We start from the raw sequence: 115343 nt of genomic DNA on the forward strand, positions 1-115343 counted from the left end.
ACAGTCAGTGCTATTCTCGTTACCTGCGAGTAACATAGACCGCTTCGCCGGGGTGTCGCCATGATCGTTCCGCGCCGCAGCGACGCCCTGAGGAACCGGGCGGCGATCATCCGCGCGGCCGAGGAGTTGGTGGTCGGCGGCACGACCCCGTCGCTGGCACGGGTCGCCCGGCTGACCGGACTCGGCCAGGCCACCGTGTACCGGCACTTCTCCGACCGTCGCACGTTGTTGCTGGCCATGGCGCGGGAGCACTTGGCGCTGCTGGCGGAGGCGGCCGAGCGGAACGCCCACGACCCGGCCGCGTTCCGGGCGCTGCTGGCAGCCGTGATGGCCTACCAGGTGTCGATGCGCCCGCTGGTCGACGAGATGCGCCGGTTCCCCGAGCCGGACCAGCGCGGCCACGTGCGCAGACTGCTGGACGCGCTGCGCGGCCCGTTCGCCCGTTCCCAGGAGGCCGGGCACCTCCGGCACGACGTCGTGCTGAACGACATCGTGGTGGTGCTGACGATGCTCCAGGCGGCCGTCGACTCGACACCGGACCCCGGCCGCGCGATCCCGGTGCTGCTGGACGGGCTGTTCCGCACGGAACCCCGCTGAGCCCGGCGGCGCGCGTTATACCGTGCGCGCCATGGTCTCGGTGCTGCTCGTCGAGGACGATCCGGTGGTGCGGTCGGCGGTGACCCGGGCGTTGACCGGGCTGGGGCACGCCGTCCTGCCGGTCGGCACCGCGTTGGAGGCGCTGCGGGAGATCACCGGCGGCACGTTCGACCTCGTCGTGCTCGACCTCGGCCTGCCTGACATGGACGGCGCGGACGCCCTGCGGATGATGCGCGGGGTGTGCGACGTGCCGGTCATCGTCGCCACCGCCCGCGACGACGAGAAGGAGATCGTCCGCCTGCTCAACGCGGGCGCCGACGACTACCTGGTCAAGCCGTTCTCCAGCGAACACCTCGCCGCGCGGTTGTCGGCCGTGCTGCGCCGGGCCCGCAAGGAGGCCGCGCCCGCACCGCTGCGGGTCGGCCGGCTGACCGTCGACCCGGACCGCCGTGAAGCGACGCTCGAAGGGCGCGAGCTGAACCTGACCCGCAAGGAGTTCGACCTCCTCGCCTACCTCGCCGCCCGCGAGGGCAAGGTCGTGCCGCGCGCCGAACTCCTGGCCAACCTGTGGAACCTGCCCGGCCGGCACGACGACCAGACGCTGGACGTGCACCTGTCCTGGCTGCGCCGCAAGCTCGGCGAACGTGCCGCCCAACCCCGCTACCTGCACACCGTGCGCGGCGTCGGGTTCAAGCTCACGGCGGCCGAGTGAGGAAGTCCCTGGCCCTCGTCTCGCTCGCCGTCACGTCGATGGTGGCGCTGGCGTTCCTGATCCCGCTGGCCCTGGTGGTGCGTCAGCTCGCCGAAGACCGCGCGGAGCTCGACGCGGAACGGCTGGCGGGCGCGCTCACCCCGGTCCTGGTGATCACCACCGACCCGGCGGCCGTCGGCCAGGCCTTGTTGAGCACCGGCGGCCGGGTCGCGGTGCACCTGCCCGGCGGCGAGGTGGTCGGCGTGCCGATGGCCACCGACGCCCAGCTCACCGCAGCACGTGAGGAGGGCCGTGCGTCCACCGAGGTCATCCCGGCGGGCCGGGTGCACCTCCAGCCCGTGCTGCTGGACCAGGGCCGCGTGGCGGTGGTGGAGGCGTTCGTGCCCGTGGCCGAGTTGTCCCGCAACGTCACCGAGGCGTGGCTCGCGCTCAGCGGCGTCGCGGTCATCCTCGTGCTCGGTTCGGTGCTGGTCGCCGACCGCCTCGGTGCACGGGTCGTCAAAGCCTCCACCGCTCTCGCGGAAGGCGCGCGCAAAATGGGCCAGGGCGATCTCACCACCCGGGTCACGCCGAGTGGCCCACCCGAATTGCTCGACGCGGGCGGCGCGTTCAACCGGATGGCCGACCGAATCGGCCAACTGGTCGCCAACGAACGCGAAATCCTGGCCGACCTCTCGCACCGGCTGCGGACACCGCTCACCGCGTTGCGGCTCGATTCGGAAACGCTCGGCCAGGACCCCAACGCCAACCGCGTCCGCCAGGCGGTGCACGCGCTGGAGCGTGAGGTCAACGAACTCATCCGGGCCGCCCGCCGTGAACTGGACGACCCCGACGGCGGTCGCTGCGACGCCGCGCAGGTCGTGCACGACCGGCTGGTGTTCTGGTCCGCCCTCGCCGACGACCAGCAGCGGCTGTGGAACCTGCGCGGCACCGAACGCCGCGCCCTCGTCCCGCTGACCCGAAGCGACCTCGCCGCCGCGATGGATGCTGTGCTGGGCAACGTCTTCCGGCACACGCCCGAGGGCGTCGGGTTCGTGGTCGCCCTGTTCCACCAGGCCGATCGGGTGGTGATCGTGATCGAGGACGCCGGTCCCGGCATCGACGACCTGGAGGCGGCGTTGCGGCGGGGGAGCAGCGGCGCGGGCTCGACCGGGCTCGGGCTGGACATCGCCCGCCGGGCGGCGGAGGCCACCGGTGGCTCGCTGGTGGTCGACCGGGGACCGCTCGGCGGCACCCGGGTCCAACTGCGGTTGGGCCGTGCGGAGGATCAAGTCTGAGTGCGGCCGCCTTTTCGGCGCCTGATGCCAGGTTTAAATGTTCCTTAAATAAATGTGTGTTGACAGTTCCGCGTTACCGGATAAAGTCATTAACGGAATTGAGTCGACCGTCGCGCTCCCACCCTTGCCCGGTCGCCCGGTTCCCCGTTCGGTGCGGCGACCGCGGCACTTACCCTGCAAAGAAGTGCTCACGGTCGCCGCGCCCGGAATACCGCCGAATGCAGATTGAGGTTTTCCGCTTGTCGCGCAAGAGCAGTGTGCTGACCGTCGCCGTCGTCCTCGCCGGGTTGGCCCTGGCCGGGTGCGAGCACCCGGACGGGACGGCCCTGGTCACGGTGAGCGCGACGGCCACGATCCGCACCACGTCCGACGCCGGCGTCCCGCCCGTGACGACCACAGCGGACGCCACGACGTCCGCGCCCAGCGCTGCGACGCCCGAGGCGCCGCCCGTCACCACGACCACCACCGAGCCGCCGCCACCGCCCGCCGTCCAGGCACCGGTGGAGCAGCCCGCGCCGCCCGCGCCGTCCGCGCCCGCCGTGCGGGCCAAGACCGAGGTCGAGATCGCCGAGGCCAAGGTGGTCGAGTTGACCAACGCCGAACGCGCCGCCCACGGCTGCCCGGCCCTGGCCGCCGACGACCGACTCGCCACGGCCGCCCGCGCGCACAGCGCCGACATGGCCGCCCGGAACTACTTCGACCACGTGTCCCAGGACGGCCGCACGTTCGTGGACCGGGTCAAGGCCGCCGGCTACCCCGCGCCCGGCGCGGAGAACATCGCGGCAGGTCAGCGCACCGCCGAGGCCGTGGTGAAGGGCTGGATGGACTCACCCGGCCACCGCGCCAACATCCTGAACTGCAAGCTCAAGGCGTTGGGCGCGGGCATGGCCCTGGGTGGTTCGTACGGTCGGTACTGGACTCAGAACTTCGGCTGGTGACCGTCGCGGTCGTTGCCGCCGGCGGGTAGTTCGTCGAGGATCAGGACGGTGTGGCTGGACGTCACGTCCGGCATCGTCTGCAAGCGGGACAGGACCAGGTCGCGGAGGCTGTGCGCGTCCGGGGCGCGGACCAGCAGGACCAGGTCGTAGTCGCCGGACACCAGGGCGCCGTGCCACACCTCCGGGATCTCCAGCACGCGCTGCCGCACGGCCTTCCACGAGTGCTGGCTGATCTTGAGGTAGACGTACGCCGAGATGCCGAAGCCGTAGCGCTCCGGGTCGACCACCGCCGTGTACCCCGTGATCACGCCGTCGCGGTGCAGCCGTTCGACCCGTGAGTAGGCGCTCGCGCGCGAGATGTGCAGCTTCTCCGCGAGCGTCCGCATGGACATCCGGCCGTCCGCCCGCAGCTCCTCCACGATGCGCCGGTCGAGCGTGTCGAGCGGAGCCGAATGTCCAACCCTCACCGTCATGTGGCCGACGATAACCCGTCTGCGAGGCCATTCGTCCAGGTTCGAGGGCCAGATCTGGAACTTTGGCCGCTGTGACGCGGACCATGCGCAGCATCTCGTCACATGAGACACCGGAGGAGCCCATGGCCCGCACCCGCGCGCCCGAGCGGACGTTGCTGCCCAGCGACGAACCGCTGTCCCTGCTGCGCAAGGACGGCTCACCGGTGGACGATTCGCCGCTGGCCATGCCGGACGACGACGTCCTGGTCGAGCTCTACCGGCGGATGGTCGTCGGCCGCCGCTTCGACACCCAGGCCACCTCGCTGACCAAGCAGGGCCGGCTCGCCGTCTACCCGTCGTCACGCGGGCAGGAGGCGTGCGAGGTCGGCTCCGTGCTCGCGCTGCGCCCCACCGACTGGCTGTTCCCGACCTACCGCGACTCGGTCGCGCTCGTGACCCGGGGCGTCGACCCGGCCGAGACGTTGACCCTGCTCCAGGGCGGCTGGCACCTCGGCTACGACCCGTACGAGCACCGCGTCGGCCCTCAGTGCACGCCTTTGGCCACCAACACGCTGCACGCGGTCGGGTTCGCGCACGCGGCGCGGTTGAAGGGCGAGGACACGGCGGCGCTGGTGTTCGTCGGCGACGGAGCCACGTCCGAGGGTGACACGCACGAGGCGTTGAACTTCGCCGGCGTGTGGAAGGCGCCGGTGGTGTTCCTGGTGCAGAACAACGGCTACGCGATCAGCGTGCCCATGTCGAAGCAGAACGCCGCGCCGTCGTTGGCGCACAAGGGCATCGGGTACGGCGTGCCGTCCGTGCTGGTGGACGGCAACGACGTGGCCGCCGTGTACGCGGTGGTGCGTGAGGCGGTGCTGTCGGGCGGGCCGACGTTGATCGAGGCGTTGACCTACCGGATCGAGGCGCACACGAACGCCGACGACGCGACCCGCTACCGCACGTCCGACGAGGTCGCGGCGTGGCTGGACCGGGATCCGGTGGACCGGCTGGAGACCTACCTGACGTCACGGGGGCTGCTGGACAACGCGCGCCGTGCGGCGATCACGGCCGAGGCGGAGGAGTTCGCGGCGTCCGTGCGGTCGAAGATGAACGTGGACGTCGAGCCGTCGCCGGACGACCTGTTCGAGCACGTGTACGCGTCCATGCCGCGCCACCTGCGCGAACAGGCGACGGCGTTGCGCGAGGAGCTGGCATGAGCGCGGTCTCGATGGCCGGCGCGTTGAACCGGGCGCTGGCCGATTCGCTGGCCGACGACCCGAGCGTGCTGGTGTTCGGCGAGGACGTCGGGGCGCTCGGCGGGGTGTTCCGGGTGACCGACGGCCTGGCCGCGCGGTTCGGCGAGCAGCGGGTGTTCGACACGCCGCTGGCCGAGTCCGGCATCGTCGGCACCGCGATCGGCATGGCGATGAACGGGCTGCGGCCCGTGGTGGAGATGCAGTTCGACGCGTTCGCCTACCCGGCGTTCGAGCAGATCACCAGCCACTTGGCGAAGCTGCGCAACCGGACGCGCGGGCGGGTGTCGTTGCCGGTGGTGATCCGGGTGCCGTACGGCGGCGGGATCGGCGGGGTCGAGCACCACTGCGACTCGTCGGAGGCGTACTACACGCACACGCCAGGGCTGCGGGTCGTCACGCCGGGCACGCCGGATGACGCGTACCGGTTGCTGCGCGACTCGATCGCGTCGCCTGATCCGGTGATCTTCCTGGAGCCGAAGCGGCGGTACTGGGCGAAGGGCTCGCTGTCCACCTCGGGTGACCCGATCGGGTTCGACCGTGCGCTGGTGCGGCGGGCCGGGCGGGACGTCACGTTGATCGCTTATGGGCCGATGGTCGTGACCGCGCTGGAGACGGCCGAAGCGGCGGCGGAGGAAGGGTGGGACGTCGAGGTGGTGGACCTGCGGTCGCTGTCTCCGTTCGACGACGAGACGGTGTGCGCGTCGGTCCGGCGCACCGGCCGGGCGGTGGTCGTGCACGAGGCGTCCGGGTTCGGCGGGTACGGCGCGGAGGTGGTCGCCCGGGTGACCGAGCGGTGCTTCCACCACCTGCACGCGCCCGTGCTGCGGGTGACCGGGTTCGACATCCCCTACCCGCCGCCGAAGCTGGAGGAACACCACTTGCCGAGCGTCGACCGGATCCTGGACGCGATCGCCCGGCTCCAGTGGGACGACGAGGTCGTGGGGAGCTACGGTGCCTGACTTCCGGCTGCCCGACCTGGGCGAGGGGTTGACCGACGGCGAGATCGTCACGTGGCTGGTGTCGGTCGGGGACCACGTGTCCGTCGACCAGCCGGTGGTCGAGGTGGAGACCGCGAAAGCCGTGGTCGAGGTGCCGTGCCCGTTCGAGGGCGTGGTGAGCGCCCGCTTCGGCGAACCAGGCGAGAAGCTGCCCGTCGGCGCGGTCCTCCTGACCGTAGGCGAACCGACCGCAGGCGAACCGGCCGAACCGACGACATCGGGCAGCGGCAACGTCCTGATCGGCTACGGCACCTCAGACGACACCCCACGCCGCCGACGCCGCCCCCGCAACCCCCGTGAGTCCTACGTTCAGAACCCGAGAGTCCTACGTTCAGAACACCCGAATTCAACACTCGGAACACCCGCGATCCCCGCCGCCCGCACCGCGCCCGCTGTGATCTCGCCGTTGGTGCGGCAGATGGCGCGGGAGAACGGCTTGGCGCTCGACCAGGTCGAGGGCACCGGGCCGGGCGGCGTGATTCGGCGGGTCGACGTGGAACGCGAGCTGACCGCGCGGACGGCTCCGGTCGGTTCAGGCCGCCGCATCCCGTTGCGCGGCGTACGTGGCGCGGTGGCGGAGAAGCTGGCCACCTCACGTCGGGAGATCCCCGAAGCGACCGTGTGGGTGGACGTCGACGCCACCGACTTCCTCGCCGCACGTGCCGCGCTGCCGTCGGTGTCACTGCTGGCGTTGCTGGCGCGGTTCACCGTGCTGGGGCTGAGGAAGTTCCCCGAGCTGAACTCACGGGTCGAGGGTGACGAGATCGTGGTCCTCGACCAGGTGCACCTCGGCTTCGCCGCCCAGACCGACCGCGGCCTGATGGTGCCGGTCGTGCGGGACGCGCAGTCCCTGACCACCGCCGAACTGGCGTCCGCCATCGCCGCGCACACCGCGTCGGCACGGGAGGGCAAGCTCGCCCCCGCCGCGATGACCGGAGGCACGTTCACGGTCAACAACTACGGCGTGTTCGGCGTCGACGGCTCGGCCGCGATCATCAACCACCCGGAGGCCGCGATCCTCGGCCTCGGCCGCATCATCGACCGGCCGTGGGCGGTGGACGGGCAGCTCGCGGTGCGGAAGGTCGCGCAGCTGACCCTCGCCTTCGACCACCGGGTGTGCGACGGCGGCACTGCGGGAGGGTTCCTGCGGTTCGTCGCCGACTGCGTCGAGTCCCCGATCATCGCGCTGGCGGATCTGTAGGTGGGACGAGCGGAACTCGGAGGACGGCTGCGCGGGATCCTCGTAGATTGATCGGCGTGACGAAGCCCGAGTACCCCATTCGGACCCGGCGCCTGACCTTGCGCCCGTTCACCTTCGCCGACCACGACGCGTTGCACTCGTGGCAGTCCCGCCCGGACGTGGTGCGTTACCTGTACGGCGAGCCGCGCAGCCCCGAGGAGACCGCCGACAGCCTGGCCGTGAAGGTCGCGGTTACGTGGCCGGAGAAGGAGGGCGACCACCTCGCGCTCGCCGTGGAGAAGGACGGCGAGGTCATCGGCGAGACGGTGCTCAAGTGGCTCAGCGAGAAGCACCGCCAGGGCGAGGTCGGCTACATCTTCCACCCCGACCACCACGGCAACGGCTACGCCACCGAAGCCGCCGTCGTCATGCTCGACCTCGGCTTCAAGCACCTCGGCCTGCACCGCGTCGTGGCGTCGTGCGACGCGTTCAACGAGCCGTCGTGGCGGGTGATGGAGCGGCTGGGCATGCGCCGCGAGGCCCACTTCCGGCACAACGAGGTCTTCAAAGGCGCGTGGGGCGAAGAGCTGATCTACGCCATCCTGGAGGACGAGTGGCACCGGATGGCGGACAGCCGCTGAGGGCCGGGCGGCGGATGATGGCTCGATGCACGAGTACACCGTGGACAGCGGCGCCTACGAGCGGTGGCTGGCGGAACACCAGGACGAGTTCGTGGTCAACGCCGAGCGCAGCCTGAACCCGGACAACCTGGTCCTGCACCGCGCCAGCTGCCACACCATCAACGGCACACCGAGCCGCGGCACGACCTGGGTCGGCAGCTACATCAAGATCGTCGGCACCCGGCACGAGCTGGAAACCGAACACCCGACCGCCCGCCCGTGCCGCACCTGCCTGTGACACCCGGCATCATCGGACCATGTCGAGCCGGTTGGTCTGGTACGTCAGCTACGGGTCGAACATGCACGCCCAGCGGTTCGCGTGCTACCTCGCCGGTGGGACGCCGGTCGGTGCGACGCGGTGCTATCCGGGGTGTCGGGACGGGAGTCCGCCGGTCGACACCAGGGCGTTGGAGCTGCCCGGCGGGATCTACTTCGCCACGCACTCGCCGGTCTGGCTGGGCGGTCGGGCGTTCTACGACCCCGACCTGCCCGGCACGGCCGCCGCGCGCGGGTACCTGGTGACGGCGGCGCAGTTCGCCGACGTCGCCGAACAGGAGATGTACCGGGAACCGGCCGCAGACCTCGACCTGACCGCCGTCCTGGCCGGCGGCAGGCACGTGCTCGGCCCCGGCCGCTACGAGACGCTGCTCCACCTCGGCGAGCACGACGGCCACCCGGCGCTGACGTTCACCGCACCCTGGCGCGCGGACGACGTCGTGCACACCGCACCTTCCGCCGCCTACCTGGAGATGCTCGGATCCGGCATCGCCCAAGCGCACGGCTGGACCGCCGAACGGATCGCCACCCACCTCGCCCGCCGCACGCCGTTCTGGACCGCGGCCGACATCGCGGCGCTGGTCAGTCCTTCTCCACCACGGCGGTGAGGTTGCCGTCGTCACCGGGGACGCACGACGCCTCCCGCTCCGACATGGCCAGGAACTCCGTCATGCACCGCCCGAACTGCTCGTACCCGCGCGCGTTGGGGTGGAACGACTCCTGCAACGCGTGCCGCGCCCGCGCCTCGTCCCGCAGACCGTCGAAGTCGACCGTGAGCCGGGTGAACCACTCGTCCTCGGGCTTCTTCCCCCGCATGCACGCCTCGCGCTCGTCACCGGCCTTGGACAGGTCGAGGAACCGCGCCCCCACCTCGTCCGCCGCCGAACGCAGCCCGTCCGACAGCTGGTCGACCGCCGTGTCCCGAACCCACTCCAGGTCACCGGTCCGCAGCGGGCACCCCGCGAGGTTCTGGAGGTCGAACGGCAACCCCGGCGCGACCGGCGCGGCGTAGGACTGGAGGACGAGCGTGTACGACCGGGGCGTGTAGCCCTCGTCCTGCAACACCCGGCGGACGTCGCGCAGCGCGCGTTCCACCTTGGGCGTCATCCGCTTGACCCGGGCCTTCCACTCTTCGGCCATCGCCTCGGCGCAGTCGGTGCGGCGCTCGATCCACGCCCGCAGGCACGCGCCCAGCACGTCCGCGAACCGCGGGTCGTCGTTCGCGCCCACGGCCACCACGACCACCGACACCCGGTACTCACGCGCGATCGCCGCCAGCTGCCTGGCCTGCGAACCCTCCGTGTTGCGCACCTGGTCGGTGATCCCGACCTGCTCCGAGTTCGCGCCCGAGCAGGCCAGGTTGAACACCCGGTCCACGTCCGCGACCTGCGTCTTGTGCACCGACGCCTTCAACGACCGGTGGCACCAGTTGCCGTTCTCGCCGTCCGTCCCCGGCTCGTACGTCCCCGCGCCCTCACCGGCCATGGTGCTGTCGCCGAGCGCCACCAACGCCCGCGGCGCATCGCGCGACGGACCGGGTGAAGACGGGTACGGCGAGTCGCTGACCACCAGCAACAGGGCGAGCAGCGGGAACACCAGGGCGACGGCCACGAATCGACGCAACATCGACGCCCATCCTACGGAGACACCCGCCTACGGAGACACCCGCCCGGACACCCGCCCGCCGTCGAGCACCACAGTGCGATCCGCCGCGCGGTGCACCTCGTCGTGGTGCGTGGCGATCAGCACGGCCGCGCCCGCGTCCGCCGCCTGGCGCAACACCTGGACCGCCTTCGGCGCGCTGTGCCGGTCGAGGTGCGCCGTGGGCTCGTCGGCCAACAGCACCCTCGGCGACCCGACCACTGCCCGCGCCAACGCGGCACGCTGCTGCTGCCCGAACGACACCTCTGCCGGGTAACGATCGGCCAGGTCGCCGATACCCAGCTCCACCAGCAGTTCCGTCACCCTGGCCAGCGAACCGACCCGGCCGAGCCGGACGGGCAGCGCCACGTTCTCCGCCAACGTCAGCTCACCGGCCAGCCCCAGCGCCTGCGGCAACAACGCGCACCGCTGCCACGACGGTGGCGACGTCAGCACCTCGCCGCCCAGCTCCACCGTGCCCGCGTCCGCCCGGTCGAACCCGGCCAGCACGGCCAGCAGCGCGCTCTTGCCCGACCCGGACGGACCGGACAGCGTCACCAGCTCACCGGCCGCCACCGCCAGGTCCACCCCGCGCAGCACGTGCACCGGCCCGCCGGCGTGCCGGAACGTCCGTTCGATCCCCGTCGCCCGCAACGCCACGGCCCGCGCCACCGTCGTCGCCCCGACCTCCCGCGATGCCGTCATGCCGCCAACGCCCCGTTCCGCAGGTCGAACCTCGTGTCCGCCAACGCGATCAGCCTCGGATCGTGCGACGCCACCACCACCGGCACACCCCGCCGCGCCAAGTGCGCCAACGTCTCCAGCACCAGGTCCGCCGACACCGCGTCCAATTGGGACGTCGGCTCGTCGGCCAGCACGACCGTCGCCTGCCGCGCCAACGCGCACCCGAACGCCAGCCGCTGCTGCTGCCCGCCGGACATCGCGGACACCTTCCACGTGGCCGTGCCGGGCAGCCCCAACTGCTCCAGCAGCTCCTCCACCTGAGCGACCCGTCCCGCTGCCTGAGCCGCCGCACGCAGGTTGTCGCCCACGTCCAGGTGGTCGATGAGGTTGTCCGCCGGGTTCTGGAACACCAACGCGATCTCCCGCCGCCGCAGGTTCCGCCTGGCCCGCGACGACAGCCGCGCCGTGCCCGAGCCACGCAGCTCCACGCCACCGACCGTGGGCCGTTCCACCAGGCTCAGCACCCGCAGCAGCGTCGACTTGCCCGAGCCGGACGGCCCCGCCAACACCGTCATCCCGTGCGCGGGCACGTCCAGCGACACGTCCGACACCGCCGTCACCGCCCCGGCGGACGTCCGGTACTCCACACCCACGCCGCGCAGGCGCAACACGTGCTCAACCACGATTGACGTCCTCCCGTGGGATACATCGAGGGATTTCAACCAGCCCGATCGGCGAGAACCGCTGGGCTGCTGTTGGTTGGCGTTGTGCCTTCCGGCCCCGGTTGTCCGGGTTTGCCCGCCCCAACTCACGCTCACGGGTCTCGTGGCCGAGTTCCGCCCGCCCGGCGGTAAGGATGTTGACGGCCGCGTTGACGTCGGCGTGGCACCTGTATCCACATGCTGTGCACCGGAAGTCTGCTTGACTCTCGCGGGACCTGCGGTCGACATGTCGGCAGGAGGAACAGGTGATGGACGTGTACGCGGGATTGATGGTGACGACCCGGCTACCTGTTCGCCTCGCGGCGCTGCGGCAGGCCGCTTCCAGCCGGTGCCAGCCCTTGTCCAGAATCGCGCGGTTCAAGCCGGACTTCTGCCTAACGCGTCTCCCGGGCTGGTCTGGCGTGCCCGCCGCTGAGGCCGTCATGTTCTTGATGCGCAAGGCCTCGAAAACGACGAGGCTGTTGCCACGGGCCATGGTACGACCGACCTTCGTGGTGAAGTCCTGACGCCGCCGCCGGACACGGCCTAGCGTGCGGTTCAGTCTGGCGACAGCGGCTTTACGGCGGTTCAACCCCTTTTCGGTACCCGCCACTCGCCGCTGCAAGTCTTTGCAGTGCTCGATCTCGCGTGGACTCGCGTATGACTGGTCGTAGAACTCTCCACAACTGGTGACAGCCAACGTCTTGACTCCACGGTCGACTCCGACTGCGCGCTGCGGGTGGGCGTGAATTTCCGGAGTTTCGTCTGGGTCGGCCACCAGGATGGAGATCCACCACCGTCCACTTTCCCGACGGATCGTGGCTGATCGGATGCCACCGAGTGGACGCGACCATCGGATGCGGACCCAGCCGAACTTGGGCAGCTTGACCTGGGCGTTGTTGTGGTTCAAGGGTTGCACGGTGATTTGTGCCGGATCCGGGAAGCGGAAGGACGGAGACCAACTGCGCGCGGATCGCCACCTCACGTTCCACGTTCCATGCGTTGTGCAGGCCTTGTCCAAGTCCATCAATGTCTGCTGAAGGGTATGCGACGGAGGCTGCGCCAACCAGGGGAACGAAGCCTTGGCGTCGGCGAGCTGCCGTGCTTGTTCGCGATAGCTGATCCACGAGCCGCGAGCGCCGTAAAGGCGGCGTTGTTCGAGGGCAGTGTTCCACACCGATCGGCAGGTAGTGCCAATGTTCTCTGCGAACGTGGCTTGATCGGACGTGAAGTCCACGCGGTAACGACGACCGGACAGCACTGTCACCCACCCCCTCGAACATGCGGTCGAATAGTAGCCGGCTGATTGGGCGTTTGCGTATGTTCGTCACACCATCGAGCTACGCACGAATCAACTCCCCGATCTTCGCCGAACGCACCGCGCGCACCGCGATCCACGCCGCCACCAGCACCACCAGCACGCTCCCCGCGACCGTCGTCACCAGCAGCGGCAGGACGTCGGGGACTTCCGGCGTCGGCGTGAGACGAGGTGCGGGATCGAGCTTGGGCACGGTGACGCCGCTGCTCACGGCGCTGGAGGTCATCCCGATGACGACCGCGGCGGCGGCCACCGCGCCCAGTTCGAACAGGTGGCTGCGCAGCATCGCGGCCGGACCGAGGCCCATCCGGCTGCTGAACGCGCCGGACAGCGCGTTCTGCCGCCGCCGCACCTCGACCGCCAGCAGCAGCGCGATCGCCGCCACCACCGCGAGCACCGCGCCGAGGGCCGTCACGAACCCGAACGTCCACTGGATCGTGAGGAACGGCAGACCCTGGACCGCCTTCGACTTCTCGCCGGGGTTGAAGTGCTTCACGCCGGCCGCCGACAGCGCCGAGGTCAGCTCGCCGAGCGGCTTGCGCGACCACACGTACCAGGAGCCGACGTCGTCCCGGTCCTCGATCCGGTCCACCGGCACCACCCAGCCGGACCTGCCGAGCTTCGGGAACGCCGGCACCCACGCCGACGGGTTCACCGGCGGCAACCCCGGCAGCCGGACTTCACGGCGTGGCACGTCGCCGACCCGCAGCGGCTCGGTCAGCAGCGCCGGGTCGATCTCGAACGGGAACGCGCCCTCGCGGAACGTCCTCGGGTCCACCACCAGGGCATAGCGGTCGACCTGCTCGACGAAGCCGACGATGGTGGAGTCACCGCGCAGCGACTCCGGCAGCTCGGTGGTCTTCGACGAGATCCGGGCGACGCTGTTCGAGCCCGTGAACATGCCGGACTTCACGTCCAGCGCGGTCTTCTGCGACCCCGCGATGGCCGTGCCGACCGCGATGGTGCCGACGGCGAGCACACCCACCAGCAGCACACCGGTCACCGGTCCCCGTGCCGCGGCGAGGCGGCGCAGGGCCAACTGCGCGGCCGGTTTGGACCAGAACCTCGCGCGGTGGGACGCGGCCAGGCCCCACTTCGCCAACCGTGCCGTCAGCAGCGCGGCCGTGAGCACGACGAGCAGCGGGAACGCCAGGGCCGCGGCGTCGATGCGCGGCAGTCCGCCGATCTTGGTCGTGGTGGCCAGACCGCTGTGCTCCACCCTGTTCCACGCCCACACGGCCAGCGCTGCGGTCACCAGCTCCCACGGCAGGGCGGCCAGGACGTTGCGCAGCCGGTTGCCCCGCAGGGCTGCCTGGAACATCCGGTGCGTGCGCAGGGCTGCGGTGGCGAACGTGACCACGATGCTCAGCGCCACCACCGCGACCACCGCCGACGCCGCGGTCGACACCGTGCCGGGCGGCAGGATGTCCGACGGCGCGTACAGGGGCAGCAGCAGCCGGGCCGTGCCCAAGCCGGCCGCGCCGCCGACCACCAGCGGCAGGCCCAGTTCCAGCACGCCTCGGCCACCGAGTGCGAACGGGCCGGCGCCGCGGACCCAGAGCAGGCGCAGTTCGTGCTGCCGGCGCTGTGCCCATTGGACGGTCACCGTGGCGATGCCCGCCAAGCCGATGAGCAGGCTGATCAAGGTGAGGGGCAGGACGGCGGACCGCACGTTCGTCACGGTCTGCGCGGCGTTCTCGACCGGGAGCGCCAGGTGCGACACCTTGCGGTTGAACATGTCCTCGATCGGGGCGATGCGCTCTGTGCCCTTGGCGAGCAGGGTCGCGGCCTCGTCGATCGTGCGCGGCACTTCGGACGGGAAGCGCACGGTGACGTCGGTCGTGGTCGTGGCCTCCGGGGGGAGCGCGGCGAACGACTCGGCGCTGGGCATCCACACCACGGCGGTCGCGAGCTCGTCGCGGTCCAGCACGTTCGGCACGACGAAGTGGCGTTCCGAGCACCACCACTCGGGCAGCGGGTCGAACACGTCGGCGTAGACCGCCGTGACCGGGGGCAGCCGCCCGCCCATGCCGCGTTCGCCCAGGCGCAGGTCGGTGGTGACGGCGATGCTCTGCGGCACCCACAGACCGTCCTTCGAGCCGCCTTGGAGCACCTTCAGGTGGTCGGTGGCGCCGGGCCGGTGGCCGAACTTGGCCATGGTCTGCTGCCCGCCGAAGTCCACTCGCTTCTCGCGCGTGTATGTGCCGATCAACGGCGGCGTGTCCGGCGTCGCGGCGGTGACCACCTGCACCAACTCGGCGACGTGCTGGTGGGGGAACCCGCCGATCCCGGTGGCCTCCAGCGACGGGTGCAGCGCCTCCTTGCACAAACGGTTCTGCTGGTAGTCGATCGCGGCACTGCCGGAGGCGGCCGAGTGCATCACGGCGGCGGCCACCACGAAACTGAGCAGCAGTGCGGTGACCACGCTGACCAGCAGCGTCAGCGGGCTCGACAGGGCAGCGCGCGGGGCGGCCCTCCACGGGATCTGCACCCGCGAACGGTAACCGGCGGACCGTCCACGCAGGAGAGTTTTCATGAACATCGGTCGCGTCCCGGACAACCTCCGGACAACGCGAGGGCTGTCCGGAAACGAGGCGCGCGGATCTGACAACGGCCTCGCGGTGTCGAAACGGTCTTGTCAGGGTATTAAGGACACCATGAAGCCGACCGTGATGAAGAAGTCGCTCGCCGTGCTGGCCAGCGGAGCGGCGTTGTTCCTGACTCTCGGCGCCGGGTGCAACGGGGAGGGCGGCAACGAGAACGAAGACCGTCCGGGCGTGGAGCAGGAGAACGAGCAGGACGGCGGGGAAGGCGAGAACGAGGACGAGGGCGACAACTGATCCGGCGGGCGGGCCGGCAGCTCCTGGGTTCGCCGGCCCGCTCCTCTCTGTCGCGTCGGCAGTTCCGGGATTCGCCGGCCCGCTTTCCCTGTCGCGTCGGCCGACGGGTGTGCCGGGGTGATCGGCGGAGCGGGCCGGCTTCATCGGCGGCCCGCTGCTTCGCGTTCCGGTCAGTCGCTGATGCGTCGAAGCCACTCCCCGATGATCGGGCGTGTCGCGGGCGTGGCGTGCACCCAGCCCTGGCCGCGGCTGTCGACGTAGCGGACGACCAGCCAGCGGCCGTCCGGGCAGTCGATCGTGGTGATGAACGACTCCGAACGCCGTCGTCGCCCGTACCGGTCGCGCTTGGCCGCGAAGAGCTTCGCGACGCCGGTGCGCGAACGCTGCATCAGCTCGACCAGCGCCCGTGACGTCCGCGCCTCCTCGGCACGGGCGTTGATCGACGAACCCCGACCGGGCCGCAGCTCCGGCAGGCACCCCGCGAGCATGTCCGACGGGTCACCGCGCAACGCGTCGATCCGCACATGGCCGTTGTCCCGCAACGCGAAGACGCCGTGCCGTCCGGCGGTGGCGACGACGACCGGCAGCGTGACCTCACGGTTGAACGCGATCCAGCCGAAGCACTCGAAGTCCGCGAACGCGAGCAGCCGCAGCGCCTCCAGCGCTTCGTCGACCCGCACGCCCTCGCGGTACAGCCCGTGCTCGACCTCCAGGGTGTTGGCCTCGGTAGGCGGCACGCGCAGCACGGTGTGGTGCTCGCCGAGGTTGTCGTGGTGCCACAGCACGTCGAACTCCGTGTCGGACAACACCACCGCTTCGCGCAGCATCAGTCCTCCCCGATCACGGGCGTCACGCTGCCGGGCAGCGGTCCGACGAGCGCGTCCGCGTCCTCCTCGAGGTACACGCTGCGCTTGTGCTCCCGGTCCTCTTCCTCGCGCGTGTGCGCGGCGTGTGGGGCGAAGCCGCCCATGCCCGCCACTCCGCCCATGCTGGTCGCGCCACGGCCACCGGCCGCGGCAGGGGCGTTGGGCGGTGGCGTCCTGCCGAGGACGGCAGAGCGGTCGCCCGCGTCGAGGGCGCCCCGCTGTGCCCTGGTGCCGGTGGGATCGCCGATGCCGATCCCACCGGGGAGCACCGGAGCGACTCCGGACAGGTGGTCGCCCTTCGGGACGTTCGACGTGTGCGCGGTGTCCCTGGCCGACGGCGGCGGAGGCGACGCGATCGGCACACCGCCCGGCACACCGGTGGACCAGTCGGCGACCGCCGTCCGGTCGCCCGGCTGCTTCGGAGCGGTGGGCCCCTGAACGGCAGGCGCCCGACCGCCGAGACCTCCGTCGCCGCCGCCAGTACCGCCAGTGCCGCCGGCGCTGCTGGCCGAAGTCTTGCCGCCGCCGCTCACCGACGGCGGTGCGGAGGTCTTGTCACCGCCGGCCGATCCCGCCGCCGACGACGGCGAAGTGCTACCCGCGTCCCCGACCTGCGGCGGCGCGGGTGTCGCAGCCTGCACGCCGGCTCCGCTCGCGGACTGCACAGCGGTGTTCGCGCCCTGTGCGCCACCGGACGCCTGGGGCACCTGCGGCAGCATCGCCTGGTTCTGGCCCGTCGCCGTGGCGTACTCCGCGTAGACGCGACGGTTGTTGGCGTCGGCCTCGAACCACTCCTTGCGCGCGATCTCGTTGTCGGTGTCCCACGGCGTGATCTCGTCGAAGAGGGTCAGCTCCGGCGGCTGCGGCGTCGCCATCGGGAGCACCTGCCCCCTCAATCGGCCGTAGCTCTGCGCTTGGGTCCGCAACGAGGCGTCGGCCTTGTCCAGCGTCTCCTGAGCACGCTGGAGGGCCTGCTCGATCGGCTGCACGGCCTGCGCTGCCTGGTCCGATGCCTTGCCCTGCCACGCGGATTGCATCTCGGTGGTGAGCCGACGCAGTTCGTCGCCGAGGGCCTGGATGCGCGTGCGCGCGTCCTTCGACACGTCCGCCGCCTGGTTCAGCCCGTCGGGGCCCGCGCCCTGCGACACCATCAGGTAGATCTCGTAGCCGCTGAGCCCTGCCATCAGTCTTTCACCGCCATGCGTCCGTGGTTGCCCTGTTCGGTCTTCACGTACTGGTCGACCGACGCCTTCAGCTCCTCGATCCGCGTCTGGAGCTCCTGCTCGATCATCGAGACGGAGTCGAGGTGCGCTTGGCCCGCCTGGCAGGCCGCGGTGATGAAGGAGGTGGTCGCCGGGTCCTGCATCGGAGGCTGGATCCGCGCGAGCAACCGGCTCTGCTGGTTGGCCGCGGACAGGTCGTCGCGCACCTTGCCGTGCCTGCCGACCACCCCGTGGAGAGTGTCGATGGTTACTTCGAAATCGCCCATGGGAGCAGGGTGGCGGGAGTGGCCAGGGACCCCTCCCGCCGGAAGGGCGCCGGTGGCCGTCGCAGCGGCGCACCTCCGATCAATACCTCCGGCGAGTGGTCGCACGGTGATTGGGTGCCCACGGGGTGTTCGGATTGCAAGGGGCGTGTATATCGGTTGGTGTGGCGCAAGACTGGCAAGCGGGAGGGCGTGGCGATCTTGGGGTGGCGCCGCTGGTGGGGTGGAGGCTGTTGGCGGTCTTGACGAACGATACATCCGATCTCTAGTCTTCGGCCGTCCTGTCGGACGACGAAACATGGGTGTACGAGCATGCGCGTTCAACGGAGAGCGTCCCGGCGGTTGACCGCCGTGATGGGTGTGGCGACGGCACTGGCACTGCTCGCGGCCGGCACGGCCGCCTCGACCCCGGACGGCGGTGAGGACGTGGACCGTGACCGGTCGGGATCGGATGCGGGGCTGTCGTTGTGGTACGACGAGCCGGCGACCCGCTGGGAGTCCGAGTCGCTGCCCATCGGCAGCGGGGCGTTGGGCGCGACGGTGTTCGGCGGCGTGCAGAACGAACAGTTGCAGTTCAACGAGAAGACGCTGTGGACCGGTGGTCCCGGCTCGCCCGGCTACAACTTCGGCAACTGGCGCACGCCGCGACCGGACGCGATCAAGCAGGTGCAGGACCGGATCGCCGCCGAGGGCGAGGCGGACCCGACCTGGGTGGCGTCGGTGATGGGCCAGGCCAAGACCGGTTTCGGGGCCTACCAGACGTTCGGCGACCTGCGGATCTCCCAACCGCAGGCGCCGCAGGGCGTGACGGGTTACCGGCGTGGCCTGAACATCGCCGACGCGACGGCGGGCGTCACCTACACCTCGGGCGGCACGACGTTCAGCCGTGAGTACTTCGCCTCCGCGGCCGACGACGTGATCGTGGGCCGGTTCGCCGCGGACAAGCGGGGGCAGATCGGCTTCACGGTGTCGATCACCGCGCCGGACAACAGGTCCGGCGTCCGCACTGCGAGTAACGGCCGCATCACCTTCGCCGGCAACCTCAAGGACAACAACCTGCGGTTCGAGTCGCAGGTGCAGGTGCGCAATCAGGGCGGCACCCGCACCGACAACCCGGACGGCTCGGTCACGGTGTCCGGGGCCGACGAGGTCGTGCTGGTCCTCGCCGCCGGGACCGACTACTCCGACCAGTACCCGACGTACCGCACGAACGACCCGCACCAAGCGGTTGCCAAGCGGACCGACTCGGCCGCCCGGAGGAGCTACCGGTCGCTGCGGGACGCGCACGTGTCCGACTACCGGAACCTGTTCGACCGCGTGTCGCTGGACATCGGGCAGGCGATGCCCGACATCCCCACCGACGAGCTGCTGCGCGCCTACCGCTCGGGGACGCTGTCCGCGGCGAACGGCAAGGCGTTGGAGGCGCTGTTCTTCCAGTACGGCCGGTACCTGCTGATCGGCTCGTCGCGCGGCGGCTCGCTGCCGGCGAACCTCCAGGGCGTGTGGAACAACTCGACGTCACCGCCGTGGAACGCCGACTACCACACCAACATCAACCTCCAGATGAACTACTGGCCGGCCGAGACCACCAACCTCTCGGAGACCACCGCGCCGCTGTTCGACTTCGTGGATTCCCTGGTCGAGCCGGGCACGAAGACGGCCAAGGACATGTACGGCAACGACGGGTGGGTGGTCAACAACGAGACCAACCCGTTCGGCTTCACCGGCCTGCACAACTGGGCGACCGCGTTCTGGTTCCCCGAAGCGGGCGCTTGGCTGGCGCAGCACCACTACGAGCACTACCTGTTCACGAAGGACGAGAAGTTCCTGCGTGAGCGCGCGTACCCGGTCATGAAGTCGCTGACCGACTTCTGGGTCGACGAGCTGGTGGTCGACCCGCGCGACGGCAAGCTCGTGGTGAGCCCCAGCTTCTCGCCCGAGCACGGCCCGTTCTCCGCGGGCACGTCGATGTCCCAGCAGATCGTGTGGGACCTGTTCACCAACACCCGCGAGGCCGCGCAGGCCCTCCGCGACGAGGCCACCGTGAAGTCCACGAGTGAGGTCCTGGCCAAGCTCGACCCCGGCCTTCGGGTCGGGAGCTGGGGTCAGTTGCAGGAGTGGAAGAACGACTGGGACGACCCGAAGAACGAGCACCGGCACGTGTCCCACCTGTTCGCCCTGCACCCCGGCAGCCAGATCACGCCGAAGGACGACCCCGAGCTGGTCGAGGCGGCCAAGGTGTCGTTGACGGCCCGTGGTGACGGGGGCACCGGCTGGAGCAAGGCGTGGAAGGTCAACTTCTGGGCTCGTCTCCTGGACGGCAACCACTCCCACAAGATGCTGGAGGAGCTGCTCAAGAACAGCACTCTGAACAACCTGTGGGACACGCACCCGCCGTTCCAGATCGACGGCAACTTCGGCGCCACCGCCGGGGTCGCGGAGATGCTGCTCCAGAGCCACGCCGGCTCGATCGACGTGCTGCCCGCGCTGCCCGACCACTGGTCCGAGGGCTCGGTCAAGGGACTCCGGGCCCGCGGTGACGTCACCGTGGACGCGGAGTGGACCGGGGGAGTGCCGACCCGGATCACGCTGCACCCCGGCCAGTCGAGCGAGCTGAAGGTGTCGAGCGCGCTGTTCACCGGCCGCTTCCGCCTGGTCGACGCCAAGACCGGTCGGGACGTGCCGTTCCAGCGCGACGGGAACGCCATTTCCTTCCAGGCGCACAAGAACCGCGACTACGTGGCCCGGTCCGCGGCGTCGGTGAAGGTGGACGTGCCCGCGAAGGTCGTTGGCGGCACCCCGTTCGAGGCGAAGGTCACCGTCTCGGCCTTCGATTCCACCTTGCCCGCGTCGACCCTGACCCCGGCCCTGCCCGAGGGCTGGACGAGCACCCCGGCGCGGCAGTCGGTGCCCGCGATCCCCGCCGGGCGCTCCGAGCAATACACGTTCACCGTGACGCCACCGCCGGACGCGGCGACGTCGCAGGGGATCAAGGTGACGTTGAGCGGTGATGGCTGGACGACCAGCGGTGTCGCCCTCGCACGCGTCGAGCCGCCGCCCCCGTGCGCCGCGCCCCCGGCGGACAAGCCGCTGGTGGCGTGGGATCCCACGTCGGGCACGGTGGTGCAGGACCGTTCCGAGGCCAACCGTGACGGCACGGTCGTGGGCACGGCGGCGTACGACCCGAACGCGCCGACAGGGTCCGGACTGCTGCTCGACGGCCAGACGTACGTGCGGACGGAACCCACGTCGCTCGGCTTCCTCAAGGAAGCGACGTTCGCTGCGGAGGTGAAGGTCGACGGCTCGGGCTCCTACCGCCGCCTGTTCGACTTCCAGCCGGGCGGCAACCCGGGCACCGATGGCGTCCTGATCGACCTGACACCGTCGAACAACGTGCGGTTCATCGGCGCGGGCCAGAACGTGACCACGAACGCCGTGGTCCCGACCGGTCGTTACGTCGACTTGGTCATCGTGATGGCCGATGACGGCCGGATCGACGTCTACGTCGACGGCGCCCGTGCGGGAGGGGCACAGGTACCGGCGGACGGCATCAACGGCTGCGCCACCCGCGGTCTCCGCTTCGCCGCCGACCAGAACGGCGGCCAACGCCTCACCGGCGCCCTGGACCGGGTCGCCATCCTCCCCGACGCACTGTCCGCCGAAGAAGTAGGCGCCTGGCGCACCCGCGCCTTCGGCTGATCGCGACACCGCCGGCACGACCGACACGACCGGCACGAAACCGATCCCGGCCCGGCTCGCCCTTCGCGAGCCGGGCCGCTCCATTCCCCCCGCGCACCCGGGATCAACCAGGTCGAACCACGCGTTCACGGCCGACAGCTCCGATGTCCCGGTCAGTATGCTCCAGTTCATTTGACGTACCGACGAGGAAGTTGAGCCGATGCCGGTCACCGACGAAGCCATCGAGAAGATCAAGGGGATGATCGTCAGCGGTGAGCTGGGTCCCGGCGACAAGCTGCCGCGCGAGGCGGACCTCGCCGAACGCCTCGGGCTGTCCCGCAACTCGCTGCGCGAGGCGGTGAAGGCTCTGTCGCTGATCCGGGTGCTCGACGTCCGCCAAGGCGACGGCACTTACGTCACCAGCCTCCAGCCCACGCTGCTGCTGGACGCCCTCGGGTTCATCGTGGACTTCCACCAGGACTCCTCGGTGCTGCACTTCCTCGAAGTGCGCCGCATCCTCGAACCCGCGGCGACCGCGACGGCGGCGATCTCGATGCCCGACGAGGAAGTCCAGGCGCTGCGCGCGACGCTGGAGTCGCTGCCGGAGGACGCGGGCATCGAGGAGTTGGTGGCCAACGACCTGGAGTTCCACCGCCGGATCGCGGAGGGCGCGGCCAACCCGGTCCTGTCCTCGCTGCTGGAGGGCATCTCCGTGCCGACGGCCAGGGCCCGGATCTGGCGCGGGCTCACCGAGGAGGACGCGGTGCGGCGCACCCGTGAGCAGCACTTGGCGATCCTGCTGGCGATCGAGGCTCGGCAGCCCGATTTGGCGCGGTCGTGGGCGACGGTGCACATCGCCGGCGTGGAGATGTGGCTGCGCAGCACCGTGGGCTCACCGGCGCTGGGCGGATAGGCCTGCGGCATGAGCTCGCCGGGGGAACGACGGCCCCTCGGGCGCATGGGGCAGGGCGGGAACACGGCTTGAGCGCGTGTCCCCGCCCTGAGTTCGAACGGCCGGCGGATAGTCCGCTAATCCTGTGCTTTTCCGCTGGTGAGCCTGGCCAGGACGAGGGCGACCAGGATGACCAGCCCGTTGACCGCCTGGATCTGGTCCGCCTTGACCTGGGCCAGGGTGAGCACGTTCTGGATGAGCCCCAGCAGCACCACACCGGTGAGGGCGCCGAACAGCGAGCCCTTGCCGCCGTCGAGGCTGATGCCGCCGATGACCGCGGCGGCGAACACCGTGAAGATCATGCCGCTGCCCTGGTTGGCCGCCACCGAGCCGAGCCGGGCGGAGAGCATCAGGCCCGCGAACGCCGCCAGCACACCCGCCACGACGAGCGTGATCCAGATGACCCGTTCGACGCGGATGCCCGCGGCACGCGCGGCGGCCGGGTTGCCGCCGACGGCGTAGAGGGAGCGGCCGACCCGGGTGTAGCCGAGCACCACGATCCCCAGGCCGAAGCACACGATGACGATCCAGATCGAGATCGGCAGGGTGAGCACGCGCAAGCTGCCCAGGTAGTCGACGACCGGCACCTGGTTGGCCAGGTTCGACATGGTCGCGCCGCCGACGATCGCCAGTTGGAGCCCGCGCAGCGCGATGAGCATGGCGAGCGTGACGATGAACGCTGAGAGCTTGAACCGCACGATGAGCAGCCCGTTGAACGCCCCGATGAGCGCGCCGAACAGCAGGGCCACCGGCAGCACCGTCCACGTGGGCCACGGCGCGCCGAGGAAGTCGGTGTTGCCCACCACCATGAACACGGCGATGGCCGGTGCGATGCCGACGATCGACTCCAGCGACAGGTCGAACTTGCCGACGATGAGCACGAGCGCCTCGGCGAGCACGATCAGCGCCAGTTCGGACTGGTACTTCAGCACCGTGTCGACCAGATAAGCCTTGGTGAGGAACAGATCCGGCTTGAGCGTGTACCCGTAGACGAGCAGAGCGATGATCGGCGGGATGAGCGCCAGGTCGCGCAGCCGGGCCAGCCGCAGCCGGTTCGTGGGACGCGGCACGGTCTGCTTGGGCGGCGTGTCGCCTGCCGTCGACGTAACGGGCGCCGTGCTAGTCATGCTGTCCACCGATTCCTTCGATCTCCGCCACGAGGCTGCCCTCGTCCCAACCACGCGGGTGCTCGGACACGATCCGGCCCGCCACCATCACCACGACCCGGTCGCACACCCTCAAATCCTCCAGTTCGTCCGACACCAGCAGCGCGCCGCGACGGGTGCGGGTCTGCTCGTCCACCGCGCCGAGCAGCGACTCCTTGGAGCGCACGTCCACTCCGGCGGTGGGCTGCACCAGCACCAGCACCTCGGGGTTGCCGGCCAGGGCGCGCGCCATCACGACCTTCTGCGCGTTGCCGCCGGACAGCTCGCCGACGGGCTGGTGCGGGCCCGCGGTGTGCACGTCCAGCTCGGCGATCATCCGCCGGGCCGCCGCGTCACGCCGTGCCGGGAGCACCAGGCCGGCGGGTCCGAGACGGCCCGCGATGGTCATGGTGGCGTTCTCCGCCACGGAGAGCCCGCCGACGAAACCGTCCACGTTGCGGTCACCGGGCAGGTACCCGATACCGCCGTCCAACGCGGCGCGGACGGTGCCCGACGCCACCGGCCGGCCCGCCACCGACACGGTGCCCTGCCTGGGCCGCAATCCGGCCAGTGCCTCGGCGAGCTGCCGCTTGCCGCTTGCCGCCGATCCCGCGACACCGACGATCTCACCGCGGTGCACGGTGAGGTCGACGCCTTCGACGGCTCCGGGCACCGCGAACCCGGACAGCTCCAGCACCGGCTCGGCGTCGGCGGCCACCGGCGGCCGGTCGGCGCCGACCTGCACGAGACCCCTGGCGTCGCCGATCATCGCCGTGACCAGCCGGTCCCGGTCCAGGGCGGCGACGGTGTCGGTGACGATGTGGCGTGCGTCGCGGAACACCGTCACCCGCTGGCAGATCTCGTAGATCTCGGGCAGGTGGTGGGAGATGAACAGGAAGGTCACGCCCTGGTCCTGGAGTGCACGCAGCCGGTCGAACAACCGGGCGATGGCACGTGCCTCCAGCTGGGCGGTCGGCTCGTCGAGGATGACGAACCTGGCGCCCAGCGACAGCGCACTGGCGATCTCCACGAGCTGCCGCTGTTCCACGGTCAGCTCGCCGGCGGGCAGTTCCGGCGCCACCGGCACCGACCAGGACTCCAGCAGCTCGGCCGCGTCCCGCCGCATGCGCGACGGTGAGATGAGACCGAACCGGCCGCGGGGTTGGCGGTGGAGGAAGATGTTCTCCGCCACCGACAGTTCCTTGACCACCGAGGGGTGCTGGTAGACGCACGCCACCCGCCGTCGCCACGCGGCGCGGTCACCGGGCGGCGGTGCGGGCTCACCGCCGAACCGCACTTCGCCCGCGTCCGGGCGCAGCAGCCCGGTCACGACTCCCACCAGCGTGGACTTGCCCGCGCCGTTGCGGCCGACCAGGGCGTGCGTCTCGCCGGGGAGGACCGCCAGGTTCCCGTCGGCGAGGGCCACGGTCGGCCCGAATCGCTTGGCGATGCCGGTCGCCTCGACGACCGGCACGCTCTCCTGACCATCCATCATGGACACCTTCCCGCCACCGGTCTCAGGAGTTGGCGCTGTTTCCCCACAGCGCGGGGTCGTCCACGTTGTCCTTGGTGACCAGCGGTGCGGGCAGCTGGTCCTCGAAGCCGTTGGGCAGCGCGATGACGTTGCTGCCGTGCTCGGTCGGACCTTCCTTCGGGGTGGTCCCGGACATGGCCTGCTTCGCCCAGTGCAACGCGATCCCGGCGTAGGTGTCGGCGGGCTGCGAGACGGTGGCGTCGATCTCGCCCTTGCGGATGGCGTCCAGCTCCTGCGGGATGCCGTCGTTGGAGACGATGAAGATGTGCCTGGGGTCGCTCGGCGGCACCAGCAGGCCACGCTGCTTGAGCAGTTGCAGGGTCGGGTCGAGGAAGACGCCGCCCGCCTGCATGTAGACGCCCTTGATGTCGGGGTCGGTGGCCAGCCGGGTCTCCAGCGCGGCCTGGGCCTTGCTGCCCTCCCAGTCGGTGGGCTCCTCGAACACCGTGATGTCCGGGAACTTGGTGTCCATGCACTCCTTGAACGCCTCGGAGCGGTCGCGGCCGTTGATCGAGGACAGGGAGCCCTGGAACTCGACGACCTTGCCCTTGCCGCCGAGCTTCTCGCCGAGGAACTCGCAGGCCTTGGTGCCGTAGGCGCGGTTGTCGGCGCGCACCACCATGTAGACCTTGCCGTTGTCCGGCCTGGTGTCGACGCTGATCACCGGGATGCCCTTGCCGGCCAACTCGTCCAGCTTCGGGCCGATGGCACCGGTGTCCTGCGGCGCCATGACGACGGCCTTGGCGCCCTGCGTGACCATGCTGTCCACGTTGGAGATCAACGTCTGGATGTTGTTCTGCGAGTTGGTGGTCGTGGCCAGTTCGACGCCTGCCTCGGTGGCCTTCTCCGGGATGTAACGCGCGTAGGCGTTCCAGAAGTCGGAGTCGGCGCGCGGCAGGTCGACGCCGACGGCTCCGACGCCCGCGCTCCCCGACGGGGTGGAACCGGTCGAGTCCATGCTGCACGCGGTCAGCGCCAGGGAGGAGGCCGCGACGAGGGCGAGTGCCCGGGAGGGGATCTTCATTGACATTCCTCGGTGTGCGGTGGTCACGACTGGGTGGTCATGGCCGAGGTGGGTCGGGGCTCGGGTGTGGTCAGGGTTGGGGACGCAGCCGGAGGCCGTGCATGCCGCCGTCGACGGCGAGCGCGGTTCCCGTGGTGGACAGCGAATCCGGTCCGGCGAGGTGGACGATGGCGGCGGCGACCTCGTCGGCGGTCACCAACCGGCCGGTTGGCTGGCGGGCGCGCAGAGCGGCCTCCTCCGCCTCCGGGTCGGCGGCCGCGGCGAGCAGCCTCCGCACCCAGGGCGTGTCGACCGTGCCGGGGTTGACGCAGTTGACCCGGATGCCTTCCCGGACGTGGTCGGCGGCCATGGCGAGGGTCAGCGACAGCACCGCACCCTTGGTCGCGCTGTAGAGCGCGCGGTTCGGCAGCCCCGCGGTGGCGGCGATCGAGCACGTGTTGACGATCGCGGGACAGGGCGACAGCCGAAGGTGCGGCAGCGCGGCCCGAGCGGTGCGGACGACGCCGAGCACGTTGACGTCGAACACCCGGTGCCACTCCTCGTCCGGGTTGGTCTCGACGGTGCCCTGCGCGCCGATGCCCGCGTTGTTGACCAGCACGTCCAGCCCGCCGAGGTGGTCGGCGGCCCGGTCGACGGCGGCGGTGACCGATTCGGCGTCGCTCACGTCCGCCACGATGCCGAGCAGGGGGTCGGGAACGTCCCCCGGGTTCAGGTCGAGGCAGGCGACCGCCGCGCCGCGACGGGCCAGCAGCATCGCGGTGGCCAGGCCGATGCCCGATCCACCGCCGGTGACCACGGCGCGGAGTCCGGTGAAGTCGGTCATGACGCGCTCCGCCGGTCGGCCGCCGACCACACCGGACCGGTCGGGTAGGTGAAGCGGGTGATGGTGTCGGGGTGCATGGCCGCGCTGAAACCCGGCTCGGACGGCGCGGCGTAGCGCCCGCCGACGATCCGCACTGGGTCCACGAAGTGCTCGTGCAGGTGGTCGACGTACTCGATCACCCGGTTCTCCATCGACCCGGACACGGCCACGTAGTCGAACATCGACAGGTGCTGCACCAGTTCGCAAAGGCCGACCCCGCCCGCGTGCGGGCACACGGGCACGCCGAACTTGGCCGCCAGCAACAGGATCGCGATGTTCTCGTTGACACCCGCCACGCGCGCGGCGTCGATCTGCAAGTACGAGAGCGCACGCGCTTGCAGGAACTGCTTGAACATCACGCGGTTCTGCACGTGCTCGCCGGTGGCCACGCCGATGGGCGCGATCGCCTCGGCGATGGCGGCGTGGCCGAGCACGTCGTCCGGGCTGGTCGGCTCCTCGACCCACCACGGTGCGAACGGCGCCAGCTCACGCACCCACTCGATCGCGGTGCCCACGTCCCAGCGCTGGTTGGCGTCGATGGCGATGCGGATGTCCGGGCCGACGGTGCCGCGGGCGATCCGCATGCGGCGGATGTCGTCGCCGATGTCGGCCCCGACCTTGAGCTTGATCTGGGTGAACCCGTCCGCGACCGCTTCCCGGCACAGCCTGCGCAGCTTGGCGTCGTCGTAACCGAGCCACCCGGGCGACGTGGTGTAGGCCGGGTACCCGTTGTTCACCAGCTCATCCCGGCGCGCGGCCCGGCCGGGCTCGGCGCGGACCAGGATGTCGAGCGCCTCGGCGGGGGTCATCGCGTCGGTGAGGTAGCGGAAGTCGACCAGCTCGACGATCTGCTCCGGGCTCAGTTCCGCCAGCAGCAGCCACAGCGGTTTGCCCGCGCGCTTGGCCTTCAGATCCCAGAGGGCGTTCACCACCGCGGAGATCGCCATGTGCATGATCCCCTTCTCCGGTCCCAGCCAGCGCAACTGCGAGTCGTACACCATCTCGCGGTACACCTGGCCCATGCCGTCCATAGTGGACTCCAGGTCGCGGCCCACCACGTAGTGCTTCAACGCGTCGATGGCCACGGCCTGCACGTCGTTGCCCCGGCCGATGGTGAACGCGAAACCGTGGCCCTCCAAGCCGTCCGGGGCGTCGGTCGTGATCACGACGTAGGCGGCGGAGTAGTCCGGGTCCGGGTTCATCGCGTCGGAACCGTCCAGCTCGAGCGAGGTCGGGAACCGGAGGTCGTGCGTCGTCAGCCCGGTGATCGTCGGCCTCATGCCTGCCCCACCTCCTGCCGCTGCTTGCCGAGACCGTCGATCTCGACCTCGACCACGTCACCCTCCCGCAGGTACGGCTTCGGGTCCGGCAGGCCGAGGGCGACGCCCGCCGGTGTGCCGGTGTTGATCACGTCACCGGGCTCCAGGACCATGAACTGCGACAGGTAGCGGACGATCTCGGCGACGCCGAAGACCATGTCGGAGGTCTTGCCGTTCTGGCGGGGCGTGCCGTTGACCCACAGCCGCAGCCCCAGGGCCTGCGGGTCGGGGACCTCGTCGGCCGTCACCAGCCACGGCCCCAGCGGGTTGAAAGTCTCGCAGGACTTGCCCTTGTCCCACTGCCCGCCGCGTTCGAGCTGGAACTCGCGCTCCGACACGTCGTTGGAGATCGCGTAACCCGCGACGCACGCCATCGCCTCGGCGTGGCTCTCCAGGTAACGGGCGGTGCGGCCGATGACGACCGCCAGCTCGACTTCCCAGTCGGTCTTGACGCTCGCCCTCGGCACGAGCACCCGGTCGTTCGGCCCGACCACCGTGTTGGGCGCCTTGAAGAACACGACCGGTTCCGCGGGCAGCGGCGCACCGGTCTCGGCGGCGTGGTCGGAGTAGTTCAGGCCGATGCAGACGACCTTGCCCGGACGGGCGACCGGCGGCCCGATCCGCTCCCCGGGGTCGACCACCGGGAGCGCGCCGCCGGCCAGAGCCGTCCGGATCCGGTCCAGGCCGTCACCGGCGAACAGCCCGCCGTCGATGTCGGACACCACCCCGGAGACGTCCCGTACCGCCCCGCTCTCGTCCAGCACCGCCGGACGCTCGGCACCCACCGCTCCCACTCGAAGCAAAATCACTCAGCACCATCCCCGCCATACATCGGATCTATGCGCGAAAGGTATACCCCCGTCCTGTCGTGCGCAATGGGAACCGTCAAATAGATCGGATGTATTGCCGCCGCCGTGGCCGTGCGGGTGACCTCAACCGCTGCGGGGCCGCGTCGACGGGGTCATCGGCTGCTCCACACGTCCTCCGGCACCGGCTTCCGGAGCCACTGCGCGGCGGCGTGGACGTGGTCGACGGTGCCGAGGCCGGTGACCACGGACGCGACGGCCGGGTGACGTAGCGGGAACGCCATAGCGGCGTGCGGCAGTGTGGTTCCGTGCCGTTCGCAGGCTTCCGCCCATGCTCGCGCGGTTTTGAGCACGTGGTCCGGTGCGGGTCCGTAGTTGAAGTGGGCGTCGTCCGGCGGCCAGGGGCGGGCCAGGAGGCCTGAGTTGAACGGCGCCGCTGCCAGGATGGAGACCCCGCGCTCGGCGCACGCGTCGAGGAGGGGTTGCGCGGTGCGGTCCACGAGGGTCCAGCGGCCGGCCACCATGACGACGTCGATGTCGGTCTCCTGGACCGCCCGCAACGGCGCCTCCCACTGGTTCATCCCCAGCCCGACCGCGCTGATCACTCCCTGCTCGCGCAGCGCGACGAGTGCGGGCACGGCCTCGGTCAGCGCCTGGTCGACGTGGTCGTCGGGGTCGTGGATGAGCACGATGTCGATCCGGTCCACCCCCAGCCGCTCAAGGCTGGCCTCGATGCTGCGCCGCACGCCGTCGGCGCTGTAGTCGAGGACGCGCGTGACGTCGTCGGGGACGTCGAACCCACCCTGATCGAGGTCGGAGCCCGTCGGTGCGGGGTTCGGCACGAGCAGTCGTCCGACCTTGGTGGAGATGACGTAGTCCTCGCGCGGCTTGCTCGCCAACGCGGCGCCGAGGCGTCGTTCGGACAGTCCCAGTCCGTAGTGGGGCGCGGTGTCGAAGTACCGCACCCCGTCCTCCCAGGCCGCGTCGATGACCGCGTGGGCCACGTCGTCCGGTCGAGCGCGGTAGAGGTTGCCGATCGGGGCGGCTCCGAACCCCAGTTCGGTCACGGTGACGCCGGTCGTCCCGAGTGGACGCCGAGGAATTTCCTGCAACGGTGCTCCTTGGTCAAGTGGAAAGGGTGGTGGTGTGGGCGGTCACAGGCTCCACTTCTGCGCCCCGGAGCCGGTGCACGTCCACAGTTGTAGGCGGGATCTGCTGCGCTATGGAGTCGCTCGAGGTGAAGTCGCCGTGCTCGGGGGAGTAGCTCGGCGTCACGACCAGCTTCCCGTCGCGGGGATCGGTGCGGAGGTTGGCCAGCCAGAACTCGGCCGCGCCCTTGAGCAGCGGGTAGGCGCGGCCGCGCAGGAACGCCGCGTCCTGGTTGAACGGGTAGAGGCCGTAGACCTGACTGGCCGGCCAGCCGTTGGCTTCGGGGAACCAGAACGCGGTCGCCCAGTCGAGCCGCCGCGGGACGACGCGATGGGCAGGTACCGGCCGTACTGGTAGTACAGGGCTTCCAGGGCACGGTCCGCGCTGGACGAGCCGCCGGTGTAGGTCGCGCGGAGGTCGTCGGTGGGCCGATCCGGCATGGCCTGGCCGATGTTCAGCCCGACCCGGTCGAACAGCGCGGAGTGATCGGCGACGTGGGCGTCGCGCAGCGTTGTGTACGACTTCGCGGCAGCCGCGTCGACGGCGGCCGTGACCGCCGTGCCCGGGTCTGCGCCGCGGTAGTTCGGGTAGCTGTCGGCGTAGTTCGTGCCGGCGGCGAGGATCAGCGTCGCGCTGTTCGCGCCGGACACCGTCACGCTGTCACCCGCCGAGGTCACCGTGCCGCCGTCGACTCGGACGCTGATCTGGGCCTCGAACACCATCCTGTTGTCGGCCAGCGTTCCCCGGACGCGGAGCCGCCCGTTCGCGGCGGACGTGGTGAAGTCCGCACGCGGCGACTTGTAGCGCAACGTGAAGGAGACCTTGCCCGTGGCGCTCGCGCCGAGTCGGCCGACGACGACCTTGTCGGGATGGCTGGCGAAGTACTCGCGGTCGTAGGTGACGCCGTTGCCGGTGTAGTTCACCCTTGCGACCGCATCGGCGATGTCCAGCTCACACCGGTAGCCGGAGTACGACGCGCGGTCGGGCGACACGTCCAGCTCCAGGTCGCCGAACGTCTGGTACGCCCCGGATCCCTTGCGCCCCTGGCCGAGCTTGCCCGCGACCCACTCCGGATCGGCGCTGCCTCGGGAGTTGATCGCGTCCACGACCTCCTGCACCGCCGTGGGGCGCGGCGTCGTCCAGTCGCTGTGGTCGTACCCCTGCGTCGAGCCCGGTCCACCGGTCCACAACGACTTCTCGTTGAACTGCAACCGCTCCGACTGGACCCCGCCGAACACCATCGCGCCCATTGCGCCGTTGCCGATCGGCAACGCCTGGCTCTCCCAGTCGGTGGCCGGTTCGTCGTACCAGAGGGTGTGCTCTGAGGTCGCCGCAGCCAGCGCCGATAAGGCCGGCAACGGCCGGATTGCAGTTGCGCGGATGAGCACCGTTGCCTCCACGAGCGTCGCCGACGGTTCCAGACATCGGATCTATAGCGTCATCTGTGTGCATCTTTGCGTGGATCGCCGGTGCTTGGCAAGAGAGTCATCCTACGTTATGCGGTAGTTGGTACTCCTTGGGGCGGGAGATACTTTTGGCGAATATCAAGCAGAAGTTCGCCAAAACTCCGATTTTTAGCCGCTACTTTCGTCTTGACACGATCGTATGACGCAGATTACGTTTTGGACGCACCCTGAGGTCGCCGGCGGCAAGTCCGCCGGTGTGGGTGTGCCTCCTCCTGCGGTACCGGCGCCGCAGTCCTTCTCGGTCGTCCTCGCACCACCGTCAGTCGGTCTCGTCCCGCCCCGAAGGAGTGGCACATGCGGCGTACGCGCACGCGACTACTGAGCGTTATATTCAGTGCGCTCACAGTGATAGGCCTGATCGTTCCGGTCGCCTCGGCGCACCCCGAGGGCTTTCACGTCCTGGTGTTCAGCAAGACGGCCGCCGGCGTCTACCGGCACGACTCCATCCCTGCGGGGATCGCGATGTTCGAGCAGCTCGCCGCCGATCGGCAGTGGGAGCTGACCAAGAGCGAAGACTCCGCGGTCTTCAACGACGCCACGCTGGCGACGTTCGACGTGGTCGTCATGCTCCAGACCGGTGGCATGGTGTGGGACACCGCGGCGCAGCGTGCCGCGATGCAGACGTACGTGCGCAACGGCGGTGGCGTGGCGGCGATCCACAACGCCACCGACATGAACATCGAGCAGCAGTTCCCGTGGTGGGACCAGATGCTCGGCATGACGATGACCGCGCACTCGGCGACCGTGCCGGGCACGGCCAAGGTCGCCGACCACGTCCACCCGTCGGGGCAAGGGCTGCCGGACCGCTGGAACCGCACCGAGGAGTGGTACAACTTCGACCGCAGCGCCCGCGGTGACGTGCACGTGCTGGTGACCGCGGACGAGACGACGTACGACGCCGGTGGGTCCGCGATGGGGTCGGACCACCCGATCTCGTGGTGCCGCAACTTCGAGGGCGGCCGGTTGTGGGCGACGGCGATGGGGCACCAGGCGTCCAGCTTCTCGGAGCCGCTGTTCCGCTCGCACATCGCGGGCGGCGTGGAGACGGCGGGCGGCAAGCTCGCGGCGGACTGCGGTCCCACGGTGTGGAGCAGCTTCGAGAAGACGGAGCTGGACGGCAACACGCTCGCGCCGGCCGCGCTGGACGTGGCCCCGGACGGCCGGGTGGTCTACGCCGAGTACGGCGGCAAGGTCAAGGTCTACAAGCCGGACACCCGCACCACCGTCACCGCCGCCACGCTGAACGTCTACACCGGCGGTGAGGACGGCCTGACCGGTCTCGCGCTGGACCCGAACTTCGCCACGAACCGGTGGGTGTACCTGAACTACTCGCCCACGGGATCACAGGAGGTCGCACGGGTCTCCAGGTTCACCATGAACGGCGACAACCTCGACCTCGCCGGCGAGAAGGTGCTGCTCACGCTGCCCGCGTCGCGGCAGGCGGAGCCCGGCCACACCGGCGGGTACCTGGCGTTCGGCCCCGGTGGGAACCTGTACATCAGCGTCGGTGACGACACCGAGCCGTTCCACTCCGACGGGTACACCCCGATCGACGAACGCCCCGGCCAGTCGCTGTACGACGCGCAGCGCACCTCGGCCAACACCAACGACCTGCGCGGCAAGATCCTGCGCGTGCACCCCGAGGCGGACGGCACCTACACGATCCCGTCGGGCAACCTGTTCACGCCGGGCACGGCCAAGACTCGGCCCGAGATCTACGCGATGGGCTTCCGCAACGTGTTCCGGTTCAGCGTGCACCCCACCACCGGAGTGATCTACGCGGCCGACTACGGCCCGGACAGCGGGGCCGACAACGCGAGCCGGGGACCGGGCGCGCTGGCCGAGTGGAACGCGATCACGTCGCCGGGCAACTACGGCTGGCCGTACTGCGTCGGCAACAACACCCCGTACAACGACTACAACTTCGCCACCGGCACGTCGGGCGCGAAGTTCAACTGCGGCGCACCAACCAACAACTCGCCAAACAACACCGGTCTGACCACCCTGCCGGCGGCTCGTGCGGCGACGGTCTGGTACGGCAACAGCGCGTCGGAGGGCAACAAGTTCCCGGAACTGGGCAGCGGCGGCGAAGCGCCGATGGCGTTCCCGATCTACCGGTACGACGCGAACAACCCGTCACCGACGAAGTTCCCTGCGTACTTCGACCAGACGCCGTTCTTCGGCGAGTGGGCGCGGAACAAGCTGCACGAGTTCCGGCTCGACTCGTCCGGGAAGCTCTTGAAGATCAACAACTTCCTGTCGTCGGTGAGCTTGAAGTCGCCGATGGACGTGAAGTTCGGGCCGGACGGCTCGATGTACCTGCTGGAGTGGGGAAGCGGCTTCGGCCGCGACAACGCGGACTCCGGGCTCTACCGCATCGACTACACGTCCGGTGAACGCAGCCCGATCGCCAAGGCCACCGCCACGCCGTCGTCGGGATCGTCGCCGCTGACCGTGCAGTTCTCCAGCGCCGGCTCCAACGACCCGGAGGGCGGCACGCTGTCCTACCGGTGGGCGTTCGGCGACGGCGGAACCTCGACCGCCGCGAACCCGTCGCACACCTACACCACGGGCGGCCAGTTCAACGCGCAGCTGACCGTGACGGACCCGACCGGCAAGACGGGCACCGCGAACGTGACCGTCACGTCCGGCAACACCGAGCCGGTGGTGCGGTTCACGAGTCCGGCGCACGGCGGCATGTTCGACTTCGGCGACACGATCCCGTACGCGGTGTCGGTCACCGACCGGGAGGACGGCACGATCGACTGCACCCGGGTGATCACGCAGCCCGCGTTGGGCCACGACCAGCACGCGCACCCGATCAACCAGATCCCGGGCTGCTCGGGCGTGATCGTGCCCGAGACGGACACCGCGCACGCCCAGTCGAACGTGTCCTACGTCGCCGACGCCACCTACACCGACCGCGGCGCGACCGGCGTGCCGGCGCTGACCGGCCGCACCCAGGTGTTGTTGCAGCCAAAGCACAAGCAGGCCGAGCACTTCACCGGCTCGTCCGGTGTGCGGGTGGTGCCGCAGGACGCGGCCGAGTCCGGTGGGCGGATCGGCGACGTCAGCAATGGCGACTGGGTCTCGTTCAAGACGGTGAACCTGACCGGGATCGACCAGGTGTCGTTCCGGGTGTCCTCGCCGACCGGCGGCGGATCGGTCGAGTTGCGGGCGGGCTCGCCGACCGGCGCGCTGATCGCCTCGGCGCCGGTCGCGAGCACCGGCGGCTGGGACGACTACGTGAGTCTGCCGGCGGTCCCGGTCACCGATCCGGGCGGCACGATCGAGCTGTTCATGGTGTTCAAGTCGACCGCGAACAACTCGTTCGACGTGGACTCGATGAAGTTCGTCGGCCGCGGCGTTGCCTCCGGCGGCGGCACGACCGCGCGTCAGATCGTCGGTGCCGGCGGCAAGTGCGTCGACGTCAACGGCGGCAGCTCGGCGGACGGCGCCAAGGTGCAGCTGTGGACCTGCAACGGACAGCCGCACCAGAAGTGGACGATCAGCGGCTCGACGGTCCGGACCTTGGGCAAGTGCCTGGACGTGAACAACGGCAGCTCGGCGGACGGCACGATCGTCCAGCTGTGGACGTGCAACGGGTCTGGCGCGCAGAACTGGTCGGTGCAGTCCGACGGCACGTTCCGCAACGGCGGCAAGTGCCTGGACGCGCTGGGCGGCAGCTCGGTCGACGGGACGCAACTGATCATCTGGACGTGCCACGGCGGCGGCAACCAGAAGTGGTCGCTGACCTGACCTGGCAACGTCGGTGGCCCCGGTGCTCGACCGCACCGGGGCCACCGGCCACCTAATCTTGTGTCTTGCCTCCCGTGACGCGGGAAAGTGCCAGGGCGATGAGGATGATCGTGCCGTTGAGGGCGCCGATCCACTGGGCGGGGACGCCGCCGAGCGTGAGCACGTTCTGGATCATGAACAGCAGCAGGATTCCGGTGAAGGCGCCGAACATCGTTCCCTTGCCGCCGTTGAGGCTGATGCCGCCGATCACGGCCGCGGCGAACACGGTGAAGATGTAGCCGTTGCCCTGGGCCGATGCGACGGAGGCCAGTCGGCCGGACAGCAGCAGGCCGCCGATGGCCGCCAGCAGGCTGGCGGTGACGATGACGATCCAGAGCACCCGGTCGGTGCGGATGCCGGCCGCCTTCGACGCGTCGACGTTGCCGCCGATCGCGTAGAGGGAGCGGCCGAAGCTGGTGAAGCCGAGGACCACGATGCCGGCGGCGAACAGGACCAGGCACAGCCACACCGACACCGGCACGCCGAACCACTGCGTGGTGCCGAGGTAGAGCATCGACTCCGGCAACCGGAAGAACGTCTGGCCGCCGGAGATGCCGGTGAGGATGCCGCGCAGCACGATCAGCATGCCGAGCGTCACGATGAAGCCGTTGAGGCCGAACCGGATGATGAACAGCGCGTTGACCACGCCGATCAGAACGCCGACCGCCAGCGTGATGGGCACCGACCAGCCGCCCGGCAGCAGGCCCAGACCGTGACCGGTGCCGATCGGCACCGTGAGCCAGGCGGCGACGCCGGGTGCGAGGCCGACGGTGGACTCCAGGGAGAGGTCCATCTTCTTGACGATCAGGACCAGTGTCTGGGCCAGGACCAGGACGGCGATCTCCGACATGGTCTGGAGGATGTTGATCAGGTTGTCGGCTTGCATGAACACCGGGCTGACCAGTTGGCCGACGATCGCGATCACGATGATCGCGGGGATGAGGGCCAGGTCGCGCAGTCGCGCGAAGGCGATCCGCCGCCGTCCTGCGGGCCGACCTCCACCGACAGGGCTCCCCGTCGGTGGGGGCGAGCCGTTCCCGGCGACCGCGGCGGCGGTCTTGCTATCGGACATCGAGGTCCACTCCTTCCATCGCGGCCACGAGTTGGTGGTCGTGCCAGCCGCGGGCGGTCTCGCCGACGACGCGGCCCTGGAACACCACCAGGACCCGGTCGCACAGGCGCAGGTCGTCGAGCTCGTCCGAGGCGATGAGCACGCCGGTGCCGGACTCGGCGATCTCCTCGACCTTGCCGAGGAGGAACTCCTTGGACCGCACGTCGACGCCGGCGGTCGGGTTGATCAGCACCAGCAGGTCCGGGTCGTTGGCCAGGGCACGTGCCATGACGACCTTCTGCTGGTTGCCGCCGGAGAGGCCGGAGACCGGCAGCTCCGGTCCTGGAGTTTTGATCGCCAGGTTCTCGATCATGGTGGTGGCGAAGTGGTCACGGCGGCGGCCGTCGATGAACCCGGAGGGTCCGAGCCGTTCCGGGATGGTCAGGGTTCCGTTGTCGGCGATGGACATCTCCGGCACGAGACCTTGGTGGTGCCGGTCCTGCGGGACGAACCCGACACCGGCTTTCAGCGCGGCGGGCACGCTGCCCGGTCGTGGTCGGGTGCCGGCGATCTCCACGGTGCCGCTCGCGGCTGCCCGCAACCCGACGACGGTTTCCGCTATCTCGATGCGGCCGCTGCTCGCCGCGCCGGCGAGACCGACGATCTCGCCGGCGCGGATGCGGAACGACACGTCGTCGTACGCGCCGGGCAGGGACATGTCGTCCACCTTGAGCACGTCCACGGCGTCCGCCGACGGGCCGCGGCGGTCACCGCCGACCTCTGCCGCCGCCTCGCCGGTCATGGCCCCGACCAGTTCGGCCCGCGGCAGTTCGTCGACCGCGGCGGTCAGGATGTGCTGGGCGTCGCGGAACACCGTCACCATGTCGCAGATCCCGTAGATCTCCTGGAGGTGGTGGCTGATGAACAGGAACGTGACGCCCTGTCGCTGGAGGTCGTTGATCCGGGCGAACAGCCGGTTGATGGCGGCGGCGTCCAGTTGGGCGGTGGGCTCGTCCAGGATGATGAAGCGGGCTCCGAACGACAGCGCCCTGGCGATCTCCACGAACTGCCGCTGTTCGACGTCGAGTTCGCGTGCGGGGGTGCGCACGTCCACGTCGACCGACCAGGTGTCCAGCAGCTCCCGTGCCCTGCTGTGCACCGTCTTCCAGTTGATCAATCCGCCGCGCCCGTGGTCGTGCCGGTTGAGGAAGAGGTTCTCGGCGACAGTCAGCTCGGGGATGATCGTGGACTTCTGGTAGACGCACGCCACCCGCTGCCGCCAGGCGTCGCGGTCGGCGAGCCGCGGGGCGGGCTCGCCGCCGAACCTCACCTCGCCCGCGTCCGGCGGCTGGAGTCCCGTGAGGATGGACACCAGGGTCGACTTGCCCGCTCCGTTGCGCCCGACCAGGGCGTGGGTCTGCCCTTGGTCGATCCTGATCGCGGCGTCGCGCAGGGCCACTGTGGACCCGAACTGCTTGGTGATGCCCGTCGCCTCGACGACGGGCGCGGCGGTAACCATCTCGTGTGTCGCCCTTCCGGATCAGCCGAGCTTGGTGCCCCACAAGGACTGGTCGTCGGCCTTGAGGCTGGGGACGCCGCCGTAGGTGCCGCCGTCGGCGGTGACCAGGGGAGCGGAGAGCTGGTCCTCCAGCAGGCCCTCGCGGACCTGGATGATCGTGCTGTCGTGGTCGGTCTTGCCGGGTGCGAACGTCTTGCCGTCGATCGCGGCCTTGAGGTAGTGCAGGGCGTACTTGGCGTAGAGGTCGGCCGGCTGGGACACGGTGGCGTCGATCAGACCTTCGGTGATGTTGCGGAGTTCCTCGGGGATGCCGTCGTTGGACACCACGAACACGTGCTTGGGGTCCTCCGGCCCGACCAGCAGGCCCTTCTGCTTGAGCACCTGGAGTGTGCCCGCGAGCGCGAAGCTCGACTGCATGTAGACGCCCTTGATGTCGGGGTGGGCGGTGAGATCGGTCTGGAGCTTCTGCGCGGCGACCGCGCCGTCCCAGTTCGTGGCCTCCCCGAACACGGTGATGTCGGGGTAGTTGGCCTTCATGCAGTCGTTGAACGCCTCGGTGCGGTCGCGGCCGTTGATCGAGGACAGGTCGCCTTGCAGCATCACGACCTTGCCCTTGCCCCCGAGCTTGGCGCCGAGGAACCGGCACGCCTTCTCGCCGTAGGCGCGGTTGTCGGCCCGGACCACCATGTAGACGTCGCCGGTGTCGGGTCGGGTGTCCACGGTGACCACCGGGATCTTCTTCGCCGCCAGCTGTTCCAGCGTGGGCGCGATGGCCGCGGTGTCCTGCGGCGCCATCGCGACGCCCTTGACGCCCTGGCTCATGAACGTCTGCACGTTGGCGGTGAGCTTGGCGACGTCGTTCTGCGAGTTGGTGGTCTTGAGGTCGAGGCCGAAGTCGGTGGCGAACCCGGGGCTGTACTTGATGTAGGAGTTCCAGAAGTCGGTGTCGGAGCGGGGGAAGTCGAGGCCGACCACGGGCTTGCCGTTCCCGGCGGACCCGGTGTCCGAAGCGCCGCACGCGGTGAGGGCGGCGGTGATGGCGGCGACTGCGCCGAGGCAGGCGATGGTGCGGTTGACGGTCTTCACGGCGGGTTCTCCTAGCGGCGGTGCTACGGGAAACTCGAGGGATCGGTCAGGGACGGGGGCGGACGCGCAGTCCGCTCATCCCGCCGTCGACGGCGAGGTCGACGCCGGTGGTGGAACCGGACGAAGGGCTTGCCAGGTAGGCGATGGCGGCGGCGACCTCGTCGGCGGTCACCAGCCGACCCGTCGGCTGGCGGGCGTTGAGGGCGGCCCGTTCGGCCTCGGGGTCGTCGGCGCGGTCGAGCAGGCGGGCCACCCACGGTGTGTCGGCGGTGCCGGGGTTGACGCAGTTGACGCGGATGCCGTCGCGGACGAGATCCGCGGCGGTCGCACGGGTGAGGGCCAGCACCGCGCCCTTGGTCGACGAGTACAGGGCGCGGTCGGGCAGGCCGGCGGTGGCGGCGATGGAGCACGTGTTGACGATCGCCGCGTGGCGGGACCGGCGCAGGTGAGGCATCGCGGCACGGGTGGTGCGGACGATGCCGAAGACGTTGACGTCGAAGACCCGTCGCCACTCGTCGTCGGGGTTGTCCTCGATGGTGCCCTGGGCGCCGATCCCGGCGTTGTTGACCAGGATGTCGATGCCGCCCAGCCGCTGCGCGGCCTCCTCGACGGCCGCCCGTACGGTGACGTCGTCGGACACGTCCGCCCGGACACCGACGAGCGGATCGGGAACGCCGTCCGGCGTGAGGTCCAGGCACGCGACGCGGGCGCCGCGGGAGGCGAGCAGGAGGGCGGTGGCCAGTCTGATGCCCGAAGCGCCGCCGGTCACCACGGCGGCCAGGCCGGCCAGTTCGGGCGTGCTCACGCGGTGGTCTCCAGATTCCAGACGGGCCCGTCCGGGAAGCGGTGGGCGGCGATGGACGCGGGGTGCAGTTCGGCGCTGATGCCGGGTGCGGTGGGGGCGAGGTAGTGGCCGTCGCGGATCCGCACCGGGTCGGTGAAGTGCTCGTGCAGGTGGTCGACGTACTCGACGACCCGGTCCTCGGTCGTACCGCTGACGGCGACGTAGTCGAACATCGCCAGGTGCTGGACCATCTCGCACAGCCCCACCCCGCCCGCGTGCGGGCAGACCGGGACGCCGAACTTCGCGGCCAGCAACAGGATCGCCACGTTCTCGGTGACGCCGGCGGTGCGGCTGGCGTCGAGTTGGAGGATGTCCAGGGCGCCGGCCTGGAGCAGTTGCTTGAACATCACCTGGTTGTGGGTGTGCTCGCCGGTGGCGACCTTCACCGGAGCGAGCGCCTTGCGGATGGCGGCGTGGCCGAGGATGTCGTCGGGTGAGGTGGGTTCCTCGATCCAGTACGGGTCGTACGGCAGCAGCGGGGTCATCCAGTCGATCGCCTGCCGCACGCCCCAGGCCTGGTTGGCGTCGACGGCGATCCTGATGTCCGGCCCGACCGCCTCGCGGGCCAGGCGCAGGCGGCGCAGGTCGTCGGCGGGGTCGGCGCCGACCTTGAGCTTGATCTGGGTGAACCCTTCGGCGACGGCTTCCTTCGACAGGCGCACGAGCTTCTCGTCGTCGTAGCCGAGCCAGCCGGGGGTCGTCGTGTAGGCGGGGTACCCGTGCCGCAGGAGGTGGGCGGTGCGTTCGGCGCGACCGGGTTCGGCGCGGCGCAGGATGTCGAGCGCCTCGTCGCGGGTGAGGGCTTCTTCGAGGTAGCGGAAGTCGACGAGGTCGACCAGCTGCTCGGGGGACAGCTCGGAGAGCAGTTGCCACACCGGCTTGCCCTCGCGTCGCCCGTACAGGTCCCAGACGGCGTTGACGATGGCGGCGGCGGCCATGTGGATGGCGCCCTTCTCCGGGCCGAGCCAGCGCAGCTGGGCGTCGCCGGTCAAGCGCCGGGAGAACGCGCCGAGATCACCGAGGACCTCGTCCACGGGCAGACCGACGATCAGTGGCACCAAGGCCCGCACGGCGGCGACCTCGACGTCGTTGCCGCGTCCCACGGTGAACGCCAGGCCGTGCCCTTCGGCGCCCGTGCTCGTGCGGATGGTCACGTAGGCGGCCGAGTAGTCGGGCTCGGGGTTCATGGCGTCGGAGCCGTCGAGCTCGCGCGAGGTCGGGAACCGCACGTCGACCGCGTCGACGGCGGTGATCAGTTCAGTCATCGTGCCCCTGTGTCGTGTGTGTCTGTGGCATGTGCACGTTGCAACAACTGAGCACCGGACATGGGATGGATTTATAGGTTGCCGGGGCGTCGTTGTCTAGCTCTGGCGGCTGACTGTGCCCAAAGTTCGTAAAAGTGCAGGTCGAGCGTCACGGTCGAAGGCCTCGGGCGGTTTGAGACATCCAACCTCTTCCTGAGAGGTGGGATGTATTGTTAGCCTGGCGACCGCGCCGCCGCTTCTTGGGAGAGCCACCGATGTCACTGACCGACAAGGCCATCGACCGCATCAGAGACCTGATCCAGTCGGGCGAACTGTCACCGGGATCCAAACTTCCCCCCGAACAGCAGCTGGCCGCCGACTTGGGCCTGTCCCGCAACCTGATGCGGGAGGCCGTCAAGGCGCTCGTCGTCGCGCGGGTGCTGGAGATCCGCCGGGGCGACGGCACCTACGTGACCAGCCTGGAGCCGGAGGTGCTGCTCGGCAGCATCGCGTCCGCGGTGGAGTTGCTGCGCGGCGACACGTTGTTGGAGCTGACCGAGGTGCGCAGGCTGTTCGAGCCGGTCGCCACCGGGCTCGCCGCCACCCGCATCAGCGCCTCGGAGCTCGCCGAGGTCGAACGTCACCTCTACGCGATGCGCCTGGCCCGTGACGACGTGGAGCTGCTCAACGTGCACGACGCCGCCTTCCACCGGGCCGTCGTCGCCGCCACGGGCAACGCGACGTTGACGACCCTGTTGGAAGGCATTTCCGGTCGCACGGTGCGCGCCAGGGTGTGGCGCGGGCTGGTCGACGACAACGCGGCGAGCCGCACCCTCGCCGAGCACGAAGCCATCTACAACGCACTGGTCGACCGTGACGCCGCCCTCGCCAAGGCCGCCGCTCTCGTGCACATCAGCACCACCGAGCGGTGGTTGCGCGAGCACGTGGACCCGGACGGCGGCGTCCCGGTCCAGCCGTGACGTCCGGGCTCCTATCCCTTCGTAGTCAAGGAGAATCTCGATGAAGTTCTTGCGCGTGGGCTCGGCGGGCCTCGAACGGCCTGCTGTTCTGGACGCCCGCGGCGTCGCCTACGACCTGGCCCCGCTGACGGCCGACATCGACGGCGCGTTCCTGGCGGGTGGCGGTGTGGCTCGGGTGCGGGCGGCCCTGGCCGAGGGAGTGCTGCCGGTCGTCGACATCACCGGGCAGCGTCTCGGTGCGCCCGTCACCCGTCCGGGGAAGGTCGTGTGCATCGGGTTGAACTACGCCGACCACGCTGCCGAGACCGCGACGGAGCCGCCCGCCGAGCCGGTGGTCTTCATGAAGGCGTCGAACACGGTGGTCGGTCCGGATGACGTGGTGCTGGTCCCGCGTGGCAGCGTGAAGACCGACTACGAGATCGAGCTGGTGGTGGTCATCGGGCGCACGGCGCGGTACCTGGACTCGCCGGATGACGCGGACACCGTCATCGCGGGCTACGCCATCGCCGACGACGTCACCGAACGGGCGTTCCAGCACGAGCGCGGCGGGCAGTGGGACAAGGGCAAGTCGTGCGAGACGTTCAACCCGCTCGGCCCCTGGCTGGTCACCCCGGACGAGGTCGGCGACCCCCGGGAACTGGGTATGCGGTTGCGGGTCAACGGCGAGCTGCGCCAGGACGGCCACACCAAGAACATGATCTTCGGCGTGCATCACGTCGTGTGGTACCTGAGCCAGTTCATGGTGCTGGAGCCGGGCGATGTGATCAACACCGGCACCCCGGCTGGGGTCGCGTTCGGCGCGAACGACTTCCCCTACCTGCGCGCTGGTGACGTGGTCGAGGTCGAGATCGACGGCCTGGGCCGGCAACGCCACGTCCTGGGGCAGGCGTGATGACTTCCCCGGCTCCGGAGTGGTGCGCCGAGCGGGTTCCGCTGGGCCGTTCCGACGTGACGGTGACCCGGCTCGGTCTGGGCACGTCGCCGTTGGCCGGGTTGTTCTCGGCGGTGGCCGAGGACCAGGCCGCGGCCACGCTGGAGACGGCGTGGGCGGCGGGCATCCGCTACTTCGACACCGCACCCCACTACGGCGCGGGACTGGCCGAGCGGCGCCTCGGTCCGTTCCTGGCCTCCCGACCCCGCGCGGAGTTCACGGTGTCGACCAAGGTCGGCCGGCTGTTGACGTCCGGTGAGGCCGCGCCCGGTGACGAGGGCTTCCACGGTGAACCGGGTGTGGTCCGGGTGCGCGACTACAGCGCCGCCGGCGTCTACCGGTCGCTCTCCGAGAGCCTGGAACGGTCCGGCCTCGACTCCTTCGACATCGTGTTGATCCACGACCCCGACGACCACTGGGAGGAGGCGGTCACGGGGGCGTACCCGGCGCTGGAGCGGTTGCGCGCGGAGGGCGCGGTGCGGGCGATCGGTGCGGGGATGAACCAGGCGGCGATGCTCACCCGGTTCGTGGCCGAGACCGACGTCGACTGCGTGCTCGTGGCCGGCCGGTACTCCCTGCTCGACCGGAGCGCCGCCGACGACCTGCTGCCGTTGTGCGAGAAGCGACAGGTGGGCGTCATCGTCGGCGGCGTCTTCAACAGCGGCATCCTGGCGAACCCGGTGCCCGGTGCGACGTACGACTACTTTCCCGCCTCGGACGAGGTCTGGCGGCGCGTCCGCGCCTTGGCCGCGCGGTGCGCCGAGCACGGTGTCCCGCTGGCTGCGGCGGCCATCCGGTTCCCGTTGCGCCACCCGGCGGTGACCAGTGTCGTCGTCGGTGCCCGGACTGCGCGAGAAGTCACGGAGAACACCGCTTACGCCGCCACCGCGATACCCGATGCGCTGTGGACGGAACTCGACGTGCTGAAGGAGGCGGTGTCGCAGTGATCAGGATCGACGCCCACCATCATCTGTGGGATCTCGCGGCTCGGCCGCAGGAGTGGCTCGACGAGTCGGAGCTGAAGCCGATCCGACGGGACTTCGGTCTCGCGGACCTGCGTGAGGTGGCCGGCGCGGCCGGAGTGGATGCCACGGTTCTGGTCCAAGTGCTGCCGGACTTCGAGGAGACGGTGGAATTCCTCGCGTTGGCGGGGGAGTCCGAGCTGGTCGCGGGTGTAGTCGGGTGGGTCGACCTGACCGCGCCCGATGTCGCCGAGCAGCTGGACCGGTTGCGTCGCGGGCCGGGCGGTGAGCGGTTGGTGGGAATCCGGCACTTGGTGCAGGCCGAGCCGGACCCGGACTGGCTGACACGTCCCGACGTGGTGGCCGGGCTGCACGCGGTGCGTGATGCCGGGCTCGTCTATGACCTGTTGACCCGGCCGCACCAGCTGACGGCGGCGTTGGAGGTGGTGCGGGCGTTGCCGGACTTGGTGTTCGTGCTGGACCACTTGTCCAAGCCGGACATCGCCGGCCGGATCGTGGAGCCGTGGGCGCCCCGCCTGTCCGAGTTGGCCGCCGAACCGAACGTGGTGGCGAAGGTGTCGGGTCTGGTGACGGAGGCGGACTGGGAGCGGTGGACCGTGGCGGACCTGCGGCCGTATGTCGAGGTGGCGCTGGAGGCGTTCGGTCCGGATCGGCTCATGGTCGGGTCCGATTGGCCGGTCTGCCTGCTCGCCGCCTCCTACGAGCAGGTTCTCGGCACGGCCGCCGAACTTTTCGACGAGTGCTCCGCGGCGCAGCGGGATCTGGTTTTCGGCGGCACGGCCGCTCGTGTCTACCGGTTGGGGGACCGTCGATGAGCGTCGTGCGACTGGCCTACGGCGAGACCGGCCTGGACCTGCGGGTCGACCCGGCGGTGACGACCGTGGTGACGCCCCGGCACCACCGTGCCACCGAAGCGCCGCGGGAGATCCTGCGTCGGGCGTTGCGCGCGCCGGTTGCCGGACAGCCGCTGCGGGATCGTGTGCGCCTCGGCCAGACGGTGGCGATCTCGGCGTGTGACGGGACGCGTCCGCAGCCTCGGGAGTTGATGATCCCGGCGATCCTGGAGGAGTTGGACGGCCTGGTCGATCTGGCCGACGTGGTGGTGTTGGTGGCCACGGGGACGCATCGGGGTAACTCGGAGGCCGAGTTGCGGCGGATGTTCGGTGACGAGGTGGTCGATTCGGTGCGGATCGTCAACCACGACGCCCGTGACCGGAGCGGTTTGACGTGGATGGGCGAGTTCGGCGCGGGCGTGCCGGTGTGGCTCAACAGCGAGTGGGTCGACGCGGATGTGCGCATCACGACCGGTTTCGTGGAGCCGCATTTCTTCGCCGGTTTCTCGGGTGGGCCGAAGCTGGTCGCGCCGGGTCTGGCGGCGTTGGAGACGGTGCTCGTGCTGCACGACGCGCGCCGGATCGGTGATCCGCGGGCGGCGTGGGGGATCGTGGAGGGCAATCCGGTGCACGACGACGTGCGTGCGATCGCGGCTGCCACCGGGGTGACGTTCGGGTTCGACGTGGTGCTGGATCAGGACAAGCAGGTGGTCGCCGCGTTCGGCGGTGACCTGCTTGGCATGCACGCTGCGGCGGTGCGTACCGCGCGTGAGGTGGCGATGCGGCCGGTGCCGTGGTTGTTCGACGTGGTGGTGACCACGAACTCCGGCTATCCGCTGGACCAGAACCTCTACCAGGCGGTGAAGGGCATGTCGGCCGCTTACCAGGTGGTGAAGCCGGGTGGGGTGATCGTGTGCGCGGCAGAGTGCCGAGACGGCTTCCCCGACCACGGGTCGTACCGCGAGGTGTTGGCGTCCGCTGATTCGCCGGCGGCGCTGTTCGCGGAGATCTCCGCCCGTGAGGTGACGGTGCCGGATCAGTGGCAGGTGCAGATCCAGGCGCGCATCCAGGCCGAGTGTCGGGTCGTCATGCACACCTCCCATCTCAGTGACGCCGAGTTGGCCACCGCGCACCTGGAGCAGACCGCGGACGTTTCGGCGACTGTGGCGGAGGCTCTCGCGGCGGCCGGGCCGGACGCCCGGCTGTGTGTGCTGCCGGAAGGTCCTCAGACGATCCCCTACGTCGACGGGGCGGCCCGGTGAACGGGCCGATTCTGGTGTGCCTGGACAAGTTCCGGGGTTCGCTGACCGCGGAGCAGGCCTGTGCGGCGGTGGTTGAGGGCGTGGCCGGTGCGGGTGGGTGGGCGGTGGGGATGCCGGTCGCGGATGGTGGTGAGGGGACCGTGGCGGCGTTGGTGCGTGCGGGTTACGACGAGGTGCAGGTTGAGGTCACCGGTCCCACGGGTGAGCTGGTGCGGGCTGTGTTCGCCGTGCGCGGTGAACGTGCGGTGATCGAGATGGCGCAGGCGAGCGGGTTGGACGTGCTGCCCGGTGGTCGTTTGGCGCCGCTCACCGCGGACACCTACGGCACCGGTGAGTTGATCCGCGCCGCGCTGGACCGTGGCTGTCGCGATCTCGTGCTCGCCGTGGGCGGTAGTGCCACGACGGATGGGGGTGCGGGTCTGCTGCGTGCTTTGGGCGCGCGGGTCACCGATGCCGCGGGTGAGCCTGTCGGACCGGGCGGCGGGGCGTTGACGGGCGCGGTGCGCGTGGACTTGTCGGGGCTGGACCCGAGGTTGGCGCTCGCGCGGGTGACGTTGGCGTCCGATGTGGACAATCCGCTGACCGGGCCGAACGGTGCCGCCGCGGTCGCCCCGCAGAAGGGCGCGACGGCGGGGGAGGTGGAGGTGTTGGAGCGGGGGCTCTGCCGGTTCGCGGCGGTGATGGCGGAGGAGATCGGGCGGGACTTGAGCGGGGAACCGGGTGCGGGTGCGGCCGGTGGCATCGGATTCGCGGCGTTGGCCGCCCTCGATGCCCGACGAACGTCGGGGGCCGACTTCGTGCTGCGTGAGATCGGTGTCGAGGACGAGTTGCGGGAGGCTTCGCTGGTTGTGGTGGGGGAGGGTCGGTTCGACGAGCAGAGCCTGCGGGGCAAGGCGCCGATCGGGGTGGCCGAGGCGGCACGGCGGCACGGGGTGCCGGTCGTGGTGGTCGCGGGCTCGGTCGGGCTCACCCTCGAGCGGCTGCGGGAGGTCGGTGTGGTCGCCGCCTGGTCGCTGCTGGAGCGCGCGGGCGACGTCGGCACCGCGATGCGGCAGGCGCCTGCGCTGCTCAGGGCGATCGGGCGCGAACTCGTCACGCAGGGAGCGCGAGCATGACCGGACCGGACGCGGTCGATCTCGGGTTCGCCAGGGTGGACGTCGATCGTGAAGCCCGCCAGGGGCTGCCCGAGGTGATCTACGGCAGCGGCAAGACACCCGACCAGATCAGCGCGATCGTGCGTACCCTGCTGCGGCACAACGACGGCCCCGTGCTGGCCACGCGCGTGGAACCCGACGCGGCGGCGTCCGTGCTCGCCGCGGTGCCGGACGGCGTCTACGACAGCGGAGCGCGCCTGCTCACCTGGCGTCCGGCCGCATCGACGGGGTTCGGCGTGGTGGTGGCCGCGGCGGGCACCGCAGACCTGCCGGTGGCGCGGGAAGCCGCTGCCGTCGCCACCGCCGTAGGGCTCGGCGTCACCACCGTCACCGATGTGGGCGTGGCGGGTCTGCACCGACTGCTCGCCGAGCAGGACCGGTTGCGAGCCGCGGACACCGTGATCGTCGTGGCGGGCATGGAAGGCGCTCTGGCCAGCGCGGTCGGTGGTCTGGTCGACTGCCCGGTGGTCGCCGTGCCCACCTCGACCGGCTACGGCGCGAGTCTGGAGGGCATCACCGCGTTGTTGGCGATGCACGCGTCCTGCGCGGCCGGGATCACGGTGGTGAACATCGACTCGGGCTTCGGTGCCGCGATGGCCGCGTTCCGGCTCGCCCGCGTGGCCGGACGGACGCCGTGAGCCGCGTCTGCGTCATCTCGCCGTTCACCGGGCTGGCCGGCGACATGCTGCTGGCCGCGCTGGTCGACGCCGGCGCACCGCTGGACGCGATCCGGGCGGCCGTGGCCGACACCGGACTGACCGGCTGGGACCTCACCGTCACTCAGGTGCTCACCCACGGGCTCACCGGCAGCCGGGCCGTCGTGTCGGTGACCGACGACGCCACGAGCCGCACCGCGGGCGACCTGATCGCCATGGCCGGCCGCGTGCGTGACCGGCAGGTGGCCAACACCGCGGTCGCCGCGCTGCAAGCGATCGCCGAGGTCGAGGGACGTCTGCACGGCGAAGACCCCGACCGGGTGCACCTGCACGAACTCGGCGGCCACGACACCCTCGTGGACATCGTCGGCGTGGCCGCCGCACTGCACGCCCTGGACGTGCGAACCGTGCACTGCGAAGCGTTGCCGATCGGCGCCGGATCGGTCCGCACCGCGCACGGGGTGCTGCCCTGTCCGGCCCCGGCCACCTCGGCGCTGCTGGAGGGCGCACGCGTCGTCGGCACAAGCCTGTCGGGTGAGACCGTGACGCCGACCGCCGCGGCACTGCTGCGCGCGATCGGCGCCGACTACGGCCCGCCGCCGGAGATGCGCATGGCGGCCACCGGCTACGGCGTCGGCACCAGGACCCTGCCCGACCGGCCCAACGTGGCCGTGGTCCGGCTCGGCGACCGCGAGCCCGCGGACGTGCGTGACCTGGTGGTGCTGGAGACCAACCTCGACGACGTCACCGGCGAGGTCCTCGGCTACGTCGTCGCCCACCTGCTCGACTCCGGCGCACTGGACAGCTGGACCATCCCCGCCACGATGAAAAAGGGCAGGCCCGCGCACGTGCTGCACGCGTTGGCGACGCCCGAGACCGCGGACGACATCGAACGGCGGATGCTCGCCGAGACCGGCTCGCTCGGCGTGCGGCGGACCAGCGTGCGACGCACCGCGCTGCCCCGAACCACCGACACCGTCCACGTCCACGGCCTGCCGGTACGCCGCAAACACGGACCACACCACGGCAAACCCGAATACGACGACGCCGTCACCGTCGCCCGACAGACCGGCCTGCCCCTGCGCACCGTGCTCGCCATCGCCGCCGAAAGCCCCGAGGAGCACTGATGGACACCAACACCGCCGCCGCCCGGCTCGTCGCGCACCTCACCGAGATCGGCCCGGTCGCCGTGGCCTTCTCCGGCGGCGTCGACTCCGCGCTCGTGCTCGCCGCCGCCGCACGCGCCCTCGGCCCCGACGCGGTGCTCGCCGTCACCGCCGACTCCGCCAGCCTCGCCACCGCCGAACTCACCCACGCCACCGAGTTCGCCGCCCACCTCGGCGTCCGCCACCTGACGCCCACGACCACGGAACTGGACAACCCCGCATACGCCGCCAACGGCCGCGACCGCTGCTACTTCTGCAAGTCCACCGTGCTGGACACCATCACGAAGACCGCACGCGACCACGGCCTGCCCGCGGTGGCGACCGGCGTCAACGCCGACGACGCACACGACCCCTTCCGCCCCGGCATCCGCGCCGGCGACGAAATCGGCGTCCGCACACCACTACGCGACCTCGGACTGACCAAGACCGACGTCCGTGAGGTAAGCCAACTCTGGAACCTGTCCACATGGGACAAACCAGCCATGCCCTGCCTCGCCAGCAGAGTGCGCTACGGGATCACCATCACCCCCGCCCGCCTCGCCAGGGTCGAACGCGCCGAGGTCGCCGTACGAGCGTGGCTCGTGCACGCGGGCACACCGACGTGGAACCTGCGGGTGCGCGACCTCGGTGACGTCGGAAGGATCGAACTCGACCCGGAACTGGTCGACCGGCCGGGAATCGCCACCGCGCTGACCGAGGTCGTGCTAGCGGCGGGATTCGACGGCGTCGAACTGGCGGTGTTCCAATCGGGGGTGCTCAACCACGAACCGACTCGATGAGCCGTGCACGCCGCGATCGCCGCCGGGACCGCCCCACCGAGTGCTCCTCCGTGCCCCCGGATCCTGGGCGGCCACGCCGTCAGTCGAGGTGCCAGACCTCGGTCATCTCGGTCCAAGGCCCGCCCGGACCGTCGGTGAGGCGCCGCTGGCAAGGGTCGGTGTGGGTCCACCACCGCTGGGTGGTGGGGTCGGCGGCGATCGAGGCGAGATCGGCTTCCAGGTCGTCCCCGACGTACTCGAAGTACGCGAACAGCAGGTCGTCGTGGATGAAGATCGTGTAGTTGCGCACGTTCGCCCGGGTAAGCGCAGCTTCCACCTCCGGCCACACCGCCGCGTGCAGGCGCAGGTACTCCTGCCGGTGCTCGGGATGAACCCCGATGACCTGGCCGAACCGCCTGCTCCGGTGCTGGTTCGCCGGGATCGGAACGGGCGTGGTGGGGAAGGTGGTCACGTGGTCTCCCGGTCTGCTCCAGTGGGAACTCGTCCCCGCTAGACATCTGATGTCTTAGGCTACCCTGGAGCGCCGGTCAGACATATGATCAATCGCCGCGAAAGGTCGATGCACGTTGACATAGGTCGACGTCGAACGTCGTACCATCCGGGCGAAGATGTGATGTCCAGGTGACGACCTGGCGGACCAGGGAGTATCGGTGGCACTGACTGACGAGGCGATCGCGAAGATCCGGTCCATGATCCAGTCCGGCCAGCTGCCTCCCGGCACGCGCCTTCCCCCGGAGCCCCAGCTGGCTGCGGAGATGGGGCTGTCCCGCAGTGGCGTCAGGGAAGCGGTGAAGGTCCTGGAGTCGGCTCGCGTGCTCGACGTGCGGCGCGGGGACGGCACGTACGTCACCAGCCTCGCGCCCCGGCTGCTGCTGGAAGGCGTGGGTGTCGCGGTCGAGCTGCTCCAGGACGACACGCTGTTGGAAGTGATGGAGGTCCGCCGGCTGCTGGAGCCGGTGGCCACCGGCTTGGCCGCGGTCCGCATGCCGGAGAGCGACCTTGACACGCTGGCCAAGATCCTGGACGACATGCGGGCCGCCAGCGACGACGCCGAACTGCTCATCCAGTACGACACCGCGTTCCACCGGACGGTCATCGCCGCCACCGGTAACGAGACGCTGGCCTCGCTGCTGGAGGGGCTGTCCAGCCGCACCGTCCGGGCGAGGGTGTGGCGAGGACTCATCGAAGGCAACGCGGCGCACATCACGCTCGCCGAACACGAGGCGATTTACCGGGCTCTGCGCTCACGCGACCAACTGCTCGCCCAGGCGAGTGCGATGGTGCACGTCAACACCTCCGAGGCGTGGCTTCGCACGGTCTTGTCGAACACGGCGACCACCGCTGGAACCCAAGGTCCCTAGCCGGGGACGCGGTGGAAGCGCCCAGCGCTGGTCCGAGCTGTCGTCTGGTGATGTCCCCGGTGGTGCCCTCCGCCGGGTCAGGCGTTCACGAGTTGCCAGTGCTGGTTGGTGCTGTTGGCATCCCGGTACTGGATGATCTTCGCACCGTCGGTGCTGACGCCGCCGGTCACGTCGAGGACCTTGCCGCTCCGGCGGCAGACCAACTTCACGTAGCCGTCACCGACATCGACGACCCGCCAGTGTTGGTTGGCGCCGCCGCCGTCCGGCCACTGCACGACCGGCGCCCCGTCATCCATCGACCCGCCGGTCACGTCGAGGACCTTGCCGCTGCGCCTGCTCACCACCTTGACGTACCCGTCACCTGCGTCCACGAGTTCCCACTGCTGGTTGGTGCCACCGTTGTCGGTCCACTGCACGATCGCGGCGCCGTCTTCCGTCGAGCCGCCGCTCACGTCCAGGACCTTGCCGCTGCGCCGGTTGACCAGCTTGCGGTATCCCGGACCGCTGCCGTCGGAGACAGGGCGGGCGGCGATGCCGCCGCAGTCGACCTCGTTGACGATCGCGTTCCCGCCGCCGACCGTGGCGGTCGCTTCCAGGCGCACGTACCGCGCGCTGACCGGCGCGAAGCGGGCGTACTTCAACGCCTTGGTCGCGGCCCACGTCCCGCTCGTCGCCTCGCGGAACGTCGTGCCATCCGTGCTGGTCAGCACTCGGTACCCGGTGATGTTGCCGGTGGTGGTCGTCGTGCCGGAGCTGTTCCTGTCCTGGCGGGGCAAGTAGGTCAGCGCGTCGATGTTCGAGTACGTCGAGCCGAGGTTCATCGTGACCGACTGCGGCAGCGGTCCACTGGACTGCCACCAGCTCTCGACGGCCCTTCCGCCCACCCAGTCCAGCTTGCCGTCGATGGCGTTCGCCGCCGTCCCGCTCGTCGCGGTGGCGGTGATCGGGGTGACCGGGTGGTGCAGCACGTCGGGCTGCGGCGGCAGCGGGGGCCGGGACGTGTCCGGCGTCCACATGGTGCCGACCTGTCGCAGGGTGGCCACGATGTGGGAGTCGAGCTTGCCCTCGGCATTCGGCATGCAGTTCAGCAGGAACGAGCAATACCTGGCTTCCAACGGCTTGATGTGCCCGTTGACGATGGCATCCGGAGTCATCGTCGGAGAGTCCACAGTGGACCCGTAACTGGATCCCCGCGGGTGCCAGAACCAGCCGGTGCTGACGATGTTCTGCCCTTGCGTCGCCGCATAGGTGTTGTTCGACGGCGCCCAGATGCCCTTGGGCTCCTCGAAGTAGATGACGTCGTTCTCCCACGGCTCGGTCTGCCCGTTGTGGTCGACGATCAGGCAGTCCGGTTGCAGCGCCTTGACGTGCTCCCGGATCTCTTGGTACGGCACCGCCCGGTGGCCCATCTGCCAGGCCCAGCCGTCGATGACCAGCACCGGGATCTCGCCGTACCCGGTCAGCAGTTCGGTGAGCTGGTTCTTGGTGAAGTCGATGTCGGCGCGACTCACGGACCCGTCCGCGACGCCCTGCGTGCGGTCCCAGATGGAGAAGTAGAAGGCCGCCTTGAGGCCCTGCGCGCGGAACGCGTCCACGTACTCGCGGACGACGTCGTGCGGGTAGGAGCTGTTCACGACGTTGTAGCCGGTCTGCTTGGTCGGCCACAGGCAGAAGCCGTCGTGGTGCTTGGTGGTCAACGCGGCCCACGACATGCCGGCCGCTTTCGCGGTCGCCGCCCACTGCGCGCAGTCCAGCGCGGTCGGGGCGAACAACCGGGGGTCGAGGTTGGGGGAGGCCCACTCCTGATCGCTGTACGTCGACATGTTGTAGTGGATGAACATCCCGAACCGCATGTCCACGAACGACTGCTGGAGGTTCTGGAGGTTCCCGGCGGCCTGCACGCTGCTCGCCTCCGCGATGGTGTGTGGTGAACCGGCGGCGCCGGTCGGGAAGGCGAGCGGACCCACCGCTGCGGCCCCTGCCGCAATGGCCGAATTTCGCAGAACGGCGCGACGGTCCAGCTGCGCTGCCGGCTCTTCGATCACGGATCGCCTCCTGACGGACAGACGGTCTGACGAGCCTCGGAAAGATATGATGTCTGTTACGGCTGCGTCAAGACCGTCTGGCGTACTCGTTGCCGGTCAGAGCCCTGTAGGTCGTGTGAAGGGGTGCGGTCCAGGGTGGCGAATCAGGCGGCAGTGATCTGATGTGTCTTGGTGAATCGATCAGGTTTCGGGCGCGCGCGAGGAGGTGCGGTTCCGGCGCAGCTTTGTCACACGGGTCGAACCGATTCGACCACGAGCTACCGGTGTCGGGCCCCGGTGCTCGACCGCAGGGTGATGCCCGGCTGCAGGAGCGCGTTGCGGTGCGGCGCGTCGGGGTCCGCGATCCGTTCCACGAGCAGGTCGACGGCGAGTCGGGCCATCTCCTCGGCGGGCACGTCGGCGGCGGTCAGCGGTGGGTGGAAGTCCTCGGCCAGGCGGTTGGCGATGACGCCGGTGATGGAGAAGTCGCCCGGAACGTCGAGGCCCGCGTGACGCAGGGCTCGTTGGAGACCGGGCAGCGCGGCTTCGTTGATCGTCACGGCCGCGGTCACGTCCGGCCACCGGCTGCGGATGTCCTCGAAGCAGGCCAGGCCGGCCGCGGGTTCGTCGGCGCAGCACGCGGTGTGCGCGGTCAGGCCGCGCTGCTCGGCGGCGGCGAGGAATCCGGTGGTGGAGCGCATGGCCGGGCCGTAGCCGGCGGCGACGAGCTCGTCGGACCGGTTGATCAGCACGACGTTCCGGTGGCCGAGGTCGGCGAGGTGGTGGACGCAGCGGTTGATCAGTTCCGCGTAGTCGACGTCGACCCACGACGAGGCACCCGGGCGCTCCACGTGCCCGATGGTCACGAACGGCAGGGCTTCCTGCTCCAGGCGGGCCACCCGCGGGTCGTCGACGAGGATCTCCATCAGGATCACGCCGTCCACCCGGCGGCCGGTGACGACGCGTTCGAAGGACCGGTCGTGGTCGCCGCCGCTGGGTGAGAGCAGCACGTCGAGGTCGTGCTTGGCCGCCGCCTCCACGACGCTCGCCACGAAGCCCAGCTGCACGTCGGTCAGCCGCCTGCTCGCGGGTGGTATCACGAGGCTCAACGTTCGGGTTCGCCCCTCGGCCAGTGCCCGTGCGCTGGCGTTGGGCCGGTAGCCCAGCTCGGCGATCACGTTGTTGATGCGCTGCGCGGTCGCGGTCGACACCGGCCGCTTCCCGCTGAGCGCATAGGACACCGTGCTGCGGGACACGCCGGCCCGCTTGGCGATCTCACCGATGTTCATGTGCTCTCCGTCCAACCGGTTCGACAGGTCCTGATGGTATCGGAAACCAAGTCTTGCGCCGGTTACCCCCTACCGATACGTTGGCGAAACATTGCGCGGTCGAACCGGTTCGATGACAGACGGACATTCCAGTTGTCAGCGCCGCCGCCTGGAAGGACTACCCCTATGAAGCGCTCCCCGTTCAGTCGACGCGTGACCGTCGCCCTGGTCGCGGTGGGACTGTCCCTGACCGCGTGTTCCTCCGCAGGGGAAACGGGTGGTGATACCGCCGGCCCGTTCGCGGTGTGGGACCCGTACCCGCAGTTCGACGGGACGTCGGAGTGGGCGAAGGTGATCGAGAAGTGCGGGGCGGAGGCCGGTGTGGAGGTCGAGCGCCAGGCGTACGACACCTCGGACCTGACGAACAAGGTCCTGCTCGCCGCGCAGCAGGGCACCGCGCCGAACGTGCTGGTCGTGGACAACCCCGTGGTGTCCACGCTGGCCGAGGCCGGGGTGCTGAAGGCCAACCAGGACACCGGCTTGGACGCGTCGCAGGCGTCGCCCAACCTGGTGGCCGCCGGCGAGGCGGGCGGCAAGACCTACGGGGTGCCGATCGGCGCGAACACGCTGGCGCTCTACTACAACAAGGCGGTGCTGGCGCAGGCCGGCGTTGATCCGGCGTCGCTCACGGACTGGACGTCGCTGGACGCCGCCCTGGCCAAGGTCGCGGGCGCGGGCAAGAAGGGCATCACGTTCTCCGCCATCGGCACCGAGGAGGGCTCCTTCCAGTTCCTGCCGTGGTTCTGGGGTGCGGGGGCGCAGCTGACCGACCTGTCCTCGGCTGGGGCCGTGGCGGCGGTGGAGCTGTGGAAGTCCTGGCTGGACAAGGGGTACGCGCCGAACTCGGTCGTGGGCAACACGCAGACCACCAGCTGGCAGGAGTTCGCCACCGGCGAGTACGCGTTCGCGGAGAACGGCACCTGGCAGTTGGGCAACGCGGCGAAGCTGGGCTTCGAGTACGGCGTCATGCCGATCCCGTCCCGTGACGGCGGCGTCGCGCCCGCGCCGACCGGCGGCGAGTTCGTCACCGTGCCGGTGCAGGGCTCCGCGGACCGCGAGGCGACCGCGGCGAAGATCGCCAACTGCCTGACCAGCGCGGACACCGTGTTGGCGACGGACACGGCGCTGACCTACGTCTCCGCGATCGGATCGGTGCAACAGCAGCAGGTCGCCGCGAAGCCGGAGCTGGCGGTGTGGGTCGACGCGGTGCAGGCCGCCAAGGGACGCACCGGCGACGGCCTCGGCACCCGCTACCCGCGGATCTCGCAGCCTTTGTGGACCGCGGTGCAGGCGGTGCTGACCGGGTCGAAGCCCGCCGCGGACGCGCTCAAGGACGCACAGAGTGCCGCGGCGTCGGCGAAGTAGAGCGGTGGTCCGCCGAAACCTCGTCGGTTGGGCGTTCCTCGTCCCGCTCGTCGCCTACCTGCTGCTGTGCTACGGCTATCCGCTGCTGACGACCGTCGACCTGAGCATCCGTGACTACACCGTGCGGACTTTCGTGCACGGGGGCGCGCCGGTGATCGGACTGGCCAACTACACGGCCGTGTTCGCCGACCCGGTGTTCCGCACCGCAATGCTCAACACGGTCGTGTTCACGGTGGTGTCGCTGGTGTTCCAGTACGCGATCGGGTTGGCGCTGGCGGTGTTCTTCTCCCGCAACTTCCGGCTGTCGGCGACGCTGCGGGCGCTGTTCCTGGTGCCGTGGCTGCTGCCGTTGATCGTGTCGGCGTCGACGTGGGCGTGGATGTTCAACAGCGAGGCCGGTGTGGTGAACGCGGCCCTGTCGTGGTTCGGGATCGACGGCGTGCACTGGTTGACGTCGCCGGACTGGTCGTTGGTGTCGGTGATCGTCGCCAACATCTGGATCGGCATCCCGTTCAACCTCGTCGTGCTCTACAGCGGGTTGCGGAACATCCCCGCCGAGGTGCACGAGGCGTCCGCGCTGGACGGTGCGAGCTCCTGGCAGACGTTCCGGCATGTCACGTTCCCGATGCTGCGGTCCGTTTCCACGGTCACGCTGCTGCTGGGCCTGGTCTACACGCTGAAGGTCTTCGACATCATCTGGATCATGACGCGCGGCGGCCCGAGCGGGTCGTCCACCACCCTGGCCACCTGGTCCTACGAACTCGGGTTCGGCAGCATGCTGCCCCGCTTCGGGCCCAGCTCGGCCGTCGGCAACGTGCTCATCCTGCTGGCCGTGGTCGCGGGCCTGGTGTACGTGCGGGTGCAACGCCACCAGGAGGCGTCGTGACGCGCTCGTGGTGGCGCACCGCGGTGGGCCTGCTGCTCACCGCCGTGATGCTGTTCCCGGTCTACTGGATGGTCAACGTCTCGCTCACGCCGCCGGGCGCGATGCGCAAGTCGCCGCCGGACCTGTTCCCGCGCAACCCGACGTTCGACGGGTACGCGCGGGTGCTGGACGAGCAGCTGCCGTACTTCGGGACCAGCCTGCTGGTCGGGCTCGGGACCGTGGTGCTGACGCTGGTGCTGGCCGCGCCCGCGGCGTACTCGCTGGCGAAGCTGCGCCCGAGCGGTCGGGGACCGTTGACGTTCGTGCTGCTGGTCGCGCAGATGATCCCCGGGATCATCATGGCGCTGGGGCTGTACGGCATCTACGTCCAGCTCGGCATCACGAACACGGTGTGGGGCCTGGTCTTCGCCGACTCCACGATCGCCGTGCCGTTCGCCGTGCTGATCCTGACCTCGTTCATGGCCGCGGTGCCCGACGAGATCGTGCAGGCCGCGCGCATCGACGGCGCGGGCGCGTTCCGCACGTTCTGGTCCGTGGTGCTGCCCGCGAGCCGCAACGGGGTGGTCACCGCCGGACTGTTCGCGTTCCTGTGGGCGTGGTCGGACTTCGTGTTCGCCGCGACGTTGGACAGCGGCGGCTCCATGCAGCCGTTGACGCTCGGCATCTACCGCTACATCGGCAACAACAACCAGGAGTGGAACGCGATCATGGCCACCGCCGTGGTCGCCTCCGTGCCCGCCACCGTGCTGCTCGTGCTGGCCCAGCGCTTCGTCGCCGCGGGCATCACGTCGGGCGCGGTCAAGGACTGAAAGGGACCTTTGTGGACGACTTCTCGGTGCGGGAGATCCCGTTCAGCTGTTCGGGGGCGTGGTTCGGCATCTCCGCGGTCGTGGGGCTCGCCGCCTACGCCGAGGACCTGCACCTCGTGTCCCACCGCAACGGCATGCACGCGGTGCTGTCGCTGGTGCCGATGCTGGCCGGCGCCAGGGTGCCCGTCGAGGTCAACGCCAACCCCGCGCTGCTCACCTGGAGCGCGGGCCGGGCGAGGGTCGCGGCGGCGTTCGAGTCACCCTCGGCGCTCCGGATCTCCGGCGACGGCCTCGGCCTGCGCATCGCCGCGGCGGACGACACCCTGACCCCGTTCACCGGAACGCACTTCTTCCGCGACCCCGTCACCTCGTCGTACGTCTTCACCTCCTACGAGACCGGGCACCGCTACCGGGTGACGGTGTTGGCCGGACAGGAGGTCTCAGCCGGTGGCTCCGCGCTCGGCACGGCGGAACGGGCGGTCGTCGTCGGCGGGGACGGCGGGGAGTGGGAACTCGTGGTGGAGGAGATGACGACCACCCGCGGGCGGTTCTCCACCACCGCGACGTTCTCCGACGTGGTGGCCGCCTCGCGGCGCTCCTTCGACCGGTTCGCGGACGAGGTCGCGCCGTGGCGCTCCGACCGCACCCCGGCCGCCGAACTCGCCTGCTACGTGCTGTGGTCGGCCACGGTGAGCCCGGCGGGCTTCCTCGGCCGTCCCGCGGTGCTGATGTCGAAGAACTGGATGGACAAGGTCTGGAGCTGGGACCACTGCTTCAACGCCCTCGCGCTCGCACCGGGAGCGCCCGGACTGGCGTGGGACCAGCTCCAGGTCGTGTTCGACCACCAGACCACGGAAGGTGCGTTGCCGGACTCGATCACGCACGCGGAGGTCCTGCACAACTTCGTCAAACCACCCATCCACGGCTGGGCGGTGGGCAAGCTGCGGTCGAAGCTGCCGGGCGGCATCCCGGTCGCCGAGCTTCCGGTGCTGTACCGGCAACTGGAGGCGTGGACGACGTTCTGGCTCGACCACCGCCGCGCGCCGGACCAGCCGTTCCCGCACTACGAGCACGGCAACGACAGCGGCTGGGACAACTCCACGATCTTCGACGAGCAGCGGCTCGTGCAGTCCGCGGACCTGGCGGCGTTCCTGGTGGTGCAGATGGGGGAACTGGCCCGGCTGGCCCGGGAGATCGGCGACCCGGCCGCCGCGACGCGGTGGGAACGGGAGGCCGAAACCATGCTGAACGCGATGCTGACGACGTTGTGGGACGGGTCGGCGTTCACCAGCCGAGCCCTTGACGGCACAACACGCGCCACGGCGAGCCTGCTCGACCTCATGCCCGTCGTCCTGGGCGCAGACCTGCCCCAGGACGTGCACGCGAAGCTCGCCGAGGGCGTCGCCCGGCACCTGACCGCGGTCGGCCCGGCCACCGAACGGCCCGACTCGCCCCACTACGAGGCCGACGGCTACTGGCGCGGCCCGGTGTGGGCGCCGTCGACCGTGCTCATCGAGGACGGCCTGCGCCGTGGCGGGGCGGTCGAACTCGCCGACCAGGTCAGCGCACGTTTCCGGGCGGTGTGCGAGAAGAGCGGCTTCGCCGAGAACTTCGACGCGCTCACCGGGGAGGGCCTGCGCGACCGCGCCTACACCTGGACCGCGAGCGCCTACCTGCTGCTCGCCGCGGAGGCCGAGGCCCGACTGACCGACGGCGCTCCGGAACACCCCGCCACGTCAGCGGGGTAGACGAACCGACCCGGTCTCCTTCCCGGGGCACCGGGGTCCGTTGTGGAATCCCCAACCCTGCACACGTCTGACAAAGGAGTCATGCATGTCCCTCACACCCGCACGACGACGAGGCCGTGGACTCGCCGTGGTCATCGCGGTCGTCGCATCCGCGATATCGGCGGTGGTGGCACCCGCACCGGCCGCCCTGGCCGGCGACGAATCGATCTCCGTCAACTTCGCCGTCGCCGGCGGTTCCCCGACCTACCGGGCCTCCGGGTGGATCTACGGCATGACCGAGGACGCGGCCGGTCCCGCGGACCACTTCTACCGCGACGTGAAGTTCCAGTCCATGCGCGCCGGCGGCGCCCAGCTCGACGGCCCCGGCGGTTGGGTCTCGGGCAAGTACGACCGCCGGTGGAACGCGACCCGCGCCCAGCTCCTGCGCACCCGGTCGCTCGGCGGCGAGTTCATCCTGCTGCCCCACGACCTCTGGGGCGCGGACAGCTACCCGATCTCCCGCTTCCCGGGCGACAACGGCAACTGGACCGACTACGACAACTTCCTCACCCGCCTGATCAACGACGTGCGGGCGACGGGCGTCCCGGTGCAGTGGGACCTGTGGAACGAGCCGAACCTGAGTGCGTTCTGGAACCGGTCGCAAGCGCAGTACTTCGAGCTGTGGCGCCGCACGTACCACCGCGTCCGGGCCGCGTTCCCGGAGCAGTTGATCGTCGGCCCGAGCTTCGCGGGCGTGCCGACGACGAACGGGACGTGGTGGAACCAGTACCTCAACTTCATCCGCTCGTCCAACACGGTCCCGGACATCATCAGCTGGCACTCCCTGCCCGGCGACCCGGTGGCGAACGTGGCCGCGGCGAACGCCACTCTCGACGCTCGGGGCATTCCGCACCCCCGCCCGTACCAGATCAACGAGTACGGCTGGACGACCGAGCAGAACCCCGGTGACGGCTCCTGGTACATCGCACGCCTGGAACGAGCCGGGGCCGACGGCCTGCGCGCCCACTGGGGCAGCGCGGGAAACCTGCACAACGACCTGGCCAACCTCCTGACGCGCAACTCGGCGGGACAGCACCTGCCCAAGGGCGAGTGGTGGGTCTACCGCTACTACGGCTCGCAGACCGGGCAGATCGTCTCCGTCACGCCCAGCCCGGCCTACGACGCGTTCGCCACGAAGACGCCCGGTGTCGCGAAGATCCTGGTCGGCGGTGGCGGCACCACGGGCAACATCGCCGTCAACCTCCAGCGACTCGACATCACCAGCGGGATCGTGCAGAACAACCAGGTGCGGGTGGTGGTCCAACGCATCCCGTACAACGGCGGCGGCGCGGTCCAGGGACCGGTCACCATCCGCAACTCCGTCGTGACGCTGTCCGGCAACGCCACGACGGTCAACCTGCCCCACAGCAACGCCGACGACTCCTTCACCGTCACGCTCCTGCCGCCGTCCGACGCCGGCTTCCAGTCCGTGGCCGTCGCCCAGCACTCGCAGCAGTGCCTGGACAACACGGACCTGGGCACCGCCGACGGCAACCGTCAGCAGCAGTTCTACTGCGAGGGCGGCGACCAGCAGCTGTGGAACTTCCGCCCGGTCGCCGGAGTTGCCAACACGTACACCGTGGTCAACCAGCAGACCGGCAAGTGCCTCGACGTCAACGGCGTGTCCTCCGCCGACGGCGCTGCGGTGCAGCAGTGGAGCTGCGTCGCCGGCGCGCAGAACCAGCAGTTCGCGCTGCGCAAGGTCACCTACTCGGGCAACGATCCGCACGACTACCAGCTCGTGGCCCGGCACAGCGGCAAGTGCGTCGACGTCAGCGAGATTTCCACCGCCGCAGGCGCCTCGATCCACCAGTGGACCTGCAACCCCGCCAACCAGAGCAGCCCGCTCAACCAGACCTGGCGGCTCTGGGGTCGCTAGATCTCCGGGTGATCAGCGGACTGCGCTGGGCGGCCGGATCCCGGTCACCCAGCGCTACCGCGTGGTTCAACCGGTGATCGTCGCCGTTAGTTCGCCAGCTTTTCGGCCACCGCCGGGAGCAGGTCCAGGAGGATTCCGACGGCTTCGTCCTGGTGCGGGATGCCGCCGATCACGGCGATCGACACCAGATCTCCTCCGGACAGCACGGCCCAGCAGGCAGCCAACTCGTCGTTGGCCTCGCAGTAGCCGTAGGCCGCGTTGATCCCCGGCAGCGGCGGTATGTCGAACGGGGTGAGGGCGATCGGCTGGTCCGAGCCCGAGTACTCACGGTCCACGTACTGCTCGCAGGACTCCGCGAACGTCCGGATCTTCGCTACGACGGCCGCCCCGTCGTGTTCCTTGAACCACGCAACTCCGTGGTGGAAGCCGAAGTCCGGACCCTCCCAGTTCCTGGCGTGGTAGACGTAATAGCCGAACTCGTCCCGACTGTCCGGGCGCGACGTCTCGCACGTCGTGGGTATACCCCACTTGGTCCACGGACCTTCCTCGGTGACTTCCTTGGCGCCCAGATCGGCCAGGGCGTCGGCAGGGAGCGTGGCGGCCTTGACCCGCAGGGGTGCCAGCTCACCGGGCGAGGCGGTCGTGGTGGTGATGGTCGTCGTCGTGGTTGTCGTGCCGGTGTCGGACGGTGTTGGCGGCGGGGCCGGTGCGGCGGTGCACGCGCCACAAAGCAGGATCGCCGACAACACCAAGCGTCTCATCTTGAAGTCCCCCCATTGGACCGCCCCAGCCGTGCTGAGAATATCCGGACCGGTCGACAGCGTGGTCGGTGGCACAGTTGAGCCATGACGCCAACCAGGAACGCCCGTCACCGGAGACTCGCGACCTTCCTGGCGTCCTGCGGCGACGTCGAGCTCGCCGAGCTCGTGGACACGGGTCGGGTCGGCGGCGTGGGTGTGGGCGGCGGCTCGGCGGTCCTCGACGTCGACGGCGTGCCGGTGTTCGTCAAGCGGATCCCGCTGACCGACCTGGAGCTCGCCCACCCCGACTCCACCGCGAACCTGTTCGACCTGCCTGTGTTCTGCCAGTACGGCATCGTCAGCCCCGGGTTCAACGCGTGGCGCGAGTTGGCCGCGAACGTGGTCGTCACCGACGCCGTCCTGGCCGGCCAGACGCAGTCGTTCCCAGTGCTCTACCACTGGCGGGTGCTACCCGGCCGTTCGCCGATCGCTGCCGAGCACGCCGACGTCGACGCGGTTGTCGCCGCTCTGGGCGGCCACCCGTCCGTGCGTGTCCGCCTCGAAGCGCTGGCCGCCGCATCGTCCAGCCTCATGCTGTTCTGCGAATACATCCCGCACCCGGTGCCGGAGTGGCTGCGGGAGGACCCGGTGGGCAAGGCCGCGGCAGTCGAGCGGCAGTTCGCGCAGATCGTGACGTTCCTGCGCGGTCGAGAGCTGCTGCACATGGACGCACACCTCGGCAACATGCGCACCGACGGGGAACGGATCTACCTCTGCGACTTCGGACTGGCCACGTCGCCGCACTTCGACCTGTCCGATGTCGAGCGTGACTTCGCCGAACGCCACGCCACCCACGACGCCGGCTACGCCGCGATGCGACTGGTCAACTGGCTGGTGACCGACGTCTGCGGGGTGCCGGTGCCGGCCGGCGGCGCCCCGGTCGCACGCAACGAGTACGTACGCCGGTGCGCCGCCGGCCACATCCCGGACGACGTGCCGCCCGCCGTGGCCGCGATCCTGAGCCGGCACGCACCTGCCGCCGCGAAGATGAACTCCTTCTACTGGAAGCTGTTCGGCGGCGACATCCACGCGGAGTTTCCCGGCTTGTGAGGCGGATCGGGCCGATACCCGGTCCCGGCTCGGCACCTTCGCCGAGCGGTGGGAAGTGTTACCAGGTGGTTCGGCCTGCCCCGAACGGGTAGAGCGGGGTCCCGTAGGTGCTGGGCACGGGTTGGCCCGCGTCGATCCGGGCGCGGATGTCGGCACGTTCGGCGGCGGTCGCGCCGAGGTCGTAGGGGAGGTCCCACTGCTCGACGGCATCGGCCGGTGTGTCGGTGCCGCCGGGACGCAGGACGTCGGACAGGGCGCGGGGCAGTTGCCAGGGCAGCTTGCCGGTCGGCGTGTAGTCCCCGAACAGCAACGAAGCCAAAGCAGGCCCCATCTCCTCGCCGCCGCGGTACGTCACGACGATCGCGCTCGCCAAGTCGTGCCACTCGGTGATGACGTACGGGCGGGGCAGGACCAGGGCGACCACGACCGGGATGCCCTGCCGGTGGAAGTCCTGGATCAGGGCGAGTTGGTCCGGCGGCAGGTACGGCCGTTCGTTCGGCCAACTCGTCGCGTGGGTGTAGGACGGCTCACCGACGGCGACGATCGCCAGCTTCGGTGACGGCCCGGTGTCCTTGTGGACGTTCACCCCGGCCTGCGCGGCACGTCCGCGGATCGCTTCGAGCATGGTCTGCGAGCCGTATTCCTGGTGGAAGTAGCTGGTCCAGATGCAGCACGCCGCCGTGTCGTCGGCACGCGGACCGGCCACCACGATGTTGTCACCGCGGTTGAGCCGCACCGGCAGCACACCACCCGTGTTCTTCAACAACGTCATCGCCTCACGCGACGCCTGGTTGGCCAAGCCCGCGTACTCGGGCTTGTGGAACCGGTACGGCCCGTTGACCGGGTCGCCGTACGGGTTCTCGAAGATCCCGAGCTTGAACTTCAGCCGCAGCACGCGGCGCACCGCGTCGTCGATCCGCGCCGCCGGCACCGCCGAGGTGAATCCCCCCATGGTGAACCCGGCCGCTCCGGGATCCGCGCCACCCATCACGTCGGAGCCGGCGTTCGCCGCGCCGACCCACGAGCCGGACGGCAGCCAGTCGGTCGTGATCAGGCCGGTGTACCCGAGGTTCTGCCGCAGGTACGCGAGGATCTTCGCGCTGTCCCCGGCGCCCGGACCGCCGGGATCGAGCAGGGAACTGCCCGCGTAGCCCGGCATGATGTTGACCGCGCCGGCCTCCATCGCGGCCCGGAACGGCGCCGTGTGGTACTTGATCGTCACCGCGTCGTACACGATCAACGCCTCACCGCCCGCGCCCTCACCCGGCCAGTGCTTCACGGTCGCCAGCACGGACGCCGGGTTCAGCTCCGGCCCGCCCTGGAGGCCCGCCACCAACGCCCGCACCTGTGCCGACGCGACCTCCGAGCTCTCGCCGTTGCCCTCCTGGATGCGCGGGTACAGCACCTTCGTGCCGACCTCGGCCAACGGTCCCAGCACCCCGCGCGCGCCGACCTCCAACTGCTCACGCCGCTGCATGTCGCCGAGCTTGTAGTCCAACGGGTAGTTCTTCGCCGCCGCCAAGGCGCTCTGCAACGGATAAGTGGTCTTGTACCCGGCGATGGTGTCGCCGGCCGTCACGAACGGGATGCCGAGCCGCGTCCCGGTCGACCCGAGCAGCGCGTTGTGCAGGTCCTGCGCTTCCGCCGGCCCGAAGTGCCACCCCGACCGGGGGAACACCTGGGCGTTGTAAAACATCTGGTACGCCTTCTCCTCGAGCGTCATCCGCCCGAGCACGTCGTTCACCCGCGTCTCCACGGGCTGTCGCCAGTCCTCGTACGGCTCGATCGTGCCGTTCCTGTTCAGGTCACGGCTGCCGTTCACCACCCGCACACCGTCGTCCACGGTCGTCAACGTCGGCAGGTACAGGCTGAACGTGCGGATGTTCGACGCGGTGGTCGTGCCGGAGCCGTCCACCGCCACCACGAACCAGCGATACGTCCACCGGTCCGCGATGTCCCACGACGGGGTGTAGCTCGTGCCGGTGGGCTCGGCGACCTTGGTGTACAGGTCGATCAGGTTGCCCGACGCGGCGAAGTCGTAGTCGGTGCGGCTGATGTTGAGCCAGACCTGGTAGCGCGCCGCGCCCGGCACGGCGGCCCACGAGAACGCCGGACGACGGGTGCCGGTGATCATCGCGTTGTCGGCCGGCGCGGTCAGGGCGAACCGGCCCGTCACCGCCGGCGCCTTGGTCGGCGGCGACAGCAGCGGCGGCGTGCTCGCGGAGGTGTCGACGGCGCCGAAGACCTGGAACTCCCAGAGCGAGACGCCGTAGCCCGTGGCGCGTGTGGTGGCGAACAACCGCAGGTAGCGGCCCGTGCCGCCGACGGTGAGGCGTTCCGTGCCACCGGCGCTGGTGGTGGTCGAGTAGACCTGGGTCCAGGTCACCGCGTCGTTGGACAACTCGATCCGGTAGCCCTTGGCGTACGCGCCTTCCCAGGTGAGCTCGACCCGGTTCACGGTGGCGACGCCGCCGAAGTCCACGCGCAGCCACTGGTTGTCGGCGAACTGGCTGGACCAGCGGGTGTTCGCGCGACCGTCGAGCGCCGCTGCGGGCGCGTTGCCGCCTTCCCACGTGGAGGCCGTGACCTGCTTGTACTGGGAGATGGGCGTGCCGGTGCTGACGCCGGTCGTGCCGTAGACCTGGAACTCCCACAGCGAGTAGCCGTAACCGGTGGCGCGGGCCGTGCCGAGCATCCGCACGTGCCGGCCGGCGCCCGTGACGGGGATGTCCTGCACGCCGCCGGCGCCGTTGGCAGTGGTGTGGACGGTGGTCCACGTGGTGCCGTCGGCGGAGGTCTGGAGCTGGAACGCGGTCGCGTACGCGGCCTCCCACCTCAGCACCACGCGGTCCAGCGTCGCGGTGGCGCCCAGGTCGACGCTCACCCACTGCGGGTCGGTGAACGCGCTGGACCAGCGGGTGTCGGTGTTGCCGTCGGTGGCGGCGGAAGCCGGGGTGCCGCCGTTCTCGACGGAGGACGCGGTGGTCGCCTTGCCCTGGGACAACAGGACTCCGGCCGCCCGCGCCTCGGAGGAGATCGCGGCGACCTGCCCCGCGATCAGGGCGGCGAGGATGACGAGCAGGGGCAGGACCCGGCGGCGTTGCCGGGCGAGCGCTTCGGGCATGACGACTCCAGGCAGGGTTGGACCCGCGACCGGTGTGCCACCGGCCGCGGATCGTCGGCAATCCGGGAGAGCGCTCTCCCATAGCGAACTTCACCGGCCGTTCCACCGTCAAGAGCCAGGGGGACCGGTTCTCGCGGTCCAGGTGACCCGGTTCCGGTCAGGCCCGGGAGCGGCGGGCCGGAAGGAGCGCCGGCGGGAACGGGCGCCTGCCCCTGAACGGGCGCCCGTTGCTGCCCGGAGATCCGCGGTCAGGTCAGCGTGTACGCCCGGATGATCGTCTGCTCGACCGTGTTGCCCTCGCTGTCGGACGCACGGGCCTTCAACGACACCGCACCAGCGCCGTGCGGGTGGTGCAGCACGACCGCCTGCCGTGATCCCCACCCGGTGACGGTCGCGGGTCGCCAGGTCCCGCCGTCGTCGTAGGACACCTGCACGGTCAGGTTGCGCAGGGTGGCGGACGAAGCGCCCGCCTGCCGCTGCACGGACACCGGCACCGTGAACAGGCGGCCGGACCTGGCCTGGTTGTGCTCGTCCAGGTCGGGCGCGAACCGCACCGCCATCAGCGGCAGCGCTGCGGGTTCCGCACCGGGCACGTGACCCGAGCGGAACGTCCACGCGGCGGTGACGTTGGTGGAGACCGTGGCGACGGTCTGCGCGTGGTCGGCTTCCAGTCGGTAGGTCGCCTCCTCCGGGGGCACCGTGAAGCTGCCGCCGGTGCCGGACGTGCCGACCAACTGCCCGTCGCGGAACAGCCTGGTGGGACCGGTGCGCTGGTACGCGATGCCCGAGTGCGTGGCGCCCTGGTCGGTGAACAGCCACAGGTTGTAGTCGATCGTGTCACCGGCACGCCTGACGTGCGGCCCACGCGTCTGGAGCACCGGGTCGTCCGCGAAAGCCGGACCGAACACGCCCACGTTCCACCGTTGGACGCGGTGCTCGCCGGGCCGGAAGGTCACGGGTGCGCCGGAGATCCGGGCCGACGGGAGCCGGAAGGTGTCGGGCGAGGGCGGCGGCGGGGCGCCGTAGAGGTAGAGGGCAGGGGACCAGGCGAAACCGGGGGAGTAGCGCTCGGTCAGGGTGGCCGGGGTCTTCAGGTCGACCAAGAAGTCCTTGGCCGCCCACTGGTCGGGTGCGGACGCCGCGATCCGGGTGTGCTCGGTGGCGAGTTCGCTGTCCCTGACCCGGCGCACCAGGTCACCGGGCACCCGACCGTCCTGCGACCACTTGACGTGGTAGAGGTACGGGCTGCCGGTGAAGCGGCCGGAACCGTCCGGCCGCGCGGCCTCGATCTGCACCGACGAGGTGAACTGCCCGGCCGGTGCGGTGGTGGAGGACGGTCGGACGTGGATGTGGTCCGGGTCGCCGATGTGGATCTCTCCTGTCGGTCCCCACGCCGCCGTGCGCAGCGCCGACACCTCGCCGGTGGCCGATTCGGCGTCCGGCTCGTCCAGTTCGACGCCGATCGGCAGTGCCTCCCGGGCGTCCAGGACCAAGCTCGTGTCGCGGTCGACCACGACGGTCGGCTCGGCGATCAGGGAGTTGATCCACGTGCCGTCGAACGATCTGATCATCGCGTGGAGGAAGTGGGTGCCGGCGGGCAACCGCGTCACCACGGTCCCCGACTCGTGGTACGGCGTGACCTCGTCCTGCACGGCCAGGTCGACAAAGCGGACGTAGTAGTCGGGCGTCGGGTTCCCGGCCCGATCCACCATGGTCAGCTTCACGTCGTAGCTCTCGGCCTCGCGGGTGACGGCGATCGGCGTGCGCACGGAGGTCTGCCCGCCGGTCGCCACGACCTGCCCCTCGTAGGCGCCATACGGTGCGGAGACCGAGGTGTCCACGGTCAGCACGACGTCGACGCTGCCTCCAGACGGGACGGTCGCGGAGGTCCGGTCGAGGGTGAACATCCGGCCCGGGACCGGGGCGCCGTCCGGACCGCGCACGTCGACCGACAGGTCCAACGTGACCGGCTCCGCGCCGGTGTTGCGGTAGGTGAGCGTGGTCGGGAGGGGCTGGTCGTCGTCGTGCGGCCATGGGATCACGCCGTGGCCGATGCTCGCAGGGGTGGCGTGGACCTGCTGCGCGACCGCGCGGGCCACGTCGATCCGCCCGGCGCCCTGCTCGTGGACGCTCGACCCGTCCTTCGGCACGGCACTGCCCATGAGGACGGGCTTCAACTCGTCCGCGTCCCAGGCGGGGTGCCCTCCGACGAGGAGCGCGGCTGCGCCGGCGACGTGCGGCGTGGCCATCGACGTGCCGGACAGTGCCACGTAGCGCCCGTCGACCGCCGGGAACTGCTCGGCGAGCCGGGAGCCGTCCGCGAGCGGTGCGACGATGTCGACGCCGGGCGCGGTGATGTCCGGCTTCACGGCGTCGTCGCCGGTCCGGGGGCCGCGACCGGAGAACGGCGCCAGGGTGTCGTCCCGGTCCACCGCGCCGACGGTGAGCGCCGCGTCGGCCGCGCCCGGGCTCTCGACGGACTGCTCGAACGGCCCGCTGTTGCCCGAGGCGACCACGAACAGCGTGCCGGTCTCCGCGGTGAGCCGGTCGACCGCCTGCGACATGGGGTCGGCGCCGTCACTCGGCATGCCGCTGCCCAGACTCATGTTCACCACGTCGGCGTGCTGCGCGACCGCCCACTCCATGCCCGCGATGACCCACGACTCCTGCCCGTAGCCGTCGTCGGAGATCACCTTCGCGTCGAGCAGCTTCGCGTCCGGCGCCACGCCTCGGTGCCTGCCACCCGAGGCGGCGCCGTTGCCGGTGACGATGCCCGCCACGTGCGTGCCGTGCCCGATCCGGTCACCGGGGCCGCTGCCGGTGAAGTCCTGCGCGCCCACGACCGCGTCCGCGAGGTCCGGGTGCGCGGCGTCGACGCCGGTGTCCAGCACCGCCACCGTGACGCCGGCGCCGGTCAGCCCGGCCGCCCACGCGGCCGGTGTGCCGATCTGCGGCACGCTGCGATCGAGGCTGGGCTGCACCGGGCCGTCGAGCCACACCTTCGTCACGCCCGCCGCGAGTGCCCGTTGGCCCGTCCCGGTCACCGAATCCCAGAACCGGGCGGTATCCGCCTTGGCCACCTCGACGGCGGTGGCACCCAGACTGGTCAGGTGCACACCGGTCGCCACGCTCGTCCGCGCGCCCGGAGCGTGCGTCACGACCAGCGGCACGTTCGTCCGGTTCACGTCGTCGTACCCGGCGCCGGCCAGCAGCGACACGTCGAACAGCCTCCGGTCGACGCGGCCCGCGGCCACCAGCGGCGCGGCGTCGCTGGGGATGACGTGCACCGCTCCGGGCTTGACGTCGCGCGCGAAGGTGATGTCCGCCCGGCCCTCACCGGCGATCACCCGCACGACCTGTTCACCGCCCGCGGGTCCGTCGACGAGCACCCGGTCCCCGGTCACCAGAGTCACCCACCGCTGCTCCGCCGCTCCGACCACCGCCGGTGGAGGCTCGGCGGCGTCGGCCGGCGGTGTGCCGACCACGGCGGCCGCGACCATCGTGACGACCGCGGCGGTCGACCTGCGCATCCCATGTCTCAACGTCGTCCACCTTCGGTGAAGGAGGGGACGCGGACCGCCCGCGTCGCCCGGAAGAAGACGCGACGGGGGCCGCCGTTTGTTGCGTGCAACGGAACGACGGCCTCGATGCGTTTGGGGATTGCCCTGTTCGACCTGTCGCAGGAGAGTTCGTGACCTTCGAGGAGTTCGTCGCCTTACGGCTCGGCGCGCTGGTCCGGTACGCCACCGTCGTGACGTGGGACCCGCACCTGGCCGAGGACATCACGCAAGAGGTCCTCGTCCGGGCCCAAGCCCGGTGGTCGAGGATCGGGGGACTCGACGCGCCCGAGCAGTACGTCAAGCGCATGGTGCTCAACGAGTTCCTGTCGTGGCGGCGGCGCAAGGCGGCGCACGTGGTGCTGTTGCCGAAGGAGACCCTCGACGGCTTCGCGCCGCACGTCCCCGACCGCACCGACGCCGTCGACGACCGCGACCTCACCCGCCGGCTGATCGCCGGGCTGCCGCCGAAACAACGGGCGGCGATCGCGTTGCGGTACTACGAGGACCTGTCCGACGAGCAGATCGCCGACTACCTCGGCTGTCGGACCGGGACCGTCCGCAGTTATCTCTCACGAGGGCTGGCCACGCTGCGTGCCGCGCTGCCCGCCCACCGGGTCAGGATCTAGAGGAGTGCAGGTGGACAACGACATCGATGACCTGATCCGGGACGCCGTGCGGCGCCAGGAAGAGGTCGCTGTCGACCCGGAACGCATCCGGGCGGCGCTGCCCGCGCGTGCCGCACGCAAGGCGCGCGTGCAGCGGACCCGGATGCTCGTCACCGTGGCGGCGGCGGCCTCCGTCGCGGTGGCCGTGGCCGTGCCGACCGTCGTCCTGCGGGAGTCGGCGGACGTCGGAGTGGCCACGTCACCGACCGCGCCGTCATCCGCCGCGCCGTCGACCGGGTCGCCCGGGTCGACCACCGCGGCGCCGTCGCCCGGCGCGGCCACGGCTCCGCTGCGTTACAAGCCGACCTGGCTGCCGCCCGGCTTGACCGAGTGGCAGCGCAGCGTCCCGCTCACCTCCGATCACCCCAAAGTGGGCGTGACGCGGACTTGGAAGACCACACCCGCCGAGGAGATCGCGAACCTCGGCCTGACCGCCTACACCTCGCCGCAGGACAAGGCGCCCCCGGCGCCGCCCATCTTCGTGAACCCGGACGGGACCGCGCAGGTCGACCCCGGCCGCCCGGTCGAGATCAACGGCAAAACCGGCTACTACGACGGCCGGACGACCATCACGTGGCAGGTCGAACCGGAGACGAAGCTGATGCTCACCGCGCCGGAACTCGGCTTGTCCGAGGACGACCTGTTCCGCATCGCACGCTCGGTCCAGCCGGACGACACGCGGCTGCACCTGCCGCTGCACACCGATCCGCTGCCGGGCGGCGTTTCCACCCTGTTCGCCACCGTGGAGGGCGAGTCGCCGGACTCCTGGGAGGCGAGCCTCTTCGCGGAACGGACGATGGCCGCCTACGTCTCCGTCCGGTACGGCACGATCGCCCCCGGGTCGGCAGCCGGAGGCGAGGCGGTGACCGTCCGAGGGGTGGCCGCGCGCTTGACCAAGCCCAGCGGGGACACGTCCACCCAGCCCGGGTACCGGACCGACTGGGTGCTCACCGCAGATCTCGGCGACGGCCGGTGGCTCACCGTGAACGGCGGCACGGTGCTCGACTCGCCGGGTGGCCCGGCGCTGACCCGTGACGACATCCTCCGGATCGCCGAGCAGGTCGAACTCGACCCGAGCGCCGACCTGGGCTGGCTCGGCGACTGACCGGATTCGTGGACGGGGCCTTTCGGCTCCGTCCACGCGGGTCGCCGGTTCAATGCCTCCGAGGAGCACCCTCCGGCGAGTACCGTCTTTTGCCATGGCGTCGCTGTTCCTGAGTCATAGCAGTGAGGACCGCTCGGTTGTCGACGACGTCCGGCGGCGGCTGGCTGACGAGGGCTTCGACGCCGTCTTCCTCGACTATGACCCGGATCAGGGCATTCCGGCCGGACGGAACTGGGAGGCCGAGCTCTACTCGGCGCTGCGCCGGGCCGACGCTGTTCTTTTCGTGGCAACGGAACCATCGGTGGACTCGAAGTGGTGCTTCGCCGAGATCGCGCTGGCGCGGTCGACCGGAAAGCCGGTCTTCCCGGTCCGCATGAGCGGAGCGGTAACGCACTCCCTGCTCAACGACGTGCAATGGGTTGACGTGGCGGCTGAGGGCGACCTCGGCTACGCACGGCTGTGGGCCGCGATGAGGGACCGGGGCGTCGACCCGTCGAGATCGTTCGACTGGGACTCGAAACGCTCGCCGTATCCCGGTCTGGCGGCATACGGCCCGGCGGACGCGGCGGTGTTCTTCGGCCGGTCCGACCTGGTGGGCGACCTCCTCAACCGCGTGGAGGCCAGACGCAGGCAGCAGAGCGGGCCGTTCCTGTCGATCGTCGGACCGTCCGGGAGCGGCAAGTCGTCGGTCGTCCGGGCGGGACTCGTGCCGCAGCTGCTCCGGCGTGACGACTGGGTCGTGGTCGACCCGTTCAACCCCGGGCCCCGGCCGGTGTCGGCGCTGGCACGGGCACTGGCCGTCGCCCGGTCGGGATCCCCGAACGACCGCGTCGCGATCGAACGCCGACTGCGTGCGGACCCCGCCGAGGTCGCCGAGCTGATGAAGGACCTGACGGTCGGGCGCGGCGGCGCCACGGCGGTGCTGCTGGTCGTGGACCAGGCAGAGCAGCTCCTGCGCCCGGAAGACGCGGGTGGGAGCGACCACGCCGAGTTCATGAACATCCTGCTGAGCACTCCCCACAAGGATCCGAACGTGCAGGTCGTGTGCACACTCCGATCCGAGTTCCTCGGGTCGATGGCGCGCGACCCGGATCTCGCCGCACTGGTGCGGGAGCCGATCGTGGTGGGACCACTCCCGCGTTCGCGGTTCCCGGAGGTGATCGAGGGGCCTGCCCACCGGGCCGGCATCAGGTTCGACCCGGGCCTCGTCCAGCGCATGGTCGAGGAGACCGGGGCAGGGGAGGCGCTGCCCCTCCTCGGGTACGCGTTGCAGCAGCTCCACCAGCAGCGCCGGCCCGACGGGCTGATCACCGGTGAAACCTACCTGGCGCTCGGCGGGGTCGAAGGAGCTCTTCGGCAACGCGCTGACGAGGTCCAGGAGGCACTCAGGTCGGCCGGGCACGGGGAAGCGATCATCCCCGCGCTGCTCCGGCTCGTCGCCGTCGACGAGCACGACGAACCGCTCGGCCGAGCGGTCGCCGTCGAGACCTTCAGCGAGGCTCAGCGGCACGTGGTCGACGCGTTCGTGGAGGCGCGGCTGCTGAGCACCGACAGCGCGGGCGGATCGGCCGTCGCACGGGTCGCGCACGAGACGTTGTTCTGGGGCGTGGCCGCCGATTCGTGAGGCGATCACCGCGTCGCGTCAGGCCTTGCGCACCCAGGCCGAGCTGGAACGGCTGGCGCGCGACTGGGACCGGGCGGGCCGGCCCGACTCGTACCTGCTCCGAGGCGAGCGGCTGGCCACGGCGGTGCGCTGGCTCGACCACGCACCGGAGGGGTCGCACATCCTGTTGCGGGACTTCGTCGACAGCTCACGTGCGCGTGATCTCGCGGCGCTGCGCCGTGAGTCCGCGCTGGCGGCGAGCCGCGTGCCGGCGCACTTGGAGCACGACCCCGAACGTGGCGTGCTGGTGGCACTGGCCGCGATCGAGGAGTACGCGCCGACGCCGGAAGCCATCGGCGCTCTCGATGCGGCCGTTCGGGTCTCCAGGGTCCGCGGGTACCTGGAAGGGCACGACGGAGCCGTGAACTCGGTGACCTTCTCCCCGGACGGAACTCGCGTCCTGACCGCTTCGGACGACGCCACCGCGCGGGTCTGGAGTGTCGAGGACCGGCGCGAAGTCCTTGTGCTCAGCGGACATTCGGCGAAGGTTCGCTCGGCCGAGTACTCCAGGAACGGCGCCCGTATCGTGACCGCGTCGGAAGACAAGACGGTACGGGTGTGGGACGCGACCAACGGACGTGTCCTGTTCGAACAGCACCCCGACCCGTGGACGCACCCCGTCTACTGGGCCACCTTCTCACCCGACGGGCGTCTGATCGCCGTGTTGTCGTCGGACGAGCGGCTCGTGCTGCTGGACGCGGTCGACGGTGCGGTGGTGACACACGTCGAAGCGCCGCCCGGCAACGGGGGCATCGCCGCGGGAACAGGCCGGAACAAGCGATTCTCCGTCGCGTTCTCCCCGGACGGGCACCATGTCGTCACCGGCTCGCTGTACGCGGCGGCGTACGTCTGGTCGGTGAAGAAATCGCGAAAGTTGCGACACGTGCTCAGACTGGACGGGCACGACCCGGGGCATGCCGTCCACAGCGTGAATTTCTCGCCCACCGGGTCGCACGTCGTCACTACCAGCGCGGACGGCACCGCGCTCGTGTGGGACGTCGCCCGGCCCGAACAGCCCGTGATGCTCGACGTGCAGGCGGGCGAGGTGTATTCCGCGGCGTTCTCCACTGCCGGCAGCATGATCGTCGCGGCGGCGCACGACGGCGCGGCCGTGGTCTGCGACGCGACCGACGGGTCCCTGCTCTTCCCGTTGGCCGGTCACCATTCGGTGGTGCTCTCGGCGGCCTTCTCCCCCGACGACACGACGATCGCCACCGGTGACGAGGACGGGGTGGTCCGGCTGTGGAGCACCACGGAATGGGGCGCGGTCCTGCCGATCGTCCATGACGCCCCGGTGTTCTCGGCCTGCGTCTCGGCCGACGGTTCGCGCATCCTCACGGCCGCCGGCTCGACCGCCAACGTCGTCCACGCCGCCGACGGCTCCCCGGTCCTGTCCCTCACCGGGCACGACGAGCAGGTGGAATTCGCCGCGTTCTCGCCGGACGGTTCCCGAATCGTCACCGCCTCAGCCGACTACAGCAGCGGCGTGTGGAGCGCGAGCGGCGAGCTGGAGTACACGATCGAGGGCCACGACAGCCCGGTGGCGATGGCGACGTTCTCCTCGGACGGCACCCGGGTCATCACCTGCGCCGGCGGCCGGGGCCTCGGCGGCCACATCATGGGCGGTGTCAAGGTGTGGGGCGTGAGCGGCGCCCGCGAACCGTCGGGCGGGCCGACCCTGCTCCGATCGCCGCTCGTGGACATCCCGTCCGGTGAGGACGAATCGGTGCGCTCGGCGATGTTGTCCGCCGACGGCACTCGCATCGTCGCGGCGGTCGGCCCCGCCACCGCTCGAATGTGGGACGCGGACACGCGTGAACTGCTGCTGACCCTGACCGGACACGGAAACGCGGTCAACTACGCGGAGTTCTCGCCGGACGGCTCCCTGATCGTCACCGCGTCGGACGACGCGACGGCAAGGGTGTGGACCGCGGACGACGGAACCGAACAGTCGGTCCTGTCCGGTCATCGGTCCAAGCTGGGCAGCGCGAGGTTCTCACCCGACGGGGCCAGGATCGTCACGGCGTCGGCGGACGGAACGGCGGTGGTGTGGGACATGGCCACCGGGAAGTCCGTCTGTGAGCTGTGGCACGGCGCCCCGCTGATCTGGGCGACCTTCTCCCCGGACGGGAGGCACGTCCTCACGGCCGGCGGTGACGGCGTGGTCTGGGTGTGGGACCACCTCCAGCCCGACGAACTGATCTCGGTGGCCAAGAGCCACGTGTTCCGCACGCTCACCGCCGCCGAGCGGCAGGAGTACGGACTTCCCGAATCCTCGACCTGAGTTTCAACCAGAGGCCCGACACCACACGCCGCTCCTACGCCGCGCGCGGGAAGTCCTTGCGCTTGATCTTGGCGCGGCGGCCGTCCGGGTGGTGGAAGACGATGCCCTCGGCGAGGTGGCCGGGCGAGTACCGGCTCTCCAGGTCGGCGAGGAAGTCCCGCAGCTCGTGGTAGTCGCGGGGGACCTCGGGTAGCTCCGGCGCCTGGAAGTCGAACGGCACGCACAGGTGGTCGGTCAACGCCAGGGGGTTGCCCTGGATGCGCGGGCCGAGCGCCTCGCACGGGTGCTCGCCGTCGGACCAGCCGGACACGTCGGTGTTGCCCGCGGCGGCCAGGATCCACTTGTCCTCGCCGGAGTCCGGGTCGGTGTCGACGTACCAGCCGTCCACGATCCCCCGCTGCTTCTGGGCCTTGTCGGGGTTGCGCCGCTTCTCGACCCGGACGAGGTGCCCGGAGCGCACGGTGAGGCGGACGTTGGTCCCGTCGAGCTTCTCGGTGCCGACACCGGCGCCCTCGAAGACCCACGCGCACTCGGCACGCGGCCGGTCGACCACGTGGAAGCGCTCGTCGCGCTCGAAGAGCGTGGGGATCTTCTCCATGACCACTTTTCCTCTCAGGACGTGCCCGACCAGTTCTTCGTGGGTGATGGCGCCGGTGGCCAGGCCGCTCGCCAGTGCCCGCACCAGGTCCGCCACCGACACGTCGGCCTCGACGGCGACGTGTTTGAGCGCCTTCTTCTCCTCCGGGGAGATCCAGGCGACCAGCCGCGACCAGCCTTCCGGCGGCGTCCACCGGGCCAGGGTCGCCGGGTCCTTGCGGGGCCGTCCCCGCTTCCTGCCTTCGTCCACGGGCAGACGGTAACGATCATCGCGTGCTTGTGTCAATTGGCATAACAGAAAATGAGCGCCGCGGCTCGCCGAGGACTTGCCGGCCGTCGCCTGTATCCGGGCAGCGTGCGAGTGGATCTCTACCGGTGAGAGCTCGAAAGGAGAAGCCCATGACATTCCGGCTCGGCGTCGGTGTCGACCTCATCCCGGTGCGGCGGGTGCGCAAGCTCCTCGATGACAACCCGCAGGCCGAGGCCGACATCTTCACCGAACGCGAACGCGCCTACTGCTCGGCCAAACGTCACCCGTACCCGCACTTCGCGTGCCGGTTCGCGGGCAAGGAGGCCGTGCTCAAGGCGCTCGGCACCGGACTCGGCCCGCACATGCGCTGGACCGACGTGGAGATCGTCAACGCGCCGCTCGGCAGACCGGGCGCGACGCTCAGCGGTGCGGTCCGCGCGGCCGCCGACCGGCTGGGAATGTCCACCATGGAGCTTTCGCTCTCGCACTCCGGCGGCTTCGCCATCGCGCAGGCTGTACTCGTTTTCGAAGGAGGCCCATGCGTTTCCACCTGATCGACCGGGTCGACGAGCTGGAAGCCAATCGGCACGTCGTGGCCCGCAAGGTGACCTCACACCGCGAGGACTACTGGCGCGAACTCGGTCGCGGCATGGAGATGCCCGCCCACCTCGTGCTCGAGTCCCTGTGTCAGGCGGGCACCTGGCTGGTGGTCACCTCCACCGAGCGCAGGCTGCGGGCCGCGTTGCTGTCGATCGACTCCGTCGTGTTCGGCGACCCGGTGCGCCCTGGTGACGTGCTCACCCTGACTGGCAGCGTGGAGACGATCAGCGAGGAGATCGCCGTGCTGTCCGGCACCGCGTCGGTGGAGGGGAAGATCGTCCTGGAGGCCCAGTCCATCATGTGCGCGCTGATCGCGGCCGACCAGCTCGACTCTCCCGACGAGACCGAACGCATGCAGCACCAGCTCGCCGGGCACCTGCCCGTGTTGCGGGACGCCGGGAAGCAGGCCATCGGCGCGGGCGGTGTCCGGTGAACCGCAGGGTAGCCATCACCGGCATCGGCGCGGTCACCCCGCTCGGCAACGACGCACCGTCCACGTGGGACGCGATGCTGGCCGGGCGCAGCGGGGTCTCCAAGCTGGAGACCTTCGACGCCACCGAGTTCCCGGTCCGGATCGCGGGTCAGGTGCGCGGGTTCGACCACGCGACCGCGATCCCGGCCGGCCACGACCGCAAACACCTCTCCCGGGCGGCCACCTACGGCGTCGCGGCGGCCTATGAGGCGCTGCGGGACGCGGGGGAGAACTGGCGGGACATCGACCCCTACGACCGAGGGGTCTCGATCGGCGCCACCGTGGGCCGGCCGGAGTTGCAGGAACTGGTCGACATGTCGCACCTGATGGAGTCGAGCGGCCGCAGCCGGTACTACCGGCAGGCGCCGGGTGACGTGCTGCTGCGCGACCAGAACGTCGGCGCGGCGTCGATCGCGCGGGCCGCGGAGTGCAGGGGGCCGCTGATCAACGTCAGCACCGCGTGCGCGGGCTCGGCGCACGCCATCGGCGAGGCGTTCCGCCGGGTGCAGGAGGGCGACTGCCGGATGATGCTCGCCGGCGGCTTCGACACCCTCACCACCTGGATGGACGTGCTGGGGTTCTCCCTGCTCGGCGCGTTGGCCACCGAGTACAACGACGACCCGCAAGCGGCGTCACGGCCGTTCGACGCGACCCGGTCCGGGTTCGTGCTCGGCGAAGGCGCGGTGGTCGCGGTGCTGGAGGACTGGGACACCGCGGTCGCCCGGGGCGCCCGCATCCACGCCGAACTCGCCGGCTACGGCTCCACCCTCAACGCCTACCGGATCACCGACTCGCCACCGGACGGCGGCGGCGCGATCTCCGCGATGCGGGACGCGTTGACCGAGTCCGAAGTGGACCCCACGGGGATCGACTACGTGGTGGCGCACGGCACCGGCACGCCGGGCAACGACCTGAGCGAGACCAAGGCGATCAAGGCGGTGTTCGGCCCGCACGCGAGTGAGCTGTCGATCAGCTCGCCGAAGTCCATGACCGGCCACCTGACGTCGGCCGCGGCCGGGGTGAACCTGATCGCCGCGCTCGGCGCGCTGCGCACCCAGACCGTGCCGCCGACCGTGAACCTGCGCAACCCGGACCCGAAACTCGACCTGGACTACGTGCCGCTGGTCGCGCGCGAGCGCGAGGTGCGCGCCGTGCTGGTGAACGCGTTCGCCTTCGGTGGCACGAACGCCGCATTGGTGGTGCGTCAGCCGTGACCCAACTCGATCGGGTCGAGAGCCTGGTGGAGGGCGAGCGCGCCACCGCGGTGCGGCATGTGCCGCACACCTTGCAGGTGTTCGAGTCGCACTTCCCCCGGTTCCCGGTGCTGCCCGGCGTGATGATCATCGAGGACCTGGTGGAGGTGGCGAACCTGGTGCTCGGCGACGGGCCGTGGCGGCTCGCCGGCGCCAGTCGCGTCCGCTACCGGCACTTCGTCCGGCCCGGTGACGTGCTGCGGCTGGACGTGGACGTCACCAGCCGGTCCGCCGGCACCGCCACCTGCACGGCCACCGCGAAGGTGGACGGCCGAACCGTCACCACTGTGCGCACCTTGAGCTTGCATCGGGTCGAGACGGGAGAGTTCCTATGAGGAGTGTCGCGATCACCGGGATCGGGTTGCTGACCGGTCTCGGCACCGGCAGGCAGGAGACCTGGAAGCGGCTGCTCGACGGTGACACCGCGATCCGTCCGGTCACGGCGTACGACCCGTCCTCCTTCCGCACCCGGTTGGCCGCCGAGATCGACGATTTCCAGCCGGAGCGGTTCGCGCCGCGGCGCAGCCTGCGGATGGCGACCCGCAACGACCAGTTCGCGATCGCGGGCGCGGTGCTCGCGGTCGAGGACTCCGGCATCGACTTCGACACCTGCGATCCCGGCCGGGTCGGTGTCTTCGTCGGTGGAAACAAGGAGATCTCCAACCCCGACCACATGTTGGCCGGCGCGCTGGCGGGCAGGCGCGAGGACGGCGTCGCGGACGTGCGGCAGCTCGGCAGGCGGTACAGCTCGGCCTTCTACCCGCTGTACTACGTGGAGGGGTTGCAGGCCGCATCGCTGTTCTACATCTCCCAGCGCTACGGCCTGACCGGCCCGAACGCCTACTTCCACGGCACCGCGGACGCGGGCGCCACCGCGATCGGCCGGGCGTTCCGGTCGATCAGCCGGGGTGAGTCGCAGGTCGCCATCGCGGGCGGCTTCGACGACGCGGCCTCGTGGTGGACGGCATCCAAGATGGACGGCCTGGGCGTGCTCAGCACCGACAACGACCGGCTGGCCGAGGCCTTTCGGCCCTACGACGTGGACCGCTCCGGTTCGCTGCTCGGCGACGGCGCCGCGTTCGTGGTGCTGGAGGACGCGGAGCTGGCCCGACGGCGCGGCGCGCACGTGTACGCCGAGATCACCGGGGTGGCGGCCACCTTCGACGGGCGGTTGTTGACCCCGGAGCCGACCGGCGAGCCACTGGCCGCGGCCATCACGAAGGCGCGTGCGCAGGCGGGCGCCGAGATCGACTTCGTGGCCACGCACGGCTGCGCGACGAGGCTCGGCGACGTGTCCGAGGCCAGGGCACTGCGCAGTGCGCTGGGCGACGGGGCGTGCGCGACCAGCGTGAAACCGGCGACCGGGCACCTGGTCGCGGCGGCCGGCGCGCTCAACGTCGTGGTCTGCGCGCTGGCCATCGACGCGGGCGCGGTCCCGCCGACGCTCAACCTGGACCGGCCGGACCCGGACTGCGACTTCGACTGGGTCGCGGGTCAAGCCCGCCAGTTGCGAGTGCGCAACGCCATCGCGATCGGCCGGGGCCTGGAAGGCCAGCAGGTCGCGGTCGCGCTGGGCGCCCCGGGTGAAACGAGAGGAGCTTCGTGATGACGGAGACGGAGACGGTCCGGGTCGCCATCGTCGCGGTCGGCGCGGTCACCGCGCACGGACCCGCCGCGGCCGACCTCTGGGCGGGCGCGGTGGCCGGACGGGTCGCCATCCGGCCGGTGCAGCACCTGCCGATGGACGGGCTCAGCACCAAGATCGCCGGCGAGGTCGAGACGGTGCCCGACCCCCGCCGCCGCTACCCGCGACCGGACGGGTTCACCGAGCGCGCGTTGGACCTGGCACTGGCCGCGGCCGATGAGGCGCTGGCCGGTCTGCCCGCCCGGCTGATCGACCCGGACCGGTTCGGGGTCGTGCTCGGCACCTGCAACGCGGGCCTGCTGTCCGGCCGGGAATGGCTTCGCGTCGACACCGAGGGCGGCACCCCCGACCCGAAGCTGGCCGACCTGGTCACCCCCCAGGCCCTCGCCGAGGCGCTGGCCGCCGACTTCGGGCTGCGCGGTCCCGTGCTGGCGGTCAACACCGCGTGCGCGTCCGGCGCCAACGCCATCGGCATGGCCGCGGACCTGGTCCGCACCGGCCGTGCGGACGCCATGCTGGCCGGCGGCACCGACGCGTTGTCCGATGTGGTGCTGGCCGGGTTCAACTCGCTGGAGTCGCTCTCAGCCGAGCCCGCCGCGCCCTACTCGGGCAACCGGTCCGGGCTCTCCCTCGGTGAAGGCAGCGGGCTGGTCCTCCTGGTCGGCGCCGAGTTGGCAGAACGGCTCGGCCTGACCTGCCTGGCCGAGGTCGCCGGATACGGCTTGTCCTCGGACGGCTACGACGCCACCGCGCCCCGGCCGGACGGCTCCGGTGCGGCCAACGCCATCCGGGACGCGCTGCGGCAGGGCGGCATCGAGCCCGCCGACGTCGGCTACGTCAACGGACACGGCACCGGCACCCCGAAGAACGACCCGGCCGAGACCAAGGCGATCCGGCTCGCGCTCGGCGACGCCGCTGACGGTGTGCTGGTCAGCAGCACCAAGTCGATGGTCGGGCACCTGCTCGGCGCGGCGGGTGCGGTCGAGGGGATCGTCACCGCGCACGCGGTCGCCCAAGGGCTGGCGCCACCGACCGCCGGCTACCTGACCGCCGACCCGGAGTGCGACCTGGACTACCTGCCGAACGGGGCCGGCTCGTTCGACCGGCCGTTCGCGCTGAGCAACAACTTCGCCTTCGCCGGGGCCAACGCGGCCCTGCTGCTGGCCAGGCCGGGCACCTCGTACACCCGTCCGGTCCGGGACACCGACGACGTGGTGATCACCGGCGTGTCCGCGCTGACCCCGGCGGGGCACGGCATCGACGCCGCGGCGGCGGCTGTGCTGGCGGGCATCCCGGTCGGCGACGCCGAACACGGGATGCTGCTCGGCCGGGTGGCGGTCGATCCAGAGCCTTACCTCACCCGCAAACAGCGCCGCAGGATGGACCGGCTCGGCGTGCTCAGCGTGATCTCGGCTGCCGACGCGCTCCGGGCCGCCGGGATCGAACCGGGTACGCCGCAGGCCGCCGAGGTCGGCGTGCTGTTCGGCACCGGGACCGGGCCGATGGAGGCCATGCGGAAGTTCGTCGTGCCGCTGCTGGCCGACGGGCCCGCCGCGGCCGATCCCGGCGTCTTCCCCAACACCGTCTACAACCAGGCGGCGGGCCAGGTCGCGATGCACCTGGGCCTGTACGGGCCGACCTCGACTCTGTCGGTCGGGCACGCCACCGGCGCGGCCTGCGTCGGCTACGCGGCCGACCTGATCGCGGATCGACACGTCCAGGCCATGGTGGTGACCGTGACCGACACGCTGACCGACGAGGTGGTCCGCGCTTACGACGCCCAGGGCGCCTTGGGCGGGGATGACGCCTTCGCGCTCGCCGAGGGCAGCGTCGCGCTCGTGCTGGAGAGCCGCGCGTCCGCTGCCGCCCGTGGCGCCACGGTGCTCGGCACGGTCCTCGGACACGGCAACGCCTCCGACGCGAGCCGCAGCAGGCGCTGGGACGCGCGTGGCCGCGGCATGGAGCGGGCGATGACCGCCGCGCTGGCCGACGCGGGCCTCGCCCCGACGCAGATCGAGCAGGTGTGGTTGGCCGCCGCCGGGCTCACCGCGGCCGACCGGCCGGAGTCGCTCGCCGTCGACCGGCTGTTCGGACCCGCCGGCCCGGCCCGGCACGCCCCCAAGCGAGTGCTCGGCGAACCCATGGGCGTCGGGCCCGCGCTGTCCCTCGCGCTCGCCGTGCACGGCAGCGGTGGCCCGGTGCTCGTCAACGGCTCGTCGCTGGGTGGCACGCACCATTGCCTGGTAGCAGGAAGGAACAAGGAATGAAGCTGGCAGACCGGGTCGCGTTGGTGACCGGTGGTTCGAGGGGCATCGGCGCGGCCATCTGCAAGAGGCTGGCCGCCGACGGCGCCACGGTCGCGGTCAACTACCGCAAGGGGGAGGACGAGGCGGCCAAGACGGTCGCGCAGATCGAGGAAGCGGGCGGGCGGGCGTTCGCGGTGCGCGGCGACGTGTCCGACTACGACGACGCCGGTCGGCTGGTGCAGCAGGTCATCGAGGAGTGCGGCAGCCTGCACGTGCTGGTCAACAACGCGGGCATCGCCAAGGACGCGTTGATCTACTCCATGGAGCCGGGCGACTGGATGGAGGTGATGCGGGTCAACTTCGGTGGCGTGTTCAACTGCACCAAGAACGTCCTGCCGCACTTCATGGCCCGTGGCGACGGCGTGGTGGTGAACGTGTCCTCGGTGATGGGGGAGCGCGGCTGGGTCGGCGAGTCCAACTACGCCGCGTCCAAGGGCGCGGTGAACGCGTTCACGCGCTGCTGCGCGATGGAGACCGCGCGGTTCGGCATCAGGGTCAACGCGGTCCTGCCGGGCTTCTCGCCGACCGAACTGGTGGCCGGGCTCACCGGCGGCGACGCGGGCAAGGGCATCAAGCGGCAGATCCCGCAGCGCCGCTTCGGCGGCACGGAGGAGATCGCCGAGGTCGTCCGGTTCCTGGCCGGTCCGGAGTCCAGCTACATGACCGGGTCGTTCGTGACCGTCGACGGTGGCGCGATGACCGCGCTCGGGTTGGGCAGGCCCACGTGGTAGCCGCCGGTTCCGACACCGTTCCGGAGTTCCACTGACCCGCGGTTCCACCGACCCGCCGCCGTCCTGGGCCCGGCCGTCCCGAGATTTTGCCGGGGTGGCCGGGCCCGGGGTGTATCCAGCGCTGATCGGACTGGATCTTTAGTGGTGAGAACAGTTTCCAACCGGACGGACCGAGATGGCTGACGCCCTTCCGCAGGCTTTGTCCGATCAGTACGACTGCGTCATCGTGGGCAGCGGGCTCGGTGGCCTCGCTGCCGCCGCGTACCTGGCGAAGTTCGGCCGCCGGGTGCTCGTGCTCGAGCGCGGTGCGGGGATCGGTGGTTATGCCCACCCCTTCGAGCGTGACGGACGCTACTTCGACCCGGCGATCCACGTGGTGCCCGGTGCGGCCGAAGGCGGCACCATCGACACACTCCTGAAGTACCTGGGTGTCCGGGACATGTGCGAGTTCGTCGAGTCGGACTCGCTGTACCGGGTGGTGATCGGCGACACCCAGCTCGACGCCCCGTTCGGCGCGGCTTCGTTCATCGACGCGCACGTGCAGAAGTTCCCGCACGAGGCGGAGGGCATCCGAGGCTTCTTCGCGCTGTGCGAGAAGTTCCTGGAGGAAGCGCACCAGGTGCCGGTGCAGCTCTCGGTCAAGGAGCTCGGCGTGGCGGTCGAACGGTTCCCGACGCTGTTCGCCAACCGCACCCGCACGCTCGACGACGTGGTCAGCCAGTTCATCAAGGATCCCCGCTGCAAGGCGTTCTGCACGGCGGGCTGGCCGTACATGGGCCTGCCGCCGTCGCAGTTGTCCTTCGAGCTCTTCGCGCGGTTCCTGTTCACCCAGATGCACGGCCTGTACCACTGCAAGGGCGGGTTCCAGCACCTGGTGAAGGCCTTCGTGACCGCGATCGAACGGTGTGGCGGGACCATCCTCACCAACAGCCCGGTCACCAGGATCGAGGTGCGCGACGGCCGGGCGATCGGCGTCGAGGTGGCCAAGAGCCCGCATTTCCCGGCTCCGGTGCTGGTGCGAGCGCCCGTGGTGGTCTCCAACGCGGACGCCACCCACACCTTCGAGGACCTGGTCGGCAAGGAGCACCTGCCGACGCCGTACCTGCGGCGGTTGAACTCGCTGCGGCCGTCCATGTCGATGTTCGTCGTGTACGCGGCCAGCACCGTGGACATCGCCGCGATGGGCGGCGCGCACGAGACGTTCATCTACGAGGACCACGACATGGACGCCAACTTCGCGGGCTTCGCGGAGGGCCGGGCGCCCGGCACGGTGGTCGTGGTGCCGACGCTGCTCGACCCGTCGCTCGGGCTGCCGGGGGAGCACCTGGTGACCTCGACGGCGCTCGCGCCGTACGACGCGCCCAAACCGTGGGACGAGCTCAAGCCGATCCTCGAGGACCGCTACCTGGACCTCATCGAGAAGCTGTACCCGGGTTTCCGGGCCGGGCTGACGTTCGTCTCCAGCGCCACCCCGCACACCATGGAGCGGTTCACCCTCAACCGCGCCGGCGCGGCCTACGGCTGGGAGAACACCCCCGCGCAGGCCGGTAGCAAGCGGCTGACGTACACCACGCCGATCGAGGGGCTCTACCTGGCCGGCCACTGGGCCCAGGCGGCGAGCGCCCTGCGCGTGATCGTCTCCGGCAACCACGTCGCGCAACAGATCTTGCAGTCCGAGGGCGTGAGCGAGGTCGGGCCGGAGTGGTGACCCGCACCCCAGTGAGCCCGCCGAACCCGCGGAGTGAGGAAGTCAGATGAGCTTGGCGTTTCGTCAGGAAGCACCGGGGCCCAAGGGTTACCCGGTGGTGGGCACCGGGCCGGACCTGGTCCGGGACCTGGTCGGCACCTTCACCGCGGCCTGGCGCGAGCACGGCGACTTGGTGCAGTTCAAGCTGCCGGGCAAGCGCAAGATGTTCCTGATCGTGCACCCCGACCACATCAAGCACGTGCTGGAGGACCGGCAGCCGAACTACCCCAAGGACCCGTTGTCGGTGGGCAAGTTCGAGCCCTTCGTCGGCCAGGGCATGTTCACGTCGAACGGCGAGTTCCACTTCCGCCAGCGGCGGATGGCCCAGCCCGCGTTCAAGGGGTCCCGGATCTCCGCCTTCGGGCCGGCCATGGTGCAGTCCACCGCGGACCTGATCGAGAGCTGGCGGCCACTGGCCGAGCGGCGCGAGACCATCGACATCACTCCGGAGATGATGCGACTCGCGCTGACCATCGTGATGCGAACCCTGTTCAGCACCGACGTAAGCGCGCGAGCGGGCGAGATCGCCCAGGCGGTCCGCACCTGCAACGCGTACACCAACACCAGGTTGCAGCGGTTCGTGGAGCTGCCCGAAGCGTGGCCGTCCAAGGCGCGCAAGGAGTTCCTCGTCGCGCGGGCGCTGCTGGACAAGTTCGTCTACGGCCTGATCGCCGACCGCAGGCGCAGCCGCGAGCAGCACGACGACCTGCTGTCGAGGTTCTTGAACGCCAAGGACGAGGGCAGCGGCGCGGGGATGACCGACAAGCAGTTGCGCGACGAGGTGGTGACGATCTTCCTCGGCGGTTACGAGACCACCGCGCTGTCCCTGGTCTGGGCGTTCTCGCTGACCTCGCGCTACCCGTCGGTGGAGCAGCGGATCAGGGCGGAGGTCGCCGAGGTGTGCGGTGACCGCGAGCCGTTGGCGTCGGACCTGCCGAAGCTGAAGTACCTGCGCCAGGTGTTCGCCGAGGTGCTGCGGCTCTACCCGTCGGTGTGGACGCTCTCGCGCACGCCGCTGGAGGACGACGTCATCGGCGGCTACCACATCCCGAAGGGCTCGCAGGTGTTCATCAGCCCGTACCTGATGCACCGGCACCCCGAGTTCTGGACCAACCCGGAGGGCTTCGACCCGGGCCGGTTCGTCACCAGCGCCACCGGCGGCGCGCCGCTGTACGCCTACATCCCGTTCTCACGGGGACCGCGGCTGTGTCCGGGCTCATCGGTCGCGGTGCTGGAGGCGCCCCTGGTGATCGCCCGGATGTTCCAGGACTACCGGCTGACCCTGGCGCCGGGGCACGTGTGCGAGCCGACCTCCAACGTCTTCCTCTACCCGCGCGGTGGCATGCCGATGCGGATCGAGCGTGCGGACGCGGTGGCGGGTGTGCGATGAGCGGCTTGCGCCCACTGCCGCCGGGGCCGGCGGGTCACCCGGTGCTGGGGTCGGCCATGGGATTCCGGTCGGACCCGATCACCACGTTCCGGAAGGCCTGGCGCGAGTACGGCGACCTGGTCCGGTTCCGCGGCCCGGTGACCGTGTTCCTGGTGGCCAATCCCGAGTACCTCAAGCACATCCTGGTCGACCACGTCGACATGTACCCGCACCCGGACGACTTCAACCGCAAGATCAGCGTCTCGGTCGGCAAGGGCCTGGTCACCTCGGAGGGTGACGTCTGGCGTCAGCAGCGCCGGATGGTCGCGCCGTCGTTCCGCCGGGAGCCGCTCGAACGGTTCGCGAGCGTGATGGCCGACGCGGCCGAACGCATGCTGGACCGCTGGGCGGCGCTGGCGGCGAGGGGCGAGGGGATCGACGCCCGGTCCGAGACCCAGGAACTGACCCTGGAGATCCTGGCCCGCTGCCTGTTCCGGGCGGACTGGTCGGCGCAGGCCGCCGAGATGGGTGACGCGGTCGCGGTCCAGCTGGAACACCTCAACCGCAAGCTGATCGCGGTGGTCGACCTGCCGGAGTCGGTGCCCACGCCGGCCAACCGGCGGTTCGTCAAGGCCAGGGACCTGCTGGACAAGACGGTGTACGCCCTCATCGCGGAACGGCGTGCGACCCAGGTCGACACCGAGGTGCCGGACCTGCTGTCCATGCTGATGGCGGCGGCCGATCCGGAGACCGGCCACCTGATGACCGACCAGCAGCTGCGCGACCAGGTGATGACGCTGTTCGTGGCGGGTCACGAGACCGTCGCGACCACGCTGTCCTGGATCTGCTACCTGATGTCGAAGTACCCGGAGGAGACCGGGCGGGCCAGGGCCGAGGTGTTCGAGGTCATCGGCGACCGCAAACCGACCAAGGACGACCTGCCGCAGCTGAAGTACCTCAAGCTGTTCATCGCCGAGGCGCTGCGGTTGTACCCGCCGCTGTGGCAGGTGGCCAGGATGCCGTTGCGGGACGACGTGATCGGCGGCTACCGGGTGCCCGCCGGGTCCTTCATGCTGCTGAGCACCTACCTCACGCATCGGCACCCGGACTACTGGGACAACCCGGAGGGGTTCGACCCGGAGCGGTTCGACAAGGAGCGGTCCGCTGGCCGGCCGAGGTTCGCCTACGTGCCCTATGTCGGCGGTCCCCGCAACTGCGTCGGCCTGGCGTTCGCCAACATGGAGCTGACCATCGTCACCGCGTCGATCCTGCAGCGGTTCCACCTGGACCTGGTGCCCGGCCACCCGATCGTGATGCAGCCGGACATCTCCTTGCGCGCCAAGCACGGCATCAAGATGACGTTGCGGAAGACCACCGCGCCGAGCACCGCCGCCCGACTGGCCATTGTGGATGACAAGGAACGGGAGAACAGTGAGTATGTCTGTGAGCACGCACACCGACTCGGCCAAGGCTGACACCTACCGGGAGATGGCCCGCCGCTACATCGAAGAGGTGTGGGACAAGAACAGCGTGGAGACCGAGGAGGAGCTGCTCGCGGACGACTGGACCGACCACATGCCGCTGCCCGGCTGCCCGACCGGCCGGGCCGGACACCGGCAGGCCGTGCAGATGATGCACGACATGGCCCCGGACATGCGGTTCACCCTCGACGAGATCGTCGTGGAGGGTGACCTGGTGATCGACCGGTGGACCGCGCGCGGCACGTTCACCGGCAAGCCGATGTACGGGTTCCCGCCCACCGGCAAGAAGTGGACGATGACCGGACTCGACCTGCACCGGGTCCGGGACGGCAAGTTCGTCGACCTGTGGCACGAGGAGAGCACGGCCGCGCTGGTCGAGCAGCTCGGCATGGCCCCGGAGCCGGGCACCAGCGGTCTCGGCATCATCAAGCTGACCGCCCGCAACGTGCTGCACGTGGCCAAGTACAAGATCCGCGGCGGCCGCTGAGCCGAACCTGTATCCGGCGCCGGTCAGCCCGGATCTATTGACGTAGAAGGCAAAGAGTCACATCGGAGGAAAAGCAATGATCAGTCGTGACCAGGTGACCGAGGCCGTCCACTCCTCGGTCGAAACGGCCCTTGGTGTCGAGGCCGACGAGGTGACCGCCAGTGCCACGCTGCTCGACGACCTGGGCGCCGAGTCGATCGACCTGCTGGACATCCTGTTCCGCATCGAGCGGGCGATCGGCGTCAAGATCCAGGCCGCGGAGCTGGCCGAGTACGTGCAGGGCGGCATCCCGGACGATGAGTTCGGCGACGTCAACGAGATCGTGACGCCCACCGGACTCGCGCAGCTCAAGAAGATCATGCCGCAGATCGACCAGGACGCCCTGGCCGGCAAGCTGGCCGCGGACAAGGTGATGAGCCTGTTCACCGTGGACAACCTGGTCCAGCTGGTCGCGACCCGGACGGAAGCCGCGGACACCGTGTCCGTCGGCGCGTAGCCTCCGATGGGGGTGCACATCGTCGGCACCGGCGGGTACCAGCCGGGCGAACCGATCCTCACCAGTGAGATCGAACGCCTGGTCGGCCCGCTGCCGGACGATGTCCGCGAGGGCTTGTCGATCGACCAGCGGTTCTGGATGATCGACCCGCTGACCGGGGAACACCGGGAGAACAACTCGGACATGGCCTACAAGGCCACCGTGCAGGCCCTGGCGGCGGCGGGGATCGAGCCCGCCGACGTCGACCTGCTGATCCTGTCCACCGGTACCCCCGACTACCCGCTGCCACCGGTGGTGAACCTGGTGCAGGAACGGTTGGGCATCGCCGAGTGCGAGACCCTGGAGATCCGTTCCGGCGGCGCGGGCGCGGTGCAGGGGATGGAGATCGCCCGGATGAAGCTGGAGCGCGGGGACTGCGGGAACGCGGTCGTCATCGGCTCCGAGGCGATCTCGCCGGTGCTCGCACCGGTCTTCCTCGGCAAGGACCCGTACTCGATCCGGATGCGGGACCGGATGCCGGTCTACATGTTCGGTGACGGCGCGGGCGCCATGGTGCTCAAGGAGTCCAGCACGCCGGGCGGGCTCCTCGGCGGCGTGAGCCGTTGCATCGGCGGCCTGCGCAAGCCGGGGATCCACTCGGTCGGCGGTGGCACCCACGCGCCGATCCACGAGCAGGTCGCGGCCAAGCGGCTGGTCGACCTGAAGGTGGACGTGGTCGGAGCGGGGGACTTCACGCCGGTCATGGTCACCAGGGCGATCAGCGACACCGTGCGGCAGGCGGGCATCGACATCGCGTCGGTCGACCTGTGCCTGGTTCCCGAGGGCAACGTCGGCTGGATGCTGGAGTCCCTCAAGGAGTCCGGCTTGGACACCGCGGAGTGGAAGGCGCTGGACGGGCGCATCATCGACAGTCTTTCGGTGATGGGCGCGGTCGGCAGCGCCGCGGTGCCGCTGTTCCTCGACGACGCCTGGCGCGACGGTCGCGTGGCGCCCGGCCGGCGGGTGATGCTGGTCGGTGTGGAGAGCACGAAGTGGATCTACGCGGGCGCGGTGGTCGACTGGACCGCGCCTTCCCCCGTCGCCGCACCCTGACGGCGATCGGACCGGTGGCCGGCTCGGCGACCTCTCCCGAGCCGGCCGTCTCGTCTTCCGCCACGACGAAATGAGTGACCGCAGTGACTGTGCCAGAGGTGCGCGTCGCGCACATCGACGACATCCCGCCGGGGAAGCTGCTGACCAGGGAGGTCGACGGCAGCAAGGTGCTACTGGCCAATGTGGACGGTGAGATCTGCGCCGTCGGCGCCGAGTGCAGCCACGAAGGCGCGCCACTCGGCGAGGGCGAGCTGGACGGCGCCATGATCGAGTGCCCGTGGCACTTCAGCAGGTTCTGCCTGCGCACCGGCGAGGCGCTGGACCCCCCTGCCATGGACCCGGTCGACGTGTTCACGGTGGACGTGCGGGCGGGTGAGATCTTCGTCAGCAGACGGGAAATGGCCCAGGAGTGAGCACACCGGACGTCGGCTGGAGACGTCCGCGCTCCGGCAGGAAATCGGCGACACGAGCGGGGTGGGCGTAGATGACTGGCTGGTTCGACGGCACCGCCTCGGTGGGAACCGTCCCGCCCGACGCGACGATGATTCTCGGCCACCGGTTCGTGGCCGCTCCGACGGCACAACCGGACCCGGTGCCCGCGCCGGGCTTCACCTCACGGCAACTGCGCGATGTCATGGGCCAGTTCGCCACCGGGGTGACCGTCGTGACCATGCCGGGCGAAGACGGCCCGAGCGCCGTCACGGTCAACTCGTTCACCTCGTTGTCGCTGGACCCGGCCCTGGCCATGGTCTGCCTCCGCACCCGGTCCCGGAGCGCGACCGACCTGCGCGCGGCGGCCCGGTTCGCGGTGAACATCCTCGGCGCGGGCCAGGCCGAGCTGTGCCGGTTGTTCGCCTCGTCGGACCGGCCGTCCGGGCACCAGGCGTTCGCCCGGGTCCCGCACCGGATCGGCCGGACCGGGGCGCCCTTGCTCGACGGCACGGTCGGCCACGTCGAATGCCTGCTGGAGAGTCAGGTGCCGGTGGGTGACCACACCATCTTCGTCGGCGCGGTGCTCGCCATCGAGGCCGGCTCCGCCGACGGCCCACTGGTCTTCCACGGGGGCAAGTACTTCACCACTTGAGCACGGACTAGCGATCGGAAGGTCATGACTGGTACCGCATTGCTGTTTCCCGGCCAGGGATCCCAACGCGTCGGGATGGGACTCGATCTCGTTGAGCGGCACGGCGACCTCGTGCGCGAGCTCTACCGAACGGCGGACGAGGTGCTCGGGTTCGGGCTGTCCGAGCTGTGCTGGCACGGCACCGCGGAACAGTTGCGGCCGACCGAGATCACCCAACCCGCGGTGTTCCTGACGAGCATGGCGTTGCTGCGGATCGCCCAGGAGCGCGGTCTGGCCCCCGACGCGGTCGCCGGGCACAGCCTGGGTGAGTACACCGCACTGGTCTGCGGGGGCGCGCTGGACTGGGTGGACGCGCTGCGCCTGGTGCGCAGGCGGGGTGAGCTGATGGCCGAGGTGAACAGCCGCACTCCGGGCCGGATGGCCGCGATCGTCGGCCTCGACGCCGACCAGGTGGACGGGCTGTGCGCGCTGGCGAAGGCCGAGCACGGGCTGGTCGAGGTGGCGAACTACAACGAGCCGGGGCAGACCGTGGTGTCCGGTGTCGAGGAGGCGGTGCTTGCGGTCGTCGCGGCGGCCAAGGGCTCCGGTGCGACCAAGGTGGTGCTGCTCGACGTCGGCGCCCCGTTCCACTGCTCGCTGATGCGCGATGTCGAGGACGAGTTCGCGGCGGAGTTGGAGCGGGTCGTCGTGCGGGACCCGGTGGTGCCGATCGTGGCCAACGTGACCGCGGACTACGCCCGCACAGCGGCGGATGTGCTGGGCAACCTGCGCAGCCAGCTCACCGGCGCGGTCCGGTGGACGGAGACCATGTTCCGGCTGGCGGACGCGGGGATGACCCGGTTCGTGGAGGTCGGTCCCGGCCGGGTGCTGACCGGTTTCGTCCGGGCGGCGCTGCCCGATTCCGAGGTGCTGCCGACCGGCGACGTGCGCAGGCTGGATCGGGCGCTGAGCGCGTTGGCGGCCACCGTGGCGTGATCATCGGCCTTGTCGAGAACCCTTGCCGGTGCCACGATTGCTGTGGTGGTGGCCTCGCTGCCCGACGAGTGAGCAGGCCGTGGTGCTTACCCTGTGAGTATCGCCAGGCGGCAGGCTGACGAACGCAGGAAGTCTGGTGTTGTATGAACGACCGATCCGATCTGGGCGACCCGCTGCTTGACCGACTCAAGCACGCCGTCGGTTCGATGCCCGATTCCGTGCTCCAGGACGCGTTCGACGTGTTCAAGCACCGGCCCCAGCCCACGCCGACCCGCCCGCGTGCCTTCGCCGCCTGGCTGGGAACATGGTTGCGCCGCTCCTGAAGCCCGTCGAGGGAAGGCCTTAGCACAGATACGCCGCGCTTGTCATGGCGCATGTGCTGATCGGTATCCATTGACAACAACGTGCAGCGCACCCGAATCGCGCGGTTCGCTCTGGGTGCGCTCGCCTTCACTCTTGGTCGGCCCTGCCGGTCCGGCCTGTGGCCTTGGCAGGGCTCCGTTTTCCATGATCCGCAGCTAGACGCCCGTAAAAGCGCACTCGGCCGAGTCGGATGACGATTCACATTTCGGTCCGGCGGTGTGCGGCGGGTGGGGAGCGGTCCCCGGTTCCGCCTGAACGTGACCACTTTATGCAGGCCCGGACGCCTCCAGTGGCCCACAAACGGCGTTCCGGTCCCTGTAGTGTCGCTTCTCGAAGCGGGACGTGGAACGAGGTGTCGACGGTGTTGCGTCGCTTCGCGTCAGCGGTGGGGTGGGTCGATTTCTTCGGCTGAAGAGATTATATGGACCTCGCCATGCGTGCGCATGTCCGGATGGCAGAGAGAAGCGGGTAACAATGCCCAATTCGACAGTTGATGAGCTTGTCGAAGAATGCCTTGTCGGTAGCCAGGCGGCCTGGAACGAGTTAGTTCGCCGTTACGCCCCATTGGTGTGGGCGATCGCCCGCTCGCACCGTTTGTCGAGAACGGACTGCGAGGACGTCAGCCAGGCGACGTGGATGCAGGTGGTGAAGCACCTGACCAAGCTCCGCTCGCCCGACCGGTTCGCCGAGTGGCTGGCCGTGGCCGCGAAGCGGGAAAGCCTCAAGCACCTGCCGCGAGTCGCCCGGCACGTGCCTTCCGGGGACTCGACGGCATTCGACCGGCTCGACGAGTCGGCGCCGGACCCGGAGGCGGCCGCTGTCGGCCGGGACCGGGACACGTTGGTGCTGCGCGCGTTGCAGGACCTGCCCGCCAGGGACCAGGCGCTGCTGGGCCTGCTGATGTGCGACCCACCGCGTAGCTATGACGAGATCAGCGCTGAGCTGGGTATCCCGCGAGGGTCCATCGGCCCGTTCCGGGCCCGCTCACTGGTTCGGCTGGAGCGCAGGCTCCGCGAGCTCGGCGACGACACCCTCGACTGAGGCGTTGCGGTCGACGCCGGCCACCGGCACGCCCGCCCGCCAGATCGCCACGATGGAGCGGGTCGCGGTGATGTCCGCGGCGGGATCGCCGTCCACCAGCACGAGGTCCGCCCTGAGCCCGGGCGCGATCCGGCCCCGGTCGGTTAGCCCGAAATGCGCGGCGGGGGAGCTGGTCGCGGCGGCCAGCGCCTCGACCGGGCTCAGGCCCGCGTCCACCAGGCAGACCAGCTCGCGGTGCACGCTCGCGCCGTGCACGACCGGGAACGATCCGTGCGGCCCGTCATTGGCGTCGGTGCCCGCCAGCAGCGGCACACCGGCCTCGTACAACGCGGCCGAGGCCCGCTTGGCATTGCGATAGATGTGGGGCATCGGGGGCATCATCGGCATCGGCTTGCCGACCGCCGGTCGGACCGAGTCCGGCAGGTAGGGGCCGATCCGCGGGTCGGCGGCCAGTTCGACGCCGGCGTCCGATCCGGTCATCGCCTCCACGAGAGCCAGTGTGCCGATCACGAAGACGCCCGCGGCCGCGGCGGCCTTGGCGATCCGCGTGCTGCTGCGCTCCACCACGTCCTGGTCGGTGCTCGGCGAGACGTACATGTGCGCCAGGCCGTCCACGCCCGCGTCGATGGCCAGCTCGGCGGAGTCCAGCGAGATGGCGTGCGCGATGGTCTTGATCCCCGCAGCGTGCGCCGCGGCGACCAAGGCCCGCACGGTCGGCCGGTCGAGCGCGGGGATGTCCATCCCGAGCTGCGCGCCGTCCTCGATGAGGATCTTCAGGTAGTTCGAGCCGTCCGCCAGCCGGGCGTGCACGAACGCCTCGGCGTCGTCGGGGCCGGCTACCGTGGGGAACGGGCCGAAGACGGGGCCCATGATCTGGCTGGGGTGCCCGTTCGGAGCGGTCGCGCCCACCCCGGCGCTGCGGATGTCCGCGACATCGTCGCGCGTGCGGGCCTGCTCCTTGGAGTCGGCGGACGTCCGGTCCGTCGAGAACATGTCGAACTCGGTGGTCACGCCGAACCGCAGTGCCTGGGCGAGGCCGCCGGGGAAGACGTGCGTGTGCGCGTCGATGAGACCCGGTAACAAGGTCCGGCCCGCGCCGTCCACGATCTCCGCGTGCCCGTCGTGCGCAGCGGCCGGGGTGACCTGTTCGATCAGGCCGTTTCGGATGACCACCGTCATCCCCTGGAGCATGCGGGTGCCGTCGAACACCCGGACATCGCGGATGACCGTCGGGCGGTGGCGCGGCTTTATGGTACTGCTAGTTCCGGAACTCATGGTTCCGTATGATGGCACCATGCCGCATGAACCGCAAGCTCTCGGCAGACCGCGGGACGGCCGGGTCGACCGCGCCATCACCAGCTCGACCCAGGCGGTGCTGGCCGAGGTGGGGTACACCGGACTCACCGTGGAGGCGGTCGCCGCCAGGGCGGGCACCAGCAAGGCGGCCATCTACCGCCGCTACGGCAGCCGACCGGAGATGATCTTCGCGTCGGTCGTGCACGGTCTCGACCTGTCGCCGCCGCCGGACACCGGGTCGCTGCTCGGCGATCTGCGCGCGCTGACCGCGGAGATCGCGGAGAGCCTGTCTGTCCCGCCGCCGGACGTGCTTCCCGGGCTCCTCGCGGACAAGCACAAGGACGCGACGTTCGCGGCCACCTTCGTCAGCGAGTACGTCGACGTCGAGCAGCGTTGCCTAACCGAACTGCTCGATCGGGCCGTGCGCCGGGGCGAGCTGAGCCGCAGACCCGATCCGACCGTGGTGCACGCCCTGTTGCTCGGCCCGATCTTCGCCCGGTTGTTCCTGCTGTCCACGACCGACGACGAGGCCAAGGCGGGCATCGCCGCGTTCGGGTTGCTGGTGGCCGAGCACGCCGGGGCGTCGTTGTGCGCGCTGTTCGGGCCATGCCCCGGGCGCGACGCGTAACGGCAGGTCGCGGCGGCCGTCGAAGTCCGTGCTGAGCGCTCAGAAGCCCAGTCTGGGTTGCAGCTCCTGGAGGACCGCGATCATGCCGAGCAGGTGCTCCTCGCTGTGCGCGGCGTTGATGGTCAATCGCAGGGTCGAGTGCGTGCGGACGGGAAGACGTCGATCGGCGCCCGGTAGCCCCGGTAGCCCCGGTCGACCAGCGTCGGTTCGGTCGCGGTGAGCAGCCGGATCGAATGGGGTCGCGGTGGCCGGCGACAGCTGCCCGCCGAACATCGGGCTCGGGTCGAGCGCCTCCAGCGCGGTGATCGCCTCACCCGGGCCGGCCACCACGCAGCCGGTCAGCCCGAGGGTGCGATCGAGGGAGCCGTTTGTCGCGCGCGCCCTCGTCCGGATCGGCCCGAACCGGCCGGAATCCGCCGGAACCGTGCGGCTGGTGGAGCCGTTGGCGTTCCTTGGCGTTGATGTCCTTTTAGGACCGTAAGGCGCGTGGTGCGCACCGGCCTCGTCCGGGGCGGCAATTGAGCACCGCCCCCGCAGAATGCGATCTCTATTCACATTGTGTGCGGCCGGTCGCCTCGCCGGCCTGGTCCAACGCGATCGGGGTGCACTCGACTAAGTGCGTGTTCGGCAGCAGTGGTTGACATACGTACACCGTAAGTACATAGTGAGCAGGGTGACTTACAGCGTATGTTGCAGGGTGGGGCGGGTTTCGGGGAGAGCGCCGCCCACGCGCTGACCGGCCCGCACGTGCGAGCCGGCCGCTCGGATCGAGCCCTGTCGGCACAGCCCACGAGCGGTGCCAAATGGGTCCTGCGGGGTGCCGATATTCCACTCAACGGGGATCCGCGTCGATTCTGGCACGCGGGGGACAAGCGTCCTCGGCTGCGCGAAAACGGCCGCCGAACACAGCAATCCGTAATACCTGACAATGAGAATCCCTGGGGGGGACCCCTGATGTCGAACAACCGCATGCTCGCTGTGAGCGAGCCGTACCACGCCGTGAACGGCAATGGCCGAGCGGTGCGTGCTGCGAGTCCGTCGGGTCTGAGAGCGCTGTCGCCGGTGGCGGCGGTGGCGGCGCCGTCGCAGGACAGCGTTGCCGACGGATTCCTTGAGCAGACGCTGCAACTGGCGCAGAACCTGATCAGCTCCGCCATCTGCGCCTACCGTGACGAACCGCGTTCCGGGACGGCGGATCGGGACACCGTGCGCGAGGTGATCCGGGCGCTGATCGCGCGCCCCGAGAACACCGTGCGCTGCGTGGTGGCGACCGAGTGGCTCGCCATGGAGATCATCGACGTGGCCGGCGAGCTGCCGGACCGGGGGCGCGTCGAGATGCTGTGCGACCGGTCGGTGGTGGACGCGTTCATGGACGCGAAGCTCCGTCGGTTGGACCGCTGTGAGGCTCGGATCGCGCCGAAGTCCATGCCGGAGATGATCCTGGTCAAGGGCGCCGCGGCGATGTGCAGGAGCAGGTCCCACGACGGGGAGATGCCGTTCTTCGACTGCCCCGAACTCCAGGAAGTGCTGTACAGCTTCTACCGCAATGCCTGGCGGCTCGCGCCTGCCCTGGGCGCCTACCAGGACTTCACCTTGATGTACAGCTGCGACCAGACCCGGCAGATCCTGAACATGTTGTCCAAGGGGTACAAGGACGAGGTCGCGGCCAGGCAGGTTGGGGTCTCGGTGCGCACCTATCGCAGGTATGTCGCGGACCTGGCCCACACGCTGGGGGTGCAGTCGCGCTTCCAGATCGCCGTGCGGGCGGTCGAGCTCGGTTTGATGGATCGCGGTGAGGACGCGAGCGGTGGTCAGGACGGACCGTCCGCGAGGCTGAACTAGTGCCGCGTCGCCGGAACGTCGACCCGGTGATCGGTGTGGTGGGCTGAAGGGGTGGCTGGCCGGACGGCAACGTGGCCGACGGCCTCCCGCCGCCCCTTCGCGAGGCGTGAAACGATACAGCCTACTTGCGAGTACGTGGTCGGCACGAAATTCGCAACGCCCGGGTAACCCTGCCGGGCGGCGAAACTTTATCGGCAAGACTGTTGACACCGGGTCAGCACCGTTCGTACGGTCTGATCTACCGCCGTGGGTTGCTCGAAAGCACATGAGGGGACCGACTGCGGGACCGTCACCTGGATAGCGCTTTCCACGGTGGCGTCCACGCGGCGGTTGAATCGTTTCATTGATGACGGCAGCGTCATCGTCCGAGCTTCACGCCATAGGGACACAACAGACCATTTCTGGGAGCGCTCCCAGGAATGCACGAGCGAATGGAGCAATGGTGCTCATGAACTCGCGGGTGCGCATGGTCGCCGCCGCTACGGCGATCAGCGCACTGACCGGCGGCCTAGTAGTGGCGGGAGTGGCCTCGGCCGCTCCGGGCTGCAAGGTCGACTACACGGTGCAGAACAAGTGGCAGGGCGGGTTCACCGCCAACGTGATGATCACCAACCTGGGCGACCCGGTGGACGGGTGGCGACTCGCCTGGGCGTTCCCCGGCTCGGAGCGCTTCGGCCAGGGGTGGAACGCGACGTTCGACGCCTCCGGCGCGAGTGTGACAGCGTCCAATGTGGACTACAACCGGCAGATCGCCACCGGTGGCACGGCGACGTTCGGCTTCAACGGCACGATGACCGGTGACGCGGTCGGCGTGCCGACGACGTTCACCCTCAACGGCACCACGTGCACGGGCGGCGTCGACCCGACGACGACCACCACCACCACCACGACTACAACGACCACGACCACCACGACGACCACCACGACGACGGGCCCCGGCCCGGGACCTGGTGATCCGACCGGCCGCAAGCAGGTCGAACGGCTGGATCGCGGCGTGATCAGCGTCCGCTCCGGATCCGGCAACCTGGTCAGCTGGCGGCTCCTCGCCGGCGACCCGCAGAACGTCGGGTTCAACGTGTACCGGGGCAGCGCCAAGCTGAACTCCTCCCCGATCACGTCCTCGACGAACTACCTGGACAACGGCGCGGCGGCGGACTCCTCCTACACCGTCCGCGCGGTGGTGAACGGGACCGAGCAGGCGGCCTCTCCGGCGTCGCTCGGGTTCGGTTCGGGCTACCGGGACGTGCCGATCCAGTCGCCGGGCAGCACGTACGTGGCCAACGACGCGAGCGTCGGCGACCTGGACGGCGACGGCGACTACGAGTTCGTCCTCAAGTGGGACCCGACCAATGCCAAGGACAACTCGCAGTCGGGCGTGACCGGCAACGTCTACATCGACGCGTACCGGCTCGACGGCACGCGGTTGTGGCGCATCGACCTGGGCCGGAACATCCGGGCGGGCGCGCACTACACCCAGTTCCAGGTGTACGACTACGACGGTGACGGCAAGGCCGAGGTGGCGATGAAGACCGCCGACGGCACCCGTGACGGCCGGGGCACGGTGATCGGCAACGCCTCCGCCGACCACCGCAACTCCGGCGGCTACATCCTGACCGGGCCGGAGTTCCTGACCATGTTCAACGGTCAGACCGGCGCCGCCATGTCCACGGTGAACTACGACCCGCCGCGCGGCAACGTCTCTTCCTGGGGTGACAGCTACGGCAACCGCGTCGACCGCTTCCTGGCGGGCACCGCGTACCTCGACGGCGCACGCCCGTCGCTGATCATGGCCCGCGGCTACTACACCCGTGCGGTCATCGCCGCCTGGGACTTCCGCAACGGCGCGCTCACCAAGCGCTGGACGTTCGACTCCAACGCCACCGGCAACAGCACCTACGCCGGTCAGGGTAACCACTCGCTGACCATCGGCGACGTCGACCAGGACGGCCGCGACGAGATCGTCTACGGCGCCGCGACCATCGACGACAACGGCCGAGGCCTGTGGAACACCCGGTTCGGCCACGGCGACGCCGCCCACCTGGGCGACCTCGACCCGTCCCGGCCGGGCCTGGAGTACTACAAGGTCTCGGAGAACAGCAACCAGCCCGCCACGTGGTTCGCCGACGCACGCACCGGCCAGGTGCTGTGGCGGACCGCTGCCGCCGGTGACAACGGCCGCGGCGTGTCGGCCGACATCTACGCCGGCAACCCCGGTGCGGAATCGTGGTCGAGCGCGGACAGCCAGATCCGCGACATCCGCGGCACCGGCATCGCCCGCAAGCCGTCGTCGGCGAACTTCCTGCTCTGGTGGGACGGCGACCCGTCGCGCGAGCTGCTCAACGGCACGTACGTGGACAAGTACGGCACCGGTGGCGACACCCGCGTGCTGACGGGGGCGGGCGTGCGCTCCAACAACGGCAGCAAGTCGACCCCGGCCGTGAGCGGTGACATCCTGGGCGACTGGCGCGAGGAGGTCGTGTGGCCCACCACTGACAACCGGGCTCTGCGCATCTACTCCACCCCGAACCAGACCGACCGACGCATCCCGACGCTGATGCACGACACCATGTACCGCGTCGCCATCGCCTGGCAGAACACCGCCTACAACCAGCCGCCGCACCCGAGCTTCCACATCGGCGGCGGCATGGCCACCCCGCCGTGGCCGGACGTGCACTACGCCGGCTGACCCGCGACACGGGCACTCCGAGCGTTGAACGCGGGCGATGACTTCCAGGTGGACCAGGAAGTCATCGCCCGCACCCATTACTCCTCAACCGGCGCTTCAGCCCCGTAGTCGGCTGAAGCGCTGGTTGGCGCTCCCGTTGTAGGTGTACTGGGAGATCCGCGCGCCATCCGCGGTCGACTTCGCCCACACGTCCATGGCCAGACCGGACTGCCGGTTGACGAGGCTGATCACGTCGCCGCCGTGGTCGACCACGCGCCATTGCTGGCTCGTGGCGTTGGTGTCGGGCTGCTGCGTGATGTCGGCCCCGTTGCTGTTGCCGGAGACCTGGAGGACCAGGCCGCTGTGCCGGGCCTTGACGCGGACGTGGCCGTCACCGGTGTCGATGAACTCGAACTGCTGGTTGGGCCGACCGTTGGGGGCCCACTGGACGAGCCCGGCCCCGGCCGCGGTGGACGCTCCGCTGACGTCGGCCGCTTTGCCGCTGTGCTGCGCCACCAGGCTGTAGGCGGACGAAGTCGAACGCAGCGAAGAGGCGAGACCGATGCCTTGGTCACGCAGGGCCCCGGCGACGACCTCCGCGATGCGGGCCGCGCCGGCCGCCTCGAAGTGGGTGTGGTCGTTGCAGAAGAACGCGCCGACCGCGCCCTGGCTGTAGTCGCCGTTGTTGGGGCACAGGCGCAGCGAGTTGTACAACGCGATGCTGCGCTGGTGCAGGTCGATGACCGGGACCTGGTCGACCTGCGCCTGGGCGATGGTCTCGTTCACGAACCCGCGGGTGGCCACCGCGGTCGAACCGGAGCAGCGGATCGCCGACACGGGCGTCACGTAGACGGGCTTCACACCGCGTGCCTTGGCCTCGCGGGACATAGTGGACAGGAGCTCGCGGTAGCGTGCGGTGCCCACGTGGCGTGGGCAGTTGGAGTCGCCGTCGTTGATGCCGAACTGGATGATCAGCCAGTCGCCGGACTGCATGCCGTTGGTGGAGAGCATGGTCGCCCAGCGCGAGGCGTATGTGCGAGGGCTGACGACGCACTCGCCGGCGGAGTCCTTGGTGCTCTTGACGTTCGTCTCGTAGAGCCAGGTCTGGATGCTCCGACCGCCCATGGCGTTGTTGACGACCGTGACGTCGTCGTTGAACAGCCGGTCGAACTCCCGGCCCCAGCCGACCGGGCACGTGCTGCTGCCGTTGGCCATGGTCGAGTCACCGGCCAGCCACACCTTGAACGGCGCGAGGGCGGCTCCCGCCCCCGAGTCGGCCTGCGGTGCCGCGCACAGCGCGGGTGCCGGCGTGGCCTGCGCCGGAACCACTACGGCCGCCATCGCGGCGAAGACGGCCGCCGCGATGGCCAGGCACCGGTTTCGTGGAGATGTTCTCATCGGTCCTCCATGTCGTTATCGGCAGAATTGCGACGTCAGCGGACCTGAGTCGATGGGATGACGCCCAGCCGGACGGCCTCGTCCAGCACCAGGTTCGACATGGCGGTTGCGCCGTATTCGGAGAAGTGCGTGTTGTCGCCCTTCTCGCGGGTCAGGAACAGCTGCTCGGACGGCGTGACGCCGAGTTGCTGGACCAGGTTGGCGGACAACGTGGTCAGGTCGATCAGCGGAGTGCTCTGCGCCCGCGCGACGGCCTTCATCTCGTTCGGCAGGTTGGCGCCCACTCCGTTGATGTGCCAGGCGGTTCCGGTGAGGCGACCGGACGAGTCGAACAACCGGCGGACCGGCGGCGTCACCAGCACGGGCGTGCCGCCCGCCGCGCGCACGTCGCGGACCATCCGGGTGAGGTTGTCGCGGAACGCGGTGGCCGAGGTCTGCTTGTCGTTGTGGCCGACCTGGATCATGACCGTGTCGCCCGCGCGGGTCTGCGACCGCACCGCGGGGAACAGCGTCGAGTTGGACAGCACCGAGCCGGAGCTCTCGCCGGAGTCGGCGTAGTTCGCCACCGACAGGCCCTCGCGCAGGCGGGCGGGCAGGGTCTGGCCCCAGCCGGTGTAGGGGGCGACGCTCTGGTCGCAGACGGTGGAGTCGCCGACCAGGAACAACGCCGGCGGCCTGACCTGCCTGACCGTGACCGCCACGACCGATGGCGAGCGCCCGTCGAACACGAGGTTCAACCCCGGCGTGCCGGTGCCGGCCTGACCCGTCGGCTGACCTTCGGGGTTGCGCACGTTGACGGTGACGACCCGCTCGGCGAACTGGCCCGCGCCGGTGTCGACCGCGGCGAGCACCCGGCGTCGGGCCTCGGCGGTGATGCCGGTGTTGGCCGCACGGGACGAGCTGCCCAGCCGCACGGTCACGTCGTAGTGGCCCGGCGCCACGTCGTAGCGGCAGGTGATCGGCCCGGTTCCGGTGCAGCCTGCCGGCAGCGGGTCACCGGGGACGGCGCCGAGCCGGACGAGCAGCCACTGCTGGTTGGCGCCGCCGTTGACGTCGTACTGGGAGACGCGCGCGCCGTCGGCGGTGGACCTCTCCCACACGTCCAATGCCTTGCCGCTGTTGCGGTTGACGATCCCGACGTGGCCGCTGTCGGTGTCGACCAGGCTGAACTGCTGGTTGGTGGCGTTCCTGTCGGTCCACTGCACCACGTTCGCGCCGTTGGCCGTGGAGGCGGAGGCGATGTCCACGACCTTGCCGCTGTGACGGGACTTCAGCCGGTAGTACCCGCCGCCGGAGTCGACGAACTGGAACTGCTGCGCGGCCGAGTCCGTTCTGGTCGACTGCACCACGGCGCCGCCATCGGCCGTGGACTGCACCTGCATGGCCTTGCCGCTGTGCCGGGCGACCACGACGTACGTGGCGGTGGTGTCGACGGTGGCTGCTTGAGCCGAGGGTGCGGTCGGCGCGAGTGCGGCGACCGCGCCCAAGACGAGAACCAGTGCCGATCGCATGACCGCACCGCATGACGACAATGTCATATGCGTGCCCTTCGCCGGAGTCGACCTGGCGGTCGGGCCGCCAGGTCGAGAGGATATTTCCAGCGAAAGAGTTGCGTTGAATTCGGGCTGTCGTCAATGGCGGCATCTCGTATGGGAGTGACCGTCGAATACATTCGACGGTCACTCCCATACGAGATGAAACGGTATTCGAGAATACTGCCCCGGTCAGTGGCCGCCGCGTCCGGTTACGACGTCGATGACCGCGGTGACCGGTCCTGCGTCGGTCATGCCGGCGACGGTCACCTCACCCGGCTTGTCGGTCGCGCCGGCCGGCAACGGCTGCCAGCGGACGGGGATGTGGGTGATCTTGTCGGTGGCGGTGGTGAGCAGGTGGACGGAGGAGGGCAGCCTCGGAGCGGCACGCACCCCGGTGGCGGTGTGGACGGTGTCCTGGAGGATGTGCTTGGCACGGCTGGCGTTGAAGACGTTGATGGACGCGTGCGGCTCCCACGTGTTCGTCAGTCCGGGCACGGCCCGGAACATCGTCTGGTAGCCGACCGGCTCCCACACGAGCACTCCGGCGCCCTTGTTGTCGACCACGTCGTTCGCGGCCTGGAAAACCCGCTGGATGGCGTCCGCTTGACCCTGGATCGTCCGGGGGAAGGGCGAGTTGGGCATCGGCGAGCCGTCGCCGCCGGAGGCCGGGTAGGCGGTTTCGGCGATGTCGATCTCGTAGTCGGGGTATGTCGTGGCCATGGTGTTCAGGTTGATGTCGAGCGCCTCGGGCGTGCCGTGCCACTCCGAGTAGTACGAAATGGCCAGCACATCGGGGTTCTGGCCCTTCGCCTTCACCCGGGTGAGGAACTGGTGCCAGAACTCCATGGTCTTGGCGAGCCGGTCCTTGTTGACGATCACGTGGATCTCGACCTTGGACTTCGGCGACGCGTCGCGGACCGCCTTGATCCCGGAGGCGGCCAGGGTCGTGAACCGGTCCCACGCCTGGTCGTAGAGCTGCTGTTCGACCGCGTCGGTCGAACCCCAGTACTTCCACAGCAGGCCACCGCCGGGCTTCGACTGGTAGACGTCGGCCTGGTCGACGAAGTACGGCGGGTTCACCGTGCCGATGAGGGCCGCCTCGCTGCCGTACATGAAACCGTTGATGATCTCGTTGCCGACCGCGACCTTGTCCGGCGTGGTGCCCTGCCGGACCAACTGGCGCAGGTGGTCGGCGGTGAAGTCGTACACCGCCCGGTTCAGGTCGTCGAACTCCAGCCCGGCCCAGGCGCGCGGCTTCGGCTGCTTGCTCGGGTCCGCCCACGAGTCCGCGTAGTGGTAGTCGATGCCCAGGCCCATGTCCCGCTGCTTGATCCACTGCGCCGAGGTCAGCGTGCGCTGCGGACCCTGGCGCGGCACCGCGTTCGGTTCGCCGGTGCTCTCGCTGCGCGGCTCGTTGAACACCCGCAGCCGGGCGTACTGCATGCCACGGTCCTTGACCACGTCCAGCTGGTGCGGCCCGGCGCCCCGGTCTGCGGCCAGGGGGTCGACCCAGTACTGCCGGTCCTGGTGGTCGTCCACCCAGGACAGGTCGGCGCCGAGGACGAGGTCGTCGCGCAGGTAGTTCAGGACCTGGATCTCGCTGACACCGGCCTGGGCGTGGCCCGGCACACCCGTGAACGTCAGCCGGACGTAGCGCGTCGCCGGCCGGGTGAACAGGTGCACCTCTCCCCGCGACGCGGCCCGGTTGTGGGACTTGTCGGCGATCGTCTTCCACCGGCGGCCGTCGGATGAAGCCTCGACGACGTACCGGTAGACCACACCGCGTTCGGGGAACACCACCTTGACCTTGCGCAGGTTGTCGTAGGCGCCACCGAGGTCGACGGTCAGCCACTGCCGCGCGCCGGCACGATCGGGGCGCCAGGATGTCGCCGGGTCGCCGTCGATGGCCAGCCCGGCGGTCGCCGAGCCGCTGGCCGCCGTCGCCGAAGACCAGGGCTTGGCGGCGATGTTGCTCTCGATCGGCTTGATGTCCGCGGTCCCGAACGTGGCACCGGCCGGCCCGGCCACCACGAGCAGCCCTGAGGACACCAGGGTGGCCACCGTTGTCAGGCCCACGAGGACGCGGGCCGGACGTCTGCTGTTCATGTCCTTCTCCTGACGGTGTTCCATGCGTCGGCGGACGGCTAGGCGGTGTCGAGGCGGTCGATGTTGGCCAGGCCGTCGGCGGTGGTGGGTTCGAGGCGGACGGTGTTGCTGCCGGCGTTCAGCGCGGCGGTGAGGGACTTGGTGCTCCAGGTGCTCCAGCCGCCGGTGACCTCGAACGACACCGTGCCGACCGTGGTCCCGTTCACCACGACGTTCGCCGGTCGCGCGGCACCGCTGCTCGCGCCGTTGGCGTACCGCACCCCCAGCGTCGCCGTGCCCGCCTGCGCCGCGTTGACGGTGAACTGGACGTACGCGCCCACAGCCGCGGTGCCGTTGCAGAACCCGGTTCCGGTGAAGCCCGTGTGGTTCGAGTCGATCGTGCCCTGGCACACCGCCGGCGCGGTCTCCGCCTCGTAGCGCTGTCCCACCGGTGTGGTGCCCCCATCGGTCCTCACGAGCGAGAGTTGGTCGACGATGACGCCGCCCGAACCCGACGCCCGCACGGTGACGGTGGCGGCTCCGCTGGGTAGCGCGATGCCGGTGAGCTCGCGCTTGGCCCAGCCGCTCGACGACGGGATGCTGAGGGTGCGTTGGCTGCCGTTGGCGCCGGTGATCACGACCTGTCCGGCACTGCCCCGAGCGTGCGAGGACAGGGTGTAGGTGCCTGCGGGCACCGATTCGATCCGCTGCTCGACGCCGCCGCTGTTGCTCATCTGGAGGGCGAAGCGAGACCCGTTCACACCACCGTTGACGTTGGTCACCGAACCGCCGAGGTTCCGCCATCCCCGCACACTGGAGACGATGATGCGGTCGGCCTGGATGTCGGGGTTGAGGATGTAGTTGTTCGCCGGACCGACGCGCCACTCACCGGTCGTGACGTTGAACTGCCACTGGCTGACCGAGTGGAACTGGGGCCGGGCGCCGGTCTTGGTGATCGGCACCCACTGGTTGTACCCGATGCCGTTCCAGGCGAAATCCGCCCAGCGGTCGCCCGCGTAGATCACCGTGTTCTGCTTGGTGCCCCTCACGGTGACGAAGAACCCGGTCTGGGTGACGTGGCTGTAGTCCATCTCGGTGCCGGACAGGACGTACTCACCCGAGTAGGAACCCTGGACGGTGCCGCCGGTCGACTCGTTGACGTAGTTGACCGAGGTGTTCCAGCCGTGCAGGGCCGAGGCGGCGTGGTAGTACTTGCCGTCGAGCTTGAACATGGCGTTGCCCTCGCGGCCGTCGCCACGGCGGATCTCCACGCCGGGCTCGATCCGCAGCGAGTCGGACTCGCGGAACTTGCTGACGAAGCCGCGGGAACGTCCTTCGCGGTTGGAGAAGATCAGGTAGTCCTTGCCGTCGTCGTCGGTGAAGACGGTCTGGTCGCCGGTGCCGGTCGTCGGCGAGTTGACGACCTGGCCCTGGAAGTAGCCGTAGGTGAAGTTGCTGGTGGGGGTGTTGCCCTGGAGGAGCAGCACCCCGTGCGCGCCTCCGACGTAGGCCTGCACGGCGAGCACGTACTTGCCGGTGTTCTCGTTGTACGCGACCCCGAGCCGCCCGAGCCACCCTGTCGAAGCGAGGGTGTTGCCGTTGTGGATCGCGGTCGAGCGCGTCGCGACCCGGTTCTCGAACTTCCAGTTCACCAGGTCCTTGGACGAGTACACCGGGATCGACACGACCGAGACTTCGCCGTCGTACTTGCGCGTCGGGTTGGCCCGGTAGCTCTCGGCACCGCGGTAGTGCACGCCGTACCAGTAGTACGTGTCACCGAACTTGAAGACCCCGCCGCCCTGCGAGTAGATGGGGTTGCCGCTGGTGTCGTTCCAGAAGGTGTTGTTGGTGATGGTCTGGAACGTGCCCTCGTCCGCGGCCTCCAGGTCGCCGGCGGCGGTGACCACGGCCGTCTTCGCCGCGGCGGCTTCCGCCGTGCTTGCCGAGGGGCTCTTCGCGACGTCGTCCGCCGTGGTCAGCGCCTTGGCGAAGGGCTTCCAGGAGTCGGTGGTGTACTTGGTCGGGATGCGTGTCCGGTAGTCGGCGACCGTCTTCTTGAGACCGTGGGGATCGTCCGCGGCGTCCTCGACGCCAGGAGCGTCCAGGGCGGCCGGTGCGACCGCGGCGGCCGGTGCGGTTTCGGCGACGGGCTGTGCCGCCGCCGTCATCGATTGCGGCATCAGCACTGAGGCGAACAGCAATGCGGCCACGGTCAGTGCGCGCCGCTTCGATGAGGTGCGCGATATACGGGTCATCTCGTTGCCTTTCACAGGGTGAGGTAGTCGATGTTGGGCAGGCCGGCCGCCGTGGTCGGTTCCAGGCGGACGGTGTTGCTCCCGGCGTTCAGGGAGGTGGCGAGCGTCTTGGTGGTCCAGGCCGTCCAGGCGCCGGTGGACTCGAACGAGACCACGGCCACCGTCGACCCGTTGACGACGAGGTTCGCCGGTCGCGCGGCACCGCTGCTCGCGCCGTTGGCGAAGCGGATGCCGAGCGTTGTCGTGCCGGCTGTCGTCGCGTTGACGGTGAACTGGGCGTACGCGCCCACAGCGGCGTTGCCGTTGCAGAACCCGGTGCCGGAGAAGCCGGCTTGGTTGGTGTCGATGGTGCCCTGGCAGACCGCCGGTGCCGTCTCCGCTTCATAGCGCACGGGCGGTGGTGTGCCGCCCGACTGCTCGAAGGCGCCGAGGTCCGGTGCCGACCCCTGGTAGGGCAGGCCGACGTTCGTGCCCTTGTCGATCAGGGTGCTGTTCGCGGCGAGGCGGAGGTTGGGGAGCACGGGGAGGCTGCCGTCGGCCTGGCGCGGAGCGTCCCAGCCGGACGTCGACACGCTCTGGAACTGCGCGTCCGACAGGGGCAGGCCCAGGTTCCAGGAGTTGTGCGAGGCGCTCGTGCCGGTCATGTTCGCTGTGGCGGTGCCGTTGTAGGCGATGTTGTTGCGCAGGTTGCCCCGGCCGACGGACGCGCCGCTCGAGTTGATTCCCCGCATGTCGAAGTTGGGGTGGTTCCCGTAGCCGGTGTTGTTGAAGTAGTCGTTGGCCACCGGGTGGTGGTTGGAGTAGAAGCCCTGCGACTTGTTGAGCAACGCCACCGAGAAGCGGACCGTGTGCTTCACCGCGCCGGCGTCGTAATCGGCGCCGAATCCACCCACTTTGAAGCCGGCTCCGTTGCCGGAGGGCGTCGTCGTCCCCGGCACGTAGCCGTTGCGCCAGGCCCATGAGTTCTCGATGATCACGGGTGAGTAGGTGGAGATGAGGTCGTAGCCGTCATCGGCGTTCCACCACGCGCGGGAACCCCGGAACACGTTCGCGGGCCGACCGGCGGGCGTGTAGTGCGCACCGAACCCATCGGCGTTCTCGCCGGGCCCGTCCGAGCTGCGCAGGTCGTAGTTGTCGTGCGAATCCGTGTTGAGGACGAGGTTGCCGCCGCCACCGTTGATGAACAGACCGGTTCCCATGTGGTGGTGGGTGTTGAGGAGCTCGAAGGTGTTGTTGCTGCCGGAGATCCAGATCCCCCAGGACTCGGCGTTGAGGTTGTTGTTCTGCGGCGCGCCGGTGACTTCCAGCCCTTTGAGGTGGAGGTGGCTGCCGGTGACGTTGAAGCCCTTGATCCGGCAGTCGTCCCGCATGGCCGAGAAGGTGAAGATCGGCTTCTCGCCCGGGTGGGCCCAGTAGCGGATCGGGTTGCCCGAGGCGCCGCTCTTGTTCAGGGTGATCGCGTCGACCCGGGCCGTCCGACTGGAGCAGGCCGTCGTCGCGCGGGTGTAGGCGTAGGTCCCGCCCCGGAAGTAGACGGTGTCACCCGCCGTGGCGACGGCCTGCGCGCGGGCGATGGACGCCCAGGGAGCGGCCTGGGTCCCGGCGGCGCTGTCGTTGCCGTTGGGCGCGACGTAGTAGGTGTTCCCCGCCGCCGCGTTGCTCACGGCGGCGGTGCCGGGCACGATCACGGCGATGACGGCGAGGATCGCCGAGCCGGTGAAGCCCTTGCGGAACGTCCGCCATCGCGGCGTGAGGTGCATCGGAACTCCTTGGGATTCCTGGTGAGGCCGGCGAGGCGGACTCACTCGGGTCACGCGTCGAGGAAGCGCAAGGACGCGCCGAGGTCGTCGGCCCGTGCGATCTGCGCGGCAGTGGACCCGTCGTCCGGCCGGAGCTGCCGGGCGAGGGCGAGGGTGAGCGGTTAAAACGCTTTCACACGCTGCGAGGGTCAGCTTAGAGGTTCGGCGGCACCTGTCAATGAGCTACCAGACCGGGATGATCGTGCTGCTGGACGTCGGCATCCCTGGTGGCCCGTCTGGCGTCGAGTCGAAGGGGTAAACGTTTCCACGCCGGCGCCGGCGATGCTGGGGGAGACCGTACGAACGCCGTGGTCTCGGTGTCAACGGCAACGGGGAACAGAGGTCGGATCGGCGCACCTGGATCGGTCAATGTGCAGTCGGTCGGCCCGCGGCGCTCTTTCGTCGAACGTTCGACGCAAGACGGCGCTCATCACGCCGGGACCCCGTCGAACGCTGATCGATTGGGAACGTGCACAGCGTTATTTCGACGCTGTTGTCCAGCAATATCAAGGAAGTTGACGTGTTTACATACGTGATACACCCAGCTACTGTGCACGTTCACAGCCTCCGCTGAGCGACTCCGCCGCTGCACTCCGTCCCGACACCCACGACGATCCCCGTACCGAAGGAGCCTTCCATGAGCATGCAAAGGCGGACATTCCTCAGAGTGGGCACGGCCGGAGCGGCGGGCCTCAGCCTGGGACTGCTCGGCGCCGGTCAGGCGCTCGCCGCCCCCGTCGGGTCTCTGGCCACGGCGCCGACCACGCCGTTCGCGGTCGGCGTGCGGCGGTACAACTGGACCCGCGGTAGCCGCCCTTGCACCACGTACGTCTACTACCCCGCCACCGGCACCGCCGGCGGCAACCCGATCACCGACGCCCCTGTCGCCAACGGTGTCTTCCCCGTCTACGAGTTCACCCACGGCTACGACAGCAGCCCGCAGAACTCCCTGTTCATCATCCGGGCCCTGGCCTCGGCGGGCTTCATCGTCCCCGCACCGCACTTCAACCACAACCCGAGCGACGTCGGCAACGGCAACACCCCGAAGGACGTCTCGCAGGTCATCACCAACACCCTCGCGCTCAACACGAGCGGGCCACTGGCCGGGCACATCAACACCTCGATCGGCGTCGGCGTCTCGGGCCACTCGCTGGGCGGCATGACCACCCACGGCCTGCTGACCGCCTGGCCCGACAGCCGGATCATCTCCGCCAACCCGCAGTCGTGCACCGACCAGGGCACCCCGTCCAGTTCGATCTCGGCCAAGGTCCTGTTCGTCCACGGCGACAAGGACACCCTCACGGGGTACAACTCGGCCCGCCAGGCGTACACGGAGATGGCCTGGCCCAAGGCTTTCCTCACCTTCGTCGGCGGCAGCCACACCAGCTTCTGGAGCGACCAGCGCTTCCCCAGGACCGTCGTCGACTGGGCCCGCTGGACCATGTACGGCGACACCGCCGCACGCGACCGCCTCCCCGCCGACGCATCCGGCTCCAACACCCGGTGGGAAGCCCAACTCGGCACCACCCCCACCGTGCCGGGCACCTACACCCTCGTGGCGCAGCACAGCGGCAAGGTCGCCGACATCAGCTCGGCCTCCATGGCTGCCGGCGCACGACTGCTCCAGTGGTCCACCACCAGCCGCACCAACCAGCAGTTCGAGTTCGTGGACCTCGGCGACGGCCACGTCCGCATCAAGGCCCGCCACAGCGGGCTGTTCCTCCAGGCCGGCGGCAGCGGCACCGACGTCACGCAACAGGCCGACACCGGCGCGACCAGCCAGCAGTGGCGCGTGGTCGACCACGGCGGTGACGTGATCAGCCTCCTGAACAGGGCGTCCGGCCTCGCCATGGACGTCTGGGAGCACTCCACCGCCGACGGTGCCCGCATCGCCCAGTGGACCTACAACGCCGGCCCCAACCAGCGCTTCACCCGCCGCAGCGTCTGACAGCGTCAGTTCGACGCGAGGTGCGCTGGGTGATCTCCGCTCAGCGGCGGCCGGTGGCCAGGATGACGAGGAACTGGCCGCCGCCCGCCTCGACGTTCGCGGTCACCGGCAGTCCTGGCGCCAGTCGGGAGAACCGGTCCACCAGCCAGTCCGCCGCCTCCTGGGCGTCCTGTTTGGTCGGACAACGGGCGACCATCTCGCGGCCACCCTTGCGTTCCAGCCGGTCGGCAACGGTGATCAGCGGGGCGGGTTCGGCCACGTGCAGGCGGTCCGGCCAGGGAATGACCACTTTGACCGCGCCCTTGCGGGTGTTGCACCCGCGGTGGGCGAGGCGCTCGGCGATCTTGGCCTTCCGGTCGGTGGTCCGGCTGTCGACGCTGGGCCCGCGGGGGTCGTTCACCGACATGTCGGGATCGACCGGTTCGTCGCACACCCAGCATCGCCAGCCGTCGCGCTCGGCCACGTCATCGAGGAGACTCACCCGAGCAACCTAGCCTGCCGGCCGTCGCCCCGCGCACCGCACTGGCGGGGCGTCCACATGGCGAAGCCCTTCCGGCGCAGCGGAGGGGCTTCGCCATGCTCGGTGCACAGGCGTCGCTAGCTCACGACCCGGAAGGTCGAGTCAGCCCGGTCGGTGGCCGTGGCCACCGGGTCGAGGCGCAGCAGGTAGCCGCTGTGCCGGACGTAGCGGTCCGGGAACTCGTGCGACTGGAAGGACGCCGCCGCACCGTCCGCCAACCCGGCCACCTGCCGGAACGTCGAGGCGGCTCGGAAGGCGGCCGAGCCGTCGTTCTGCACGAGGCCGAAGTCGAAGCCGGAGTGCCGCAGGAAGTGGCCCGGGTAGTTCACCGACTCGAAGGACACCCACCCGGCCGAGCCGTTGGCGAGACCGGGGACGAGGCGGAACTGCCCGTCCTGCGCGGGGTCGACGTTCGGGTCGATGCGGACGTCGAAGTCGGCGTGCCGCACGTACCGGTCCGGGAAGTTGTGCGACTGGAGCCGGTTGACCCCCGCCGTCGGCGGCGCCACGCCGCAATTGGGGCGGTACACCATGCGATTGGAGCAGCCGGCGAGGTTCCAGTTCGTGGCCAGGAACGACCCGGACGGCGGGTTCGGGTGGAAGTAGTCGTTGACGTTGCAGTCCCAGTAGTAGTCCAGGTTCCCGTTCGGGGACGGGCACACGTTCGAGCGGTAGTTCCCCGAGCGCGGACCGCCGTCCTTGTAGCACATGACGTCGGCGTCGTCGTTGCAATGACCGCCGCCCGAGCTGTTGGGCGTGTTCGGGAGCACGGCGCCCATCGAGTGCCCCTGCTCGTGCAGCATGTAGGTGAAGGGACACCGCCCGTAGATCACCGCGATGCCGGGCGCGTTGTTGACACCGTTCTCCACGCCGGGCCGTGTGTCGCCGCTGCCGTAGGCGACGCCGCCGCCGCAACCACCGTCTCCCCAGTACACGACGTTGTCCTGACCGGTGGCCCGGTGGCCCTGGCGTGCGACCTCCTGGTCGATGGCGGAGATGGAGCTGTTGTTGTGGCTGCTGCGCAGGACGCGGACGGCGGGCTGGCCGGCGGAGTCGCACGCGACGCGCAGCGACAGGTCCCCGCCGTACTCCGCGGCGCGGTTCGACACCATGTCGTTGGACTGGATGAAGTGCTGCCTCATCAACGGGACCATCGTCGCCGACGAGTCGGGCGCGCCGGCGGGGATCATGTAGACGAGCTGGATCCGGTACGAGTCCGTAGCGCAGTGGTATGAGCGTGCGGCCAGGGGCGTGATCGCCGACGAGTTCACCGTGTCCCGAACGCCCTTGTCCTTGGCAAGCGGGGCGTCGATGTGAGTCGTGTGGTCGCCGTGGGCCGTGCGCACCTTGAACTGGCCGTCGCCCATCTCGCACACGCGATCGCCCAGTTCAGGCTTGGGCGCGAACTCGTCGGCACGGTGGCAGTGCTCCGCGGCCGGCGTCGACTGCGCGTGCGGAGCGATGCCGGCGTGGGTGTTCGCGGCCGCCGCGCCGGGTAACGCCAGGACGGAAGCGATGGTCGCTCCGGACGCGATCATCGCGACAAGCTTCTTTGCAGGCACTCAGACCTCCAGGGATCTGGCAGGGTTGCGTGTAGGCCTCGCGGGATGGCGGCGGAGGACGCATCGTCCAAAAAGGACGCATCGACTCGCTGACCGGTCAGGTGCGACCGGGGGCGAGTGCGTTACTCAGCACTGTGGCAGCCGAAAATCGTTTCGGCAACGCCCCCTGGAGCAGTTCCACAGTGGATGCCCTCCGGGGACGGGACGCCGTGGTCGGAGTGGATCGCCGCGGGCACCGCTTGGCCGTGAACTCGATCTCGTCGCGTCGATGATCGTGCGGATCACGAACCGGGCAGGGTTCGGGACCGGTCCCCGGTGAGGTTGGCACACTGTCCGCGAAACAAGGGAGGCCGATGAACCGCGAGAGCCTGGCCCGTGGCGTGCCGCACGCCGCCCCGGGGGCCATCGTCGCCCGTGCGTTGGCCGGGCGCATCCACGCCGATCCCGCGGAGGGGCGGACCGTGCGGTTCGGGCGCAACCGCCCGCACGTCGACCTGTGCGTCGGCGAGACCGACCTGCGGGTCAGCCGCCGGCACGGGCTGCTCACCTGCCGCGACGGCCGCTGGTGGGTCACCAACACCGGTCAGCTGCCGATCCGGATGCCCGGGACCCGGTGGCTGTTCCCCGACGAGGACTCGGTGCCGCTGCCCGACGGCTACACGCCGCTGTTCATCCGCGGCTCCCGTGACCGCGAGCACCTGCTCGAACTCTACGTCGCGGGCGGCACGGCGAAGCAGCTGGCGCCGCAGCACGACTCGGTGACCCAGCCGCCGACACGATGGAGGTTCACGCCCGATGAGCACCTCATGCTCGTCGTCCTGGGCCAGCGCTACCTGCTGCACGAGGCCAACCCCCAGCCCGTGTCCCGTCAGCACGCCGCGCAGGTGCTGGCGGAGCTGCAACCGGATGCAAACTGGAGCGTCAAGCGCGTCGAGCACATGGTCGCCGACGTCCGCGCCCGGTTGTCCGCCGCCGGTGTGCACGGGCTGCTCCGCGAAGAGGTCGGCGAACCGGTCGGCAACACGCTCAACGACAACCTGCTGCGCGAGCTGGTGCTGTCCACCAGCCTCGTGCCACCGGACCTGGCCTTGCTCGACGACCACCGGGACGATCTGTGAAGTAGTCCGCGGGTCAATACCGGACAAGCCGATGACCACACTCAACGCAGTTACTACACTACTGCGCGTGCGCACGGGGGATGTGATCGACGGGCGGTACGAACTGGAGGACGCCCGGGGCTCCGGTTCCGGCGGCGTCGTCTGGACCGCGTTCGACCGGAAGCTCAAACGGCGGGTGGCGCTCAAGCGACCGCACGCGACGGCGAGCGACACCGACCGGGCGCGGTTCCACCGCGAAGCGGAGACCGCCGCTCAGGTGCACCACCCCAACGCGATCTCCATCTTCGACACCGTGGACACCGACGGCTGCTGGCTCGTGATGGAGTACCTGCCGGCGGAAAGCCTGGACAAGACGCTGGCGGCGAAAGGGACGCTGCCGCCGGAGCGGGTGGCGAGGATCGGTGTCCAGATCGCGGGCGCGCTGGCCGCCGTGCACGCCCGGAACATCGTGCACCGCGACGTGAAGCCGGGGAACATCCTGGTCACCGATGACGACCTCGCCAAGTTGACCGACTTCGGCATCTCCCTCTGGCGGGAGGTGACCCGGACCGACGACGGCAGGATCAGCGGCACACCCGCGTACACCTCACCCGAAGTGGCCGGCGGGTACCCGGCCGGCCGCGCCTCGGACGTCTTCTCGCTCGGCGCCACGCTGTTCGCCGCGGTGGAGGGCACGCCGCCGTTCGGCAACGGCGAGCCGTTCGAGGTGCTGGAACGTGTTCGGCGCGGCGAGACCCTGCCGATGCGCCAGGCGGGTCCGCTCACGTCGTTGCTGGCGGAGATGCTGCGGCCACAGCCCAACCGGAGGCCGACCGCCGACGAGGTCCGGTTGCGCCTCAAGGACCTCGTGGACGACTGGGAGCCCCCGGCGCCACCGGTCGAACACCCCG

Annotated in this window: 95 protein-coding genes and 2 pseudogenes (1 of these 97 cut by a window edge); 58 read left to right on the forward strand and 39 right to left on the reverse strand. The window is 70.0% G+C overall.

Annotated elements, in window-relative coordinates; genetic code table 11:
* Positions 1-60: 60 nt before the first annotated feature.
* From F4560_RS07585 to F4560_RS07600, 4 genes are all read left to right on the forward strand, one after another.
* The gene (locus F4560_RS07585) at positions 61-597 is read left to right on the forward strand and encodes a TetR/AcrR family transcriptional regulator (RefSeq protein WP_184918059.1); all 537 of its coding nucleotides are present in this window, start codon (positions 61-63) and stop codon (positions 595-597) included.
* A 31-nt stretch (positions 598-628) separates the two neighbouring features.
* Positions 629-1309, forward strand: coding sequence for a response regulator transcription factor (locus F4560_RS07590; RefSeq protein ID WP_184918062.1), 681 nt, complete (start codon positions 629-631; stop codon positions 1307-1309).
* A complete protein-coding gene (locus F4560_RS07595) occupies positions 1306-2586 on the forward strand; it encodes a HAMP domain-containing sensor histidine kinase (protein WP_184918065.1) in 1281 nt (426 codons plus the stop codon). Before F4560_RS07590 ends, F4560_RS07595 begins: the two co-directional genes overlap by 4 nt.
* A 239-nt stretch (positions 2587-2825) precedes the next feature.
* A complete protein-coding gene (locus F4560_RS07600) occupies positions 2826-3524 on the forward strand; it encodes a CAP domain-containing protein (RefSeq protein WP_221483381.1) in 699 nt (232 codons plus the stop codon).
* Here the strand turns inward: F4560_RS07600 and F4560_RS07605 are convergent.
* Positions 3506-3997: an Lrp/AsnC family transcriptional regulator gene (locus F4560_RS07605; RefSeq protein WP_184918070.1), complete on the reverse strand. Its 492-nt coding sequence runs from the start codon at positions 3995-3997 to the stop codon at positions 3506-3508. The two genes, F4560_RS07600 and F4560_RS07605, sit on opposite strands and share 19 nt — an antisense overlap.
* Positions 3998-4119: 122 nt before the next feature.
* Here F4560_RS07605 and pdhA point away from each other — a divergent pair, with 122 nt between their 5' ends.
* Genes pdhA through F4560_RS07635 form a run of 6 tightly spaced genes read left to right on the forward strand, consistent with a single transcriptional unit; the run spans position 4120 to position 8974 of the window.
* Positions 4120-5193, forward strand: a complete 1074-nt coding sequence (gene pdhA, locus F4560_RS07610) for a pyruvate dehydrogenase (acetyl-transferring) E1 component subunit alpha (protein ID WP_184918073.1) — start codon at positions 4120-4122, stop codon at positions 5191-5193.
* Complete coding sequence (locus tag F4560_RS07615; protein WP_184918076.1) at positions 5190-6191, forward strand: alpha-ketoacid dehydrogenase subunit beta; 1002 nt, start codon at positions 5190-5192, stop codon at positions 6189-6191. Before pdhA ends, F4560_RS07615 begins: the two co-directional genes overlap by 4 nt.
* The gene (locus F4560_RS07620; protein ID WP_184918079.1) at positions 6184-7431 is read left to right on the forward strand and encodes a dihydrolipoamide acetyltransferase family protein; all 1248 of its coding nucleotides are present in this window, start codon (positions 6184-6186) and stop codon (positions 7429-7431) included. The genes F4560_RS07615 and F4560_RS07620 overlap by 8 nt, the downstream gene beginning before the upstream one ends.
* A gap of 56 nt (positions 7432-7487) precedes the next feature.
* The gene (locus F4560_RS07625; protein ID WP_184918082.1) at positions 7488-8051 is read left to right on the forward strand and encodes a GNAT family N-acetyltransferase; all 564 of its coding nucleotides are present in this window, start codon (positions 7488-7490) and stop codon (positions 8049-8051) included.
* Between the two features lie 25 nt (positions 8052-8076).
* Complete coding sequence (locus F4560_RS07630; protein WP_184918084.1) at positions 8077-8328, forward strand: hypothetical protein; 252 nt, start codon at positions 8077-8079, stop codon at positions 8326-8328.
* Between the two features lie 19 nt (positions 8329-8347).
* Positions 8348-8974, forward strand: coding sequence for a histone deacetylase (locus tag F4560_RS07635; RefSeq protein ID WP_184918087.1), 627 nt, complete (start codon positions 8348-8350; stop codon positions 8972-8974).
* Here the strand turns inward: F4560_RS07635 and F4560_RS07640 are convergent.
* The 5 genes from F4560_RS07640 to F4560_RS07660 all read right to left on the reverse strand — a co-directional run bounded on the left by F4560_RS07640 (position 8949) and on the right by F4560_RS07660 (position 15201).
* Positions 8949-9992 carry a GDSL-type esterase/lipase family protein gene (locus F4560_RS07640; protein WP_184918090.1) on the reverse strand — a complete coding sequence of 348 codons (1044 nt, stop codon included), beginning with the start codon at positions 9990-9992 and terminating at the stop codon, positions 8949-8951. The genes F4560_RS07635 and F4560_RS07640 overlap by 26 nt on opposite strands.
* A gap of 27 nt (positions 9993-10019) precedes the next feature.
* The gene (locus tag F4560_RS07645) at positions 10020-10712 is read right to left on the reverse strand and encodes an ABC transporter ATP-binding protein (RefSeq protein ID WP_184918093.1); all 693 of its coding nucleotides are present in this window, start codon (positions 10710-10712) and stop codon (positions 10020-10022) included.
* Positions 10709-11374, reverse strand: a complete 666-nt coding sequence (locus tag F4560_RS07650; protein WP_376775278.1) for an ABC transporter ATP-binding protein — start codon at positions 11372-11374, stop codon at positions 10709-10711. Before F4560_RS07650 ends, F4560_RS07645 begins: the two co-directional genes overlap by 4 nt.
* Complete coding sequence (locus tag F4560_RS07655) at positions 11367-12659, reverse strand: RNA-guided endonuclease InsQ/TnpB family protein (RefSeq protein ID WP_221483384.1); 1293 nt, start codon at positions 12657-12659, stop codon at positions 11367-11369. The genes F4560_RS07650 and F4560_RS07655 overlap by 8 nt, the downstream gene beginning before the upstream one ends.
* Before the next feature lie 73 nt (positions 12660-12732).
* Positions 12733-15201, reverse strand: a complete 2469-nt coding sequence (locus F4560_RS07660; protein ID WP_184918096.1) for an ABC transporter permease — start codon at positions 15199-15201, stop codon at positions 12733-12735.
* 166 nt (positions 15202-15367) lie between these two features.
* On the opposite strand from F4560_RS07660, the gene F4560_RS07665 reads away from it, so the two are divergent.
* On the forward strand, positions 15368-15550 hold the full coding sequence (locus tag F4560_RS07665) for a hypothetical protein (protein ID WP_184918099.1): 183 nt from the start codon (positions 15368-15370) through the stop codon (positions 15548-15550).
* Between the two features lie 170 nt (positions 15551-15720).
* Here F4560_RS07665 and F4560_RS07670 read toward each other — a convergent pair whose 3' ends face one another.
* Genes F4560_RS07670 through F4560_RS07680 form a run of 3 tightly spaced genes read right to left on the reverse strand, consistent with a single transcriptional unit; the run spans position 15721 to position 17905 of the window.
* Entirely contained in the window at positions 15721-16377 is a 657-nt protein-coding gene (locus tag F4560_RS07670) for an ESX secretion-associated protein EspG (RefSeq protein ID WP_184918101.1), read from the reverse strand.
* Entirely contained in the window at positions 16377-17600 is a 1224-nt protein-coding gene (locus F4560_RS07675; RefSeq protein ID WP_184918104.1) for a WXG100 family type VII secretion target, read from the reverse strand. Before F4560_RS07675 ends, F4560_RS07670 begins: the two co-directional genes overlap by 1 nt.
* A complete protein-coding gene (locus tag F4560_RS07680) occupies positions 17600-17905 on the reverse strand; it encodes a hypothetical protein (protein WP_184918107.1) in 306 nt (101 codons plus the stop codon). The genes F4560_RS07675 and F4560_RS07680 overlap by 1 nt, the downstream gene beginning before the upstream one ends.
* Before the next feature lie 309 nt (positions 17906-18214).
* Between F4560_RS07680 and F4560_RS07685 the strand changes: the two genes are divergently transcribed.
* Both F4560_RS07685 and F4560_RS07690 read left to right on the forward strand, forming a co-directional pair.
* Positions 18215-21601: a glycosyl hydrolase family 95 catalytic domain-containing protein gene (locus tag F4560_RS07685; RefSeq protein ID WP_221483385.1), complete on the forward strand. Its 3387-nt coding sequence runs from the start codon at positions 18215-18217 to the stop codon at positions 21599-21601.
* A 199-nt stretch (positions 21602-21800) separates the two neighbouring features.
* The gene (locus F4560_RS07690; protein WP_184918109.1) at positions 21801-22493 is read left to right on the forward strand and encodes a FadR/GntR family transcriptional regulator; all 693 of its coding nucleotides are present in this window, start codon (positions 21801-21803) and stop codon (positions 22491-22493) included.
* A gap of 116 nt (positions 22494-22609) precedes the next feature.
* Here the strand turns inward: F4560_RS07690 and F4560_RS07695 are convergent, their stop codons facing one another.
* The 9 genes and pseudogenes from F4560_RS07695 to F4560_RS07730 form a co-directional block, all read right to left on the reverse strand.
* Complete coding sequence (locus F4560_RS07695; RefSeq protein ID WP_184918111.1) at positions 22610-23659, reverse strand: ABC transporter permease; 1050 nt, start codon at positions 23657-23659, stop codon at positions 22610-22612.
* A complete protein-coding gene (locus F4560_RS07700; protein WP_184918113.1) occupies positions 23652-25169 on the reverse strand; it encodes a sugar ABC transporter ATP-binding protein in 1518 nt (505 codons plus the stop codon). Before F4560_RS07700 ends, F4560_RS07695 begins: the two co-directional genes overlap by 8 nt.
* 25 nt (positions 25170-25194) lie before the next feature.
* Positions 25195-26235: a sugar ABC transporter substrate-binding protein gene (locus F4560_RS07705; RefSeq protein ID WP_184918114.1), complete on the reverse strand. Its 1041-nt coding sequence runs from the start codon at positions 26233-26235 to the stop codon at positions 25195-25197.
* 70 nt (positions 26236-26305) lie between these two features.
* Positions 26306-27058 carry an SDR family NAD(P)-dependent oxidoreductase gene (locus F4560_RS07710; protein WP_184918116.1) on the reverse strand — a complete coding sequence of 251 codons (753 nt, stop codon included), beginning with the start codon at positions 27056-27058 and terminating at the stop codon, positions 26306-26308.
* A complete protein-coding gene (locus F4560_RS07715) occupies positions 27055-28377 on the reverse strand; it encodes an L-fuconate dehydratase (RefSeq protein ID WP_184918118.1) in 1323 nt (440 codons plus the stop codon). The genes F4560_RS07710 and F4560_RS07715 overlap by 4 nt, the downstream gene beginning before the upstream one ends.
* On the reverse strand, positions 28374-29225 hold the full coding sequence (locus F4560_RS07720; protein WP_184918120.1) for a fumarylacetoacetate hydrolase family protein: 852 nt from the start codon (positions 29223-29225) through the stop codon (positions 28374-28376). Before F4560_RS07720 ends, F4560_RS07715 begins: the two co-directional genes overlap by 4 nt.
* A gap of 152 nt (positions 29226-29377) precedes the next feature.
* Positions 29378-30334, reverse strand: a complete 957-nt coding sequence (locus F4560_RS07725; protein ID WP_221483387.1) for an aldo/keto reductase — start codon at positions 30332-30334, stop codon at positions 29378-29380.
* Between the two features lie 13 nt (positions 30335-30347).
* A pseudogene (locus F4560_RS46530) lies at positions 30348-30619 on the reverse strand (glycosyl hydrolase family 95 catalytic domain-containing protein); the annotation flags it as partial.
* Between the two features lie 120 nt (positions 30620-30739).
* Positions 30740-31771: pseudogene (locus F4560_RS07730) on the reverse strand (glycoside hydrolase family 95 protein); the annotation flags it as partial.
* A 360-nt stretch (positions 31772-32131) separates the two neighbouring features.
* Here F4560_RS07730 and F4560_RS07735 point away from each other — a divergent pair.
* Positions 32132-35596, forward strand: a complete 3465-nt coding sequence (locus tag F4560_RS07735) for a ThuA domain-containing protein (RefSeq protein WP_184918122.1) — start codon at positions 32132-32134, stop codon at positions 35594-35596.
* A 52-nt stretch (positions 35597-35648) separates the two neighbouring features.
* On the opposite strand, the gene F4560_RS07740 is transcribed toward F4560_RS07735, so the two are convergent.
* From F4560_RS07740 to F4560_RS07760, 5 genes are all read right to left on the reverse strand, one after another.
* On the reverse strand, positions 35649-36707 hold the full coding sequence (locus F4560_RS07740; RefSeq protein WP_184918124.1) for an ABC transporter permease: 1059 nt from the start codon (positions 36705-36707) through the stop codon (positions 35649-35651).
* On the reverse strand, positions 36697-38205 hold the full coding sequence (locus tag F4560_RS07745; RefSeq protein WP_184918126.1) for a sugar ABC transporter ATP-binding protein: 1509 nt from the start codon (positions 38203-38205) through the stop codon (positions 36697-36699). The genes F4560_RS07740 and F4560_RS07745 overlap by 11 nt, the downstream gene beginning before the upstream one ends.
* A gap of 21 nt (positions 38206-38226) precedes the next feature.
* A complete protein-coding gene (locus tag F4560_RS07750) occupies positions 38227-39243 on the reverse strand; it encodes a sugar ABC transporter substrate-binding protein (RefSeq protein ID WP_376775419.1) in 1017 nt (338 codons plus the stop codon).
* Positions 39244-39337: 94 nt separating this feature from the next.
* Positions 39338-40096: an SDR family NAD(P)-dependent oxidoreductase gene (locus F4560_RS07755; RefSeq protein WP_184918128.1), complete on the reverse strand. Its 759-nt coding sequence runs from the start codon at positions 40094-40096 to the stop codon at positions 39338-39340.
* Positions 40093-41400, reverse strand: coding sequence for an enolase C-terminal domain-like protein (locus F4560_RS07760; protein WP_184918130.1), 1308 nt, complete (start codon positions 41398-41400; stop codon positions 40093-40095). Before F4560_RS07760 ends, F4560_RS07755 begins: the two co-directional genes overlap by 4 nt.
* Before the next feature lie 254 nt (positions 41401-41654).
* Here F4560_RS07760 and F4560_RS07765 point away from each other — a divergent pair, with 254 nt between their 5' ends.
* The 9 genes from F4560_RS07765 to larE are packed head-to-tail and all read left to right on the forward strand — an operon-like array spanning position 41655 to position 50123.
* On the forward strand, positions 41655-42359 hold the full coding sequence (locus F4560_RS07765; RefSeq protein WP_184918132.1) for a FadR/GntR family transcriptional regulator: 705 nt from the start codon (positions 41655-41657) through the stop codon (positions 42357-42359).
* 40 nt (positions 42360-42399) lie between these two features.
* Positions 42400-43251, forward strand: coding sequence for a fumarylacetoacetate hydrolase family protein (locus F4560_RS07770; protein ID WP_184918134.1), 852 nt, complete (start codon positions 42400-42402; stop codon positions 43249-43251).
* Positions 43251-44237: an aldo/keto reductase gene (locus F4560_RS44225; protein ID WP_184918136.1), complete on the forward strand. Its 987-nt coding sequence runs from the start codon at positions 43251-43253 to the stop codon at positions 44235-44237. The genes F4560_RS07770 and F4560_RS44225 overlap by 1 nt, the downstream gene beginning before the upstream one ends.
* Positions 44237-45088: an amidohydrolase family protein gene (locus F4560_RS07780; protein WP_184928966.1), complete on the forward strand. Its 852-nt coding sequence runs from the start codon at positions 44237-44239 to the stop codon at positions 45086-45088. Before F4560_RS44225 ends, F4560_RS07780 begins: the two co-directional genes overlap by 1 nt.
* Positions 45085-46368 carry a nickel-dependent lactate racemase gene (gene larA, locus F4560_RS07785; RefSeq protein WP_184918138.1) on the forward strand — a complete coding sequence of 428 codons (1284 nt, stop codon included), beginning with the start codon at positions 45085-45087 and terminating at the stop codon, positions 46366-46368. Before F4560_RS07780 ends, larA begins: the two co-directional genes overlap by 4 nt.
* Entirely contained in the window at positions 46365-47483 is a 1119-nt protein-coding gene (locus F4560_RS07790) for a glycerate kinase (RefSeq protein ID WP_184918140.1), read from the forward strand. The genes larA and F4560_RS07790 overlap by 4 nt, the downstream gene beginning before the upstream one ends.
* Positions 47480-48160 (forward strand): nickel pincer cofactor biosynthesis protein LarB, encoded by a 681-nt coding sequence (larB, locus tag F4560_RS07795; RefSeq protein ID WP_184918141.1) that lies wholly within the window; start codon positions 47480-47482, stop codon positions 48158-48160. Before F4560_RS07790 ends, larB begins: the two co-directional genes overlap by 4 nt.
* Positions 48157-49305 (forward strand): nickel pincer cofactor biosynthesis protein LarC, encoded by a 1149-nt coding sequence (larC, locus tag F4560_RS07800; protein ID WP_312868775.1) that lies wholly within the window; start codon positions 48157-48159, stop codon positions 49303-49305. Before larB ends, larC begins: the two co-directional genes overlap by 4 nt.
* A complete protein-coding gene (gene larE, locus F4560_RS07805) occupies positions 49305-50123 on the forward strand; it encodes an ATP-dependent sacrificial sulfur transferase LarE (protein ID WP_184918142.1) in 819 nt (272 codons plus the stop codon). The genes larC and larE overlap by 1 nt, the downstream gene beginning before the upstream one ends.
* Positions 50124-50202: 79 nt before the next feature.
* Here larE and F4560_RS07810 read toward each other — a convergent pair whose 3' ends face one another.
* Positions 50203-50574: an L-rhamnose mutarotase gene (locus F4560_RS07810; protein WP_312868777.1), complete on the reverse strand. Its 372-nt coding sequence runs from the start codon at positions 50572-50574 to the stop codon at positions 50203-50205.
* 199 nt (positions 50575-50773) lie between these two features.
* Here F4560_RS07810 and F4560_RS07815 point away from each other — a divergent pair, with 199 nt between their 5' ends.
* On the forward strand, positions 50774-51484 hold the full coding sequence (locus F4560_RS07815) for a FadR/GntR family transcriptional regulator (RefSeq protein ID WP_184918143.1): 711 nt from the start codon (positions 50774-50776) through the stop codon (positions 51482-51484).
* Positions 51485-51561: 77 nt separating this feature from the next.
* Here F4560_RS07815 and F4560_RS07820 read toward each other — a convergent pair whose 3' ends face one another.
* Positions 51562-53451, reverse strand: a complete 1890-nt coding sequence (locus F4560_RS07820; RefSeq protein ID WP_221483389.1) for an RICIN domain-containing protein — start codon at positions 53449-53451, stop codon at positions 51562-51564.
* Positions 53452-53786: 335 nt separating this feature from the next.
* A complete protein-coding gene (locus F4560_RS07825) occupies positions 53787-54797 on the reverse strand; it encodes a LacI family DNA-binding transcriptional regulator (protein ID WP_184918144.1) in 1011 nt (336 codons plus the stop codon).
* A 165-nt stretch (positions 54798-54962) separates the two neighbouring features.
* Here F4560_RS07825 and F4560_RS07830 point away from each other — a divergent pair, with 165 nt between their 5' ends.
* From F4560_RS07830 to F4560_RS07850, 5 genes are all read left to right on the forward strand, one after another.
* On the forward strand, positions 54963-56201 hold the full coding sequence (locus F4560_RS07830; RefSeq protein ID WP_184918145.1) for a sugar ABC transporter substrate-binding protein: 1239 nt from the start codon (positions 54963-54965) through the stop codon (positions 56199-56201).
* Positions 56202-56205: 4 nt separating this feature from the next.
* Positions 56206-57087 (forward strand): carbohydrate ABC transporter permease, encoded by an 882-nt coding sequence (locus F4560_RS07835; protein ID WP_312868780.1) that lies wholly within the window; start codon positions 56206-56208, stop codon positions 57085-57087.
* A 47-nt stretch (positions 57088-57134) separates the two neighbouring features.
* Positions 57135-57896 (forward strand): carbohydrate ABC transporter permease, encoded by a 762-nt coding sequence (locus F4560_RS07840; RefSeq protein ID WP_184928970.1) that lies wholly within the window; start codon positions 57135-57137, stop codon positions 57894-57896.
* An 11-nt stretch (positions 57897-57907) separates the two neighbouring features.
* The gene (locus tag F4560_RS07845; RefSeq protein WP_312868782.1) at positions 57908-59644 is read left to right on the forward strand and encodes an amylo-alpha-1,6-glucosidase; all 1737 of its coding nucleotides are present in this window, start codon (positions 57908-57910) and stop codon (positions 59642-59644) included.
* An 85-nt stretch (positions 59645-59729) separates the two neighbouring features.
* Positions 59730-61562, forward strand: coding sequence for an RICIN domain-containing protein (locus tag F4560_RS07850; RefSeq protein ID WP_184918147.1), 1833 nt, complete (start codon positions 59730-59732; stop codon positions 61560-61562).
* Between the two features lie 86 nt (positions 61563-61648).
* Here the strand turns inward: F4560_RS07850 and F4560_RS07855 are convergent, their stop codons facing one another.
* Positions 61649-62323, reverse strand: coding sequence for a hypothetical protein (locus F4560_RS07855; protein ID WP_184918149.1), 675 nt, complete (start codon positions 62321-62323; stop codon positions 61649-61651).
* An 84-nt stretch (positions 62324-62407) separates the two neighbouring features.
* On the opposite strand from F4560_RS07855, the gene F4560_RS07860 reads away from it, so the two are divergent.
* Positions 62408-63412, forward strand: a complete 1005-nt coding sequence (locus F4560_RS07860; RefSeq protein WP_184918151.1) for a serine/threonine protein phosphatase — start codon at positions 62408-62410, stop codon at positions 63410-63412.
* A gap of 58 nt (positions 63413-63470) precedes the next feature.
* Here the strand turns inward: F4560_RS07860 and F4560_RS07865 are convergent, their stop codons facing one another.
* Both F4560_RS07865 and F4560_RS07870 read right to left on the reverse strand, forming a co-directional pair.
* Positions 63471-66536: a discoidin domain-containing protein gene (locus F4560_RS07865; RefSeq protein ID WP_184918153.1), complete on the reverse strand. Its 3066-nt coding sequence runs from the start codon at positions 66534-66536 to the stop codon at positions 63471-63473.
* Between the two features lie 248 nt (positions 66537-66784).
* On the reverse strand, positions 66785-70066 hold the full coding sequence (locus F4560_RS07870; RefSeq protein WP_184918155.1) for a S8 family peptidase: 3282 nt from the start codon (positions 70064-70066) through the stop codon (positions 66785-66787).
* 161 nt (positions 70067-70227) lie between these two features.
* Here F4560_RS07870 and F4560_RS07875 point away from each other — a divergent pair, with 161 nt between their 5' ends.
* The 4 genes from F4560_RS07875 (at position 70228) to F4560_RS07890 (ending at position 75813) form a co-directional block, all read left to right on the forward strand.
* On the forward strand, positions 70228-70722 hold the full coding sequence (locus F4560_RS07875) for a SigE family RNA polymerase sigma factor (protein WP_184918157.1): 495 nt from the start codon (positions 70228-70230) through the stop codon (positions 70720-70722).
* Positions 70723-70732: 10 nt separating this feature from the next.
* Positions 70733-71866, forward strand: coding sequence for a hypothetical protein (locus F4560_RS07880; RefSeq protein ID WP_184918159.1), 1134 nt, complete (start codon positions 70733-70735; stop codon positions 71864-71866).
* Positions 71867-71960: 94 nt separating this feature from the next.
* Positions 71961-73490 carry a toll/interleukin-1 receptor domain-containing protein gene (locus F4560_RS07885; RefSeq protein WP_184918161.1) on the forward strand — a complete coding sequence of 510 codons (1530 nt, stop codon included), beginning with the start codon at positions 71961-71963 and terminating at the stop codon, positions 73488-73490.
* A 25-nt stretch (positions 73491-73515) separates the two neighbouring features.
* A complete protein-coding gene (locus tag F4560_RS07890; RefSeq protein ID WP_184918163.1) occupies positions 73516-75813 on the forward strand; it encodes a WD40 repeat domain-containing protein in 2298 nt (765 codons plus the stop codon).
* Positions 75814-75847: 34 nt separating this feature from the next.
* On the opposite strand, the gene F4560_RS07895 is transcribed toward F4560_RS07890, so the two are convergent.
* Entirely contained in the window at positions 75848-76660 is an 813-nt protein-coding gene (locus F4560_RS07895; RefSeq protein ID WP_184918165.1) for an RNA ligase family protein, read from the reverse strand.
* A gap of 149 nt (positions 76661-76809) precedes the next feature.
* Between F4560_RS07895 and acpS the strand changes: the two genes are divergently transcribed.
* From acpS to F4560_RS07985, 18 genes are all read left to right on the forward strand, one after another.
* On the forward strand, positions 76810-77214 hold the full coding sequence (gene acpS / locus F4560_RS07900; RefSeq protein ID WP_184918167.1) for a holo-ACP synthase: 405 nt from the start codon (positions 76810-76812) through the stop codon (positions 77212-77214).
* Positions 77199-77693 (forward strand): hotdog family protein, encoded by a 495-nt coding sequence (locus tag F4560_RS07905; protein ID WP_184918169.1) that lies wholly within the window; start codon positions 77199-77201, stop codon positions 77691-77693. Before acpS ends, F4560_RS07905 begins: the two co-directional genes overlap by 16 nt.
* Entirely contained in the window at positions 77690-78946 is a 1257-nt protein-coding gene (locus F4560_RS07910; RefSeq protein ID WP_184918171.1) for a beta-ketoacyl-[acyl-carrier-protein] synthase family protein, read from the forward strand. The genes F4560_RS07905 and F4560_RS07910 overlap by 4 nt, the downstream gene beginning before the upstream one ends.
* Positions 78943-79320: an ApeI family dehydratase gene (locus F4560_RS07915; protein WP_221483390.1), complete on the forward strand. Its 378-nt coding sequence runs from the start codon at positions 78943-78945 to the stop codon at positions 79318-79320. The genes F4560_RS07910 and F4560_RS07915 overlap by 4 nt, the downstream gene beginning before the upstream one ends.
* Complete coding sequence (locus F4560_RS07920) at positions 79317-80591, forward strand: beta-ketoacyl-[acyl-carrier-protein] synthase family protein (protein WP_184918172.1); 1275 nt, start codon at positions 79317-79319, stop codon at positions 80589-80591. The genes F4560_RS07915 and F4560_RS07920 overlap by 4 nt, the downstream gene beginning before the upstream one ends.
* Complete coding sequence (locus F4560_RS07925) at positions 80591-82897, forward strand: beta-ketoacyl-[acyl-carrier-protein] synthase family protein (protein ID WP_184918175.1); 2307 nt, start codon at positions 80591-80593, stop codon at positions 82895-82897. The genes F4560_RS07920 and F4560_RS07925 overlap by 1 nt, the downstream gene beginning before the upstream one ends.
* On the forward strand, positions 82894-83667 hold the full coding sequence (locus F4560_RS07930; RefSeq protein WP_184918178.1) for an SDR family NAD(P)-dependent oxidoreductase: 774 nt from the start codon (positions 82894-82896) through the stop codon (positions 83665-83667). Before F4560_RS07925 ends, F4560_RS07930 begins: the two co-directional genes overlap by 4 nt.
* Positions 83668-83842: 175 nt before the next feature.
* Positions 83843-85375, forward strand: a complete 1533-nt coding sequence (locus F4560_RS07935) for a phytoene desaturase family protein (protein ID WP_184918180.1) — start codon at positions 83843-83845, stop codon at positions 85373-85375.
* 46 nt (positions 85376-85421) lie between these two features.
* Positions 85422-86804 carry a cytochrome P450 gene (locus tag F4560_RS07940; protein ID WP_184918182.1) on the forward strand — a complete coding sequence of 461 codons (1383 nt, stop codon included), beginning with the start codon at positions 85422-85424 and terminating at the stop codon, positions 86802-86804.
* Complete coding sequence (locus F4560_RS07945; RefSeq protein WP_184918183.1) at positions 86801-88258, forward strand: cytochrome P450; 1458 nt, start codon at positions 86801-86803, stop codon at positions 88256-88258. Before F4560_RS07940 ends, F4560_RS07945 begins: the two co-directional genes overlap by 4 nt.
* Positions 88227-88751, forward strand: a complete 525-nt coding sequence (locus tag F4560_RS07950) for an ester cyclase (RefSeq protein WP_184918185.1) — start codon at positions 88227-88229, stop codon at positions 88749-88751. The genes F4560_RS07945 and F4560_RS07950 overlap by 32 nt, the downstream gene beginning before the upstream one ends.
* Before the next feature lie 76 nt (positions 88752-88827).
* Entirely contained in the window at positions 88828-89247 is a 420-nt protein-coding gene (locus F4560_RS07955) for an acyl carrier protein (protein ID WP_184918187.1), read from the forward strand.
* A gap of 6 nt (positions 89248-89253) precedes the next feature.
* Complete coding sequence (locus F4560_RS07960; protein ID WP_184918189.1) at positions 89254-90339, forward strand: 3-oxoacyl-ACP synthase III family protein; 1086 nt, start codon at positions 89254-89256, stop codon at positions 90337-90339.
* 83 nt (positions 90340-90422) lie between these two features.
* On the forward strand, positions 90423-90752 hold the full coding sequence (locus tag F4560_RS07965; RefSeq protein ID WP_221483391.1) for a Rieske (2Fe-2S) protein: 330 nt from the start codon (positions 90423-90425) through the stop codon (positions 90750-90752).
* A gap of 71 nt (positions 90753-90823) precedes the next feature.
* Positions 90824-91423, forward strand: a complete 600-nt coding sequence (locus tag F4560_RS07970) for a flavin reductase family protein (protein ID WP_221483392.1) — start codon at positions 90824-90826, stop codon at positions 91421-91423.
* A 24-nt stretch (positions 91424-91447) separates the two neighbouring features.
* Positions 91448-92398, forward strand: a complete 951-nt coding sequence (gene fabD / locus F4560_RS07975) for an ACP S-malonyltransferase (protein WP_184918191.1) — start codon at positions 91448-91450, stop codon at positions 92396-92398.
* A 143-nt stretch (positions 92399-92541) separates the two neighbouring features.
* On the forward strand, positions 92542-92721 hold the full coding sequence (locus F4560_RS07980) for a hypothetical protein (protein ID WP_184918194.1): 180 nt from the start codon (positions 92542-92544) through the stop codon (positions 92719-92721).
* Positions 92722-93235: 514 nt separating this feature from the next.
* Complete coding sequence (locus F4560_RS07985) at positions 93236-93802, forward strand: RNA polymerase sigma factor (RefSeq protein WP_184918197.1); 567 nt, start codon at positions 93236-93238, stop codon at positions 93800-93802.
* On the opposite strand, the gene F4560_RS07990 is transcribed toward F4560_RS07985, so the two are convergent.
* Positions 93746-94981: an amidohydrolase family protein gene (locus F4560_RS07990; protein ID WP_221483395.1), complete on the reverse strand. Its 1236-nt coding sequence runs from the start codon at positions 94979-94981 to the stop codon at positions 93746-93748. The genes F4560_RS07985 and F4560_RS07990 overlap by 57 nt on opposite strands.
* 115 nt (positions 94982-95096) lie before the next feature.
* On the opposite strand from F4560_RS07990, the gene F4560_RS07995 reads away from it, so the two are divergent.
* Positions 95097-95726 (forward strand): TetR/AcrR family transcriptional regulator, encoded by a 630-nt coding sequence (locus F4560_RS07995; protein ID WP_184918199.1) that lies wholly within the window; start codon positions 95097-95099, stop codon positions 95724-95726.
* Between the two features lie 39 nt (positions 95727-95765).
* Here F4560_RS07995 and F4560_RS08000 read toward each other — a convergent pair whose 3' ends face one another.
* Complete coding sequence (locus F4560_RS08000; protein ID WP_184918202.1) at positions 95766-96053, reverse strand: hypothetical protein; 288 nt, start codon at positions 96051-96053, stop codon at positions 95766-95768.
* A gap of 627 nt (positions 96054-96680) precedes the next feature.
* Between F4560_RS08000 and F4560_RS08005 the strand changes: the two genes are divergently transcribed.
* Both F4560_RS08005 and F4560_RS08010 read left to right on the forward strand, forming a co-directional pair.
* Positions 96681-97568: a helix-turn-helix domain-containing protein gene (locus tag F4560_RS08005; RefSeq protein WP_184918205.1), complete on the forward strand. Its 888-nt coding sequence runs from the start codon at positions 96681-96683 to the stop codon at positions 97566-97568.
* A 448-nt stretch (positions 97569-98016) separates the two neighbouring features.
* On the forward strand, positions 98017-100254 hold the full coding sequence (locus tag F4560_RS08010) for a rhamnogalacturonan lyase family protein (RefSeq protein WP_246477753.1): 2238 nt from the start codon (positions 98017-98019) through the stop codon (positions 100252-100254).
* Positions 100255-100350: 96 nt separating this feature from the next.
* Here the strand turns inward: F4560_RS08010 and F4560_RS08015 are convergent, their stop codons facing one another.
* From F4560_RS08015 to F4560_RS08040, 5 genes are all read right to left on the reverse strand, one after another.
* A complete protein-coding gene (locus F4560_RS08015; RefSeq protein ID WP_184918211.1) occupies positions 100351-101631 on the reverse strand; it encodes an RICIN domain-containing protein in 1281 nt (426 codons plus the stop codon).
* Positions 101632-101666: 35 nt separating this feature from the next.
* A complete protein-coding gene (locus F4560_RS08020) occupies positions 101667-103142 on the reverse strand; it encodes an RICIN domain-containing protein (protein WP_246477754.1) in 1476 nt (491 codons plus the stop codon).
* Between the two features lie 213 nt (positions 103143-103355).
* The gene (locus F4560_RS08030) at positions 103356-105272 is read right to left on the reverse strand and encodes a glycosyl hydrolase 53 family protein (RefSeq protein ID WP_184918214.1); all 1917 of its coding nucleotides are present in this window, start codon (positions 105270-105272) and stop codon (positions 103356-103358) included.
* A gap of 38 nt (positions 105273-105310) precedes the next feature.
* Positions 105311-107431: a carbohydrate-binding protein gene (locus F4560_RS08035; protein ID WP_221483397.1), complete on the reverse strand. Its 2121-nt coding sequence runs from the start codon at positions 107429-107431 to the stop codon at positions 105311-105313.
* 86 nt (positions 107432-107517) lie between these two features.
* Positions 107518-109266 (reverse strand): right-handed parallel beta-helix repeat-containing protein, encoded by a 1749-nt coding sequence (locus F4560_RS08040; RefSeq protein WP_184918217.1) that lies wholly within the window; start codon positions 109264-109266, stop codon positions 107518-107520.
* A 676-nt stretch (positions 109267-109942) separates the two neighbouring features.
* Here F4560_RS08040 and F4560_RS08045 point away from each other — a divergent pair.
* Entirely contained in the window at positions 109943-111253 is a 1311-nt protein-coding gene (locus F4560_RS08045) for an RICIN domain-containing protein (protein WP_184918220.1), read from the forward strand.
* A 40-nt stretch (positions 111254-111293) separates the two neighbouring features.
* Here F4560_RS08045 and F4560_RS08050 read toward each other — a convergent pair whose 3' ends face one another.
* Both F4560_RS08050 and F4560_RS08055 read right to left on the reverse strand, forming a co-directional pair.
* A complete protein-coding gene (locus F4560_RS08050; RefSeq protein ID WP_184918222.1) occupies positions 111294-111734 on the reverse strand; it encodes a hypothetical protein in 441 nt (146 codons plus the stop codon).
* A 116-nt stretch (positions 111735-111850) separates the two neighbouring features.
* The gene (locus F4560_RS08055; RefSeq protein ID WP_246477755.1) at positions 111851-113311 is read right to left on the reverse strand and encodes an AbfB domain-containing protein; all 1461 of its coding nucleotides are present in this window, start codon (positions 113309-113311) and stop codon (positions 111851-111853) included.
* Between the two features lie 377 nt (positions 113312-113688).
* On the opposite strand from F4560_RS08055, the gene F4560_RS08060 reads away from it, so the two are divergent.
* Complete coding sequence (locus tag F4560_RS08060; RefSeq protein WP_184918224.1) at positions 113689-114453, forward strand: FHA domain-containing protein; 765 nt, start codon at positions 113689-113691, stop codon at positions 114451-114453.
* Positions 114454-114520: 67 nt separating this feature from the next.
* Positions 114521-115343: the 5' end (the start) of a serine/threonine-protein kinase gene (locus tag F4560_RS08065; protein WP_184918226.1), read on the forward strand. The gene runs 944 nt beyond the window's last position; 823 of the gene's 1767 nt are visible here — the first part of the coding sequence; it begins with the start codon at positions 114521-114523; its stop codon lies off the right edge, out of view.

This window comes from Saccharothrix ecbatanensis (genome assembly GCF_014205015.1).
Taxonomy (GTDB): domain Bacteria; phylum Actinomycetota; class Actinomycetes; order Mycobacteriales; family Pseudonocardiaceae; genus Actinosynnema; species Actinosynnema ecbatanense.

Bases quoted from the DNA above. Each gene is read 5' to 3' on its own strand.
- F4560_RS07930 (WP_184918178.1), top strand. From the start codon at position 82,894: ATGAAGCTGGCAGACCGGGTCGCGTTGGTGACCGGTGGTTCGAGGGGC.
- F4560_RS07960 (WP_184918189.1), top strand. From the start codon at position 89,254: ATGGGGGTGCACATCGTCGGCACCGGCGGGTACCAGCCGGGCGAACCG.
- F4560_RS07850 (WP_184918147.1), top strand. From the start codon at position 59,730: ATGTCCCTCACACCCGCACGACGACGAGGCCGTGGACTCGCCGTGGTC.
- F4560_RS07905 (WP_184918169.1), top strand. From the start codon at position 77,199: ATGCGTTTCCACCTGATCGACCGGGTCGACGAGCTGGAAGCCAATCGG.
- F4560_RS07700 (WP_184918113.1), bottom strand. From the start codon at position 25,169: ATGGATGGTCAGGAGAGCGTGCCGGTCGTCGAGGCGACCGGCATCGCC.
- F4560_RS07955 (WP_184918187.1), top strand. From the start codon at position 88,828: ATGATCAGTCGTGACCAGGTGACCGAGGCCGTCCACTCCTCGGTCGAA.
- F4560_RS07940 (WP_184918182.1), top strand. From the start codon at position 85,422: ATGAGCTTGGCGTTTCGTCAGGAAGCACCGGGGCCCAAGGGTTACCCG.
- F4560_RS07740 (WP_184918124.1), bottom strand. From the start codon at position 36,707: ATGTCCGATAGCAAGACCGCCGCCGCGGTCGCCGGGAACGGCTCGCCC.
- F4560_RS07760 (WP_184918130.1), bottom strand. From the start codon at position 41,400: ATGACTGAACTGATCACCGCCGTCGACGCGGTCGACGTGCGGTTCCCG.
- F4560_RS08035 (WP_221483397.1), bottom strand. From the start codon at position 107,431: ATGCCGCAATCGATGACGGCGGCGGCACAGCCCGTCGCCGAAACCGCA.
- F4560_RS08015 (WP_184918211.1), bottom strand. From the start codon at position 101,631: ATGAGAACATCTCCACGAAACCGGTGCCTGGCCATCGCGGCGGCCGTC.
- F4560_RS07590 (WP_184918062.1), top strand. From the start codon at position 629: ATGGTCTCGGTGCTGCTCGTCGAGGACGATCCGGTGGTGCGGTCGGCG.
- F4560_RS08005 (WP_184918205.1), top strand. From the start codon at position 96,681: ATGTCGAACAACCGCATGCTCGCTGTGAGCGAGCCGTACCACGCCGTG.
- F4560_RS07675 (WP_184918104.1), bottom strand. From the start codon at position 17,600: ATGGCAGGGCTCAGCGGCTACGAGATCTACCTGATGGTGTCGCAGGGC.
- F4560_RS07825 (WP_184918144.1), bottom strand. From the start codon at position 54,797: ATGAACATCGGTGAGATCGCCAAGCGGGCCGGCGTGTCCCGCAGCACG.
- F4560_RS07870 (WP_184918155.1), bottom strand. From the start codon at position 70,066: ATGCGCAGGTCGACCGCCGCGGTCGTCACGATGGTCGCGGCCGCCGTG.
- F4560_RS07980 (WP_184918194.1), top strand. From the start codon at position 92,542: ATGAACGACCGATCCGATCTGGGCGACCCGCTGCTTGACCGACTCAAG.
- F4560_RS07860 (WP_184918151.1), top strand. From the start codon at position 62,408: ATGACGCCAACCAGGAACGCCCGTCACCGGAGACTCGCGACCTTCCTG.
- F4560_RS07605 (WP_184918070.1), bottom strand. From the start codon at position 3,997: ATGACGGTGAGGGTTGGACATTCGGCTCCGCTCGACACGCTCGACCGG.
- F4560_RS07865 (WP_184918153.1), bottom strand. From the start codon at position 66,536: ATGCCCGAAGCGCTCGCCCGGCAACGCCGCCGGGTCCTGCCCCTGCTC.
- F4560_RS07855 (WP_184918149.1), bottom strand. From the start codon at position 62,323: ATGAGACGCTTGGTGTTGTCGGCGATCCTGCTTTGTGGCGCGTGCACC.
- F4560_RS07985 (WP_184918197.1), top strand. From the start codon at position 93,236: ATGCCCAATTCGACAGTTGATGAGCTTGTCGAAGAATGCCTTGTCGGT.
- pdhA (WP_184918073.1), top strand. From the start codon at position 4,120: ATGGCCCGCACCCGCGCGCCCGAGCGGACGTTGCTGCCCAGCGACGAA.
- F4560_RS08060 (WP_184918224.1), top strand. From the start codon at position 113,689: ATGAACCGCGAGAGCCTGGCCCGTGGCGTGCCGCACGCCGCCCCGGGG.
- F4560_RS07640 (WP_184918090.1), bottom strand. From the start codon at position 9,992: ATGTTGCGTCGATTCGTGGCCGTCGCCCTGGTGTTCCCGCTGCTCGCC.
- F4560_RS07680 (WP_184918107.1), bottom strand. From the start codon at position 17,905: ATGGGCGATTTCGAAGTAACCATCGACACTCTCCACGGGGTGGTCGGC.
- F4560_RS07690 (WP_184918109.1), top strand. From the start codon at position 21,801: ATGCCGGTCACCGACGAAGCCATCGAGAAGATCAAGGGGATGATCGTC.
- F4560_RS08055 (WP_246477755.1), bottom strand. From the start codon at position 113,311: ATGATCGCGTCCGGAGCGACCATCGCTTCCGTCCTGGCGTTACCCGGC.
- F4560_RS44225 (WP_184918136.1), top strand. From the start codon at position 43,251: ATGACTTCCCCGGCTCCGGAGTGGTGCGCCGAGCGGGTTCCGCTGGGC.
- F4560_RS07925 (WP_184918175.1), top strand. From the start codon at position 80,591: ATGACGGAGACGGAGACGGTCCGGGTCGCCATCGTCGCGGTCGGCGCG.
- larE (WP_184918142.1), top strand. From the start codon at position 49,305: ATGGACACCAACACCGCCGCCGCCCGGCTCGTCGCGCACCTCACCGAG.
- F4560_RS08010 (WP_246477753.1), top strand. From the start codon at position 98,017: ATGAACTCGCGGGTGCGCATGGTCGCCGCCGCTACGGCGATCAGCGCA.
- F4560_RS07735 (WP_184918122.1), top strand. From the start codon at position 32,132: ATGCGGCGTACGCGCACGCGACTACTGAGCGTTATATTCAGTGCGCTC.
- F4560_RS07840 (WP_184928970.1), top strand. From the start codon at position 57,135: ATGCTGTTCCCGGTCTACTGGATGGTCAACGTCTCGCTCACGCCGCCG.
- F4560_RS07920 (WP_184918172.1), top strand. From the start codon at position 79,317: ATGAGGAGTGTCGCGATCACCGGGATCGGGTTGCTGACCGGTCTCGGC.
- F4560_RS07830 (WP_184918145.1), top strand. From the start codon at position 54,963: ATGAAGCGCTCCCCGTTCAGTCGACGCGTGACCGTCGCCCTGGTCGCG.
- F4560_RS07885 (WP_184918161.1), top strand. From the start codon at position 71,961: ATGGCGTCGCTGTTCCTGAGTCATAGCAGTGAGGACCGCTCGGTTGTC.
- F4560_RS07765 (WP_184918132.1), top strand. From the start codon at position 41,655: ATGTCACTGACCGACAAGGCCATCGACCGCATCAGAGACCTGATCCAG.
- larA (WP_184918138.1), top strand. From the start codon at position 45,085: ATGAGCGTCGTGCGACTGGCCTACGGCGAGACCGGCCTGGACCTGCGG.
- F4560_RS07935 (WP_184918180.1), top strand. From the start codon at position 83,843: ATGGCTGACGCCCTTCCGCAGGCTTTGTCCGATCAGTACGACTGCGTC.
- F4560_RS07970 (WP_221483392.1), top strand. From the start codon at position 90,824: ATGACTGGCTGGTTCGACGGCACCGCCTCGGTGGGAACCGTCCCGCCC.
- fabD (WP_184918191.1), top strand. From the start codon at position 91,448: ATGACTGGTACCGCATTGCTGTTTCCCGGCCAGGGATCCCAACGCGTC.
- F4560_RS07665 (WP_184918099.1), top strand. From the start codon at position 15,368: ATGAAGCCGACCGTGATGAAGAAGTCGCTCGCCGTGCTGGCCAGCGGA.
- F4560_RS07770 (WP_184918134.1), top strand. From the start codon at position 42,400: ATGAAGTTCTTGCGCGTGGGCTCGGCGGGCCTCGAACGGCCTGCTGTT.
- F4560_RS07715 (WP_184918118.1), bottom strand. From the start codon at position 28,377: ATGAGGCCGACGATCACCGGGCTGACGACGCACGACCTCCGGTTCCCG.
- F4560_RS07615 (WP_184918076.1), top strand. From the start codon at position 5,190: ATGAGCGCGGTCTCGATGGCCGGCGCGTTGAACCGGGCGCTGGCCGAT.
- F4560_RS07705 (WP_184918114.1), bottom strand. From the start codon at position 26,235: ATGAAGATCCCCTCCCGGGCACTCGCCCTCGTCGCGGCCTCCTCCCTG.
- F4560_RS07745 (WP_184918126.1), bottom strand. From the start codon at position 38,205: ATGGTTACCGCCGCGCCCGTCGTCGAGGCGACGGGCATCACCAAGCAG.
- acpS (WP_184918167.1), top strand. From the start codon at position 76,810: ATGACATTCCGGCTCGGCGTCGGTGTCGACCTCATCCCGGTGCGGCGG.
- F4560_RS07685 (WP_221483385.1), top strand. From the start codon at position 18,215: ATGCGCGTTCAACGGAGAGCGTCCCGGCGGTTGACCGCCGTGATGGGT.
- F4560_RS08045 (WP_184918220.1), top strand. From the start codon at position 109,943: ATGAGCATGCAAAGGCGGACATTCCTCAGAGTGGGCACGGCCGGAGCG.
- F4560_RS08030 (WP_184918214.1), bottom strand. From the start codon at position 105,272: ATGAACAGCAGACGTCCGGCCCGCGTCCTCGTGGGCCTGACAACGGTG.
- F4560_RS07990 (WP_221483395.1), bottom strand. From the start codon at position 94,981: ATGACGGTGGTCATCCGAAACGGCCTGATCGAACAGGTCACCCCGGCC.
- F4560_RS07710 (WP_184918116.1), bottom strand. From the start codon at position 27,058: ATGACCGACTTCACCGGACTCCGCGCCGTGGTCACCGGCGGTGGATCG.
- F4560_RS07630 (WP_184918084.1), top strand. From the start codon at position 8,077: ATGCACGAGTACACCGTGGACAGCGGCGCCTACGAGCGGTGGCTGGCG.
- F4560_RS08040 (WP_184918217.1), bottom strand. From the start codon at position 109,266: ATGCACCTCACGCCGCGATGGCGGACGTTCCGCAAGGGCTTCACCGGC.
- larB (WP_184918141.1), top strand. From the start codon at position 47,480: ATGACCGGACCGGACGCGGTCGATCTCGGGTTCGCCAGGGTGGACGTC.
- F4560_RS07585 (WP_184918059.1), top strand. From the start codon at position 61: ATGATCGTTCCGCGCCGCAGCGACGCCCTGAGGAACCGGGCGGCGATC.
- F4560_RS07635 (WP_184918087.1), top strand. From the start codon at position 8,348: ATGTCGAGCCGGTTGGTCTGGTACGTCAGCTACGGGTCGAACATGCAC.
- F4560_RS07695 (WP_184918111.1), bottom strand. From the start codon at position 23,659: ATGACTAGCACGGCGCCCGTTACGTCGACGGCAGGCGACACGCCGCCC.
- F4560_RS08020 (WP_246477754.1), bottom strand. From the start codon at position 103,142: ATGCGATCGGCACTGGTTCTCGTCTTGGGCGCGGTCGCCGCACTCGCG.
- F4560_RS07645 (WP_184918093.1), bottom strand. From the start codon at position 10,712: ATGACGGCATCGCGGGAGGTCGGGGCGACGACGGTGGCGCGGGCCGTG.
- F4560_RS07995 (WP_184918199.1), top strand. From the start codon at position 95,097: ATGCCGCATGAACCGCAAGCTCTCGGCAGACCGCGGGACGGCCGGGTC.
- F4560_RS07670 (WP_184918101.1), bottom strand. From the start codon at position 16,377: ATGCTGCGCGAAGCGGTGGTGTTGTCCGACACGGAGTTCGACGTGCTG.
- F4560_RS07945 (WP_184918183.1), top strand. From the start codon at position 86,801: ATGAGCGGCTTGCGCCCACTGCCGCCGGGGCCGGCGGGTCACCCGGTG.